71 protein-coding genes, 6 tRNA genes and 2 pseudogenes are annotated in these 87,728 nt (G+C 25.1%); 47 read left to right on the forward strand and 32 right to left on the reverse strand.

Annotated features, from left to right (window positions below; translation table 11 throughout):
- The 5 genes from alaS to gshA all read left to right on the forward strand — a co-directional run.
- Positions 1-2,020, forward strand: a 2,020-nt coding sequence (gene alaS, locus ACTP5B_RS02245; RefSeq protein ID WP_464829631.1) for an alanine--tRNA ligase, incomplete at its 5' end; no start/stop codon positions are given.
- A gap of 193 nt (positions 2,021-2,213) precedes the next feature.
- A complete protein-coding gene (gene csrA, locus ACTP5B_RS02250; RefSeq protein WP_464829632.1) occupies positions 2,214-2,399 on the forward strand; it encodes a carbon storage regulator CsrA in 186 nt (61 codons plus the stop codon).
- 156 nt (positions 2,400-2,555) lie between these two features.
- Positions 2,556-2,647: transfer RNA gene (locus tag ACTP5B_RS02255), tRNA-Ser, on the forward strand.
- Between the two features lie 17 nt (positions 2,648-2,664).
- Positions 2,665-2,738 (forward strand) — tRNA-Arg (locus ACTP5B_RS02260).
- A 92-nt stretch (positions 2,739-2,830) separates the two neighbouring features.
- A complete protein-coding gene (gshA, locus tag ACTP5B_RS02265; protein WP_464829634.1) occupies positions 2,831-4,387 on the forward strand; it encodes a glutamate--cysteine ligase in 1,557 nt (518 codons plus the stop codon).
- Positions 4,388-4,511: 124 nt separating this feature from the next.
- On the opposite strand, the gene metK is transcribed toward gshA, so the two are convergent.
- Positions 4,512-5,651: a methionine adenosyltransferase gene (gene metK / locus ACTP5B_RS02270; protein WP_464829636.1), complete on the reverse strand. Its 1,140-nt coding sequence runs from the start codon at positions 5,649-5,651 to the stop codon at positions 4,512-4,514.
- 325 nt (positions 5,652-5,976) lie between these two features.
- Between metK and ACTP5B_RS02275 the strand changes: the two genes are divergently transcribed.
- A complete protein-coding gene (locus ACTP5B_RS02275; RefSeq protein ID WP_464829750.1) occupies positions 5,977-6,654 on the forward strand; it encodes an endonuclease in 678 nt (225 codons plus the stop codon).
- A gap of 5 nt (positions 6,655-6,659) precedes the next feature.
- Positions 6,660-7,400, forward strand: a complete 741-nt coding sequence (locus tag ACTP5B_RS02280; RefSeq protein ID WP_464829637.1) for a 16S rRNA (uracil(1498)-N(3))-methyltransferase — start codon at positions 6,660-6,662, stop codon at positions 7,398-7,400.
- Between the two features lie 179 nt (positions 7,401-7,579).
- Here the strand turns inward: ACTP5B_RS02280 and rpiA are convergent, their stop codons facing one another.
- The 4 genes from rpiA to ACTP5B_RS02300 all read right to left on the reverse strand — a co-directional run bounded on the left by rpiA (position 7,580) and on the right by ACTP5B_RS02300 (position 8,766).
- Positions 7,580-8,242, reverse strand: a complete 663-nt coding sequence (gene rpiA, locus ACTP5B_RS02285; protein ID WP_464829638.1) for a ribose-5-phosphate isomerase RpiA — start codon at positions 8,240-8,242, stop codon at positions 7,580-7,582.
- 179 nt (positions 8,243-8,421) lie between these two features.
- Positions 8,422-8,496: transfer RNA gene (locus tag ACTP5B_RS02290), tRNA-Gln, on the reverse strand.
- A gap of 92 nt (positions 8,497-8,588) precedes the next feature.
- Positions 8,589-8,670, reverse strand: a tRNA-Leu gene (locus ACTP5B_RS02295).
- 19 nt (positions 8,671-8,689) lie between these two features.
- Positions 8,690-8,766: transfer RNA gene (locus ACTP5B_RS02300), tRNA-Met, on the reverse strand.
- Between the two features lie 99 nt (positions 8,767-8,865).
- On the opposite strand from ACTP5B_RS02300, the gene glnS reads away from it, so the two are divergent.
- From glnS to eno, 3 genes are all read left to right on the forward strand, one after another.
- On the forward strand, positions 8,866-10,551 hold the full coding sequence (gene glnS / locus ACTP5B_RS02305; RefSeq protein WP_464829640.1) for a glutamine--tRNA ligase: 1,686 nt from the start codon (positions 8,866-8,868) through the stop codon (positions 10,549-10,551).
- Positions 10,552-10,671: 120 nt separating this feature from the next.
- Positions 10,672-12,306 (forward strand): CTP synthase, encoded by a 1,635-nt coding sequence (locus ACTP5B_RS02310; RefSeq protein ID WP_464829642.1) that lies wholly within the window; start codon positions 10,672-10,674, stop codon positions 12,304-12,306.
- Between the two features lie 27 nt (positions 12,307-12,333).
- Complete coding sequence (eno, locus tag ACTP5B_RS02315) at positions 12,334-13,638, forward strand: phosphopyruvate hydratase (RefSeq protein ID WP_464829644.1); 1,305 nt, start codon at positions 12,334-12,336, stop codon at positions 13,636-13,638.
- A gap of 411 nt (positions 13,639-14,049) precedes the next feature.
- Here eno and ACTP5B_RS02320 read toward each other — a convergent pair whose 3' ends face one another.
- From ACTP5B_RS02320 to mutS, 12 genes are all read right to left on the reverse strand, one after another.
- Positions 14,050-14,910 (reverse strand): peptidoglycan DD-metalloendopeptidase family protein, encoded by an 861-nt coding sequence (locus ACTP5B_RS02320; protein ID WP_464829646.1) that lies wholly within the window; start codon positions 14,908-14,910, stop codon positions 14,050-14,052.
- A gap of 232 nt (positions 14,911-15,142) precedes the next feature.
- Entirely contained in the window at positions 15,143-15,628 is a 486-nt protein-coding gene (gene ispF, locus ACTP5B_RS02325) for a 2-C-methyl-D-erythritol 2,4-cyclodiphosphate synthase (RefSeq protein ID WP_464829648.1), read from the reverse strand.
- 15 nt (positions 15,629-15,643) lie between these two features.
- On the reverse strand, positions 15,644-16,354 hold the full coding sequence (ispD, locus tag ACTP5B_RS02330) for a 2-C-methyl-D-erythritol 4-phosphate cytidylyltransferase (protein ID WP_464829650.1): 711 nt from the start codon (positions 16,352-16,354) through the stop codon (positions 15,644-15,646).
- Positions 16,355-16,439: 85 nt separating this feature from the next.
- Positions 16,440-16,655: a septum formation initiator family protein gene (locus ACTP5B_RS02335; protein ID WP_464829651.1), complete on the reverse strand. Its 216-nt coding sequence runs from the start codon at positions 16,653-16,655 to the stop codon at positions 16,440-16,442.
- Positions 16,656-16,710: 55 nt separating this feature from the next.
- Positions 16,711-17,319, reverse strand: a complete 609-nt coding sequence (gene cysC, locus ACTP5B_RS02340) for an adenylyl-sulfate kinase (protein WP_464829652.1) — start codon at positions 17,317-17,319, stop codon at positions 16,711-16,713.
- A gap of 1 nt (position 17,320) precedes the next feature.
- Positions 17,321-18,742: a sulfate adenylyltransferase subunit CysN gene (gene cysN / locus ACTP5B_RS02345; RefSeq protein ID WP_464829654.1), complete on the reverse strand. Its 1,422-nt coding sequence runs from the start codon at positions 18,740-18,742 to the stop codon at positions 17,321-17,323.
- Positions 18,743-18,760: 18 nt separating this feature from the next.
- Positions 18,761-19,669, reverse strand: coding sequence for a sulfate adenylyltransferase subunit CysD (cysD, locus tag ACTP5B_RS02350; protein WP_464829656.1), 909 nt, complete (start codon positions 19,667-19,669; stop codon positions 18,761-18,763).
- 49 nt (positions 19,670-19,718) lie between these two features.
- On the reverse strand, positions 19,719-21,098 hold the full coding sequence (gene cysG, locus ACTP5B_RS02355; RefSeq protein WP_464829657.1) for a siroheme synthase CysG: 1,380 nt from the start codon (positions 21,096-21,098) through the stop codon (positions 19,719-19,721).
- A 372-nt stretch (positions 21,099-21,470) separates the two neighbouring features.
- Positions 21,471-22,208 (reverse strand): phosphoadenylyl-sulfate reductase, encoded by a 738-nt coding sequence (locus ACTP5B_RS02360; RefSeq protein ID WP_464829659.1) that lies wholly within the window; start codon positions 22,206-22,208, stop codon positions 21,471-21,473.
- Positions 22,209-22,223: 15 nt separating this feature from the next.
- Complete coding sequence (gene cysI / locus ACTP5B_RS02365; RefSeq protein WP_464829661.1) at positions 22,224-23,933, reverse strand: assimilatory sulfite reductase (NADPH) hemoprotein subunit; 1,710 nt, start codon at positions 23,931-23,933, stop codon at positions 22,224-22,226.
- Positions 23,933-25,741 carry an assimilatory sulfite reductase (NADPH) flavoprotein subunit gene (locus ACTP5B_RS02370; RefSeq protein WP_464829663.1) on the reverse strand — a complete coding sequence of 603 codons (1,809 nt, stop codon included), beginning with the start codon at positions 25,739-25,741 and terminating at the stop codon, positions 23,933-23,935. The genes cysI and ACTP5B_RS02370 overlap by 1 nt, the downstream gene beginning before the upstream one ends.
- Positions 25,742-25,931: 190 nt before the next feature.
- On the reverse strand, positions 25,932-28,355 hold the full coding sequence (gene mutS, locus ACTP5B_RS02375) for a DNA mismatch repair protein MutS (RefSeq protein ID WP_464829665.1): 2,424 nt from the start codon (positions 28,353-28,355) through the stop codon (positions 25,932-25,934).
- A 213-nt stretch (positions 28,356-28,568) separates the two neighbouring features.
- Between mutS and ACTP5B_RS02380 the strand changes: the two genes are divergently transcribed.
- The gene (locus ACTP5B_RS02380) at positions 28,569-29,198 is read left to right on the forward strand and encodes a thioredoxin domain-containing protein (protein WP_464829667.1); all 630 of its coding nucleotides are present in this window, start codon (positions 28,569-28,571) and stop codon (positions 29,196-29,198) included.
- A 92-nt stretch (positions 29,199-29,290) separates the two neighbouring features.
- Positions 29,291-30,175, forward strand: a complete 885-nt coding sequence (locus ACTP5B_RS02385) for a 5'-3' exonuclease (protein ID WP_464829752.1) — start codon at positions 29,291-29,293, stop codon at positions 30,173-30,175.
- A 37-nt stretch (positions 30,176-30,212) separates the two neighbouring features.
- On the opposite strand, the gene yihA is transcribed toward ACTP5B_RS02385, so the two are convergent.
- Positions 30,213-30,830 (reverse strand): ribosome biogenesis GTP-binding protein YihA/YsxC, encoded by a 618-nt coding sequence (gene yihA / locus ACTP5B_RS02390; RefSeq protein WP_464829669.1) that lies wholly within the window; start codon positions 30,828-30,830, stop codon positions 30,213-30,215.
- 197 nt (positions 30,831-31,027) lie between these two features.
- On the opposite strand from yihA, the gene typA reads away from it, so the two are divergent.
- Positions 31,028-32,857, forward strand: coding sequence for a translational GTPase TypA (gene typA, locus ACTP5B_RS02395; RefSeq protein ID WP_464829671.1), 1,830 nt, complete (start codon positions 31,028-31,030; stop codon positions 32,855-32,857).
- 113 nt (positions 32,858-32,970) lie between these two features.
- Here the strand turns inward: typA and gmk are convergent, their stop codons facing one another.
- A complete protein-coding gene (gene gmk, locus ACTP5B_RS02400; protein ID WP_464829673.1) occupies positions 32,971-33,594 on the reverse strand; it encodes a guanylate kinase in 624 nt (207 codons plus the stop codon).
- Positions 33,595-33,734: 140 nt separating this feature from the next.
- Positions 33,735-34,694: a tRNA-modifying protein YgfZ gene (gene ygfZ, locus ACTP5B_RS02405; RefSeq protein ID WP_464829675.1), complete on the reverse strand. Its 960-nt coding sequence runs from the start codon at positions 34,692-34,694 to the stop codon at positions 33,735-33,737.
- Between the two features lie 169 nt (positions 34,695-34,863).
- Here ygfZ and prfB point away from each other — a divergent pair.
- The 12 genes and pseudogenes from prfB to tusA all read left to right on the forward strand — a co-directional run bounded on the left by prfB (position 34,864) and on the right by tusA (position 47,985).
- Positions 34,864-35,962 (forward strand): peptide chain release factor 2 gene (gene prfB, locus ACTP5B_RS02410; protein WP_464829676.1). Its coding sequence is split into 2 segments (ribosomal slippage): positions 34,864-34,938 and positions 34,940-35,962, totalling 1,098 coding nucleotides; the frame shifts between segments, so codons are not numbered across the junction.
- A gap of 9 nt (positions 35,963-35,971) precedes the next feature.
- Positions 35,972-37,492, forward strand: coding sequence for a lysine--tRNA ligase (gene lysS, locus ACTP5B_RS02415; RefSeq protein WP_464829678.1), 1,521 nt, complete (start codon positions 35,972-35,974; stop codon positions 37,490-37,492).
- Between the two features lie 62 nt (positions 37,493-37,554).
- On the forward strand, positions 37,555-38,802 hold the full coding sequence (gene lysA, locus ACTP5B_RS02420) for a diaminopimelate decarboxylase (protein ID WP_464829680.1): 1,248 nt from the start codon (positions 37,555-37,557) through the stop codon (positions 38,800-38,802).
- Between the two features lie 33 nt (positions 38,803-38,835).
- Complete coding sequence (lgt, locus tag ACTP5B_RS02425; RefSeq protein WP_464829682.1) at positions 38,836-39,687, forward strand: prolipoprotein diacylglyceryl transferase; 852 nt, start codon at positions 38,836-38,838, stop codon at positions 39,685-39,687.
- 7 nt (positions 39,688-39,694) lie between these two features.
- Complete coding sequence (gene thyA / locus ACTP5B_RS02430) at positions 39,695-40,489, forward strand: thymidylate synthase (protein WP_464829684.1); 795 nt, start codon at positions 39,695-39,697, stop codon at positions 40,487-40,489.
- Between the two features lie 64 nt (positions 40,490-40,553).
- Complete coding sequence (gene miaB / locus ACTP5B_RS02435) at positions 40,554-41,873, forward strand: tRNA (N6-isopentenyl adenosine(37)-C2)-methylthiotransferase MiaB (protein WP_464829686.1); 1,320 nt, start codon at positions 40,554-40,556, stop codon at positions 41,871-41,873.
- A 166-nt stretch (positions 41,874-42,039) separates the two neighbouring features.
- Positions 42,040-42,357, forward strand: coding sequence for an rRNA maturation RNase YbeY (ybeY, locus tag ACTP5B_RS02440; RefSeq protein ID WP_464829754.1), 318 nt, complete (start codon positions 42,040-42,042; stop codon positions 42,355-42,357).
- Between the two features lie 80 nt (positions 42,358-42,437).
- Positions 42,438-43,310 (forward strand): CNNM family magnesium/cobalt transport protein CorC, encoded by an 873-nt coding sequence (gene corC, locus ACTP5B_RS02445; protein WP_464829688.1) that lies wholly within the window; start codon positions 42,438-42,440, stop codon positions 43,308-43,310.
- 96 nt (positions 43,311-43,406) lie between these two features.
- Positions 43,407-45,986 (forward strand): leucine--tRNA ligase, encoded by a 2,580-nt coding sequence (gene leuS, locus ACTP5B_RS02450; protein ID WP_464829690.1) that lies wholly within the window; start codon positions 43,407-43,409, stop codon positions 45,984-45,986.
- A gap of 40 nt (positions 45,987-46,026) precedes the next feature.
- Positions 46,027-47,028 (forward strand): DNA polymerase III subunit delta, encoded by a 1,002-nt coding sequence (holA, locus tag ACTP5B_RS02455; protein WP_464829692.1) that lies wholly within the window; start codon positions 46,027-46,029, stop codon positions 47,026-47,028.
- Between the two features lie 2 nt (positions 47,029-47,030).
- Positions 47,031-47,674: pseudogene (nadD, locus tag ACTP5B_RS02460) on the forward strand (nicotinate-nucleotide adenylyltransferase).
- A gap of 92 nt (positions 47,675-47,766) precedes the next feature.
- The gene (tusA, locus tag ACTP5B_RS02465) at positions 47,767-47,985 is read left to right on the forward strand and encodes a sulfurtransferase TusA (RefSeq protein WP_464829756.1); all 219 of its coding nucleotides are present in this window, start codon (positions 47,767-47,769) and stop codon (positions 47,983-47,985) included.
- A gap of 138 nt (positions 47,986-48,123) precedes the next feature.
- On the opposite strand, the gene asd is transcribed toward tusA, so the two are convergent.
- On the reverse strand, positions 48,124-49,236 hold the full coding sequence (gene asd / locus ACTP5B_RS02470) for an aspartate-semialdehyde dehydrogenase (RefSeq protein WP_464829758.1): 1,113 nt from the start codon (positions 49,234-49,236) through the stop codon (positions 48,124-48,126).
- Between the two features lie 301 nt (positions 49,237-49,537).
- Between asd and ACTP5B_RS02475 the strand changes: the two genes are divergently transcribed.
- The 5 genes from ACTP5B_RS02475 to ACTP5B_RS02495 all read left to right on the forward strand — a co-directional run bounded on the left by ACTP5B_RS02475 (position 49,538) and on the right by ACTP5B_RS02495 (position 54,499).
- Positions 49,538-50,125 carry a YhgN family NAAT transporter gene (locus ACTP5B_RS02475; RefSeq protein WP_464829694.1) on the forward strand — a complete coding sequence of 196 codons (588 nt, stop codon included), beginning with the start codon at positions 49,538-49,540 and terminating at the stop codon, positions 50,123-50,125.
- A gap of 124 nt (positions 50,126-50,249) precedes the next feature.
- The gene (locus tag ACTP5B_RS02480) at positions 50,250-51,419 is read left to right on the forward strand and encodes a phosphoglycerate kinase (RefSeq protein WP_464829697.1); all 1,170 of its coding nucleotides are present in this window, start codon (positions 50,250-50,252) and stop codon (positions 51,417-51,419) included.
- A 15-nt stretch (positions 51,420-51,434) separates the two neighbouring features.
- Entirely contained in the window at positions 51,435-52,511 is a 1,077-nt protein-coding gene (fbaA, locus tag ACTP5B_RS02485) for a class II fructose-bisphosphate aldolase (RefSeq protein ID WP_464829699.1), read from the forward strand.
- A gap of 126 nt (positions 52,512-52,637) precedes the next feature.
- Complete coding sequence (mscS, locus tag ACTP5B_RS02490) at positions 52,638-53,483, forward strand: small-conductance mechanosensitive channel MscS (RefSeq protein ID WP_464829760.1); 846 nt, start codon at positions 52,638-52,640, stop codon at positions 53,481-53,483.
- Positions 53,484-53,536: 53 nt separating this feature from the next.
- The gene (locus ACTP5B_RS02495; protein ID WP_464829701.1) at positions 53,537-54,499 is read left to right on the forward strand and encodes an exodeoxyribonuclease V subunit gamma; all 963 of its coding nucleotides are present in this window, start codon (positions 53,537-53,539) and stop codon (positions 54,497-54,499) included.
- Between the two features lie 190 nt (positions 54,500-54,689).
- On the opposite strand, the gene ACTP5B_RS02500 is transcribed toward ACTP5B_RS02495, so the two are convergent.
- Positions 54,690-54,923 carry a hypothetical protein gene (locus tag ACTP5B_RS02500; protein ID WP_464829703.1) on the reverse strand — a complete coding sequence of 78 codons (234 nt, stop codon included), beginning with the start codon at positions 54,921-54,923 and terminating at the stop codon, positions 54,690-54,692.
- Between the two features lie 13 nt (positions 54,924-54,936).
- Here ACTP5B_RS02500 and ACTP5B_RS02505 point away from each other — a divergent pair, with 13 nt between their 5' ends.
- The 3 genes from ACTP5B_RS02505 to recD are packed head-to-tail and all read left to right on the forward strand — an operon-like array spanning position 54,937 to position 62,074.
- Positions 54,937-56,748 (forward strand): hypothetical protein, encoded by a 1,812-nt coding sequence (locus ACTP5B_RS02505; RefSeq protein ID WP_464829704.1) that lies wholly within the window; start codon positions 54,937-54,939, stop codon positions 56,746-56,748.
- Entirely contained in the window at positions 56,745-60,260 is a 3,516-nt protein-coding gene (gene recB, locus ACTP5B_RS02510) for an exodeoxyribonuclease V subunit beta (protein ID WP_464829705.1), read from the forward strand. Before ACTP5B_RS02505 ends, recB begins: the two co-directional genes overlap by 4 nt.
- A 5-nt stretch (positions 60,261-60,265) precedes the next feature.
- Positions 60,266-62,074, forward strand: a complete 1,809-nt coding sequence (recD, locus tag ACTP5B_RS02515) for an exodeoxyribonuclease V subunit alpha (protein WP_464829707.1) — start codon at positions 60,266-60,268, stop codon at positions 62,072-62,074.
- 36 nt (positions 62,075-62,110) lie between these two features.
- Here the strand turns inward: recD and argA are convergent, their stop codons facing one another.
- On the reverse strand, positions 62,111-63,439 hold the full coding sequence (argA, locus tag ACTP5B_RS02520; RefSeq protein ID WP_464829709.1) for an amino-acid N-acetyltransferase: 1,329 nt from the start codon (positions 63,437-63,439) through the stop codon (positions 62,111-62,113).
- A gap of 131 nt (positions 63,440-63,570) precedes the next feature.
- Positions 63,571-63,647 (reverse strand) — tRNA-Met (locus tag ACTP5B_RS02525).
- 115 nt (positions 63,648-63,762) lie between these two features.
- Between ACTP5B_RS02525 and mltA the strand changes: the two genes are divergently transcribed.
- From mltA to nusB, 6 genes and pseudogenes are all read left to right on the forward strand, one after another.
- Complete coding sequence (gene mltA, locus ACTP5B_RS02530) at positions 63,763-64,842, forward strand: murein transglycosylase A (RefSeq protein ID WP_464829711.1); 1,080 nt, start codon at positions 63,763-63,765, stop codon at positions 64,840-64,842.
- 38 nt (positions 64,843-64,880) lie between these two features.
- Positions 64,881-65,357, forward strand: a complete 477-nt coding sequence (ribH, locus tag ACTP5B_RS02535; protein WP_464829713.1) for a 6,7-dimethyl-8-ribityllumazine synthase — start codon at positions 64,881-64,883, stop codon at positions 65,355-65,357.
- 220 nt (positions 65,358-65,577) lie between these two features.
- Positions 65,578-65,658, forward strand: a complete 81-nt coding sequence (locus tag ACTP5B_RS02540; RefSeq protein WP_464829762.1) for an AIR synthase related protein — start codon at positions 65,578-65,580, stop codon at positions 65,656-65,658.
- Positions 65,659-65,774: 116 nt separating this feature from the next.
- Positions 65,775-66,023, forward strand: a complete 249-nt coding sequence (locus ACTP5B_RS02545; protein ID WP_464829715.1) for a hypothetical protein — start codon at positions 65,775-65,777, stop codon at positions 66,021-66,023.
- Positions 66,024-66,427: 404 nt separating this feature from the next.
- Positions 66,428-67,531 (forward strand): annotated as a pseudogene (ribD, locus tag ACTP5B_RS02550) (bifunctional diaminohydroxyphosphoribosylaminopyrimidine deaminase/5-amino-6-(5-phosphoribosylamino)uracil reductase RibD).
- 24 nt (positions 67,532-67,555) lie between these two features.
- Positions 67,556-67,987: a transcription antitermination factor NusB gene (gene nusB, locus ACTP5B_RS02555; RefSeq protein ID WP_464829717.1), complete on the forward strand. Its 432-nt coding sequence runs from the start codon at positions 67,556-67,558 to the stop codon at positions 67,985-67,987.
- A gap of 45 nt (positions 67,988-68,032) precedes the next feature.
- Here nusB and dxs read toward each other — a convergent pair whose 3' ends face one another.
- The 3 genes from dxs to ACTP5B_RS02570 form a co-directional block, all read right to left on the reverse strand.
- A complete protein-coding gene (gene dxs, locus ACTP5B_RS02560) occupies positions 68,033-69,865 on the reverse strand; it encodes a 1-deoxy-D-xylulose-5-phosphate synthase (RefSeq protein ID WP_464829719.1) in 1,833 nt (610 codons plus the stop codon).
- A 57-nt stretch (positions 69,866-69,922) separates the two neighbouring features.
- Positions 69,923-70,771, reverse strand: a complete 849-nt coding sequence (locus tag ACTP5B_RS02565; protein WP_464829721.1) for a polyprenyl synthetase family protein — start codon at positions 70,769-70,771, stop codon at positions 69,923-69,925.
- 90 nt (positions 70,772-70,861) lie between these two features.
- On the reverse strand, positions 70,862-72,034 hold the full coding sequence (locus ACTP5B_RS02570; RefSeq protein WP_464829723.1) for an MFS transporter: 1,173 nt from the start codon (positions 72,032-72,034) through the stop codon (positions 70,862-70,864).
- Positions 72,035-72,106: 72 nt separating this feature from the next.
- Between ACTP5B_RS02570 and ACTP5B_RS02575 the strand changes: the two genes are divergently transcribed.
- Positions 72,107-72,451 (forward strand): TusE/DsrC/DsvC family sulfur relay protein, encoded by a 345-nt coding sequence (locus tag ACTP5B_RS02575; protein ID WP_464829725.1) that lies wholly within the window; start codon positions 72,107-72,109, stop codon positions 72,449-72,451.
- Here the strand turns inward: ACTP5B_RS02575 and cyoE are convergent.
- Genes cyoE through cyoA form a run of 5 tightly spaced genes read right to left on the reverse strand, consistent with a single transcriptional unit; the run spans position 72,446 to position 77,209 of the window.
- Complete coding sequence (gene cyoE, locus ACTP5B_RS02580) at positions 72,446-73,330, reverse strand: heme o synthase (protein ID WP_464829727.1); 885 nt, start codon at positions 73,328-73,330, stop codon at positions 72,446-72,448. The genes ACTP5B_RS02575 and cyoE overlap by 6 nt on opposite strands.
- 28 nt (positions 73,331-73,358) lie before the next feature.
- Positions 73,359-73,676, reverse strand: a complete 318-nt coding sequence (cyoD, locus tag ACTP5B_RS02585; RefSeq protein WP_464829729.1) for a cytochrome o ubiquinol oxidase subunit IV — start codon at positions 73,674-73,676, stop codon at positions 73,359-73,361.
- Positions 73,676-74,296 carry a cytochrome o ubiquinol oxidase subunit III gene (gene cyoC / locus ACTP5B_RS02590; RefSeq protein ID WP_464829731.1) on the reverse strand — a complete coding sequence of 207 codons (621 nt, stop codon included), beginning with the start codon at positions 74,294-74,296 and terminating at the stop codon, positions 73,676-73,678. Before cyoC ends, cyoD begins: the two co-directional genes overlap by 1 nt.
- Positions 74,293-76,281, reverse strand: coding sequence for a cytochrome o ubiquinol oxidase subunit I (gene cyoB, locus ACTP5B_RS02595; protein ID WP_464829733.1), 1,989 nt, complete (start codon positions 76,279-76,281; stop codon positions 74,293-74,295). Before cyoB ends, cyoC begins: the two co-directional genes overlap by 4 nt.
- A gap of 4 nt (positions 76,282-76,285) precedes the next feature.
- Positions 76,286-77,209, reverse strand: a complete 924-nt coding sequence (cyoA, locus tag ACTP5B_RS02600) for a ubiquinol oxidase subunit II (protein ID WP_464829735.1) — start codon at positions 77,207-77,209, stop codon at positions 76,286-76,288.
- Positions 77,210-77,460: 251 nt separating this feature from the next.
- On the opposite strand from cyoA, the gene ACTP5B_RS02605 reads away from it, so the two are divergent.
- The 7 genes from ACTP5B_RS02605 to ACTP5B_RS02635 form a co-directional block, all read left to right on the forward strand.
- The gene (locus tag ACTP5B_RS02605) at positions 77,461-77,766 is read left to right on the forward strand and encodes a BolA family protein (protein ID WP_464829764.1); all 306 of its coding nucleotides are present in this window, start codon (positions 77,461-77,463) and stop codon (positions 77,764-77,766) included.
- Positions 77,767-77,957: 191 nt separating this feature from the next.
- Entirely contained in the window at positions 77,958-79,283 is a 1,326-nt protein-coding gene (gene tig, locus ACTP5B_RS02610) for a trigger factor (RefSeq protein WP_464829737.1), read from the forward strand.
- A gap of 168 nt (positions 79,284-79,451) precedes the next feature.
- A complete protein-coding gene (gene clpP, locus ACTP5B_RS02615) occupies positions 79,452-80,063 on the forward strand; it encodes an ATP-dependent Clp endopeptidase proteolytic subunit ClpP (protein WP_464829740.1) in 612 nt (203 codons plus the stop codon).
- Between the two features lie 99 nt (positions 80,064-80,162).
- Positions 80,163-81,449, forward strand: a complete 1,287-nt coding sequence (gene clpX / locus ACTP5B_RS02620) for an ATP-dependent protease ATP-binding subunit ClpX (protein ID WP_464829742.1) — start codon at positions 80,163-80,165, stop codon at positions 81,447-81,449.
- A 185-nt stretch (positions 81,450-81,634) separates the two neighbouring features.
- Positions 81,635-83,998: an endopeptidase La gene (lon, locus tag ACTP5B_RS02625; protein ID WP_464829744.1), complete on the forward strand. Its 2,364-nt coding sequence runs from the start codon at positions 81,635-81,637 to the stop codon at positions 83,996-83,998.
- Positions 83,999-84,086: 88 nt separating this feature from the next.
- The gene (locus tag ACTP5B_RS02630) at positions 84,087-85,955 is read left to right on the forward strand and encodes a SurA N-terminal domain-containing protein (protein WP_464829746.1); all 1,869 of its coding nucleotides are present in this window, start codon (positions 84,087-84,089) and stop codon (positions 85,953-85,955) included.
- 754 nt (positions 85,956-86,709) lie between these two features.
- The coding region (locus ACTP5B_RS02635; protein WP_464829748.1) for an ABC transporter transmembrane domain-containing protein at positions 86,710-87,728 on the forward strand (1,019 nt) is incomplete at its 3' end.

The raw sequence follows: 87,728 nt of genomic DNA on the forward strand, positions 1-87,728 counted from the left end.
TCGTTTTATTGAAATTTGGAATATTGTTTTTATAGAATTCAATCGTGTTTCCAAGACAAAAATCATTCCCTTAAAAAATAAATCTATCGATACGGGTATGGGATTAGAAAGAATATCTGCCGTTTTACAAAATGTTTATTCTAACTATCATATAGATATATTTCAAGAATTAATAAAAAATATATCTAAATTAAGCCCTATAAATGATTTAAACCATGTTTCTTTTCAAGTTATAGCAGATCATATTAGATCCTGTGCATATATTATTGCAGATAACATTATTCCATCAAATGAACACAGGGGGTATGTTTTAAGAAGAATTATTAGAAGAGCCTTAAGACACGGTCACAAAATTGGTATAAAAAAAAATTTCTTTTACAAACTTGTATCTAGTGTAATTAAGGTAATGGGAAAAAGCGCTGATGTTTTAAAAGAAAAAAAAGAAAAGATACAAGAAATTCTAAAAATAGAAGAAATACAATTTTCTTATACTCTCGATAAAGGTTTAAAAATATTACATTCCGAAATAAAAAAACTACATAATAATATACTCCCTGGTAAAACAGCATTTTATCTTTATGATACGTTCGGATTTCCAATCGATTTAACAGCAGATGTTTGTCGTGAAAAAAATATAAAAATAGATTATAATGGTTATAAATTAGCTAAGGAAAAACAAAAAAAACAGTCAAATATCAATGAAAAATTCCACAAAAATTACAACAACAACATTGCTGTAAAAAATACCTGTATTTTTGAAGGTTACAAAAAAAATATAACTGAATCAACAATAAAACATATTTTTATCAACAACCAATCTGTATTACGTATTTCAAAAAATCAACATGGAATTATTTTTCTTGATAAAACACCGTTTTATAGTGAATCAGGAGGACAAATAGGTGATGTAGGTGAGTTATATGCTGAAAAATCATATTTTATAGTAGAAAATACAAAAAAATACGGAAAGTCAATAGGACATATTGGCAAATTAATTTCAGGAGAAATTGCAGTTAATGATTCTGTTTGTAGTCGAATTGATGAAAATTATAGAAATTCTATCCAATTAAATCATTCAGCAACACATTTATTGCATGCTGCATTACGCAAATCTTTAGGGAGCCATATTACTCAAAAAGGTTCCTTAGTAACAAATACACATTTAAGATTTGATTTTTCTTATTTTACATCAATAGATCAATCTCAAATACAGAAAATTGAAAATATCATCAATCTAAAAATTCGTAATAATATTAAAATTGAAACTAAAAAACTAAATTTAGAAGAAGCTAAAAAGAGAAAAGCAATAGCTTTATTCGATAACCAATATGAATCTATTGTACGAGTTGTATTTATAAATAATTTTTCGATAGAACTTTGTGGTGGAACACATGCTAAAAGAACTGGTGATATTGGACTATTTAAGATTATTTCTCAATCAAGTGTAGCATCAGGAATTAAAAGAATCGAAGCTGTAACAGGACAAAATGCTATAAATTATTTACATGAAAAAGACAATTATATAAAAGATATATCTCTTATACTAAATTGCAATAGTTTTGATATCAAAGAAAAAACAAAGAAACTTAAAATAACAATAAAAAATCTAGAAGAAAAAATAATTCAAATACAAAAAAAAGAAAATTCACATAATATAAAAAAATTACTTAAAAATATTACTGATGTAAAAGGAACAAAATTTTTAGCAAATATATTTTATGAATATGAACATAAATTATTAAGAACAATGCTTGATCAGTTAAAAGAAAAATTAAAAAATGCGATTATTATTTTGATTAATGTTAAAAACAATCGTTTTACTATGATTGTTGGAGTAACAGAAAATTTACTTAATCAAATAACAGCGATAAAAGTCATGAATATGATTATACAACAAACAGATGGCAAGGGAGGAGGGAAAAAAGACATTTCCGAAGGAGGAGGTGTTTATACAAAACAACTGCCTATTATTCTAGAAAATATAAAACTATGGATTGATAAACAGTTGGATATAAAATAAACAATATTTTTATTTTGTAAAACGTTAAACAAATTAAACACAGAAAAATTATCATTTTACAATATAAAATATGTTAAAAGCATGAAAGCAAAATTTCTTATTAAAATATCTTGTGCTCTACTTTTAACCTTGTACTATTCATGATGCCAGGAACTAGGAGGCCGAGCTCTTTCAATCTTTCAAGGAAAAAAGAATGCTTATTCTAACTCGTCGAGTCGGCGAAACGTTAATAATTGGCGATGAGATAACTGTAACAGTACTAGGAGTTAAAGGCAACCAAGTTCGTATTGGTGTGAATGCTCCTAAAGAAGTTTCGGTACATCGTGAAGAAATATATCAACGTATTCAAGCTGAAAAAAAGAAACAAAAAAATTACTAATTAACACCGCATCTTACTAAGATTAAGTAAGATGCAATCTTATATTCAAATAAAAAATAAACGTAATAGAATTTCTCAATTTTAAAAATGTATTTGACTTATATAAAAAAAAAAGTAAAATAAAATCTATAAAAATAAAAAAAATTTTTATAGCTAGGTGAGATGGCCGAGAGGATGAAGGCGCTCCCCTGCTAAGGGAGTATGTAGAAACATCTGCATCGAGGGTTCGAATCCCTCTCTCACCGCCATTTATAAATTTTAAATTGCATCCGTAGCTCAGTTGGATAGAGTACTCGGCTACGAACCGAGCGGTCGGAGGTTCGAATCCTTCCGGATGCAAAAGCATCATAAATAACCTCTAAAAAATAATAAAAAATTATCTTGTAAAATATTTTTAAAAACATTTTAATATCTTAGATCAGGAGATGAAATTGATACAAGATATCTCGAAAAAAATTGCTTGGTTAAAAGCAAATCCGAAAATGTTAGAAGGTATTTTTCGAGGAATCGAACGCGAAACCTTAAGAATTAAAAAAAATGGAGATTTCTCCAAAAAAAAACATCCATACTCCCTCGGATCCTCTTTAACACATAAATGGATAACCACTGATTTTGCTGAAAATTTATTAGAATTTATTACGCCTACTAGTAATAACATAGACTATTTATTGTCTTTTTTAACAGATTTACATCGTTTTACAGCATCAAAAATAAAAAATGAACGTATGTGGCCTTTTAGCATGCCATATTTTTATAAAAACGAAAAAAATATTCAAATAGCTCAATATGGACAATCTAATATTGGTCAAATGAAAACTACTTATAGAAAAGGTTTGATGAATCGCTATGGATATATAAAAAACACTATTTCAGGCGTACACTATAACTTTTCCTTGCCTTTATTTTTCTGGGAAAATTTGACAGAAAACAAAAACAAAAAAAATAATACTGATTATATTTCATCAGGTTATTTGAATCTAATGAGAAATTATTATCGATTTGGTTGGATTATTCCTTATTTATTTGGATCATCACCTGCAGTATCATCATGTTTTTTAAAAAATACAAAAAAAAAATATAAATTCAAAAAAAATAAAGAAAATATATTTTATTTACCATGGTCAACGTCGTTAAGACTTAGCGATATTGGTTATACTAATACTAAGATTTTAGATCTAAATATTACGTTTAATGATCTCGATGAATATATTGAGTCATTAAAAACTGCTTTAGAAACACCGAAAAAAAAATTTATTAATATAGGATTAAAAGATCTAGATGGTAATTTAAAACAATTAAATACAAATATCTTACAAATAGAAAATGAACTTTATACTCAAATAAGACCTAAAAGAAAAACAAGAAAAGGAGAATCACTTATAGAAGCTCTAAAAAACAGAGGAATTGAATATGTTGAAATACGTTCTTTAGACATTAATCCATTTTCACCTATAGGTATAAGCAAAACACAAATACTTTTTTTAGATTTGTTTTTAATTTGGTGTGCTTTAATTGATTCTCCTAAAATCAAAAAAACAGATTTTCTATTAATGAGTAAAAATTGGGAAAAAATGATTTATGAGGGAAGAAAACCGAATCAAAAAATTTATATTAACAATCAAAATGAAACAAAGACATTAATTGAAATCAGCGAAATTATATTTCAAGATCTAAATAAAATTGCATTAATATTTGATCGCAATTCAAACAATTTATCATACCAAACAGCATGTAAAAAAATAAAAAAATTTTTTCAAAATCCAGATTTAACTTACTCTGCTCAGTGCCTCAAATTTTTAATTAAAAGAGGTATAAAAAAAACAGGTTTATTTTTAGCTAATAAATATCATAAAAAATTTATTTATGAGAATTGCTTAAATATAAATAAAAATATTTTAGAAATAGAAACTATACATTCTCATAAAAAACAAATACAAATAGAAAAAGAAGATACATTGTCTTTTGAAGAGTATATGAAAAAAAAATAATTCTCCCATGTTAGTCAACATGGGATAAATTTAAAATTTTAATATATTTTTTCATATTAAAATACTTCTTTTTTACAAGGAATTTTAGAGTATTTAATCTTGAAATCATCATTTTTTAATAATTTTATTGGGATAATTCATCTACTTTATCAATTTTTTCCCATGGAAATTCTTCTCTTCCAAAATGTCCATATACTGCTGTTTTCAAATAAATAGGTTGAAGAAGATCAAGCATCTTAATCAATCCATATGGACGCAAATCAAAAATATCACGAATCAAAAGTATTAAAGAATTATTGCTTATTTTTCCAGTGCTAAATGTATCTATCATAATAGAAATAGGTTCTGCTATACCAATAGCATATGAAAGTTGAATCTCACAACGATCAGCTAAACCAGCAGCAACAATATTTTTCGCTACATATCTGGCTGCATATGCTGCAGAACGATCTACTTTTGAAGGATCTTTACCAGAAAACGCACCGCCTCCATGTCTAGCCATACCTCCATAAGTATCAACAATAATTTTACGACCAGTTAAACCACAATCTCCCATAGGACCTCCTATAACAAATCTACCTGTGGGGTTGATAAAAAATTTTGTATTCTTTGTCAGCCATTTTTCTGGTAATACTGGTTTAATAATCTCATCCATAACTGCTTCTTTCAACAGATTTTGAGTAATATTTGCTTCATGTTGTGTAGAAAAAACTACGGTATCTATTCCTATTATATTTCCATTATTATATTTAAATGTTACTTGACTTTTAGCATCAGGTCTCAACCAAGGTAAAACTTTTTTCTTTCTTAATTCAGACTGTTTTTTCATTAGAAGATGTGCGTAAATAATTGGTGCTGGCATTAAAAATTCAGTTTCATTTGTTGCATAACCAAATATAACTCCTTGATCACCAGCTCCTTGTTTTAAAGGATCAAAACGATCTACACCTTGATTAATATCTGGTGATTGCTTCCCAATCGTGCTTAAAACTGCACAGGAATTAGCATCAAATCCAGTATCAGAATTAATATAACCAATTTTATTAATAGTATTACGAGTAATTTCTTCAACGTCAACCCATGCAGTTGTTGTAATCTCGCCTCCAATTAAAACCATACCTGTTTTAACATAAGTTTCACAAGCAACACGTGCTTTAAGATCCTGTTTGAGTATTTCATCAAGCAAAGCATCAGAAATTTGATCCGCAATTTTATCTGGATGACCTTCTGAAACTGATTCAGATGTGAAAAGATATTCCGTCATATTTTATCTGCCTTATTCAAAAATAATTTTATCTATATTATTCTTAATAAATTTAAACTCTTTGTAACATAAAAAAAGTAAAAAAATATACATTCATATTTATATTCTTTTAAATTTATAATAAAATATTACTTTATTATAATATTTTTTAAAATAAAAAATTATAACTAGATATTTATTGTTAATATATAAAACATAATATATTTAAAATCCAGAAAATCTCAGTATATTTTTAACATATAACAATAACATATTATTAAAAATTTATTATTTAACAATCGAACGGATAAAAATGATAAAAAAAATATTTATTATTATAATTAGTATGTTTTTTTTCATCTTTATACAAAAAAATAATCTAAAAAAAAACACTATAAAAAATTTCTATCAAGCAAAACTCATATCAATTAAAATTCATAAAAATGTGCCAGGTTCTTTTTATTGCGGATGTAAGATAATTTGGAAACAGAAAAAAGGAATTCCTGATCTGTATTCTTGTGGATATAAAATCCGCAAAAACAAAAATCGTGCAACAAGAATCGAATGGGAACATGTAGTACCAGCATGGCAATTTGGACATCAAAAAAAATGTTGGAAAAAGGGAGGTCGTAAAAAATGTATTACAGATAAAAAATATCAATATATTGAATCTGATCTTCATAATTTGCAACCAGCTATTGGAGAAATAAATGCAGATCGTTCAAATTTTATGTATAGTCAATTAACAAATAAGATTTCACAATATGGAAGATGCCAAATGAAAATAGATTTTCAAAAAAAAATAGTAGAACCGCCTGAAAGAGCCCGAGGCGCCATAGCTAGAACTTATTTTTATATGAATAAAAAATACAATATCATTATATCTAAAAAAGAAAAAAAAATGTTTTTAAAATGGGATAAAAATTACCCTGTGACAGAATGGGAATGCGAAAGAGATAAAATGATATCTAAAATACAAGGGAATCATAACAACTATATTTATAAAAAATGTTATAAAAAGTAAAAAAAATGAATAAAAATATTCCGCGCATATATATTAAAGATTACTTAAAGATAAATTCAATTTATTTTTTATCAGAAAACAACATGCATTATATTCAAAAAGTTTTAAGAATGAAAGTCCACGATACATTAGAGTTATTCAATGATACTAACTATGTTTTTTTTGCTAAAATAATATATATTTCTAAAAAAAATATTAAAATAAAAACTTTTAAAAATCAATTTAAAAATGTTGAATCTCCAATTTATATTCATTTAGGTCAAGTTATTTCTAAAAGTGAAAAAATGGACTTTACTATTCAAAAATCAATTGAAATGGGTGTCAATATTATTACGCCGTTATTTTTTGAAAATAGCGATTTTCAAAAAAAAAATATAAATGTTTTAAATAAAATAAAACGTTGGGAAAAAATAGCTATTTCTGCATGTCAACAATGTCATCGTAATATTGTTCCCAAAATAAAAAATCCTACAAATGTTTTTTCATGGTGTAAAAAAAATGAAAAAAATGATATAAAAATTATTTTTCATCCAAAATCTGGATTTACAATAAACAAACTAACAGAATCGATAAAATATATTCGAATAATCATCGGATCTGAAAGAGGTTTTTCAAATGATGAAATTAAAGAAATTGTTAGTTACGGATTTATTTCAATGAAATTGGGACCTAGAATATTGAGGACAGAAACAGCTGCTCTTGCAGTCATTGCTGCACTACAGACACGATTCGGTGATTTAAAATAGAATAAATTTTTTAGTATTTTAATTTTTATTTTTTTATTTGTCAGATAATTGAAAAATTTTTAATCATTTAAAATGATTTCATCCAAAAACAAAAATTTTCACGAATTTTAAAAACATTATTTAATACAAGAATAAAAGTTTATATAAATAACTTATTATAAAATCAAGTATTTAATAATTTATTTCTTTTTAATAGTTACAATTCCATTTGGTGTACCAATTAAAACCACGTCAGCACTTCTAGATGCAAATAAACCTACTGTAACTACTCCTGGCAATGAATTAATTTTCTTTTCCATTAATATAGGATCTTGTATATATAAATTATATACATCTATGATTATATTACCATTATCTGTAATAAAATTTTCTCGATATTTTGGTATTCCTCCAATTTTTACTATTTCTTCTAAAATGTAAGAAAACGCCATTGGAACAATTTCAATCGGCAATGGAAATTTTCCGAGTACATCTACTTTTTTTGTTTTATCAATAATACAAATAAATTTTTTTGCCATGGTAGCAATAATTTTTTCTCTGGTTAAAGCACCTCCCCCGCCTTTAATCATTTGCATATGATCATTAATTTCATCTGCACTATCGATATAAATAGCTAAAGAATTAAAATTTTTTAAATTAAAAACCTCTATTCCTCTTTTTCTTAATAATAAAGTAGAGGAATTAGAACTAGATACTACTCCATGTATTAAATTTTTTATCGTACTTAAAGCTTCAATAAAATAAAAAATAGTAGTACCTGTCCCTACTCCAACAATAGTGCCAGGATAAATATAATCTAATGCAGCCCATGCTGCTTTTTTTTTTAATTTATCTAAATTCATAATATAAAAAATTATTTTGTTTTAAATAAAATTATAAGTAGAAAGTAGTAGAATTTTAATCTGATTTTATTAAAAATTAATGGATAATATTGAATTAAAAATTTTAAATTATCAATTTTTATTTTTGATATAAAAATATTTGATAAAACTAAAAAATATAAAAAATCTCTTTAAAGGAATGGCTGGGGTACCTGGATTCGAACCAGGGATGCCGGTATCAAAAACCGGTGCCTTAACCACTTGGCTATACCCCATATTGAAAAATACATTTTTGAAAAATACATTTTATTTTAAAACATGTAATTACTATTTTTCAAATTTTTTTAGTAAATTGAGTAGTAATATGTACGGGAGGCGAGATTTGAACTCGCATACCTTTCGGCGCCAGAACCTAAATCTGGTGCGTCTACCAATTTCGCCACTCCCGCTTTCTTAAAAATTAAAAAATGGTAGCTACGACGGGATTCGAACCCATGACCCCAGCGTTATGAGTGCTGTGCTCTAACCGACTGAGCTACGTAGCCTAATAAAAAAATTTTATGTATAATAAAAATATATTTTATAATATATAAATTGAATAATCAACAAAATTATTTTAATTAAAAAATTATGTTAGGAACAGAATGAATAATAAAATAAAAAATAATAATTTTATTTGTCAAATCATCAATCAAGATTTTAATAAGAATAAAGACTTATCTTTTCATACTCGTTTCCCACCTGAACCAAATGGATATCTTCATATTGGTCATGCAAAATCGATATGTTTAAATTTTGAGCTTGCTAATCTATATAAAGGAAAATGTAATCTTCGATTTGATGACACAAACCCATTAAAAGAAAACATTAAATATATTAAATCGATTCAATATGATATCAACTGGTTAGGTTATAAGTGGTATGGTCAAGTTTGTTATTCTTCTCAATATTTTTCAAAACTATATGAATATGCAAAAGAATTGATTCGAAAAGGTCTAGCTTATGTTGATGAATTAACAAAAGAACAAATACGTGAATACCGAGGAACTTTAAATACACCAGGTAAAAATAGTCCTTATAGAGACAGAACAATTAAAGAAAATATGAAAATTTTTAAAAAAATGAAAAATGGAGAATTTTCTGAAGGTAAAGCATGTTTACGTGCTAAAATAAATATGGATTCTCCTTTTATTATTATGCGAGATCCAGTTTTATATCGAATTATTTTTGCGAGACATCATCAGACTGAAAAAAATTGGTGCATATATCCTATGTATGACTTTGCTCATTGTCTTTCTGATTCTATTGAGGGAATTACTCATTCATTATGCACATTAGAATTTCAAGATAATAGATGTTTATATAATTGGATATTAAAGCATACTAGCGTTAAAAACTATCCTAAACAATATGAATTTTCTCGACTTAATCTAGAATTTTCAGTTTTATCTAAAAGAAAATTAAAAACACTTATTGACAAAAATATCGTACAAGGATGGAATGATCCTCGAATACCTACACTCTCTGGTTTAAGACGAAAAGGATACACGCCATCTTCTATTAAAAATTTTTGTCAAAAAATTGGGATTACTAAACAAAATAATTTAATAGAAATTTCTATGTTGGAACATTGTATTCGAAAAGAACTAAATGAAACTGCCATACGAACTATGGCTGTATTAGAACCAATCAAGATATTCTTATATAATTTAGATAAAAACCATGAAGAAAAATTTATAGTACCTAATCATCCTAATAACCCTGAAATGGGCACACATAAAATTATTTTTACTAATACTATATATATTGAACGTTCAGATTTTAAAGAAAAATATGACAAAAAATACAAAAGATTAAAACTAGGAGAAAAAATACGTTTAAGATATGCTTACATAATCAGAGCAGATAAAATAGAAAAAGATGAAAAAAATAACATCATCAGTATAATATGTTATTGTGATCTAAATACTTTAGGTAAAAAACCAGAAAATAATAAGAACCCCCCAGTAATACACTGGATTTCAAAAAAAAATGCACTTGCCGCGGAATTTAGATTATATGATAAATTATTTAATATAAAAAATCCAGAACAAGAAAAAGATTTTTTATCATATATAAATTTAGAATCTTTAAAAAAAAAATACGGTTTTATAGAAAAAAAAATAGGAGAAAAAATACGAGAAGAGATTGATCGTGACAATCCAAAATTATTTTTTCAATTTGAAAGAATCGGTTATTTTTGCGTAGATAAAGTAGATTCAAAAAAAGATTATTTCGTTTTTAACCGTACTGTTAAATTACGAGATATATGGAATTTAAAAAAAAAATAAAAAAATAGAATATGTTCTTGTGAAAATTTTTATATTAAAAACATATTTTATGGTCAAAAACCATAAAAAATATTTCAAACTCAAAACTTATTTATTTTAACTAATATTTTTATATTTAGTATGACTAAAAATTATATTTTTATTACTGGTGGAGTCGTTTCATCTTTAGGGAAAGGTATTGCAGCTGCCTCCTTAGGAGCAATACTAAAAGCACGAAATTTGAAAACAACAATTATCAAACTGGATCCATATATTAATGTAGACCCTGGCACAATCAGTCCGATTCAACATGGAGAAGTATTTGTTACTGAAGATGGTTCTGAAACAGATTTAGATTTAGGACACTATGAACGTTTTATTCATACAAAAATGACATTTTTAAATAATTTTACTACGGGTGGAGTATATTCTCAAGTTTTAAAAAAAGAAAGAAGAGGTGATTATTTAGGAGCCACTATTCAAGTAATACCTCATATTACTAATGCTATTAAAGAAAGAATTGTTTTATGTTCACAAGACAATAATATGATTCTTGTGGAGATAGGTGGAACTGTTGGCGATATTGAATCGCTTCCGTTTTTAGAAGCAATTCGCCAAATGGCGGTTGATATTGGACGAAAAAATGTTATATATATACACTTAACACTAGTACCCTATATTACAACCGCAGGTGAAATAAAAACAAAACCTACACAACATTCAGTTAAACAATTACTATCTATAGGAATACAACCAGATATTTTAATCTGTCGTTCTGAACGTACTGTACCAATTGATGAAAGAAAAAAGATTGCGTTATTTTGTAATGTACCAGTTAACGCTGTTATATCTTTAAAAGATGTTGATTCAATATATAAAATACCAAAATTATTAAAAAATCAAAAACTAGATGACTATATTTGCGAATATTTTAAATTAAATGTGCCTGAAGCTAATTTAACAGAATGGGAAAAAGTAATTCACGCAGAAAAAAATTATAATGACAGCATTATTATTGGAATTATTGGAAAATATGTCAGATTACCTGATGCATACAAATCAGTTATAGAAGCACTTAAACATGCAGGTTTTAAAAATAAAATAAAAGTAAATATAAAATTAATTGATTCAAGAGACATAGAAAATAAAACATTTGAAACATTAAAAAATCTGAATGGCATTTTAATACCCGGGGGTTTTGGTGATCGAGGTATCACAGGAAAACTGTTGTCTATCCAATATGCACGAGAAAATAATGTTCCATATTTCGGTATTTGTTTAGGAATGCAAATAGCAATTATAGAATTTGCACAAAATGTTGTTAGAATTAAAGATGCAAATTCAACAGAATTTGATCCTGGATGCAAATACCCTATTATTCATTTGATAAAAAACTGGAATAATAGTGCACCTGAACATTATAATGAAAAAGAGAATGATATTAACTTAGGTGGAACTATGAGATTAGGTGGTCAAACTTGTAAACTAAAAGAAAATAGTTTATCTCGAAAATTATATAATCAAGAGATCATCACAGAAAGACATAGACATCGATATGAAGTAAATAACATTTTATTTAAAAAAATAGAAAATGCAGGACTTCAAGTAACAGGACGTTCTAATAAAAATGTAGTGGAAATTGTAGAATTGTCTAATCACCCATGGTTTTTAGGATGTCAATTTCATCCTGAATTCACTTCTACACCACGTGATGGACACCCATTATTTATAGATTTTATAAGATCAGCAGGAAAATACAAAAAAAATTTTATATAAAATTTTTTTAAACATACTGAGGCTAAAATGTCTAGAATTATAAAAGTTATAGCTCGCGAAATAATAGATTCTCGAGGGAACCCTACTATAGAATCTGAAGTACATTTAGAAGGAGGTTTTATTGGATTAGCTTCTTCCCCTTCAGGAGCTTCTACAGGCTCTTTAGAAGCTTTAGAATTAAGAGATAAAAATAAAAATAGATTCTTGGGAAAAGGAGTAAAAAAAGCAGTTTCTTTAATAAATGAAAAAATAAATAGTGCACTGAAAAATCAAAATGCTAAAAATCAAAAAGATATTGATCGTATTATGATTAATCTGGATGGAACAGAAAATAAATCCAAATTAGGTGCGAACTCAATTTTATCTGTCTCTTTAGCTGTTGCAAAAGCAGCTGCTGCATCTAAAAGAATGCCTTTATATGAACATATTGCAGAAATTAACGAAACGCCAGGTGTTTTTTCTATGCCTTTGCCAATGATCAATATTATTAATGGTGGGAAACATGCTAACAATAATATTGATATTCAAGAATTCATGATTCAACCAATTAGTGCAAAAACAATAAAAGAGGCTATACGTATAGGCTGTGAAGTATTTCAAGTATTAGGTCAACTTCTCCAAGAAAAAGGAATGAACACAACAGTAGGAGATGAAGGAGGATACGCGCCAAATTTAAAATCTAATGAAGAAGCTTTAAATATTATTCAAGATGCTATACATAGAACTAATTATATATTAGGGAAAGATATACGATTAGCGATAGATTGTGCTGCTTCAGAACTATATAACAAAAAAGAAAAACAATATCGACTAAAGGGGGAAAATGTTCTTTTTTCTTCAAAAGAACTGACTCATTATTTAGAAAAATTATCTAAAAAATATCCCATAACTTCAATTGAAGACGGACAAGATGAATCTGATTGGGAAGGATTTTTATATCAAACAAATCTTTTAGGCAGTAAAATGCAACTAGTGGGAGATGATTTATTTGTCACAAATACAAAAATTTTTAAAAAAGGAATAGAAAAAGGTATCGCTAATTCTATATTAATAAAGCTAAATCAAATTGGAACATTAACTGAAACAATAGAAGCGATAAAAATGGCAAAAAAAGCAAACTATAGTGTTATTATTTCTCATCGATCAGGTGAAACAGAAGATACTTCTATAGCAGATCTGTCTGTAGGAACATCATCAGGACAAATTAAAACTGGTTCTATGAGTCGATCTGACAGGACTGCAAAATACAATCAATTAATTAGAATAGAAGAAAATTTAGGTCAAAAAAATGCTCCTTTTCATGGTTTAAAAGAAATTAAATCAGCATTTTAGATTTTTAAAAGCAAATTAAATATATTAAAAAAGAATCAGGTATTTTAAAAATATGCCTGCTTCTTACCTAATAGAAATATTGTATTTATTTGAAATAGTATAGTACTTGACACATATAAATATATTTTAAAAATTTATTTTTTGAATATAAATAAAAATATAAGATTATTTCATTAGTATGATAATACTAATATCATAAATTTTCAAAAAATTTATAACATTCTGAATCTTAAATAAGATTTCATAAAAATTTTATATTAAAATAATCTATTATCTAATTTTTTCTGGATGATTTTTTATATTTTATGAAATGCACTATATATTTTATGAATAAATATAAAATTATAAATATAAATATTTTAATCTTGTAAAATTTATATAGTTTATTTTAAATTTTTAAAATATAATCAATTAAATATTTTTATTAATTTTAGGTAAAATATTCAATGGATTAATAGATTTTCCTAAATAACGTATTTCAAAATAAAGTTGTGCTAAATGAGTGTCAGATGACAAACCCATTGTAGCAATTTGCTGTTGTTTATAGACCTGATCTTTTTCTTTTACTAAAACTGAATTATTAAAAGCATAAATACTAAGATAATTTTTATTATGTCTAATAATAATCAATCGACCATATTTTTTAAATAAATCACTAACAAATACAACTTCGCCTGTAGCAGCAGCAAAAACTGGTTGTCCTTTAAAACCAGAAATTTCTATTTTTTTATCGTCTAATTTATCATTATAAAAATATTTCATATGTTTGTTTTTAACAGGCCAATTCCAATCATTAGAAAAATAAAAAGATTTTAAATTCGAAGAATTATTATTTTCTTTCAATTTATTACTGCAAAAAAAACATATTTCATTTAACTTTGTATTATTCTTTAAAAAATTTTTGATGTTCAAAGGTGTTTTAAAAATTAACTCACAGGCACTATAATTTTTTTTAGTGCTATTTTGTACGCTTGTAATAAAACAATTATTTTTTTTTGTATTAATTAAAAAATCTCCCATCCATATTTTTTGACCTACAATTATTTTGTAAGGTTTTTTAATAAAATTAAATTTAGACAATTGATGAAAATTGTGACCAGAGTTTTTAGAAATCGAATAAAGAGTATCTTTTGATTTTACAATATAAAAAATCTTAAATCGATTCTCTTGAAAAAAACCAATAAAATTTTCATTGCGAATAACAATTTCTGGTCTTTTTAAAAAAAAATTTTTTTTATACTTTAAAAATCTAAAACATTCATTTTTATTCAAAAATAAAAAATTTTTTGTATTTTGTTTGATAAAATAGAAATTAGAATTATTCTGGTAATTGATAGATAATCCTAATACTAAATTATTAAAAAAAAATAATAAAAATATTAAAAAAAATAATTTAAATAAAAAAAATTTTAGCTGCATTAATTTTATCCGTTTAATTTTAAAAAATAAATTTCTTACGTAATATTTTTTACACATCTAAAAAATTCAAAAATATACTTTTTATTTAAATATATTTTTTACTTTTTATAAGCATTGCAATTGCTTGACAAGCAATTCCCTCTTTTCTGCCAATGCATCCTATTGTTTTAGAGCTTGTAGACTTAATGCTAATATTATTCAATTCAGTATTAAGATCTAATGATAAATTTGATCTCATAAAAAATATATAAGGTAACATTTTAGGATCTTCTGCAATAATAGTAATATCAATGTTACATATGTCATAGTTTTGCAATTTAATTTTTTTCCAAATTTTTCGTAATAATATTCTGCTATCAATATTTTTATATAAGTCACTATTACTTGGGAAAAAAGTGCCAATATCACCTAATGCAGTAGCACCTAATAAAGCATCTATCAGAGCATGTATTAATAAATCACCATTAGAATGAGCAATTAAACCCGTATGATGCGGAATCAAAACACCACCGATAATTAATGGTTTTATACTTCCAAAAGAATGAAGATCAAAACCATAGCCAATTCTCATGATAATACCTCTTTTTTATTCATCTACATTATTTTTTAAATAGAAATTTGCAAGAATAAGATCTTCAGGCCAAGTAATTTTAATATTTCTACAACTTCCTACTATTAACCATGGGTTATATCCACAATATTCTAACGCCGATGCTTCGTCTGTGATGTTAATTTCATCTTTAATAGTTTTTTTCAAACAATCTTTGAGCAAATTCATTTGAAATAACTGAGGAGTTAAAGCATGCCATAAATTCTTTCTATTTACAGAACATAATACTTTTTCTTGTTTTGAATTGCTATATTTGATAGTGTCAGATACAGGACGGGCTAAAATAGCACCTACTGGATTTTTTTTAATAATAGATATTAATTTCTCTAAATCTTTATAACTCAAACACGGACGAACTGCGTCATGTACTATCACCCAATCTACATTTTTTGCTGCTATTAATCCTGATAAAACTGAATCAATTCTTTTTTTGCCACCAATTACAGAAATAATACGAGAATTAGAAGATATAGGTAATTTATGAAAGCAATTATCTTTTTGATTTAAACTTACAATAATACGAACTATATTGGGATGTAATAATAACGTTGTTAAAGTATGTTCAAGAATAGTACGATTTTGAATTTTTATATATTGTTTTGGTAAATCTATTTGCATTCTACTACCTATTCCAGCAGCAGGTACAACAGCTATAATTTTGGGTGAAAAAAAATTATACAAGATCATTTTATATCCAAGATAACACCATAAAAAATTTTATTAGAAATTTAATATAAAGAAAATTTTCTATTTAAAACAAATCATATAAATGTTATTTTTCTTTTTTATTGTCATTAAGATGATTATTGAAATTTTTAATCTCTAAGATTATTTGATTATTACGTATATCAAGAGATTCATTATTTTTTTTTTGTATTGCAACTTTTTTATATATTTTTATATAATCTAAAATACCATTTTTCCCTAACCAAAGAGAATATTGCAACCAAAAAAGTAAAAATAACAAAAATATTTTTAGTATCTTCATATTTTACTCTAAAAAATAATTTTGTTTAAATAAAGATTTTTATCATGAAAATACATTAATCCGTTCTCAAGCAAGATATAACATGATGATCATATAAAATCTTTATTATTTTTTTCAGGTTATTATCTAAAGATTCTGTGCCATTTAAAAGAATATCAGGTTTGTTAGGAATTTCATACATAGATTGCACGCCTGTAAAATTAGATATTTCTCCAGTACGAGCTTTTTTATATAATTTTTTAGGATCTCGTAATTCACAGACATCAATCGGTGTATCAACAAAAACTTCTAAAAAATTTTCTTTTCCTAACATTTTGCAAATCATTTCTCTTTGATATTTATAAGGACAAATAACTGACACTAATGTTATCATACCAGCGTCTAGCATTATTTTAGTTACTTCTCCAATACGTCTAATGTTTTCATCCCTATCAACAACACTAAAACTTAAATCAGAACACAAACCAGACCTGATATTATCTCCATCTAATAAATAACTATTAATTCCATTCTTGAATAGAATCTTTTCCAAAAAATTAGCTATAGTTGATTTTCCTGAACCTGAAAGTCCAGTAAACCATACCGCAATAGATTTATGATTATTTTTTTTTTCACGTTTTACACGTGTAATTGAATATCTTTGCCAAACAATATTATTTTTCATTTTAATTAAAAACCTTCTTTTTCAAAAGTTTCGGTATATTCCAGTGCGGAAAATATCGAGAAATTAAATCATGAAAATCTGACTCAAAATCTTTCTTATTATTATAAAATATCTTTTCTTTTTTTTCTAAACTATTTACAATCATTCCAGCACCGACTGTGATGTTTGTTAAAAGATCAATAAAAATCATATTACCTGTCATTCTATTTTCTTTATAATTATCAAAAATCATAGGTTCACTAAAAATAATTTTCACTCGACCAATACTATTTAAACCAAGAGAATCACTTGTTAATTTTTGTAAAGTGTTAATATCTATCTTAAATAAAATTTCTTTTATATAAACTCGTATTTTCTTGCTAGACAATTTCACATTGTATGATTGTCCTGCTAATAAAATATTTTCTGTCATCCAAACAATATCAATAATAGATTCTGTAGAAGGTTGTAAAAGTGAATCAACATTTACAAAAAAATCACCACGATTAATATCTATTTCATCTTTTAAAACTATTGTAATAGATTGACCAATTTCTGCTTTTTTTAAGTTTTTTTTAAAAGTTACAATACGAGAAACATGAGATTTTATATTTGCGGGTAATATTTTGATAGGTTGTCCAGTATGAATTTCACCGGATAGTAGTATTCCAGAATATCCACGAAAATTTGAATTAGGACGATTGATGTATTGAACTAAAAATCTAATTTCTTCTACATTAGTACTACTTTTAATTTTTATAGTTTCTAATAAACTTAGCAATGTTAAACCTTGGTACCAAGGCATCAATTTTTTTTTACAAACAATATTTTCACCAAGTAATGCTGATATTGGAATAAAAAAAATATTCAAATCACTTGGAAGTTTTTTAGAAAAATGTAAAAAGTTTTTTTTAATATTTAAAAATATTTCTTTTTTATAGTCTACTAAATCCATTTTATTAACAGCAACAATTAAGTTTTTTATGCCTAATAAACTAGAAATAAAACTATGTCGGTAAGTCTGTTCTGATAATCCTTTTCTAGCATCAACTAACAAAATAGACAAATCACATGTAGAAGCCCCTGTCACCATATTACGAGTATACTGTTCATGACCAGGTGTATCTGCAATAATAAATTTTCTTTTATCTGTAGAAAAATAACGATAAGCCACATCAATTGTAATTCCTTGTTCACGTTCTGATTGTAATCCATCCACTACTAGTGCAAGATCTATTTCAGATCCTTGCGTTCCATGACGTTTACTATCATTTTTTAAAGAAAATAATTGATCATCATAAATGTGCTGTGTATCATGTAACAAACGACCAATTAATGTACTTTTCCCATCATCTACGCTCCCGCATGTTAAAAATTTTAATAAAGTTTTTTTCTGTTGAAAATCAAACCATTTCTTAAAATTATCTTTTATATTAATATTCATTTTTTAAACTTCTCTTTTTTAGAAATAACCTTGTCTTTTTTTGAATTCCATGGAACTTTTTTGATCATAATCAATAGCTCGTCCAGTTCGTTCACTTGTTTTTACTATTAACGTTTCTTTAATTACGTCTTCAATATTTTTAGCTTCTGATTCAACTGGATTAGTTAAAGGCCAACAACCTAATGTGCGAAATCTAATCATTTTTTCTTTTATGACCTCATTAGAATTTATTTTAATACGATTATCATCAATCATAATTAACACTCCATTTCTTTCTAATACTGGACGCAGAGCAGCAAAATAAAGAGGAACAATTTCAATTTTTTCCATAAAAATATATTGCCAGATATCTAATTCAGTCCAGTTTGAAAGCGGAAAAACACGGATATTTTCTCCCTTGTTAATTTGACCGTTATAGTTCCACCATAACTCGGGACGTTGTTTTTTTGGATCCCATTGATGAAATACATCACGAAAAGAATAGATGCGCTCTTTAGAGCGTGATTTTTCTTCATCTCGTCTAGCACCACCAAATGCAGCATCAAAACCATATTGATTTATAGCTTCTTTTAATCCTTCTGTTTTCATAATATCTGTATACTTACTACCTCCATATTGAAAGGGATTCAAATTTAATGATTTTCCTTTTGAATGAGAGTGAACTATTAATTCTACTTTTGAAGTACGAGCAACGTAGTCTCTGAAAAGATACATTTCTTTAAATTTCCATCCAGTATCTATATGTAACAAGGGAAATGGTATTGAACTAGGATAAAAAGCTTTTTTTGCTAAATGCAACATCACTGAAGAATCTTTTCCAATAGAATATAACATTACGGGATTTTCAAATTCTGCAACTACTTCTCTCATTATATAAATACTTTCTGATTCTAATTGACGCAAATGAGTAATGTTTTTTTTAAACATCATTTTCCCTTAAATTAACTGTACTGAAAAAATGTATTTTAAATGTCATTTAATACATTTTATTTTGAAACCAGGCTAGTTTTTTATGTAAATTAACAACATCTCCAATAATCAATAAAGATGGAGTTATAGTGTATTTTATAATATTCTCAATATCGTTCAAACATCCTATCGTAACTTTTTGATCAACAGTAGTTCCTTTTTCAATAATAGCAATTGGTGTTAACTTCGATCGGCCGAATGTAATAAGTTTTTTAGCAATATATATAGCTCGGAAGGTTCCCATATATATGACTAAGGTATAAGAGGAATCACATAGAATTGACCAATTATTCGAAAAACCATCAGTAGACTTATGTCCAGTAATAAATATAACACCTTGTGCATATTTGCGATGTGTCAGGGGTATTCCAGTATAAGCTGAAATACCAGTTGCAGAAGTAATGCCCGGTACAACTTGAAAATTAATACCTGCATTTTTTGCAGCTTCTATTTCTTCCCCTCCTCGTCCAAAAATAAAAGGATCTCCTCCTTTTAAACGTACTACTTTTTTCCCTTGTTTTGCTAGAAATATCAACAATTTAATAATTTTATCCTGAGTAATATTTTTAAAACCAGCACGTTTTCCAACACATATGCATTTTGCATCACGACGAATTAAATTTAACACATCTTCAGAAACTAAATAATCATATAAAACAACATCTGCTTGCTGTAATATTTGTAGTCCTCTTAAAGTTAATAAACCACTATCTCCTGGTCCAGCACCTACTAAAATAATTTCACCTGTTAATAAATTATTTTTATGCATATTCTGTTTTAAAATATTAATTGCTTGTTCTTTTTTTCCATTAAGAATATGTTCAACAAAAATACTTGTAAATAACTTTTCCCAAAATCGACGTCTTTCTAAAAAATTAGAAAAATGTTGTTTAATTGCTGATCTCCACTTACCAGCAACTTTAGCAACATCGCCTAATTTTATCGGCAAAATAGCTTCAATTTTTTCACGTAATAAACGCAATAATACGGGAGCAGTACCACCAGAAGAAATAGCTATAATTATAGGAGAACGATCGATAATAGAAGGGAAAATAAAAGAGCACTTTGATTTATTGTCAACAATATTGACTAATAAAGAACGCTCATTACATTTTTTAAATATATATTCATTTAATTTTTCATCATTTGTAGCTGAAATAACTAAAAAAATTTTTTTTAAATAAACTAAATCGAATGTTTTAGATAACCAATTTATTTTTTTCTCATGTAAAAGAAATTTTATTTCCGCACATAATTCTTTAGCAATAACATTAATTTTAGCTTTAGCACGAAGTAATAGTTTAATTTTATTAAAAGCTACTTCTCCAGCACCAATGACTAAAATATTTTTAGATTTTAAATCTACAAAAATAGGAAGATAATTCACAGCAACCTTATTTAAAAAAATTTATTAGTAAAAAACGTCATGAAACTTATCTTATAATTGAAATACTAAGAATATTAAAAAAATTTATTTTATATAAATAAAATTTTTAAAAAGTATGTATTTATTACATAAAAAAGTATAAAAGATATATTTTTAAGAAAATATTTTTAATGATTGAAATATTATTGTACTAAAAATTTTTATTATTCTAAAATAAGAAAAAATCATTAAAAAGAAATTTACATGTAAAATAATTTATGATTTATAGATTAAATCATTTGCAAAATAAATAATTTATGATTTTCTTGATTATAAAAAATCATGTAATTTTCTAGGGTAAAAATTTTGCTAATAATTTTAAAACTATTTAATTTAATTCTCGTGTAAACCACATTCACGTTTTAAACCAAAAAAACGAGTTTCTTCTTCTGACATACCAGGCATATGTTTTTTAGTCGTATGAGTATCGCCCACAGATAAATATCCATTCTGATATAAAGGATGAACATGTAAGTTATTTTTTTTGATATAATTATCGATTTGATTGTTCGACCAATCGAGTATCGGTAATATTTTAAATATTCCCTTTTGCACAGAAAGATATGATAATGCACTTCGACTTTTTGATTGATCAAAACGCAATCCAGCAAACCATGTTTTTACTGATAATTTATTCAAGGCAAAATTCATTGGCTGTACTTTGTTCATATTATTATAAAAATTAATTCCCTCTATTCCTTTTTCCCATAATTTTCCATATCGTGCTTCCTGCCAAGCTGGAGATATTTTAGATCTAAAAACTTTGAGATTCAAACTCAACTTATTAGTTAACGTATCAATAAAATCATATGTTTCTGGAAATAAATAACCTGTATCAATTAATATAACAGGAATATCAGGTTTTTGTTTAGTTACAAGATGTAATAATACTATTGATTGAATACCAAAACTAGATGATATGATTTGTATATGAGGTAAATTTTTTAATGCCCAAGAAATACGCTCTTCTGCAGAAAAATTTGATATCTCAAAATTAGCTTCTGATAGTATTTTATTTTTTTTTTTAGAATTTAATAGATTATTAATATCTTTAATGTGAAATATAGACATTATGTTTTCTCCATATTAACTCCAGAAATCATTAATAGGATTAATAATTTCTTTAACAAAATTTTTTCTAATAACAAAATCTCCAAAATCTTCTTGTTTTTTTCGTTCATTAGACCAGGCTTTAATCAAATATTTTAAATGAATTAATATTTCTTTTTCAGTTATATTTTCTTTGTAAATTTTTGGAATGCGATTTCCTATCCGACTTCCACCTATGTATAAATTATATCGCCCAATAGATTTTCCAATTAAACCAATTTCAGCTAATAAAGATCTACCACAACCATTAGGACATCCAGAAACACGTAAAATTATACTCTCTTTTTCCACACCATATTTTAACATGATATTTTCTAATTGAGTAATAAAATAAGACAACATACGTTCCGCTTCAGCCATTGCTAAAGGACAAGTAGGAAACGAAACACAGGCCATAGAGTTTTGTCGTAAATTACTAATTTTATTTTTTAATCCATGCGATAAAGCTATTTTTTCTATTTGATCTTTATTTTTTTCAGATACTTCAGAGATAATTATATTTTGATTAGATGTAATTCTAAAATTACCATCATGAATTTTTGCGATTTTTAATAATCCAGATTTAAAAGATGTATTATTGTCATCATATATACGACCATTTTGCACAAACAATGTTAAACTCCAATTATTATTAATATCTTTAATCCAACCAAATCTATCTCCTCTGCTAATGAAATTGTAATTGCGGATTGGTTCAAAATTAAAATTTGCTCGTTTTTCAATTTCTTTTTTAAAAGCAGACAAACTAAAATTATTTATAGTATATCTAGTTTTAGCATTTGCACGATCAGTACGATTTCCCCAATCTCGTTGAGTAGTTACTATAGCCTGAGCAATAGATAAAACTTTATCTATTGGAACATAACCTATTTCTTTTGCAAGAAATGGCCACGTCTTTCTATTTCCATGAATAAAAGATAATCCTCCACCAATTAATACATTAAAACCAATAATTTTTTCATTTTCAGCAATAACAATAAAATTCATATCATTGGCATATAAATCTACATCATTATATGGTGGAATTACTACTGTTGTTTTGAATTTTCTGGGTAAGTATGTTTTCCCTAATATAGGTTCTTTCTCAGTAGTAATAATTTTTTTCTGATCTAACCAAATTTCTGCATAAGCTCTGGTGCGAGGCAATAAAAAATCTGAAATTTTCTGTGCCCATTCATAAGCTTGTTGATGAATGAAAGATTCCAAAGGATTTGATGTGCAAAGTACATTTCTATTTACATCATTAGCGGTACCCAAAGAATCTAATCCTATACTGTGTAACATTTTATGTGCATCTTTTAAACGTTTTTTTAAAATACCATGAAATTGAAAAGTTTGACGATTAGTTAATCGAATAGTTCCATATAATGTATATTTTTTAGCAAAGTAATCAATTTTTAACCATTTTTTTGCTTGTATAACTCCTCCGGGTAATCGACAGCGAAGCATCATTGCATAGCGTGGTTCTAGTTTTTGTTGATTGCGTTCTAAACGTATATCACGATCATCTTGCTGATACATACCATGAAATCGGATAAGTGAAAAGTTATCTCCACTAAAACCATTAGTAATCTCATTTTTTAAATCATCAACGATTGTGCCTCGAAGGTAATTACTATTTTCTTTAATACGTTCAGCATCAGTTAACTTTTTTTCTAAAACCATCTTAATGTATTTTTTTTTCATTAGTATACATCTCTTTTATAACGTTTTTTTAAACGAAGATCATTTAAAAATTCATGAGAATTTTCAAGGTTTAATCCGCTATTTTGAATAATAATATCTAATAATGATTTTTCAACATCTTTTGCCATTTTAGAAGCATTTCCACAAACATATATTTCGGCTCCTTCTTGTATCCAAGACCATATTTCTTTTCCATTTTCTCTTATTTTATCTTGCACATATATTTTATTTTCTTGATCTTTTGACCAAGCTAAATGCATATTGGTAATAAGTCCTTTTTTTATGTATTGTTGCCATTCTGTTTGATATAAAAAATCTTCAGTAAAATTAGGATTTCCAAAAAAAATCCAATTTTTCCCCTGAGATCCATCATTATCTCTTTGCTGCATAAAAGCACGAAAAGGAGCAATTCCTGTACCTGAACCAATCATTATTATTGGAGTGTTTTGATTAGAAGGTAATCTAAAATTATTATTAGATTCAATAAAAATATTAATTGTATCATCAGGTTTTAGAGATTGTGAAAGATAACCAGAAGCGCCTCCCAAATATAAACAACCAGAAATTAACTTTTTCACAACTCCAACTGTAATATGAATTTCATCATAAATTTCTGCTTGCGACGAAGAAATAGAATATAATCTAGGTGTCAATGGGCGAAGTAAACTGATTAATTGTTCGGAAGATAATTTTGATGGATGATCATTTATCATTTTAATTAAAGGTGTTTGAATGGTATAGTTTTCTAAACTAACATCATCAGATACAATATTTTTTAAAAATTGATTGTTTGCAAAACTTGCGTATTTTTGAACAATTTTTTTAGTATTAGTTGTTAATTCGAAATTATTTTTCAAAGCATCAAAAATTGTAATAACATTATTTTTAAGTTTAATTTTCTCAAAAATATTGATAGAGAGTAATTCTAATATATTTTTCACTAAATCAGTATTGTTTTTATACCAAACACCAACTGCATCACCAGGTATATAATTAATATTCAAATTACTAATATCAATTTCAATATGACGAACATCTTTCTCAGAATTACGACCAGTAATTTTTTGATTTGTTAAAATCACAGCCGTAGCAGGATTTGTTTTATTATAAATAGATTTTAAAAATTTAGACTTATCTTCTTTTTTCAAATTTAAAAAAGAAGATTCTGGAGTTATTTTTTGAAAATTATTAATCGATACCAATAAATCTTGAGACCATTGATTATAATCATCTTCATATTCAATATCAGCATCAAATCGATTTAATAAAGGATTTCCACCTAACTCTTTGAATCTATTATCAAAATCTTTCCCTGCTTGACAAAAAAGATTATAGGATGTATCTCCTAAACCAAAAATACTATAATGTAAATCATTCAATTTAGGTGCATGTTTTGACATTATAAATTTATATAAAGATAATGCTTCTTCTGGAGGCTCACCTTCACCTTGAGTAGAAATAATTAAAATTAATATTTTTTCATTTTTTATTTTTTTAAATTTATAATCAATCGCATTAATTAAAAGACTTTTTTTGTTATTTTTATTAAAATACTGATAAAGACGTTCAGACAATAATTTTGCATTACCGGTTTGAGAAGCAGAAATAATCGTAATAATTTGTTCCTGATTATTTGATTTATTTTTTTTAACAGATGTTGTATTAGACGTTTGATTTGCGATTTTCCAAAAATAACCTGACAACCAAGCACTTTGAATATCAGTACAAGTGCTTTCAAGTTGTTTTAAATTATTTAATTGTTCTGGGTTTAATGGAAGTAACAAATCAAACATATTTTCATTTTTCATTATACTAAATATCCAAATTTTATTACATTAAAAAACTATATTATTAATAGAATATAATTTACATAAAACATTTATATTTTAATCTTAATTTAGCAATCAAATTAAAATTTTATATAAAATTATTTATTTTCAAAATTTTAAACAAATAATTGACTTAATGTCTTAAGCATGAACAAACTGTTAAAAAATATTAAATACTTTCTAGTTCTTTCAATTTTATTTTTGCATTTTGTATAACACTATTCGGTAATCCGGATAACGAAGCAACAGATATACCATAACTTTTATTTGATATACCATTTTTAATTTTATATAAAAAAGCTATATAAGAATTAGTTTCAACAGCAGTAAAATGAAAATTCCTTACAAATTTTTCTGTCGATTCTAATTTTGTTAATTCAATAAAATGAGTAGATAAAAGTATCATAGATTGGTTCTTATTAATTAAATGTTTAGAACATGACCAAGCTAAAGATAAACCCTCATTTCTTGCAGTTCCTCTACCTAACTCATCAATTAAAACTAAACTATTAGATGTTGCATTATGAAGAATATTAGACATTTCTGTCATTTCCATCATAAATGTCGAAAATCCATTGCTCAAATCATCTGCAGCACCAATTCTTGTGAAAATTTTATCAATTGAACCAATCAAAGCATATCTGGCAGGGACAAAACTACCTGTCCAAGCCATTATTACAATAAGAGCAATTTGACGCATATAGGTACTTTTTCCACCCATATTTGGACCGGTTATAATAAGCATTCTTTGTTTTTTTGACAAAACAACAGAATTACTTATAAACGGTGTCTTTAAAAAACATTCAATAACCGGATGACGACTATCTAATAAAGAAATACCATATTTTTTAGTCATTATAGGGCACACATAATTTAAAGATATAGAACGTTCGGATAAATTTACTAGAACATCTAATTCTGATAGTGCTAATGCACTACTTTGTAATTTTTCTAAAAAAGGTTCTATAAAATCAAAAATTTCTAAATATAATTTTTTTTCTAAAAATAAAGATTTAATTTCTGAATTAGAAACTTTTTTTTCATATTCTTTTAATAAAGGAATACTGTAACGCTCAGTATTTTTTAATGTTTGTATTTTTATATAATGTTGGGGGACTAAATAAGCATGACGTTTACTTACCTGAATATAATAACCAATGATTTTATTAAATCTGATTTTCAACGATTGAATCATTAATTTTTTTTTTTCTTGTTCTTCAAAATTGTTAATGTATTTTTTAGAGTTGATTTTAATAGATCGCAATTCATCTAGTTGAATATTATAAAATGAAGCTATTACACCTCCATCTCTAATAGATCTAGATGGTTTTGAACTAATTGCTTTTTTTAATAAAAACAAAATTTTATTAAAATATCCAATAGAAAGGCGTATTTTTTGTATATGTTTGAACTTTATTTTTTTCAAAATTAAATGTAAATTCGGTAAAATTTCTAGTGTAGAACGCATTCGTATAAAATCATGAGGTGAGGCAGTACGTAAAGCTAAACGAGAATAAATTCTTTCTAAATCATTAACTTGACGAAGAATAGGTTGTAATTCTTTATAAAAAGATTGTAAAAACTTAACACTTTCATGACGATTTCTAACTACTGTAAAATTTTTTAATGGAGAGTTTAACCAACGGTTTAACATCCTACTACCCATAGATGTAACTGTTTTATTTAATATTGAAGATAGAGTATTTTTTTTTTCTCCTGAAATATTCTGAGTAATTTCTAAACTTTTTCGTGTGCTAAAATGCATGAAAATATGATCTTTTATATAATTATATTTCAACTCACGAATATTAGGCAAAACAGTCATCTGCATTAATTTAACATATTGCAGCAAACAACCAGCAGCACGTATTACAAAATTATCTTTTTCTATGCCAAATCCATTTAAACTATAAGTATTAAATTGTAAATTAAGTAATTTGAATGATGTATCTAAATCAAATTCTAATAATGAACGTTTTCGAATACATTTTCTTTTTTCAATTAAAAAAATATCTGAAAAATTTTCTGGATAAAGTATTTCTTTAGGGTTTGTACGTTCAATTTCTGATAGTAAATCACTAGTGTGAAAAAATTTAGACACACCAAAAAAACCTAAAGAAACATCTAAAATAGAATATCCAAACTGATTATTCTCCTTCCAAATAGCAGCTATGAAATTATCTTCATTTTCATCAAGAAACGCTTCATCTGTAATGGTCCCGGGAGTAATTACACGCACTACTTTGCGCGAAATCAATTTATTTTTATGATTAGTGCTGTTTTCTTGATTACATATTGCAATAGACTCACCTAATTTTACAAGTTTGGATAAATAATATTCTGATTTATCACACGGAACTCCAGCCATAGGTATAATTTTATTATCTGAATACCCCTTTTTTGTTAAAGTAATTTTTAATAATTTAGAAATACGTTCAGCATCTTTATAAAATAACTCATAAAAATCACCCATTTGATAAAAAAGTAACATGTCAGGATATTGCGATTTCAAGGATAAATACTGTCTTATCATTGGAGTATGGTTCTCGATATTAGCATCTATCTTGTCTTTTTTTTCATATTTTTTTTTCATAATATAAAATTCATAATTCTCTACTTCACAAGTAATATTAAATCTAAATAATATTAAAACTATAATACATTTATAGTAATATATATATTAGTAATATATACAATATCTTAGCAATATATATAGTATTTTACTTTTATATACATTATATTATTTAAAGATCACTTTTATAATAATTAATTATATAAAAAATAAAAAAACAATTAGGTGATCAAAATGAAAAAAAAATTAATTATTTTATGGATTCTTATTTTATCTTGCAATATTTCTGCTTATGAATTTGAAAATGGGAAAGAATATACTACAAAAAATAAAATCATATCTGATATCCCTAATGTAATAGAATTTTTTTCATTTTTTTGTCCATATTGTTATGAATTTGAAAAAACACATAATACAAAATATTTAATCAAAAATAATATTAAAAAAGATATAAATTTTCAAATTTATCATGTGAATTTTTTAGAGGAAGAGTTAAGCGCTATTTTAACTAAATCTTGGATAATAGCACAACAAATGGGAATTGAAAAAAAAATAATTTTACCCATTTTCAAGGGCATTCAGGAAACTCATACAATTAATAATATTAATAATATTAAAAAAATATTTAAAACAGAAGCAGGTGTCAGTGAAAGAAAATTTAATAGTTTCTGGAATAGTTTAACAATTGAAGTATTGGTTAAAAAACAACAAAAAGATATTCAAAAATCTAATTTAGAAAATATTCCAACAATGCTTATCAATGGGAAATATGTAATCGATTATTCAAAAATAGAAGAGATTTTTAAAGATAGTTTTTCTCAAAAATATATTGATTTAATTAAATTTTTGATAAATAAAAAATAAATTATTTTTAATGTTCATCATTTTTTATTAAAAAGTATATTTTAAGATAAAAATATTTATAAAAAAGAAAAAACATGAATGGAATAAACCACATAAATCACATAGAAAATCAACCTGTTATAATAATAGATGGAAGTTTATATTTATATTCATCTTATTACGGATTTCCCAATTTAAAAAATACTGCAGGAAAACCATTTGGAGCAATATATGGAATGTTAAAAATGATAGACAATATTTTAAGAAAATATCATAATTCAAAAAAAATTGTTATTGTATTTGATTCATCTCAAAAAACATTTAGAAAAAAAATATTTGAAGAATATAAAAAAAACAGACCACCTATGCCAAATGAACTATCTGTTCAAATTGCGTCTCTTTTTAAAATACTCAAGAAAATTGGTATTAAAATATTAACTATTCCAGGAATAGAAGCAGATGATATTATCGGAAGTTTATCTCATAAATTAGAGAAAAAAGGAGAAAAAATATTAATCATAAGTCATGATAAAGATATGCTCCAACTTGTAACAAAAAATATTAATATTTTTAACAAAAAAGATAATCGTATTATCACACCAAAGATAATCAAAGAAAAATATGGTATTAAACCTAAAGAATTTATTGATTTTTTAGCCTTAAAAGGAGATGTTTCTGATAACATTCCAGGAGTCCCTAAAATTGGCATTAAAACTGCATTATTTTTACTAAATAAATTTTCTAATATTAAAAATATTTATAATAATCTCGAAAAAATACAATTTTTACCATTTCGAAATGCTAAAAATATTGCAATGGAATTAAAAAGCAATAAAGAAATAGCTTTTCTTTCATATAAATTAGCAAAAATAAAATTAGATATTCCAATTAATATCGATTCAAAAGAAATGATTTTAAATAGATACTATTCTAAAAATATATTTCAAATTTTTAAAAAAAATATTTTTAATTCAAAAGAGAACAAAAAAATTTTGTAATAACTAAACTATATCAATAATATTTTATTAGACATCATTATTTATTTAAAATAAGATAATTGTTATACCAGTTATTTAAAACTGATTTTAACTTTTTGATACCAATTGCCTTATAAGATGAAAATAATATAACTTCAAAAAACTCTAAAAAATAATTTAGTTGCTTATATACTATATTAAATTGATTTTTTTGTTGACTTGTTTTGAGCTTATCACATTTAGTCAATAATACTAATATAGAAACTTTTTTATACAAAGCTATATCGATTATTTTTTGATCAAGTTTTTTTAATGGATATCTAATGTCCATAAGAAACACAAAACCTTTTATTTGTTTACGTTTTTCTAAATAATCATATAGCGTTTTTTGCCATTTCTCTCTAATTAATAAAGGTGCTTTTCCATAACCGTATCCAGGCAGATCAACTATTCTCAAACCTGAAACTACTTCGAAAAAATTAATTAATTGAGTTCTTCCGGGAGTTTTACTAGAACGAGATAATTTTTTTTGATTCGTCAATGAATTAATAGCACTAGATTTTCCTGAATTGGAGTAACCAACAAATGCAATTTCAATACCATCTTGAATTTCTATATCAGTTGTTTTCGTATAACTTTTTAAAAAAATTGTTTTATTATAGTCTAATGAGCTCAAAATTTAATCCTGGTTATTAAAGATATAAAAAATTAACTAAAAATTTTTTAACTTCCATAATTATAAAGAAGTATTTTATATGTATTTATAAAATTTAGCATATAAATACTATTTCCTCAATAATGAATCTCGTCTTTTAATACTATCTAAAATCAGTCCGTAATACGTCTGATTATTACTATTTTAAAGGGAAAAAAATGCATTATAATATAAGAAACATTGCCATTATAGCACATGTTGATCATGGAAAAACTACGTTGCTTGATCAACTGTTACAACAATCAGGCACATTTGAAAAACATGAAGAAAAAACTGAAAGAATTATGGATTCTAACGATTTAGAAAAAGAACGAGGCATCACAATTTTATCTAAAAACACTTCTATAAAATGGAAAAACTATAAAATAAATATAGTAGATACTCCTGGTCATGCTGATTTCGGTGGTGAAGTAGAGCGTGTAATGTCTATGGTAGACTCGGTTCTTCTGGTCGTGGATGCTTTAGATGGACCCATGCCACAAACACGATTTGTAACTAAAAAAGCATTTAAATATGGTTTAAACCCTATAGTTGTTATCAATAAAATTGATAGAATTAATTCTCGTCCTGATTGGGTAGTAGATCAAGTTTTTGATCTTTTTGTTAATCTTGATGCAAATGATCAACAACTTGATTTTCCCATTATCTATACATCTGCCGTTCTTGGCACAGCAGGAACAGATTATTTAAAAATGCAAAATGATATGATTCCATTATATGAAGCTATTATTAAATACGCTCCAGCTCCTAATGTTGATCCTAACCAAAAATTTCAAATGCAAGTCTCACAACTTGATTATAATAATTATTTGGGAGTTATCGGAGTTGGTCGTATTAAACAAGGATCTGTTAAACCTAATGATCAAGTTGTGATTATTAATAATTGCGGGAAAAATCGTATTGGAAAAGTGAATAAAGTTTTAAATTATTTAGGATTAAAAAGAATGGAAATACGTCAAGGATTCGCCGGAGATATAATTGCTATTACAGGTTTAAATGAACTGAAAATTTCTGATACAATCTGCGATCCAGATAATTTAAAATCTCTACCAGAATTAATTATAGATGAACCAACAGTAAATATGTTTTTTTCAGTAAATACCTCGCCTTTTTCAGGTAAAGAAGGAAAATACATTACATCTCGTCAGATTTTAGAACGATTAAAAAAAGAAACTATGCATAATGTTGCCTTACAGGTAAAAGAAACAAAAGATGCAAATATTTTTTCAGTTTCAGGACGAGGTGAATTACATTTATCTATATTAATTGAAAATATGCGTCGTGAAGGATTTGAGTTGCAAGTTTCTCGTCCAAAAATTATTTTTCGTGAAATAAACGGAGTAAAAAAAGAACCATTTGAAAATGTAACTCTAGATATTGAGGAAAAACATCAGGGAAATATTATGCAGTTTATAGGCATGAGAAAAGGTGAATTAAAAAATATGATTATGGATTCTAAGGGAAGAGTACGTCTAGAATATATATTATCGAGCAGAGCATTAATTGGTTTTCGTGCAGAATTTATGAGTATAACTTCTGGAACAGGACTTTGTTACTCATCTTTTAGTCACTATGCCGATCTCCAGAAAAATAATATTGGACAAAGAAAAAATGGAGTTTTAATATCTAACAGTATGGGTATGGCAGTTAGTTTTTCTTTGTTTAATTTGCAAGAAAGAGGAAAATTATTTATAGGACATGGAGCTCAAGTATATGAAGGACAAATAATAGGACTTCATAATCGTTCTAATGATTTAACAGTTAATTGCTTAATTGGGAAAAAACTAACTAATATGAGGGCATCTGGAACAGATGAAGCAATAGTTTTAACAACTCCTCTTAATTTAACATTAGAAGAAGCGATAGGGTTTATAAACGATGATGAACTAGTAGAAGTGACACCTAATTCTATACGATTACGTAAATTTTACTTAAAAGAAAATGAAAGAAAAAGAGCTAATCGCAATAAAAATACTAATTTAAAATAGAAAACATGAATTAAAAATTCAACATATTTAATCTCACTGTTCTAATTATATAATTCTATTTATTAAATAGAATTATATAAAATTATTTTAAAATTATTTAAAATTTTACAAAATTAACGTTTTAATAAATTAGAAATTAATACGCTATATTTTTGCTTCTGATGAAATAAGCATAAATGTTCGGCGGTAATGATCGTCGTTAAATCATTGACTGCGCGTTTGAAATCATCATTAATAATCAAATAATCATATTCTGAATAATGTTGCATTTCATCTACTGCTTTTTCCATTCTACTAGCAATTACTGTATCACTATCTTGTCCTCTTTCTCTTAATCTTTTGTATAGTATATCTTTAGATGGAGGCAATAAAAAAATACTTTTAGATTCTGGCATTTTATATTTAATTTGCCTAGCTCCTTGCCAATCAATATCAAGAAAAACATCAATTCCAGAAAGTAACATTTTTTGGATACATTCACGCGAAGTCCCATAATAATTACTAAATACTTTAGCGTATTCCAAAAAATATTCTTGTTTAATCATGATTTGAAATTCCTTTTTTGATATAAAATAATAATGTTTTCCATGTAATTCACCGGGTCGTATAATTCTAGTAGTATGAGAAATAGATACCTGAAACTGATACAAATTTTTTAATTCTAGCAATCCTCGAATTAAACTAGATTTTCCTGTTCCACTTGGTGCTGAGATAATAAAAAGAATACCTTGAGACATGATATTTTAAAGATAGTTCCGTCTGAAATTATATAAAAAATATTTTTTCTTAATGAGATACAATAAAAATTGTATTTTTCAAAGTATAAAAATATAAATAAAAAAGATAACATTAATATTACTAACGTTAATATCACTATCTAATTTTTTATTAAAAAAATGTTTTTAAATCCATATATTCTAAATAGATTATTTACATTTACAGTTTTACGCAAAACCACCTGTATATAAATTTTTTCAAATTTAACATGAACTATCGATAATAAAAAACCAATTTTAAACCATTTACTGTTTATTTGAGTTTCAATAAACGAACCTATTTTAGGAGAAATATTCCCTGTACTTATTAAAAAAGATAAAAAATATTTATTTATTTTTTTAAAAAAAATTCGCGCTATTGTTTCTTGTCCATAATAACATCCTTTTTTAAAACTTATAGCTTTAAGCTTATCTAAATTAATTGCCTGTGGTGTAAATTTTTTAGAACATGTTTTATCAATAATAGGAAATCCAGCTTCAATATCTAATGATAACCATTGTTTACTATTATTAAAAAATATATTTTTATTAATATTTTTTTTAAAAAATAAAAAATCCGAAAAAGACAAAACTAATATAAACCGCTCCAATGGTTCTCTATACCATAATATGGTTCTATTATTTTCATGAACTACTGGACAGTTTTTATTTGGCATCTTAATAAAAAAATCTGCTAAAAATAATTTAACATTTAATCCCGCAAACCCTATTAAACAAATATTGTTTAGTTCATGAAATTTCACTTTTGAAAAAATAGAATACTTTTTAATTTCTTCAATTTGAATTGAAGAAATGCTTTTACGTTGAATGTAACCATAACCTTTTTCATAATGAAACAAACGCATAGTACTTGAAACCTTTCCGTTAAAATTACAATGCGCACACAGTGCATGATGAGTCTCAGATAATAAATTCATATCAATAGTCAACTGACTTTGTAGATATTTTTTACTATCAGAACCTTCAACATACGTCATAGACCATTCTTCAAGTAATATCATTGTCAATGATAATTCATGTGAAGGATAGACACAATTCTGAAATGATATAAATGATGACATTGTTTTTATTCCTAAAATATATTTCATAAATGTTATATAAAATTAAAATAAATGTACCTATTTAATTAAATAGATATAATAAAAAATATAATTTTTACATATTATAAAAAGAACTATTGAAAAAATTAAATATTTTTTATTCAACTAACAACAGAAGAACTGTAAACATATGTTAGAAATAAACATGATAACTAATCAAATTAAAAATTTTAAAAATCGGATAAAAGATCTCAAGAGGTACCTTTGACTATAACAAAAAAGAATTTCGCCTTGCAGAAATTAATTTAGAATTATTATCACCTAAAATATGGCAGAATCAAATATCTATTAAAAAGCTCAATAAAGAAAAATATTTATTAAATTCTTTTATTAAAAATATTAATAAAATAGAAAAAAATATTGAAGAAGTAATTATTTTTTTAGAATTAGCAGTAGAAACAGAAGATCATCTAATATTTCAAGACTGTTTAATAGAAATACAAAAAATAGAAAAAAAAATTAAAAAAATTGAATTTTATCGTATGTTTTCAAAAAAAAATGACAATTGTAATTGTTATATTGATATACAATCTGGTTCAGGAGGAACAGAAGCTCAAGATTGGTCTAAAATGTTACTTAGAATGTATTTAAGATGGGCTGATAAAAAAAGATTTCAGACAGAAATTATCCATGAATCTATCGGAGAAATAGTTGGAATTAAATCCTCAACTATTAAAGTAACTGGACAATATGCTTTTGGTTGGCTAAGGACGGAAACAGGAATACATCGTTTAATTAGAAAAAGTCCTTTTGATTCAGGGAAACGACGTCATACTTCTTTCAGTTCGGTTTTTATATATCCTGAATTAGATAACAAAATTCATATAAACATCAATCCTTCTGATTTAAGAATTGACGTTTATAGAGCATCTGGAGCTGGAGGTCAACATGTTAATAGAACAGAATCAGCAGTTCGAATTACTCATTTACCAACAAATGTTGTCACTCAATGTCAGAATAATCGCTCTCAACATAAGAATAAAGAACAAGCGATAAAACAAATGAGATCAAAACTATACGAAATAAAAATGAGAGAAAAAAAACAAGAAAAAAAAAGATTAGAAGAAAACAAATCAGATATAACCTGGGGAAATCAAATACGCTCATACATATTAGATAATTCACAAATTAAAGATCTTCGTACTGGTGTTCAAAAGAATAACGTTCAATTTGTTTTAGATGGTGGACTAGATGATTTTATTGAACAAAGTTTAATTATGGGATTATAAGGAATAAAAATGTCAGAAGAAAAAAAAGAAAAAGATTATGATCATAGTGTTTTTGATAACGAAATAAAAAGCAGAGAAAAAAAATTCATTAACATGAGAAATGCAGGATTTTCTTTTCCGAATAATTTTAAAAAAAATATTACTTCAAAAAAAATTCACCAAAAATATCAAAAAAAAGATAATGATGAACTTAAAGTATTAAAAATAGAAGTTTCTATTGCTGGTCGTATGATACAAAGACGTATTATGGGAAAAGCTTCTTTTTTCACTCTAAAAGACATGGAAGGACAAATACAAATTTATGTAAATGAAAAAAATATTTCATCTGATTTTTATAGCAATCATTTTAAAAAATGGGATATTGGAGATATTTTAGGCGTAAATGGAATATTGTTTAAAACTAAAACAGGAGAACTATCTGTTTATTGTCATAATATAAATATACTTAATAAATCATTAAAACCATTACCAAATAAATTTCATGGTTTATCTAATCAAGAAATACGTTATCGAAAAAGATATCTCGATTTAATTAGCAACAAAAAATTGCATAATATTTTCAAACAACGATCTAATATTATAATGGCAATCCGCAATTTTATGATAGAAAATGATTTCTTAGAAGTAGAAACTCCAATGTTACAGAATATTCCTGGCGGGGCAAATGCTCGTCCATTTATTACTTATCATAATGAAATTAACGCTAAGATGTATTTGAGAATAGCTCCGGAATTGTATTTGAAAAAATTAATTATTGGCGGTTTCGAACGTATTTTTGAACTCAATAGAAATTTTCGTAACGAGGGAGTGTCAGCTCGACACAATCCAGAATTTACTATGATGGAAGCATATATTGCATATTCTAATTATGAAGATATGATGACATTGATAGAAAATCTTTTCAAGAGCATTACAAGATTTCTTTTTAAAAATAATAAAGTTCAATTTCGTAATAATAACTTTGATTTTAGTAAACCGTTTCATAGAATAACTATGAAAAATGCTATTCTTCAATTTAATCCGACAATTGTATTATCTGATTTGAACAATTTTGATAAAATCAAACAATATGCAAAATCTATAGGTATAAAAGTGGAAAAAAAATGGGGAAAAGGTCAAATAGAAAATGAAATTTTTGAAAAAACAGTAGAAAAAAAATTAATTCAACCAACTTTTATTACTCAATATCCAGTAGAAGTGTCTCCATTAGCAAGACGCAATGATATTAATTCAGATATAACTGATAGATTCGAATGTTTTATTGCTGGATATGAAATAGGAAATGGATTTTCAGAATTAAATGACGTAGAAGACCAAAAAATGCGATTTTTAAATCAAATTGAAAAATCCAATAAAAAAGACAACAAAAATATTTTTTATGATAAAGATTATATAGAAGCATTAAAGTATGGTTTACCACCAACATCAGGTTTAGGAATTGGAATAGATCGTTTAATTATGATCTTGACTAATCAAATTAGTATTCGTGACGTAATTTTATTTCCTACACTTCGTTCTTTAAAAAAATAATTTTCATGAATTATAAGATAAATTTTAATAACATGATTCATAAAAATTTAACGAGATATAAAATGCCACAACTTTTAAATAATACTGAAAACAACCTTAATACAAAAACAATTAAAGATCTAATAAAAAAATATCAACCTCCATTCTGGGTTTATGATTCTGACATCATCTATAAAAAAATTAAATTACTAAAAAAATTTGATGTTATTAGATTTGCTCAAAAATCTTGTTCAAACATTAATATATTAAAACTGATGAAAAAGAAGAATATTAAAATAGATGCTGTTTCATTGGGCGAAATCGAAAGAGCTTTGTTATCTGGATTTAAACCAAATACAAATGATATAATTTTTACTGCGGATATTTTAGATCAAGAAACATTATATAAAGTAATTAATTATAAAATACCAGTAAATGCTGGCTCTTTAGATATGTTGAAGCAATTAGGGGAAGTTTCACCAGGTCATCATGTTTGGTTGAGAATTAACCCAAGATTTGGATATGGGCATAGCAAGAAAACTAATACTGGAGGAGAGAATAGCAAACATGGAATATGGGAACCTGAACTAGCTATACCGATTATAAAAAAATACAAGTTAAAATTAATAGGTTTGCATATGCATATAGGTTCAGGAGTAAATTATGTGCATTTAAAAAAAGTATGTCAATCTATGATTAAATATGTTTTACAATTAAATCAAAACATATCATCCATATCTGTTGGTGGGGGATTACCTATACCTTATAAATTTAGTGAACAACCTATTGATATAAAAAAATACTTTATGTTATGGGATATAGCAAGAAATAAAATATCTAAATTTTTAGGAAAAAAAATTCAATTAGAAATTGAACCGGGAAGATTTCTAGTTGCAGAATCAGGAATTTTAATTTCCAAAGTATGGGCGGTAAAAAAAACGGGTAATAAAAACTTTACTTTAGTTGATGTGGGATTCAATGATTTAATGAGACCGGCTATGTATGGTAGCTATCATCATATATCCGTTATTTCTGGAGATAATAGACATATCAATGAAAAAGAAACTATCGATACCGTTGTTGCAGGTCCTTTATGTGAATCTGGAGATATTTTTACGCAAAAAGAAGGAGGAACAGTCCAAACTAGAAAATTACCCATTATAAAAATAGGAGATTATTTGATTTTTCATGATACAGGGGCTTATGGTGCTGCAATGTCATCTAATTATAATACAAGACCACTGATCCCGGAAATATTAATAAAAAAAAATCGTTCGATCCTTATTCGAAGACGTCAAACAATTGAAGAAATATTAGATTTAGAAAAATAGTTTTTTTGAACATAAGGAAATAATCTAAAATAAATGTATATTTTTTTTCCTAAATTAAATCCTGTAATTTTTACTATTGGTCCTGTATCTGCTCGTTGGTATGGTTTCATGTACATGATTAGTTTTTTATTTGCAATGTGGTACGGGAAAAAACACAGTATTAAAAAACAAAAAAAATGGTATGAAAAAAAATTAGAGATATTATTATATGCTATTTTTTTAGGTTCCTGTATTGGAGGAAGAATAGGATATATTATTTTTTATAATTTAAGATATTTCTCTCAAAATATATTTTACATTTTTCACATATGGGAAGGCGGAATGTCGTTTCATGGAGGATTAATAGGTGGTATAATTGTCATAGTATATTTTTCATTGAAATATGAAAAAAAAATATTAGAAATATCTGATTTTATAACCCCACTAATACCTTTTGGTTTAGGTGCTGGAAGATTAGGAAATTTTATTAATAGTGAACTCTGGGGTCGTGTATCACCAAATTTTTCATATGCAATGATTTTCCCTAATTCTCAATATCAAGACTTAGAAGCAATAAAAAAATATCCCGAATTAAAACCATTGCTAGATAAATATGGAGCATTACCACGTCATCCTTCACAATTATACGAATTTTTTTTAGAAGGAATTATTTTGTTTTGTATAATTTATTTTTTCTCAAGAAAAAAAAGGCCAATAGGAAGCATTAGTGGATTATTTTTAATTTGTTATGGAATATTTAGAATATTTGTAGAATTTTTTAGAGAGCCTGATCCTCAAATAGGACTATTGAGAAACATAGTTACGATGGGACAAATATTATCATTTCCAATGATTATTGCCGGCTTTATCATTATGTATAAATCTTTCTATAAAGATATACCATAAGGAATACATGAAACAATATATTAGATTGATTAAAAAAATAATTGAGATTGGAAATAAAAAACAAGATCGTACAGGTACAGGCGTTTTGTCTATTTTTGGTTACAATATGAGATTTAATTTAAAAGAAGGGCTCCCTCTTCTAACAACAAAAAGATGTCATATTCCATCGATTATTCATGAACTTTTATGGTTTTTAAAAGGAGATACCAATATTGACTATCTCAAAAAAAACAAGGTATCAATTTGGAATAATTGGGCAGATAAATCTGGAGATGTTGGTCCAATATATGGAAAACAATGGAGAAGCTGGAATACATCGGAAGGAAACACAGTTGATCAAATAAAAGATGTATTAAAAAAAATAAAAAAAAATCCTGATTCTCGTAGAATGTTAGTTTCTAGTTGGAATGTTGGAGATTTAGACAAGATGAGATTACCTCCTTGTCACGTTCTTTTTCAATTTTATGTTTGTAAGAATACATTGAGTTGTCAACTATATCAACGTTCTTGTGATGTATTTCTTGGCCTACCTTTCAATCTAGCTAGTTATTCAATACTTATACATATGATAGCACAACAGTGTAATTTGCAAGTTGGAGAATTCTTATGGACAGGGGGTGATGTTCACTTATACAATAATCATCTTAAATTAGCAAAAAAACAAATACTTAGAAAACCTCGTAAACTCGCTGAACTAAGAATTCTTAAAAAACCTCATTCATTATTTAACTATTCTTTTCAAGATTTTAAAATTGTTGGATATGATCCTTTTCCTTCTATTAAAGGAGAAATATCTATATAAAAAATTTAAAATTTATATTTAAAATAATATTTTCACAAATCAAATTGGATTAATTTTAAAATATATGAAACATGTATACATAAAAACTTGGGGTTGTCAAATGAATGAATATGATTCATCTATGATAATTACCTTATTACAAAAAAAAAATAAATACATACTTGCCAAATCATCGGAAAAAGCTGATATTTTAATATTAAACACTTGTTCTATAAGAGAAAAAGCTCAAGAAAAAGTTTTTCATCAACTTGGAAGATGGAAGAAAATAAAAACAAAAAAACCAGAAGTTATCATTGCTGTAGGGGGTTGTGTAGCAACTCAAGAAGGTAAAGAAATTTTTAAAAGAGCAAATTATGTAGACATTATATTTGGAACCCAAACTTTACATAGATTACCAAAAATGATTTACGAAGTAGAAAAAAAAAGAAAATTATCTATTGATATTAGTTTTCCCAAATTAGAAAAATTTAAATATTTTTTAGATCCTAAAAAAAAAGGATATACAGCAGATATTTCTATTATGGAAGGGTGTAATAAATATTGTTCATTTTGTGTTGTTCCTTATACAAGAGGCCATGAAGTTAGTCGTCCATGTGATGATATTTTGTTTGAAATATCAATATTAGCTAAACAAGGAGTACGAGAAATTAATTTATTAGGACAAAACGTCAATGCATATCAAGGTCCAACATTTAATGGAAAAATTTGTTATTTCTCAGAATTAATACGATTAGTTGCAGAAATAGATGGTATTGATAGGATTCGCTTTACTACTAGTAATCCACTAGAATTTACTGACGATATTATCGAAGTATATCAAGATACACCAAAACTAGTGAGTTTTCTACATCTTCCAGTGCAAAGTGGTTCTAATAAAATTCTTCATTTAATGAAGCGTTCATACACGACAGAAGACTATAAATCTATTATTAAGAAACTTATTGTTGCTAGGCCTGATATTCAAATTAGTTCTGATTTTATTGTAGGTTTTCCCGGAGAATCCGAAATAGATTTTCAAAAAACTATGGACTTTATAAAAAATATAAATTTTGATATGAGTTTTAGTTTTATATATTCTAAACGGCCTGGGACACCAGCTGCTAAAATACCAGATGATGTCGATATAAAAGAAAAAAAAAGACGTTTATACATGTTACAAGAACGTATAAATATACAAACCATGTTATGGAGTAGAAAAATGTTTGAAAGTGTACAATCTATTTTAGTAGAAGGTGTATCTAATAAAAACATTATGAATTTATATGGTCGAACAGAAAATAACAGAATTGTAACTTTCAAAGGTTCACATAAGATGATTGGACAATTTGTTGATGTAAAAATTAAAAAAATACATACATATACATTAAAAGGTGAATTACTTTAAGATAATTCAATTAATATATGAAAAACATTATTATAAACTTTCAAATTTGTTGTAAAAATAATCAAAATATACCCAAAAAATTGCATTTTAAAAAATGGATAAAAAAAATTTTATATAAAAAAAAAATACTAACATAATAACGATACGTATCGTAGATGAATTAGAAATTCAAAAATTAAATTTTACTTATAGAAAAAAAAATAAACCAACAAATATTTTATCGTTTTCTTTTAATGAATATATTAAATTTAATTATAAATTGTTAGGAGATTTAGTATTATGCAAAAATATAATCGAACAAGAATCTTTAAAGTATAATAAATCATTAGAATCACATTGGGCTCATATTACAATACATGGCACACTACATTTATTAGGCTATGATCATCAAAATAATAAAGAAACAGATCTTATGGAAAAAATTGAAAACAAGATAATGGAATCTTTGAATTATAAAAAGCCACATGTTTTAAAAAATTATTAATCTTGTATAAAAAATATTTTAACTCAGGCATTTCTACAATAGAATAGTAAAACATATTTCAAAATAGATAATTTAATACTATGAGTGATAAGCATTCACAGAACTGTGATAAAATAAATAGAAAAGGTTTTTTTTCTATTTTATTAAATCAAATTTTTCATGATGAACCTAAAAATAGAGAAGAATTATTAGCATTAATTCGCGATTCAGAACAAAATGAACTAATTGATCAAGATACTTGTGATATGTTAGAAGGAGTTATGCATATTGTTAAAAAAAGAATAAAAGAAATTATGATTCCAAGAACACAAATGATAACATTAAAGTTAAATTACAATTTAACTCAATGCCTCGATATTATTATTGAATCTGCACATTCTCGTTTTCCAGTAATGAGTAGTGATAATAATTATGTTGAAGGGTTTTTAATTGCTAAAGATTTACTTCCGTTTATGAAAAATCAAAAAAATGTTTTTTTTATAAAAAATATATTACGACCAGCTGTTGTAGTACCAGAAAGTAAATATGTAGATAGAATGTTAAAAGAATTTCGCTCAAAAAGAAATCATATGGCTATAGTAATAGATGAATTTGGAGTTGTTTCAGGTTTAGTAACTATAGAAGACATCCTTGAATTGATCGTTGGAGAAATTGAAGATGAATATGATGACGAAGAAACATTAAACATTAGAAAATTGCAAAAATGTACATTTTCTATTAGAGCACTTACAGAAATAAAAGAATTTAATGAAACTTTTAATACTAACTTTAGTGATGAAGAAGTAGATACTATAGGAGGGTTAGTAATGAAAGAATTTGGTCATTTACCAAGTCGTGGTGAAAGTATTAATATTGACGGTTATTCTTTTAAAATTTCTATAGCAGATAGCAGAAAAGTTATACAAATACATGTCACTATTCCCGAGAATAAAATACCCGTTTTAACAGAATAAAAATAAAACTAATTTTTCAGGTTTGAAAAAATAAAATTATTTTTTGATTAATATTAAAAAAATTATATTTATTAAATGTTGCTTTTAGAGAAAAAAATGGAAAAAGAATATTCACCAAAAAAAATAGAACTGTATGTACAAGAATATTGGAAAAAAAATAAAACTTTTGAAGTCAAAGAAGATTGTACAAAAGAAAAATATTATTGTCTTCCCATGCTGCCATATCCTTCAGGCAAATTACATATGGGTCACGTTAGAAACTATACTATTAGTGATGTTATTGCTCGATATCAAAGAATGTTGGGAAAAAATGTCTTGCAACCAATGGGATGGGACGCTTTTGGATTACCCGCTGAAGAAGCCGCTATAAAAAATAATGCAACTCCTTCTTCTTGGACAGAAAAAAATATAAAGTACATGAAAAATCAACTTCAATCACTGGGTTTCAGTTATGATTGGAGTCGTGAGATAACTACATGTAATCCAGAATATTACCGTTGGGAACAATGGTTTTTTACTAAATTATATGAAAAAAAATTAGTCTACAAAAAAAATAGTTTAGTTAATTGGTGCTCTTATGATAAAACTGTTTTAGCTAATGAACAAGTTATTGATGGTTGTTGTTGGAGATGTCAAAATAAAATAAAAATAAAAAAAATTCCACAATGGTTTATAAAAATTAGAAAATATGCTGAAATTTTATATCAAGATTTAAAAAAATTAACTGATTGGCCGAAAAATGTAAAAAATATGCAAAAAAATTGGATCGGACGTGTAAAAGGATTTCAAATTACGTTAGATATTTTAAACGTTTCTAAAAAATTAAAAGTATTTACCAATAGATTAGATCTGATAATGGGTATTACATATGTTTCAATATCCATTTGTCATGGATTATCTAAATATTTATCCAAAAAAAATGAAAAAATTAAAGAGTTCATAAAAAAATATAAATACATCTCACTAGAAGAACTTAAAATATTTAAATATATTGGAATTAATACCAATTTATTTGTTATTCATCCGATCACAGGAAAAAAAATACCAATTTGGATTTCAATTTTTACTATGAAAGAATATGCTGCAAATGCAGTTCTATCTGTTCCTGGACACAATCAAAATGATTGGCATTTTGCGGTTAAAAATAATATAAAAATTAAATACGTTATTTTAAATCCTCATAATCTAGAAACAAGTTCATACACCTCTTTTATAGATATAAAAGGAATATTATTTAATTCTAAAGAATTCGATGGATTAAACTATAAAGATAGTAGTGAAAAAATAAAAAAAATACTATACAAAAAGAAAATATTAAAAGAAAAAATTAATTATAAGTTGCAAGACTGGTGCGTATCAAGACAACGTTATTGGGGCGCTCCTATTCCAATGGCAAAATTAAAAAACGGGAAAATAGTAGCAATACCAGAAGATCAATTACCTGTAGTTTTGCCAGAAATCCAACAAAATATCAATTCATTAAAAAAACCTATCAATCCTGATTCTAATTGGGCTAAGATTTTTATCAAAAATACATGCGCTGTTAGAGAAACAGATACTTTTGACACATTTATGGAATCATCTTGGTACTATATAAGATACACTTGTCCAAATTTTAAAACGGGAATGATAAATTCTAAAACATCAAAATATTGGCTACCTGTCGATCAATATATTGGTGGAATAGAACATGCAACCATGCATTTAATGTATTTTAGATTTTATCATAAATTACTGCGTGATTTTCAATTAGTTTATTCCGACGAACCTGTAAAGAATTTATTATGTCAAGGAATGGTTCTTGCTGAAGCTTTTTACGAGATTGACAAAAACTTTCAACGCAATTGGTTGAATGTATCATCAGTATTAATTGAGCGTAATTCAAAAGGAGAGATTGTTAAATCATATAATAAAAAAGGAAAGGAATTAGTTTATGCTGGAATGATCAAGATGTCTAAATCAAAAAACAATGGAATTGAACCAGAAATAATAATTCAACGTTATGGAGCCGATACAATCCGTTTATTTATTATGTTTGCCGCCCCCGTAGAAGCTTCATTAGAATGGAAAGAATCTGGTGTAAAAGGAATACATCGTTTTCTAAAAAAACTCTGGAAATTAATATTCAGTTATATTAACATACAAAATACACATCAAAAAATGAATTTTAATTTTTTAAATTTTCAGCAAAGTGAATTACGTTATCAGTTACATAAAACTATTGCTAAAGTTTCAGATGATATAAGTCGTCGAAAAGCATTTAATACTGCTATTTCTACAATTATGGAATTTGTAAATAAACTAGCAAAAGCTTCAATAAAAGAAGAACAAGATAAATCTATTATGCGAGAATCCTTAATTTGCATAATTAAAATGCTTTACCCATTTATACCTCATTTCTGTTTCTTTGTTTGGAACTGTTTTCATAAAAAAAAATCTATTGACAATGAAAGATGGCCGCTCTTTGAAAAAAATATTCTATTAAAAAAATATCATACTATTGCTGCTCAAATTAATGGAAAAACACGGTGCACTGTAGAAATACATAATAATTTAACTAAAGAAGAAATATTTTTACGAGTTCAAAACAAACCCATAATTCAAAAATATCTAGAAAATATTAAAATTAAAAAAATAATATACGTTCCCAGAAAAATCATAAACTTTGTAACATAAAATTAAAAAATTATATTTAAAATAATGCTGCAACTTATATATGAAAAGTATAAAACCAGAACAAATAAAAAAAAAAATAATGCAACAATTGAATTCTTTTTATATTTTTTTAGGAGAGGATCTTTTTTTATTGCAAAGAAATCAAGATTTGATATTAAATTTTGCATATCAAAAAGGCTTTTCAAAAAAAGTTGTAATTGATATAGAAAAAGATAAAGATTGTGAGAAAATAATTTTATTTTACAAAACTAGAAACTTATTTTTCAAAAAAACGACTTTAGTTATTAACTTTATTATAAAAAAAATAAATAACACAGTAATTAAATTTCTTAAAGAAATATTCTCTTTATTGAATACAGATATTTTGGCAATATTAAAATTTAATCATTTATCTAATTTTATTAAAAACAATAAATTACTAGACAAATTTAAAAAATTTAATATAGTTTCTTGTTGTACACCATATAATTCATATTTTATTAATTGGATAAAATATGAGATTAAAGAAAAAAATATAAATTTAGAAGAAAAAGCATTTTTTTTATTATGTAAATATTATCAAGGAGATACTTTATTTATATATAAAATTTTAGATATACTATCAATAACATGGCCTAACATTTATATCACAACAGAAAAAATAAAAAAAATTATTATTGATTTTTTTGATTTATCTTCATTAGATTGGATTAATTATATATTTCAAGGTCAGATAGAAAAATCTATTCATGTACTAAATATTTTTTGTAAAAAAAAATATAATCCTCTTATTCTAGTACGCGCTTTACAAAAAGATTTATTAAAATTAATTTACATTAAACGTGAAAAAAAAGTAAGTATACATATACTGTTAGAGAAAAATAATATTTGGAATACAAGATATAATTTTTTTTTAAATGCTTTTAAAAAAATCCACAACAATAATTTATTAAAAGCAATTCAATTGCTTGTAAATATAGAAATAAACATCAAAAAAAAATATAATGATGATGTTTGGGATCAATTAAAAAAATTAACTTTTATACTATGTATTAATAAATAAAAATGAAAAAATTACATGCAATTTTCGGTGGAAATTTTGATCCTATTCATTATGGACATATTCATTCCGCTGAAAAAATAGCTAAAGAGATATTCATAGAAAAAATAATATTTTTACCAAATAACTACCCCCCTCATCGAAATATAACTAAAACGTCTATAGAAGATAAAATAAAAATGATTCAAATTGCTATTGATAAAAATCCTCTATTTGAGATAAGTTATTTAGAGACAAAAAAAAAACATTTTTTTATACTGTAGATACTTTAAAAAAAATTAGAAAAAAAATAAGTTATAAAAGACCTTTATGCTTTATAATAGGAGAGGATAATCTAAAAAAATTTCATCTCTGGAAAGATTGGAAAAAAATATTATTATACTCTCACTTATTAATTTGTCCTAGAAAAAATAAAAATAACGTTATTAATAATGAATTAAAAAAATGGATTAATTCTAATATTGTGAACGATTTTAATTTGCTACATCAAAAATCATTTGGATTAATTTTTTTTTCGAACACATCGCCTATTAATATTTCTTCTAGTAGAATAAGAGAAAATTATTCTGCAGGAAAAAATTCCCATACTCTCTTGCCAGATTCTGTAAACGATTATATTTTATCAAAAAAACTATATGATAATAATTAATAAATTTATTAATTATTTTTATTTTATTTTTTATAAAAATCGATAAAAAAATTCATTGAAAACCTATTTGATTAAAAATATGAAAAAAAAAAATTATACTAAATTTAATTGGACTTCGATGTCCAGAACCTATTATGGTAATAAGAAAAACAATTCGAAAAATGAAAAAAGATGAAAAAGTATTAGTTTTATCAGATGATCCTGCAACTAAAAGAGACATACCAAGCTTTTGTTATTTTATGGAACATCAGTTATTAAAACATGAAATAACAGTAAAACCTTATCGTTATCTATTAAAAAAGGGATTGTAATTTATAAAATTAAAAAAGTTTTTGATAATAATTAAATATGAATATATACACTGAAATTTTATTATATAATTACTTTATATATAAAAATATAGTGTATATATTTAAAAAAATTTTTTTATTTTAAAAATAAAAAACATGTTACAAATTAATTAATATATTTAACATTCTTCTTAAAGGTTCTGCAGCTCCCCATAAAAGTTGATCTCCGACAGTAAAAGCAGATAAATATTTTTTACCCATATTTAATTTTCTCAAACGACCTATTGGTATATTTAATGTATTAGTCACAACAGATGGAGTTAATTTTAATAATGTATCTTGTACATGATTTGGAATGATATTAACCCACTGATTATGATTTTTAATAATTTCCTCTACATTTTCTAAGGAAAGATCTTTTTTTAATTTAATAACAAACGATTGACTATGACAACGAAGAGAACCTATTCGAACACATATACCATCGATTAAAATTGGATTTTTAGTTTCTAAAATTTTATTAGTTTCAGCTTGACCTTTCCATTCTTCTCGACTTTGACCATTATTCATTTCTGTATCGATCCAAGGTATTAAACTGCCAGCTAATGGAACAGAAAAATTTTTTACAGGAAAATCAAAACTACGAGATGCTTGTGTTACTTTATATTCAATATTTAAAATCGAAGAAGAGTCTTTTGATAAATCTTCTTCTACAACATTATATAACTTACCCATCTGCTTTAACAATTCTATCATATGACGCGCACCTGCACCAGATGCTGCCTGATAAGTAGAAACAGAAACCCATTCAATTAGTTCTTGTTCAAATAATCCTCCTAAAGACATTAACATTAAACTAATAGTACAATTACCTCCCACAAAAGTTTTAATTCCTTTATTTATAGAATTTTGTATAAAATTATAATTAACTGGATCTAATATGATCAAAGAATCACTTTTCATTCTTAAATTAGAAGCTGCATCTATCCAATAACCCTTCCAACCATTATTGCGTAATTTTGGATAAATTTCTTCGGTATAAACACCTCCTTGGCATGTAACTATAATATCCATTTCTTTTAATACATCAATATTATAAGCATTTTCTAAAACATTATGTGATATATTTTTTATAAGAGAACTTCTTTCACCAAATTGCGATGTTGAAAAAAATACAGGATTGATTTTTAAAAAATCACTTTCTTCTTGCATTCGTTTTAATAAAACTGATCCGACCATTCCGCGCCAACCGACTAAACCTACAATTTTCATCATCAATAAATACACGGATGATTTACATTAACAACAATTTTTATCAAAATTAATAATAAATGCAGTTAAGCAAAACGTTTTCCGGCTCCTAAAAATAATCAGAAAAAGAATATCAATTAATAATTAAAAATTTTATATAAGAAAATATATACTTTCTAAAGTATATAAAAAATTTTTAATAAAAATATTATAAAAGAGAATTTTATTTGAATTATAAATATAATATAAAATCATAATTTTATAATAAAAACAATATTTTACATAAAAAAAGAATAACTTTAAAAGGATATTTGAAATTAAAATGACTGAGATAATTTCTACAACTATATTACTAATTCTAATTATGGATCCTTTAGGAAATCTTCCAATATTTATGACAATATTAAAACACCTAGAAACAAAAAGACGACGAATTGTAGTTATACGTGAAATGATTATAGCATTAATTGTTATGCTGTTATTCTTGTTTGTTGGGGAAAAAATACTTGTTGTTTTAAATTTAAAAACTGAAACTGTTTCAATATCTGGAGGTATTATTTTATTTTTAATTGCTATAAAAATGATTTTTCCTTCTGAAGATAATAATGAAACAGCTTCATATGAAGAACCTTTTTTAGTTCCTTTAGCTATACCGTTAGTTGCAGGACCATCTTTATTAGCAACATTAATGTTGCTATCACATCAATATTTAAATCATATGTTTTATTTAGTTGGATCATTGCTAATTGCATGGTGCTTTACCGTTATAATATTATTATTATCTAATTTTTTTCTGAAATTATTTGGTTCAAAAGGAGTAAATGCTTTAGAACGTCTTATGGGTTTAGTTTTAATAATGCTTTCTACTCAAATGTTTCTTGATGGAATTAGAGCATGGTTTAAAAATTAGAATAAAATATTTTCTTTTTAACCTGTTATTTGTAGAATAACAGGTTAAAATAAATTTTATAAAGAAAAAGATAAAATATTAAAAGTAATTAATTGTATAAAAGTCACTATAAAAAGGTATTGTTATGACTATAAAAAAAATGACTGAAATCAATATGACTGGAAAAACAGTCTTAATAAGAAGCGATCTAAACGTTCCAATAGAAAATGGAGTTATTCAATCTGATGCAAGAATAGTAGCAGCTCTTCCTACCATTGAATTAGCTCTGAAAAAAAATGCAAGAGTCATTGTCATGTCTCATTTAGGGAGACCTGAGGAAGGGCATTATACAAAAAAATACTCTTTGCTGCCAATATTTAAATATTTTAAAAAAAAATTTACAAACAAAAAAATATATTTTTCTCATAATTTTTTAAATGATATTCAAATTAATCCAGGAGAAATTGCAATTTTAGAAAACACTCGTTTTAATAAAGGAGAACTAAATAATAGTGATGAACTATCTCAAAAATATGCTAATCTTTGTGATATATTTATAATGGATGCATTTGGAAGCGCGCATAGAATGCAATCATCTACTTATGGAATAGGAAAGTTTGTTAAGATTGCATGCGCTGGATTACTTTTGATAAACGAAATAAATGCCTTAAAAAAAGCATTAAAAAAACCAAAACGTCCAATGGTGGCTATAGTTGGAGGTGCAAAGGTATCAACTAAGTTTAATATATTAAACAAATTAGCTAAAATTTCAGATGCAATAATAGTGGGTGGAGGTATAGCAAATACTTTTTTAGCTATTGATCATCAAATAGGCAAGTCATTATATGAACCAGATTTTGTATTAGAAGCTAAAAAATTACGTGATAAGTACAACATTATTGTACCTATTGATTCTCGTGTTGGAAAACAATTTTGTAAAAATGCAGAATCTGTAATTAAATCACCTAAAAATATTAAAAAAGATGAAGAGATTATGGATTTTGGTGATGAAACCATCAAAAAAATTGTCAATGTTCTTAAAAACTCTAAAACAATTATTTGGAATGGACCAGTCGGAGTATTTGAATTTCCAAACTTTAGACACGGTACTGAAATCATTGCAAAAACAATTGCACACAGCGATGCCTTTTCTATAGCAGGAGGAGGGGATACATTATCTGTCATTGACATGTTTAATATAAATAACAATATCTCTTATATATCTACTGGAGGAGGAGCTTTTTTAGAATTTATAGAAGGGAAAAAACTACCTGCAATACATATGTTAGAAGAACATTCTAAAAAAAATAAATAATTAATAGGAAAAAAATTGAATATTTTAAATATTATTAAACCCGGTGTTATGAATGGTGATGAAGCCCAAATAGTATTTGAATTAGCTAAAAAAAAACAATTTGCAATACCAGCTGTAAATTGCATAGGAACTGATTCGATCAATACTGTTTTAGAAACTGCTGCTAGAGTAAAATCGCCAGTTATTATACAGTTTTCTCATGGAGGCGCTTCTTTTATTGCAGGTTATCAAAATAGAACTTCTATGTTTCAAGAACAGGCAATAAAAGGTTCTATATCTGGAGCTCAACATGTACATTTAATGGCAAAGTACTATGAAATACCAGTGATACTTCATACTGATCATTGTTCAAAAGAAATATTACCATGGATTGACGGACTATTAGAAGAGGGTGAAAAATATTTTTATAGTAACAATAGACCTCTATTTACTTCTCATATGATTGATTTATCAAGAGAAAGTCTAGAAGAAAACATTTATACTTGTAAGAAATATTTTAAAAAAATGAAAAATATTAATATGATGCTAGAAATAGAGTTAGGATGTACAGGAGGAGAAGAAGATGGTATTGACAATACTACAATAGATAAAAAATTACTTTATACGCAGCCTCAAGATGTGAATTATGCTTATGAAGAATTAAATCAAATTAGTAAAAATTTTAGCATTGCCGCTTCATTTGGCAACATACATGGTGTTTATCAAACCGGTAATATTGATCTTAGACCTATTATTTTGAAAAATTCACAAAAATTCGTAAGTGTTAAGCACAATTTAGGAAAAAACCCATTAAATTTAGTATTTCATGGAGGTTCAGGTTCGAATTTAAAAGAAATTAATGAATCCATTAAATATGGAATCGTTAAAATGAATATTGATACTGATATACAATGGGCCGCATGGAAAGGTGTATTAGATTTTTATAAAAAAAATAAGGATTTTTTGCAAAATCAATTAGGGAATAAGATTGATAAAAATCAACCTAATAAAAAATACTATGATCCAAGATCATGGATAAGACATTCACAGAAATCGATGTCAAATAGGTTAGAAAAATCATTTAGAGATTTAAACGCCTTTCATATTTTATAAAAAATTTTCGTTTTATTCCGGGGAATAAATAAAAATATTCTCCGAAAATAACTTTATTAAACATAGACTATTTATTAAAATAAATAATCGTAAATTTTCATTAATAAAAAAGATAGAAAGATTATGATAGATGAATTAAACGTAGTAAACGATATAAATCACGCAGGAAATTGGTTAATACGAAATCAAGAATTATTACTCGGATATATAGTAAACTTGACATCTGCTATTATTATTTTAGTTGCTGGAATGTTTATATCTAAAATTATATCAAATGGTGTTAACCAAGTATTAATTACTCGCAATATTGATGCTACTATTGCTGGTTTTCTTTCTACATTAATGCGATATATTATTATTACTTTTACGCTAATTGCTGCATTAGGTAGAATCGGAGTACAAACAACGTCGGTAATTGCTATATTAGGAGCTGCTGGTATGGCAATAGGTTTAGCTTTACAAGGTTCTTTATCTAACTTTGCAGCTGGTGTATTATTAGTTACACTTAGACCTTTGAAAACTGGAGAATATGTCAATCTCGGAAGTGTTGCAGGAACAGTATTAAATATTCATGTTTTTTATACGACACTTCGTACATTAGATGGAAAAATTGTAGTAGTTCCTAACAATAAAATTATTTCTGGTAATATTATCAATTATTCAAGAGAATCCGCGCGTCGTAATGAGTTTATCATTAGTGTATCTTATGATAGTGATATTGATGTAGTAATAAAAGTATTACGCAGAGTCATAGAAAAAGAAGAACGAGTAATTAAAGATAGAGACATCATTGTAGGACTTAGTGAATTGGCACCATCTTCTTTAAATTTTATAGTACGTTGTTGGAGTAAAAATAACGATTTAAATGCAGTATATTGGGATTTAATGGCTAATTTTAAAAAAGAACTGGATAAAAATAATATTAGTATTCCTTATCCTCAATTAGATGTGAATTTTTATAAAAAACAATAAAAAATTAAAATTAAAAAAATGAAATTTACAAGTATTTTAAAGAATAGATTACTATGTTTACAGTTTATAAATCGAACTCACTAGATGTGCTATTATTAAAAGCATATAATGTTATTGAAAAAAAACCTCTTTCTAACATTTTTAATAAAGAGATTATTCTTTATGAGAATAAAGTTTTATTTCAATACTTAAATATATTTTTTGCTCAAAAAATAGGAATTTCTGCTAATTTCAAATTATATCATCCTAATAACTTTATATGGAAATTATTTCAAATAATATTATCTGATCATGATTTACAAAACACATTTACTCATTCCATGATGACTTGGAAAATTATGACAATATTGGATAATAAAAAATTTTTTAAAAATTACAACATAAAAGAAGATCAAATACAAAAATTTAAATTTTCATATTTAATGGCGAAAATATTTAAAAAATACATTTTTTATCGTCCTCATTGGATCAATCAATGGGAGAGAGAAAAAAAAATATTAACGACTGATGAAAATGAAAAATGGCAAATAAAATTATGGATGAAAATGATATATAATACGAAAAAAACAAATCAATCTATTTATCATTTTTCAAATTTATTTTATATTGTTCAAAAATTAATCAAAGAAAAAAAAATAAAAAAAAAACAACTACCTAATCGCTGTTTTATTATTTCTTCTTTTGCATTAAATGCTTCTTATATAAAATTTTTTAAAAAAATAAGTATATATATTAACATTTATTTTTTATATATCACACCTTGTAAAAATAATCTATTCAATTCAATTCAAAAAAATCAATTTTTTTCATGTCAAAAAATAGAAAAAAAACATGCATTAAAAAACTCATTAATAACATTATGGGGACAATATGAAAAAATTTATAACTTATATATCATTAATTCTAAAAAAGTTAAAATTATTAATTGTTTTAAAAAAAATAAAAATAAAACTTTACTAAACAATATTCAAAACGATTTATTTCAAAGTTATGAATTAAAAAAAAAAGATTTTTAAAATTAACAGATAATTCAATTTCTATAAATATTTGTTTTAATGAAAAAAATGAAATTGAAATATTATATGAAAAATTATTAATATTTTTCCGTGAAGATTCATCAATAAAACCTAGCGATATAGTAGTAACATCTTTTTCACTCAATTCTTATATTTCATCAATTCATTCAATATTTACATCAGTAGATAATCAAAAACAAATTCCTTTTTTTATCTCTAAGAATTCTTCAAAAAAAACAACAATAATACTATCTTGTTTCAAAAAAATATTAAATTTATCAAATAGTCGTTTTGAAAATGAAGAAATATTAGAATTACTCGATATTCCCGAAATAGCAAAAAAATTTGATTTTTCAGAAGAAGAGATAAAAATTTTATATAATTGGATAGAAGAAGCAAATATTCGATGGGCTATTGATTGCAAACATAAAGATTATTTGTCTTTTCCTAAAAACAAACAAAATACTTGGTTTTACGGGATAGAAAAACTGCTTCTTAGTTGTGCTATGAATAACACAGAAATAATTTGGAATAATATTTTATCATGTAGTTTGATTAATGGTTCCAGAGTAGAACTTTTAGGAAAATTAATTGTATTTATAAAAATACTAAAAAAATGGCAGATAAAATTATCAAAATCACGATATCTTAAATATTGGCATTCTATCTCCGAACAATTAATTAGTGATTTTTTTTGCTATGATAAAAAAATAGAAAAATCTATTCAAATTATCAAAAAAAATTGGAGAGAAATGATAAATGATATTTCATTATCTAATTATTCAAAAAAAATTTCAATTCATGTCTTAAGAAAAAATTTTTTCTATAAATGTTCTTCCAAACATAAAGATAATTTTTCACCTGGTGCAATAAATTTTTGCGATCCTAGTTCTATATGCTATATTCCATTTAAAATAATATGTATTATTGGAGCAGATCATTTAAGTGTTCCCAAAATAAATAATTTAGATAATTTTAACTTATTAAAAAAATATCCGTTAATTGAAGATACTAATATTTATGAAAAATATTCTTATTTATTCGCTCAAAGTATATCTTCTGCTAAAAAATATTTTTATATTAGTTATATTGGATATTCTATTAAAAATAAAAGTAAAATATATCCTTCAATTTTAGTTGATCAACTATTAAACTATATAGCATTAAATTTCTGTTTTATAGGAGACGAAAATTTAAATTCAGCAGATAATACTAAAAAAATAATTAAACACATATGTAAAACACACAAAGAAAAATATTTTTATGAAAAAAATAATATAAATGCCATAACTGAAAAAAAATGTCATAATTCAATTAAAATTATTGAAAAAAATATATGCGATAAAATTTTATTAAACAAAAAAAAATATAATCAAATTAATTTAAAAAATTTAATAAATTTTTGGAAAAATCCAATACGCTACTTTTTTAATTTCAATTTAAATATACGGCTTAAAAAAAAACAAGAAATCAATAACACAGAACCTTTTTCAGTAAATCAATTAGATTCTTTTCATATAAAAAAAGTTTTATTGAATGCAATAATAAATAATCAAGACACAATGAAATTGTTTGAATATTATACACTTTCAGGAAAACTGCCTTATAATTTCTTTGGAAAAATATTTTGGAATAAAAATATTGAAGAAATGCAATTAATAGCGAGGAAAGTAGTTAAATACAAAAATTCAACCAAAGCAAAAAAAATTAATGCAAATATCGAAGAATACCAAATCAATGGTATTTTACCGGAAATAGCAAATACGGGATTACTACGCTGGAAACCAACTACGATCAACTATAGTGATCGTATTGCTCTATGGTTAGAACATTTAATTTACTCTTTTTTAGGTGGTTTTAAAGAGAGTAGAATAATAGGTTATAAAGGTCAAATTTGGACTTTTTCTTCTTTAAATTCTAATACAGCATATATCTATCTTTTACAATATATTAAAGGATACATAAAAGGCATAAAAGAACCGTTATTACTAATAAAATCAGGTGCATCTTGGCTTGATAAAGTTTATGATACAAAAAATAATTTTATAAAAAAAGACTATTCTAACAAGAGAAAGGGATATAAAAAATTATTAGAAACTTGGATGGGAAATGATTATATTGAAGGAGAAAAGGAAGATTTTTATATCAAGCAAATAATTACACAATTAAATGAAAATAAAATAGAAGAAATTTGTAAAACAGCTGAAAAATGGCTTATACCAATATTGAAAAATAAAAAATCAAGATGAATATCTCAAATAACAAAGAAAAACTGAATGTATTTAAAATATTACTTAATGGAATAAATTTAATAGAAGCTTCTGCAGGAACAGGGAAAACTTTTACAATTGTATTATTATATTTACGTTTATTATTAGGTGTGGGAGAAAAAAAAACACATAAAAAAAAACTTTTAGTACATGAAATATTAGTAGTCACTTATACAAATGCAGCAAAAGAAGAATTATATATACGTATCAAAGATGGAATAAAAAATCTATATTTGACTTGTATAAATCAAAATACTGAAGATCTTTCTCTTGATTTTTTTTTAAAAGAAATACATGATTTAGACGAAGCTATTTATATACTAAAAAAAGCATATAATGATATAAACAACTCCTCTATATATACAATCCATGGATTTTGTCAACATATATTACAATTACATACTTTTTATTTAAACGCAAATTTTGAAGATAAAATAATTGATAATGAAAACCAATTATATTTACAAGCTACACAAGATTTTTGGAGACGCTGTTTTTATAGTTTGCCAGAAAATATTATTAATATTATTCTTCAAGATTATAAAAATCCAATTTATCTTTTAAAAAAAATAAAACTATTTCTTTACACAGGATCAATTGATTTTTCTAAAAAAATTTCAAATAATAAACAACTAATTATATATCATCAAAAAAATATACAAAAAATAAATTTTTTTAAAGAAATATGGTTAATACATTATCAAACAATACCAAAAGAAATTAATTTTTTAAACATAAATAAAAAAATATATACCAAATCTAATCTTGATAGATGGATTGATAATATTACAGTATGGGCAAAATCTAAAACAGAAGATTATAAAATGCCTATTGCATTAAAATATTTCACAAAAAAAAACATAGAAAAAAATACGATAGATAATATTTGTTCAAAATCTATTATTTTCAAAAAGACAGAGGAAATATTAAAAAATAAATTTTCATTAAAAAATATTATTATAGTTTACGCTGTAAAAAAAATTAACGATTTTTTACTAAAAGAAAAGAAAAAAAAATCATTAATAGGATTTAATGATCTATTACATATTCTTTTACAAACTATTAAAAAAGAAAAATTTCTTAGAAAATTAATAAGGAAACAATATCCCGCAGCATTTATTGATGAATTTCAAGACACTGATATTCAACAGTACAAAATATTTAATATTTTGTATAAAAAAAATGAAAAAACAGTATTGTTTCTTATTGGAGATCCCAAACAAGCAATATACAGTTTTAGAGGAGCAGATATTTTTTCTTACTTATATATAAAATCTAAAATAAAAAAATACTATTATCTTGATACTAATTGGCGTTCTTCAGTAAACATGTGTAAAAGTATCAATCTTTTGTTTACTCAGAAAAAAAATCCATTCATTTTTAAAAACATTCCATTTACACCTATAACACCTTCTTTTAAAAACTCAGAAATGAAATTTACAATTAATGGAATACCTCAAATTCCAATGAGATTTTTTTTTCAAGAAAAAGATAAAGTTCATATAGAAGATTACAAAATTTGGATTGCCAAGCAATGTGCTAACGAAATTAGTTTTTGGTTAACTTGTGCAAAAGCAGGGAGTGCTAAAATTACAACTAAAAATGGAGAAAATATTCTCAAACCTAATGATATTGCTGTATTAGTTAGAAATAAAAAAGAATCTGATCTTCTTAGAGAAGAATTGCAAAAACTTAATATTATTTCAACATATTCATCGGATAAAAATAGTGTATTTCAAACTTTTGATGCTCAAGAACTTCTATGGATATTAGAGTCTATTCTAGAACCCGACAATGAAAAATCATTACAACAGTCAATTTCTACACATATTTTTCAAAAATTATTATCTATAGAAAAAAAAACATTAAACAATGAAAAAACATACTTTATAATAGAAAAATTATATGAATATCACAATATATGGGAAAAAATAAGTATTTTCCATATGATCAAAGAAATGATATTAGATTATCAAAAAGAATCTGATCCTGAAGAAATAAATATTAATTATAAAAAAAATTTAAATTTCTTACATATAGCAGAATTATTACAAGAACAATTTCAATATTTTAATAAAAAAATATTTTTAATTCGTTGGTTTCAAAAAAAAATATCAGAAGAACTACCATCATCTTATAATGAATATATTAGATGTTTTAATGAATCTAAATCAGTAAAAATTATCACAATACATAAATCGAAAGGATTAGAATATCCTATTGTTTGGATACCTTTTAGTATAGATTTTAAAAAATCACCATTATCTATTTATCATAATAAAAAAGAAAATAAAAAATTTTTTGATATAAAGCAAAAAAATGAAAGTTTAAAAATAGCAGATAAAGAAAGATTAGCAGAAGATATACGTTTTTTATATGTCGCACTGACAAGATCAATTCTTCATTGTAGTATTGGAATAGCATGTTTAACAAAAAAAACAATAAAAAATAAAAATAAAAACCATACTCATAAGAGCGCTTTAGGATATACTATTCAACTTGGAAAATACATGAACTATGAAAATTTATTGAATCAATTAAAAAAATTGAGTATGAATAATTATATAGAAATCAAAAATAATATAAAAAATTTTAAATTGCCTGTAAAAAAAGAAAATATTTATTTAATACCCAAAACAAATTTTTTAAATAAAAATATAAAAAATATTTGGATTGTAACAAGTTTCACAAAATTAAATAAAGAAAATATACTATCTAAAAAAAACAAAAAAAAAATTATTTCAGAAAAATTTTTAAAAAAAAGTAAGAAAGAAAATAAAAAATTTTTTACAATAAATAACTTTCCAAAAGGTGAAAATACTGGATTAATGATCCATGAAATATTAAAAAATCTGCATTCTTTGAAAACAAAAAATGATAATTGGTTTTCTAATTTTTTAAAAAAATACAATATTTCGTTAAAATGGACTTCAATATTAATTTCCTGGATAAAAAATATTATTGATACCCCAATGGGAAATAAAAAAATTTTTTTATCTCAAATAAACGCAAAATCATGTGTAAAGGAATTAGAATTTTTTCTGCCTATCAAAAATAAATTATATAACACAGAATTAAATCAAATCATTCAATCTATTGATCCTATATCAAGAATTTCTCCAAAATTCTTTTTTAATCCAGTTCAAGGAATATTAAAAGGATTCATTGATTTAGTTTTTTATTGGGAAAAAAAATATTATATATTAGATTATAAATCTAACTGGCTGGGTGAAAATAATAGTTTTTATTCTCAGGAACATATAAAAAATGAAATAATTAAAAAAAGATACGATTTACAATATCAAATATATACCGTAGCTATACATAAATATCTACAAAAAAAAATAAAAAATTATAATTATAAAAGTGATTTTGGAGGTATATTTTATTTTTTTTTGCGTGCTATTGATCAAGATAAAAAAAACAACGGAATTTTTTATTCTTTTCCAAACTATTCACTAATAGAAAAAATAACTGATTTAATTTCATAAAAAATATGATTCGTTTATTAAAAAATGCTGTGAAATTAAAAATTATACGCCCAATTGATTTTTATTTTTCTCAATTTATTACAAAAAAAAATAACATTGTGATGTTAGTTGCAGCTTGTGTTAGTTATGAAAACAATAAAGGCTATATTTCTTTACCTATTCAGTATTTTGAAAAAAATTGTTTTTTTTCTAGTACAAATAAAAAATTTATAAAAAAGATAAAAATACTGTTGGGAAAGAAAATAAATTGGTCAGTTGAATTATTAAAACACGTATCTGTTGGTAATGGTTCAATACCCACACCATTAGTCATATGCAACAAAAAAATATATCTCTATAAAATGTGGAAATCTAAAAGTTATATATTTAATTATTTATACAAAAAAAATAAAAAAAATCGAATTAACCAAACAAAATGTTCAAAAATATTAGATAACTTATTCCCTGGAACAAGAAAAAATTTTCAAAAAATAGCAGTTGCATTAACTTTAATAAATAATATAACTTTTATTATTGGTGGTCCTGGAACTGGAAAAACTACTACTATACTAAAAATAATAATTGCATTAATTAAAAGTACAAAAAATTTAATAAAAATTCAGTTATCCGCGCCAACAGGAAAAGCAACAACTCGTTTAAATGAAATTATAAATCAAAACATATTTGATCTTTATTTGTCTGAAAAAGAAAAGCATTCTATTCCATCTAGATCTAAAACTATACATCAGCTATTAGGTGTTCAAAAAATATCACAAAAAAGTTTGTTTCATAAAAATAACTTATTAGATTTAGATGTTTTGATTATTGATGAAATATCAATGGTAGATGTTTTAATGATGGAAAAAATATTATTATCAGTCCAAAAAAAAACTAAATTAATTTTTATAGGTGATCATAATCAATTGTCCCCAATAGAATCAGGTTCTATTTTAAAAAAAATTTGTCATTATTCTAATGATGGATATAGCCTTAAAAATATGATTAATATTGAAAAACTCACAAGGAATAAATTAAAAACAAAAATAAACAAAAAAACAACAATGTTTATTACTGATAGTATATGTATGTTAAAAAAAAATTATAGATTTAATAAAAACTCAGGAATTTATATACTATCAAATGCAATTTATAAAAAAAGAATAAAAGTTATTGAAAGTTTATTCAATAATTCAATAAAAAATATTTTTTTTTATGAAAATCATACAACTAAAAAATATCAAGAAATGATTAAAAAAATTTCTTTAAACTATAAAAATTTTTGGGATAAAATATATCAAAAATCAGCAATCAAAGAAATAATAAAATGTTTTCAATCTTATCAAGTATTGTGTGTATTGCATGATGGTTTATTTGGTGTAAACATTTTAAATAAAAAATTAGAAGAAGATATGTATCAAAAAAATATAAAAAAATTTTTTTATATCAATGAACAAGAATGGTATATCGGAAAACCTATCATGATCACTGACAATAACAAATATTTGAATGTGTTCAATGGAAATATAGGTATTACTAATATTAGTAAAGATGGTATCTTACAAGTATCTTTTTTACAAGAAAATAATATAATTAATAATATTCCCGTAAATATTTTAAGAAACTACACAACTGCTTGGGCTATTACTGTTCATAAAGCACAAGGATCAGAATTTACAAACACCGCTTTAATATTACCTAATTTTGATTCCCGTGTTTTAAACAAAGATATTTTATATACAGGTATAACGAGATCTAGAAAAGTATTAAGCATTTTTTCAAACAAAAAAGTTTTTATAAAAACCGCTTTGAAAAATGCAAATGAAACAACTATCTAATAAAAATTGTATATTTTCTGTAAAATTTCTATATTTTTAAACTATATCAATCATTAAAATTTTTGAACCTCGCTGATAATTGTACATTTTCTTTTTGCTCTTAGGTAATATTTCAATATCAACTAGAATAAAACCTCTTTCTTGAAACCAATGAATACTCTGAGTTGTTAAAACAAAAATTCTTTTTAAATTCATCTCTTTAGAATCTATTTTAATTTTTCTTAATAATAAATCTCCACGAGAAGAGTTACGATAATCAGGATGAACAGCTAAGCACGCCATTTCTCCTATTTTTTCTTTTAAAAAAGGATAAAGTGCTGCACAAGCAATAGTTAGATTATCATGTTCAATAATAGTAAATTTATCTATTTCTATTTCTAATTGTTCACGTGATCTGCGAACTAAAATTCCATTTTTCTCTAAGGGACGAATTAATTCTAGTATCCCTCCAATATCATTAATACTAGCTCTTCTAATTTTTTCTGCTGATTCTACAACCATCTGAGTACCAATACCATCACGAGAAAACAATTCTTGTAATAATGCTCCATTTTTTTTATAACTAATTAAATGACTACGATTAACTCCGCTTTTACAGGCTTTTATAGCTCCTTTTAAAAAACGAACAGTTGAAGAAATATAATCACCTGTTTGTTCTAGTTTTTCGATGATTTTTTTGATATCATTAGGTAATAATTCAGAAATAGTTTCACCTTTTTTATTTATAACTCCTTGATTACTACAAAAACCTATCATTTTTTCTGCTTTTAGTTTAATACTAACTTGAGTTGCTATTTCTTCAGAAGTTAAATTAAAACTTTCCCCTGTTACAGAAACAGCTACTGGACCAATTAAAACTATTGCTCCATTTTTTAATTGACTATCGATTGCATTTTTATCAATTCTTCTAATTCGACCACTATGACAATAGTCTACACCATCATCTACCCCTAGTGGTTGAGCAATAATAAAATTTCCACTTACAACGTTAATGTTTGCTCCTTGAAGAGGGGTATTACTCAAACTCATGGATAAACGAGCTGTAATATCAAGTTGTAGTCTTCCTGCTGCTTTTTTCACTTGTTCTAAAGTAGATAAATCAGTAACTCGTATATATTTATGGTATACGATTTTAATGTTTTTTTCTTTTAAAATAGAATTAATTTGAGGACAAGAACCGTAAACTACTACTAAACGAATGCCTAAACTATGTAATAAACCTATATCATTGATGATACCAGAAAAATTTCCATATTTAATCGCTTCGCCACCTAACATTATTATAAATGTTTTACCGCGATGAGCATTAATATAAGGAACGCTGTGACGAAAACCCTGAACTAGTTCAGTATTACGTTCTTTCATAACAATCCTCTTGCATTTTTACTATAACCTATATATTATTTTTCATTGATGTAATTTTTATTAAATCTCAGGAAATTAAAAGACGGGAAGGTTTTTAAAAGATAGGATTAATTAAAATAAAAATTTTAATTTGGTTGCGGGGGCTGGATTTGAACCAACGACCTTCGGGTTATGAGCCCGACGAGCTACCAGACTGCTCCACCCCGCGTCTGTATTAAAATAATATGATACGCTTTTATAAAAAAAATTGCAATAATTTTTATAAATTAAATCGTCAATTAAAAATATTTAACTATTTGATAAATTTTAATACCAAAATAAAAATGAAAAAAAAAATAATTACAATAATAATACTTTTTAACTTACTTCTTTTATTTTCAAAATCATATGCAGATATACTTGTCAATCAAGGACAACAGTATAAAAAAAAGCTAATACAAAATTTTACAAAAATAAAAAAAATAACAACTACAGAAAAAATAATTAATTTAAAATCATTTCTTATTCAAATAAAAAATATCAAAAAATATTCTCCAATTTTATATTTAAAAAATAAATCTATATACGAATCAACTTTAAATTGGTTAAAAAATAGTTCTAATATTAATGAAATTAACCAATTTAAAATCGATTTATTTCAAATGAAAGGCATAGATAACTATGGAAATGTTAAAATCAGTGGATACTACACTCCAATAATCGAAGCCAGAAAAATTGAAACAAATGATTTTAAATACCCAATATATTCAATGCCTGATCATTATAAAAATAGCCAATATTTACCAAAAAGAAAAGATATATATAATGGAGCTTTAGATAAAAAATATGTTTTAGCTTATAGTAATTCTTTAATAGATAATTTTATTATGGAGATTCAAGGTAGTGCATTCATAGATTATGGAAACAATAAAAAATTAACTTTTTTTAGTTATGCAGGAAAAAACGGATGGCCTTATAAAGCAATTGGACAAATTTTAATCAATCGAGGCGATATAAAAAAAGAAAATATGTCTATGCAAGCAATTAAAAATTGGTTTGACAAACACACAAAAAAAGAAGTTCAAGATTTACTTGAAGAAAATCAATCTTTTGTTTTTTTTAAAGAAACAAAAAAGAAACAAGTGTATGGCGCAAGTGCTGTTCCATTAATAGCTCAAGCATCAATAGCAGCAGATGCTGCTATAATAAAAAAAGGAAGTTTAATTTTATTACAAATACCATTACTTGATAAAAATGGTATATTTATTAATAAATATGAAATGCGTCTAGTAATTGCATTAGATGTAGGAGGTGCAATAAAAGGACAGCATTTTGATATTTATGAAGGAATCGGTAAAAAAGCTGCTACGTTAGCTGGTTTTTACAATCACTATGGATACGCTTGGATTTTAAACAATAAGTAATTAACTTTCTTAATTTGAAAATAAGTAAATATAAACATATGAAAACAATTCAATCAGGAATTACAGCTAAAAACGCGTCTATTGCTATAATCATTTCTCGATTTAATGAATTTATTAATCATAATTTATTATTAGGAGCATTAGATGTTCTAAAAAGGATAGGTCAAATAAATGAAGAGAAAATTTTAAAAGTATATGTACCAGGAACACATGAAATACCAACTGTTGCTAGTCAAATTGCAATTTCCAATAAATATGATGCCATTATTGCTATAGGCACAATTATACAAGGAGATACCGATCATTTTAAATATATTGCTAATGATACTAGTAGTAATCTTTCAAGAATCAGCACTCAATATTTTCTACCTATTACATTAGGAATATTAATAACAAAAAACATCGAACAATCCATTGAAAGATCTGGAACGAAAATGGGTAATAAAGGTGCAGAAGCTGCTTTAGCTGCATTAGAAATGATTAATATTATGAGAAAATTAAAAGAAGTATTATAATAGAAAATATTTTTTATTAAATACCTACGTTAAAATTTAAAAAAATGAAATATACTGAATTTGAAATTATCTCACTATATTTTCAAAAAAATCAAAAAAAAAAGATTTTAATGAAATTAAAGGAATTGGAGACGAGAGTGCTTTAATAAAAATCCCAAAAAACAATATACTCGCAATTAGTACTGATACTCTAGTTGAATAAACTCATTTTTTAAAGAACATATCTCCTGAAGATTTAGCATATAAAACAGTAACAGTTAATCTGAGTGATCTTGCTGCAATGGGTGCAGTTCCAAAATAGACAACATTATCGATTACAATACCTAAATCTGATAATTTATGGTTAAAAAAATTTAGCAACAGTTTTTTTAACATATTAAACAAATATAATATCCGATTAATTAGCGGTGATACAAATTGCGGTCTATTAAGTATTACTTTAAGTGTATATGGATTATTAAAAAAAATACCGCACTATTAAGAAACAATGCAAAAATAGGAGATTCGATTTATGTTACTGGAAATCCTGGAGAAAGTGCTGCAGGTCTGCTTTTACTGAAAAAAATTCTGACTAAAAATACAGATATAAAAAATTATTTAATCAAAAGACATTTGAATCCTATTCCTAGAGTTTTTGAAGGAATAGCTCTAGGGAAAAATTGCTAATACTGCAATTGACATATCAGACGGATTAATTTCTGATTTAGGTCGCATATTAAATAGTAGACAATGCGGGGCAAATGTCGAATTAAATAAAATCCCTATTTCAAAAATTTTAATTGATAATTTTCAACGTCAATATTACTCAAATTGGGCATTAAATAAAGGAGAAGATTATGAATTATGTTTTACTGTTTCACCAAAAAAAATTAAAAAATTAAATTTAATTACGAAAAATTTTTTAGTTGATTGTACATGTATCAGACATATTACATCTATTAAAAAAGGTTTTAATATTTTTTACAATAAAAGTAAAATAATTTTCAAAAAAAAAGGCTTTGATCATTTTGATTAAAATATTTAACAAAAATAAAAAAAATGTTGGTTAAAAAATGAATGATATATTTTATATGAAAAGAGCAATAGAACTCAGTAAATTAGGCGTATTTACTACAGCACCTAATCCTAATGTAGGATGTGTAATCGTAAAAAACAACATTATTGTTGGAGAAGGATGGCATAAAGAACCCGGCACAAATCATGCGGAAATCAATGCACTAATTATGGCTGGGAAAAGAGCAAAAGGAGCAACAGCTTATATAACATTAGAGCCATGTAATTATTTTGGGAAAACACCTCCATGTTGTAATGCGCTTATTAAAGCTGGAATTAATCATGTTATAATTTCTAACATAGATCCGAATCCTAAAGTTTCAGGGAATGGGATTTTATATTTAAAAAAACACGGTATTTCTGTAAAAACAGGCTTATTATCACAAGAGTCAAAAAAATATAACAAAGGTTTTTTCAAGAGAATGAAAACAGGTTTGCCATGAATACAACTTAAGCTAGCTATGTCAATAGATGGAAGAATTGCCATGAAAAACGGTGATAGTAAATGGATTACTTCAAAATATGCACGTCAAGATGTTCAGAAATTTCGAGCAAAAAGTTCAGTAATTCTTAGTAGCAGTTCCACTGTTTTAAGAGATAATCCTTTTCTAAATGTACGTTATCAAGAATTAGATAAAAAAACACTGTCTATTTTTCCTCAAGAAACATTTCAAAATCCAATAAGAGTAATTATAGACAGTAAAAATCGCGTTCAGCCATCACATAACATTATAAAAACACAAGGAAAAGTTTGGTTAATAAGATTAAAATCTGATAAAAAAATATGGCCAAAAAATACAATACAAATTATAGAAAAAGAACATGATAAAAAAATTAACATACCTTCTCTTTTAAAATTTTTAGGAAAATCGGAAATTAATAATGTCTGGATAGAAGCCGGAGGTACTTTATCAGGATTCTTATTGAATTCGAATTTAATAGACGAATTAATTATATATATGGCACCTAAAATACTAGGACATGAAGCTAAACCATTATGTATGATTTATAAAAAATTTAAAATATCGAATTCTCTTCAATTCAAGTTTCAAAATATTTGTCATATAGGTTCTGATATAAGATTGATCTTATCTCCTAAAAAATATAATACTACAGCATAATAAAACATAAGAGAAATTTATTTTATGAAACCATCTTCCCGAAGAAAAGCAAGAGCATGTGCCTTACAAATGTTGTATTCTTGGGAAATATCTCATAACAACATTAAAGAAAGTGCTGTTCAATTTTTAAAAGAAAAAAATAAAAAAAACATTGATATTGCATATTTTTATGAGTTAATTATTGGAATCACGTGTGATTGTAAAAATATAGATAATTTAATGAAACCTTATTTGTTCAGATCACTAAAAGAATTAGGACATATTGAAAAAGCAATACTGAGAATTTCATTTTATGAATTACATAAGAGAAATGACATACCTTATAAGGTTTCTATTAACGAGGGTATTGAGTTAGCTAAATTATTTGGTTCTAAAGACAGTCATAAATTTATAAATGGTGTTTTAGATAAAGCTGCATTGAAAATGGGATATAGTAAAAAAATTATTCCAACATAAAATTTTTATAAAAAATATTTATTGCATATATTTTATTAAAATTTTCTATTTTGTTTTTTTTAACCAATAAAATATTTGTTTTTGAATTCCTTCTTCATCTAATTGATAATCGTGTCTAATTTCTTCTTGATTGCCTTGTGGAATAAACACATCCGGCAATCCAATGTTTAAAACTGGCAAGAAAATCTTATTTACCATAATAAATTCATTTACAGCACTTCCTGCTCCACCAGAAATTACACCTTCTTCAAGAGTAATAAAAAATTTATGTTTAGAAGATAGTTTTAAAATCATATTTTTATCTAAAGGTTTAACAAAACGCATGTCAACTAATGTTGCGTTTAAATTATTTGCTGCAAAAAAAGCATTTTGCAATAAAGTGCCAAAATTTAAAATCGCTATTTTTTTGCCTGTTCTTTTTATTAAAGATTTTCCTAGCGGAATACTATTCATAGGCATTAATAATTCGCCAATACCATAACCTTTAGGATATCTCACTACACTAGGACCTTTATTATGCATGTAACCAGTATAAAGCATTTGACGACATTCATTTTCATTACTGGGTGTCATAATCACTATTCCAGGAATACATCTTAAATAAGCTAGATCAAAAACTCCTTGATGAGTTTGACCATCATTGCCAACAATACCTGCTCTGTCAATAGCAAATAAAACAGACAATTTTTGTAATGCCACATCATGTATAAGCTGATCATAAGCTCGTTGTAAAAAAGTAGAATAAATAGCAACAACTGGTTTATAACCACTAATCGCAAGACCTGCAGCAAAAGTAACTGCATGTTGTTCAGCTATAGCAACATCAAAATATTGATCAGGGAAAAGACGAGAAAATTTCAACATTCCTGAACCTTCACACATTGCAGGAGTAATAGCCATTAATTTTTTGTCAAATGCAGCTATTTCACACAGCCAAGAACCAAAAACATCTGAATAGCTAAGAAACTTTGATTTTGATGAATTGTATGAAGGTATTGAGTGCCATTTAATAGGATCTATTTCAGCTGGAAGATAACCTTTTCCTTTTTTAGTTACAAGATGCAATAAATAAGTACCTTTTTTATTTTTGATTTTTTCTAATAAACTAATTATAGAAAAAATATTATGTCCATCTAATGGACCTAAATATTCAAATCCTAAATTGGAAAATATTGAGTTAAAAGAAATAGAATTATTTTTAATATTTTTATTTTTTTTAAAAAATTTACGGAAAAAAAAATCTATTTTTTTTCTTATTTTTTTGGTAATTTTAATATTTCTTAAAATTTTTAAATGATTATTTAAAATTCCTACATTTTTTGAAATAGACATCTGATTATCATTTAATATTACCAATAAATTAGATTTTATTTCTCCAGCATGATTCATAGCTTCAAATGCTATACCTGCAGTCATTGCTCCATCACCAATAATACAAATAGTTTGTCTATTTTTACCTTCTTTTTCAGCTGCAATAGACATCCCTAATCCTGCAGAAATTGAAGTAGAGGAATGACCGACACTAAGAGCATCATATTGACTTTCTTCTCGACAAGGAAATGAATGCAATCCATTTTTTTTTCTAATACTATTAATTCTTTCACTTCTTCCAGTTAATATTTTATGAGGATATGCTTGATGTCCTGTATCCCACAACAAATTATCAAAAGGAGTATTATAAACATAATGAAGTGCTACAGTAATCTCTACTACACCTAATCCAGAAGCAAAGTGTCCTTTAGAAATTGTCACTACATCTAATAAATATTCACGTAATTCAAAACATAATTGTGGCAGCTGTTCAATAGTTAAAAGTCGTAAATTTTCTACTGAATTAGCAAAAGATAATATTGGATATTTTTTAAAATTAAAATTCATTAGGTGCTCATTATTTAATTTATTCAACACGTTTAATTATAAATTTTGTTAATTTTTCTAATCTATCAGTATTAATTTTTTTTTTTTTAAACTATCCAAAGCTAAAAATGATTTTTTATATAATTTTTTAATTTTTTTTCTTGATTTATCTACGCCTATTATTGATGGATAAGTATTTTTATTAATTATTTTATTATTCTGTTTTTTTAAACGATCTTTTTCAAGATCTAATATATCGTCTTGAATCTGAAAAGCCAAACCGATAGAAGTAGAAAATAAATCTAATATGAATAATATAGATTTAGAAGAAATGTTAGAAGATAAATACACTAAACGTACAGCAGAACGGATTAAAAAAGTAGTTTTATAAAAATTAATATTTTTTAACTCGTACAATTTAACTTCTTTTTTTTCTGATTCTAAATCTAAATTTTGACCCATACACATTCCAGACGAACCAATAGAAGCAGATAATTCAGAAATCATTTTTATACGTTTTAAATTAGATACTTTTGGCATAAAACTTTTTGATAAAACATCAAATGCAAGACTTTGTAAAGCATCACCAGCAAGCAAAGAAGTACTCTCACCATATTTTATATGACAAGCAAGCTTTCCTCTTCGGAAATAATCATTGTCCATGCAAGGTAAATCATCATGTATTAAAGAATATGAGTGAATGCATTCTATAGCAATAGATATAACATCTAATGTTATTAGATTTACTCTTAAAGCATCCCCAGCAGCATACACTAAAGACGAACGTAATCGTTTGCTACTAGAACAAACACTATATTTCATTGCTTTTAAAAGATTTGATTGTTGAAAAGGCAAACGATTTAATGTCTGAAATAATTTTTTATTTATACGGTTTTTATATATTTTATATAAGCGTAAAAAATTCATATTTAAGCACCTAAAAATAAACATTTAACTATTCATTAAAAAATAAAACAAATACTGTAAATGTCTACGATTTTATTCAGTTTAATTATACTATAAATACAATCTAGTTCTTATAAAAAAACTTAAAATTAACCACAAAAAAACAATAAATATTTCAAATAAAAAAACTTGCGAAGAATTTAAAAAACTACATAACCATCCACTAAAAACACCTCCAAAAAAAATACCTAAGAATTGACTAGTAGAATAAATACTCATTATACTACCTTTATAATTCTTTAATGAATTTTTACTAAGATGCGAAGGAAGAAAAACTTCTAGGAAATTAAAAGATATAAAAAAAATCTGTAAAGCAATTATTAAAAATAACAATTTTTTTTGCGCTTCAAAAAAAATAAATTCTGAAAATAAAATAAATAAAATACAAATTTCAATGATATTTTCTAAAATATGTTTACATTTACAATAAAATATAAATAAAAATAAAATAAAAAAAGAAATTAATATAGTTCCTAAATATACTTTCCAATGATTGTTTAAATAAAATCCAGATTTTTCAAATTGATCAGGAATTATCATAAAATTAATCATTAAAAAAAAGTGTAAAAAAAATATACCTAGATAATATCTAATAAAAACTTTGTTTAAAATAAATTTTAATACTGTTTTATAGGAATAAAGTATATAATTTTTTGGCGATGTATCTTTTTTTGAACAAGGAATAATAAAATAAACAATTATTATACAAACAATAGATAAGAATGAAGACATCCAAAAAACTGAAAAAAATCCAAAATGTTGAACTATTAAAGGACCAGAAACTATAGAAATTAAAAAAGAAAGAGCAAAACTCGCACCTATAGAGGCAATAGATTTAACACGATTCTTTTCTCGAATCAAATCAGATAAAAAAGCCATAGATACACCGGATATAGCACCTGAACCCTGTAAAAACCTACCAATAATCAAACCCCATATAGAATGAACATTAGCTGATATAAGATTACCAACAAAAAAAATAAAAAGACCCAATATAATTATTTTTTTTCGATTAAATTTATCAGATAAAATTCCAAATGGAATTTGAAAGATTACCTGAGCAATACCATATATCCCTACTGATAAGCCGGTTAAAAATTTATTTCCTCCATCTAAAAGCATTCCATATTTGCTCAAAATAGGAAGAATCATAAACATGCCTAACATCCGCAATGAAAAAATTATACAAAAACTTAATGTTACTTGTAATTCTGAAAAGTTCACTTTATAATCTTCCATCTTTAATTTAAAATTTTTTAAAATAACCTAACTTGAAACACACTTATCAAACAAAAAATGAATACTAAAAATAAAAAAATACATAAATATGAAAAAATTGAAAAAGATTCAGAAGGATATTTAAAAAACACTGGAGATTGGAATATATTTTTAGCAGAAGAAATTGCAAAAAAAGAAAAAATTAATTTAAATTCTGATCACTGGAAAATAATATTTTTTGTACGGCAATTTTATTTTAAATTTAATATAGCACCATCAATGAGAATGTTAATTGCTAGTATTAAACAAGAAATAGGAGAATCTAAAAGTAATAGTATTTATTTATTTAAGCTTTTTCCTAAAGGACCTGCTAAACAAGCTAGTAAAATTGCCGGGATACCCAAACCAGTAAAATGTCTATAAAAAATAAATGAAAACATCTTTAAAAAATAGATCTATTGACATTAAAAAATTAAACATAATAATAACAATTATTGAATAACGAAATAATTGATTTGCATTTTTTTTATTATTGTTATTTTTTTTAAGATTAATATAAGATAAAAATAACCAGTAAAAGTTTGTAATAGAAGATAAAAATAAAAAATTATAACTCAAATAACCTAAAAATGTTAATAATGAACTAAAAAAAATAAAACCGAGAATATAAAAAAAAATATGTTCTTTTGTTCTAAAAACACCTTTAACTACAGAAAAAACAGGAATGTTAGCTTTTTTATAATCTTTTATTCTTACAATAGAAATAGAATAAAAATGAGACATTTGCCAAAATATCAAAATAAAAAATAAAAGAATAGAAAATATATCAATAGAATTAGAAACTGCTGTATAACCAATAACAGATGGAGTAGAACCTGAAAAACTTCCAATTAATGTCGAATGAATTGTTTTTCTTTTATACACGAGAGAATACAAAATAACATAAACAAAAAAACCAAAAACCGCTACAAACATTGATAAAAAATTTACTAAAAACCCTAATATAGATATACCTAAAATACCTAAAAAACAAGAAAAAACTAGTACGTATGAAAAAGAAAGCAATTTTTTTGACAGTACTCTATTGCTTGTACGCTTCATTTTCTCATCTATATCACGATCAATTAAATTATTAAATACGCAAGCTGAAGCAATTACTAAAGATGCACCTGAAATAGTATAAAAAAATAATAAACAATCAAAAGAAGAATTTCTAGATGCGAATAAAAAACTACCTATAATTAAAACACTGTTTCCAAAAATAATACCTGGCTTAACAATTTCTAAATAATTTTTAAACATATAAATAACACATCTTTAATTAAATTTTTTAAATCATATGATGATTTAAACTATGCATAATCCATATAGAACCAAATACAACAATAAATATTATTACAACTACAAACAATAAAGTTATAAGATTCCAACGTGCTTCTGAAGAAAAATCTAAATGCAAAAAATATATAAAATGAATAATAACTTGACTAATAGCACATAATAAAAAGATAATATAATTAATTTCATTGCTAAAAAATTTTTGTATTACTAATAAAAATGGAATCACAGTTAATATAATGGAAAATAAAAAACCTAAAAAGTAAGATTTACTTTCTTTGTTTATATTTGATCTTAAAAAATTATACATTAAATAGCTCCATTTAAATAAACAAAAGTAAAAATAAAAATCCATATAATATCTAAAAAATGCCAAAAAATACTAAGACATAAAATTCGATCACGAATAGAATGGGTTAAACCTAATCTCATAATTTGACAGATAATTGATAATATTAAAATTAAACCGAAAAAGATATGAACTCCATGAGTAGCAATAAGAGTAAAAAAAATAGAAAAAAATGAATTTCTATCAGGTCCGAAATTTTTTATTAAAAGTTCATGAAACTCATTGATTTCCATAAATAAAAAAACAAAACCTAAACAAAAAGTGATTATTAAAAATGAATAAATCATTTTTATGCACTTTTGATTCATAGCTATAATAACTAAACCGCATGATAAAGAACTTAATAATAATAAAAAAGTTTCTAATAAAACAGCAGACAAATTAAAAACTTTATTATCAATTAAGTTAATTGATATATTTGAAGAAAATATGGCATAAATAGAAAAAAGAACTGCAAAAATAATGCAATCGCTCATTAAATATATCCATAAACCAAATAATTTATTATTACCTTCTAAATTTTTATTATGAACTCTCTGATTCATATTTAATGTTATATTACTTGTTTTATTTTTTATCATTTTAAACCTGCTTTTTGAATGTTTTTACGATATTGATTCTCAATTTTTTTTATATCTTCTACTGATATAGTAAAGTCGTTATCTTCATTAAGACTCTTAATAAATAAACTAATAATGATCGCAAAAAAAGATAAAAAACACAACCAAGCAATATGCCAAACTGCTGAAAATCCAAATAATAACGAAAATATACTAATTAAAAAACCTAGTCCTGTGTTTTTTGGCATATGAATTTCATTATAATTGATATTATTTATATCTTTCTTATAGTCTTCTTGTTGTTTTTTTTCCCAAAAATCATCTCTTTTTTTAACTATGGGAATAATAGCAAAATTATATGATGGAGCAGGTGAAGAAGTAGACCACTCTAAAGTTCTACCATCCCAAGGATCACCAGTCAAATCTAAATTATAGTGACGATCTCTTACTGAAATAAAAAATTGAACTATTTGACATATTATTCCTACTCCAATAAAAACTGCTCCAATAGCAGCAACGCATAACAATGAATGAAATTCAGAATCAATGTTTTGACTTAAACGACGAGTCATGCCCATTAATCCTAGGAAATATAAAGGTAAAAAGGCAAGAAAAAAACCGATAATCCAAAACCAAAAAGCACGTTTCCCCCATTTTTCATTCAAAGTAAATCCAAATAATTTAGGAAACCAGTAATTAATTCCTGCAAAACAACCAAAAACAACTCCACCAATTATTACATTATGAAAATGTGCAACTAAAAACAAACTATTGTGTAAAATAAAATCAGCTGGAGGCACTGATAACAATACACCAGTCATTCCGCCAATAGAAAATGTTACTAAAAATCCAAGTGTCCATAACATGGAGGAATGCATATACACACGGCCCTGATACATTGTAAACAACCAATTAAAAATTTTTACGCCAGTAGGAATCGCTATAATCATGGTAGTAATTCCAAAAAAAGCATTTATATTTGCTCCTGCTCCCATAGTAAAAAAATGATGCAGCCATACAATAAAAGATAAAATAGTAATAGATAATGTAGCCCATACTAAAGACACATATCCAAATAAACGTTTTTTAGAAAAAGTCGCTACTATTTCTGAAAAAATACCAAATACTGGAAGTACTAAAATATAAACTTCAGGATGACCCCAAATCCATATTAAATTAACATACATCATTGCATTTCCACCTAAATCATTAGTAAAAAAGTGGAAATTAAAATAACGATCTAGAGTCAGTAATACAAGAGTAACCGTTAAAACTGGAAAAGAAATTACTATAAGGATATTAGTACACAAAGAAGCCCAAGTGAAAACCGGCATTTTAAAAAAAGACATGCCTGGCGCTCTCATTTTTAAAATAGTTACTAAAAAATTAACTCCTGTTAATGTTGTACCAATACCAGCAATTTGTAGACTCCAAATCCAATAATCTACCCCAACACCTGAACTATATTTTATACCCGATAATGGAGGATAAGCTAACCAACCTGTTTGAGCAAACTCTCCTATTCCTAACGATAAAGTAAGTAATACGGCACTGCTTGCATTTAACCAAAAACTCAGATTATTAAGAAAAGGAAAAGCTACATCACGAGATCCAATCTGTAACGGTACCACTAAATTCATTAGACCGATTACAAGAGGCATAGCAACAAAAAAAATCATTATCACACCATGAGCTGTAAATATTTGATCGTAATGGTGTGGTGGTAAAAATCCTTTAAAACCTGCTGATGAAATTACCTGTTGAGCACGCATTAATATCGCATCAATAAAACCGCGGAATAGCATAACGAATGCAAGTACTCCATACATAATAGATATTTTCTTATGATCAACAGTAGTAAACCATTCAGACCACAAATACTGCCATTTTTTATAATAAGTAATAGTTGATGCAATGCATAATCCAATTAAAATAATTGCAGTATACGTTACCATTATAATGGGTTCATGATATGGTATAGCATTAATAGTTAATTTGCCTAACATTATTCTATTTCTCCATATTAGAATTTTTCTTTGTAATATTTTTATAAACAATATTTTTGTCTAATATTTTAATATTTTTTATAGAATATTGACCTATAATTTGATTAAACAAATTTTTCTTAACACTAGAAAAATATTCTCTAGAATAATTTTCATTTGGAATAGATATTGTATTAAAAACTTGCATAGTATTCAATTTTGCAGGTGAGTTTTTTATTTTTTTGATCCAATTCAAAAAAGTAGAATTTTTCAAAACAGATATAGCACTGAACTTCATATTAGAAAAACCGCTTCCACTATAATTAGATGATATACCCTTATATACACCTGAGTCCTCAGCAATTAAATTTAATTTTGTTATCATTCCAGGCATAGCATATATTTGACTTCCTAAAGAAGGAATGAAAAAAGCATTCATAACAGAATTTGAAGTGATTCGGAAAACTATAGGTCTATTAACAGGGAACATGATTTCATTTACAGTCGCAATATTATAATCTGGATAAATGAACAACCATTTCCAATCTAATGCAACTACATCTATTTTTATAGGATCATTAAAAGAGACTATAGGTTTTTGGGGTTCTAATTTATGACTATAATTCCAAGATAAAAACGCTAAAAAAGAAACTATTACTAAAGGAATAGTCCAAACTACTATTTCTATTTTTATAGAATCAGACCAATTGGGTTTATATATCTGATTTTTGCTAGTTGAACGATACTTAAAAGCAAAATAAACAGTCATGCAAATTACGGGGACAATAACAAATAACATCATAACAAATGATATTAGTATTAATGAACACTCTTCTATGGCAATTTTCCCATGAGGATTTAAAAGTAAACTATCACATCCATTCAGAAAAAAAGATATTAACACCAATGATAATATTTTAAAAAAATTATTATAATTTAAACATGTCATTCAAAAACCTCAAAAATAATATGATTTTTTTATTAAAAATATTTTTAAAATACTTTTTTATTAACAATTATTTTTTTATTAAAAGTAATAATTTCCGAAATAATTGAATTATTTTTTAAAAATTGATAAAATTTGAAATAAAAAATATTTCTTAAAATTTATTTTCCGGAAAATATAATATAATACTGCACGCACAGTATAAAAGTATTTTTATGATTTTTTTATCAATCAATAGGACATCATATCAATTAATGACTCTAGAAAAAATAAAAAAATATTTAATATCTAAAATAAAAATAATTTCTATTGAAATTCATGATGATAGTCCACTTCATAATCACGTAGAAAAAATTTTTACTCATTTGAGAATAACTATTATCAGTAATGATTTTATTAATCAAAAATCAATCGATAGACACCGCACAATTTTTTCAATATTATCAGAAATACTTAAAAAAAAAATATATTCATTAACATTAAACACTTACACTGCAAATGAGTGGAAAAATATAAAATTTAAAAAAATAAAACAAACCAAGTGTTTAAAAAGAAAATAATATTTTTTTAGTTTAAAAATACAATTCTACAAATATCATTATGTAATTTTTAAATTAAAATTAGATTTAAAATATATCAAGATAATTCTTGTTTAATAGATCAATTAAAGAAAAACATAAAATTTTTAAAATATAAAAATATGATAAAAAATCTAAATAAACTGATAAAAGTAATCATTTGAGGTAATAAGATGAAATTTTTTATGGAAAAAAATAAAGATGCAGGTCATCGCGTTACAATTCAGATTCCAAAAAGAATAGTGAATGATTCTCTTCTAAGAGAATTTATTGAAATTAATAAAACGACCAAAATTAATGGTTTTAGAAAAGGCAAAGCTCCCATTAAAATTATACAAGAAAAATATGGCAATTCTGTTTATTATGATATATTTAAAAAATTAATGCAAAAATTTTTTCATGAATTTATCAATAAAGAAAAAATAAAAATTATTGGTTTTCCAAAATTTTACATGCATAAAAATGAAGATAAGACAAAAGAATATTTTGAATATTCTGTAATTTATGAACTGTATCCAGAATTTCAAATAAAAGATATACAACAAATAAAAGTAAAAAAAATCAATGTAAAAATAACAGATCAAGATATTAAAAAAAAAATAGTAATATACAAAACAAAAAAAAATATTTGGAAAACAGTCAATAAACCTATTAAATCTCATGATCGTATAACAATTAATTATTGCATATATGAAAAAAATAAAAAATTAAAAGAATTCAATACAGAAAAAATGAACTTTATCGTATCTGAAAATACACTAATACCTCAGGTAAATTATAAAGTCATTAATCATGTTTTAAATGATATTATTTTTTTTAAAATTAAATTTCATCAATTTCATCCAGAAAAAAAACTTCAAAATAAAGATATAACGTTTAAAATAAAAATTATTAAAATTGAAAAAAAACAAGAACTAGAAGAAAATAATAATGAAAAATGCACTGTAGAAAAACAATTAAATCAAATAAATTATCAAAATATAAAAAATAATCTTCGTTCTCAAATTGAGATTATCACCGAAAAATATTTAGAAGATCAAATCATAAAAAAAACAATTGAAAAAAAAATTATATTAATACCTCCGCTTTTATTTCAAGAAGAAATAAAAATTTTATATGAACAATATAAGAAAAAATACAAAGAAGAACATTCTAATATTTTAGAAAAAAAGTATCATTTTGATTTTAACCTGCAAGTTAAAAAAAAATTATATATGAAAATGATAATAGAAAAAATTATCTCTGATAACCAATTATTTACAGATGAAAATAATATACAAAAATTTATCAAAAAAATATCTTTAAATCATAAAAAACCAACAGAAATTATTAATCTATATAATAAAAATAAACATCTAAAAAATACAATAAAAAATATAGATTTAGAGAATCAAGCCATATTTTTATTGAAAAAAAACGTCCAAATCGAACAAAAATATTGGACTTTTGATCAATTTACAAGTTACAACTGGACCGATCATGAAGAATCAATTTTGTAATTAATAAAATTTTTTGTAAAAATATAAAATTTTATAATTTACATTTACTCATCTTTAAAATAATTATTAATATTATTGTTAAATATATTATTGTTAAATATATTGAAAAATCATCAAAATTAAATATTAATTATTTGAAATAAAATTGAATATTTTCAGGAACAAAAAATGTTATACAATAATAAAAAAAACTCGCATGCAACATTAATTCCGATGGTTACAGAAGAACATTCCAGAGGAGAACGTTCATATGACATATATTCACGATTATTAAAAGAACGAGTTATTTTTATGATAGGAACCATTGAAGATAACCTCGCTAATAATATTGTAGCTCAAATATTGTTTCTAGAAGCTGAAAATCCAGAAAAAGATATATTTTTGTACATTAATTCCCCAGGAGGAATTATTACATCAGGCATGTCTATTTATGACACTATGCAATTTGTCAAACCAGATATCAATACTATTTGCATGGGACAAGCTTGTTCTATGGCTGCTTTGTTATTAACCGCTGGAACTAAAGGAAAAAGGTTTTGTTTACCTAACTCGAAAGTCATGATTCATCAACCATTAGGTGGATATCAAGGACAAGCTTCAGATATTGCTATTCATGCTCGAGAAATAATGGATATGAAAAAAAAATTAAATAAATTAATGTCTTTTCACACTGGCCAATCTATAAAAAAAATAAATAAAGACACAGAACGTGATTGTTTTCTGTCAGCAGAAAAATCCATTAAATATGGACTAATCGATTTTATTTTAACTAAACGTTAATAAAAAAATCAAATTAATATTTTCTTAAGATATTTGATGAAATAAATATATAGAATCTATTTACTCAAGAATATAAAATATGTAAAAAAGAGGTTAGATATGACAGATAAGAGTAAAGAAAATTCTAAAAATCTGCTTTATTGTTCTTTTTGTGGAAAAACTCAAAAAGAAGTACAAAAATTAATAGCTGGTCCCTCAGTATATATATGTGATGAATGTGTTAAATTATGTAATAATATTATTAATGAAGAAAATTTAAAAAACAAAAAAAATGATATTGAAAATAAAATAAATTATTTACCTACACCATACGAAATAAAAAAACATCTTGATAATTATGTAATCGGACAAGATCATACAAAAAAAGTTTTATCTGTTGCTGTTTATAATCATTATAAACGTCTTTATAATTTTAACAAAAACACAGATACAGTTGAGTTGGGTAAAAGTAATATTTTATTAATAGGTCCAACAGGCAGTGGAAAAACATTATTAGCACAAACATTGGCTAAATTTCTGGATGTTCCATTTATCATTGCAGATGCAACAACTCTAACTGAAGCTGGATATGTAGGAGAAGATGTTGAGAATGTAATACAAAAATTGTTACAAACATGTAAATACAATACAAAAAAAGCAGAATTAGGTATCATTTATATAGATGAAATAGATAAAATAGCAAGAAAATCTGACAATCCTTCTATTACTAGAGACGTATCTGGAGAAGGAGTACAACAAGCTTTATTAAAATTGATTGAAGGAACATTAGCCTCTATTCCTCCTCAAGGAGGACGAAAGCATCCACAACAAGAATTTTTACAAGTAAATACTGCAAATATTTTATTTATATGTGCCGGTGCATTTTCAGAATTATCTAAAATTATTTCTAAAAGAATCAATATAGGAACAGAAATAGGTTTTAACGCCAATGTTAAAGAAAAACAAGAAAAAAAATCAGAAGATTTTTTATTAAAACAAGTAGAACCTGAAGATTTAATAAAATTCGGATTAATTCCAGAATTTATTGGTCGTTTACCAATCATAACTATATTAAATCAATTGACTGAAGATACATTAGTTAATATATTATGCAAACCTAAAAATGCTTTAATTAAACAATATCAAACGTTATTCAACTTAGAAAAAGTGCAGTTAGAATTTAATTCAGAATCTATTTTGGCCATTGCAAGAAAAGCTATGAATAAAAAAACAGGTGCTAGAGGATTGCGATCTATTATTGAAAAAATACTATTAGACATAATGTATGAATTACCATCGATGATAAATATAGAAAAAGTATTAATTGATGAGTCTGTTGTAAATGCTAATTCATTACCTAAAAAAATATATGGAAAAAACAAATCAAAAAAAGCATCGGGTGAATAAAAAAAAAACATCTGATGATCTAAAAAATAAAGATAATTGCCTTTATTTTCTCAAACGCTTAGCATTAAACGTCAAGCGACCATTCCGATATACTTGGCTGATTATAAGTGTAACTGCATGTTTTATTGTATCATGCAGTTTTTAAATATTATAAATATCGGGAAATTCAACTAAGAGAGAGCTCTATGAATTCTGAGCGTTCTGAACGCATTAAAATCCCTGTTTTGCCATTGAGAGATGTAGTTATATACCCTCATATGGTAATTCCATTATTTGTAGGTCGTAAAAAATCAATAAAATGTATTGAAACGTCTATGAATAATGATAAAAAAATTATGTTGATTGCACAAAAAGAAGCTTCTAAAGATGAACTTACTACAAGTGATTTATTTAATATAGGAACTATTAGTTCAATTTTACAAATGTTAAAATTACCAGATGGTACAGTAAAAGTATTGATAGAAGGTTTACAACGTGCTTGTATTAAAGACTTAACAAGCAATGGGCAACATTTTATTGCAGAAGTTGAGTTAATTATTTCACCCGCTGTTATAGACAAAGAACAAGAAGTATTAATTCGTACAACAATTAATCAATTTGAATCTTATATTAAACTTAATAAAAAAATTCCATCAGAAATATTAAATACGCTCAATAATATTAAAAGTCCAGAAAAATTAGCAGATACTATTGCCGCCCATATGCCATTAAAATTAAATGATAAACAATCAATTTTAGAAATACGCAACATAAATGAAAGATTAGAATTTTTAATGGCAATCATGGAAACTGAAATTGATTTGCTGCAAGTTGAAAAAAGAATTAGAAATCGTGTTAAAAAACAAATGGAAAAAAGTCAAAGAGAGTATTATTTAAATGAACAAATAAAAGCTATTCAAAAAGAACTTGGTGATATGGATGAAATTCCAGACGAAAACAAAATATTAAAACGTAAGATAAAAGCATCAAAAATGCCAAAAGAAGCAAAAGAAAAAACAGAATCAGAACTTCAAAAGTTAAAAATGATGTCTCCTATGTCAGCAGAAGCAACTGTAGTACGTAGTTATATTGATTGGATGATACAAATACCTTGGTATGCTAGAACAAAAATAAAAAAAGATATACGACAAGCTAAAAAAATTCTTGATATTGATCATTTTGGACTTGAAAAAGTCAAAGATAGAATATTAGAGTATTTAGCAGTACAAAGTCGAAAAAATAAAATCAAGGGTCCTATTTTATGTTTGATTGGACCTCCAGGTGTAGGAAAAACATCATTAGGAAAATCTATAGCCAGATCTACTGGTAGAAAATATGTAAGAATGGCTTTGGGAGGAATAAGAGATGAAGCAGAAATTAGAGGTCACAGACGTACATATATAGGTTCTATGCCTGGAAAATTAATTCAAAAAATGGCTAAAGCAAAAGTTAAAAATCCTTTATTTTTACTTGATGAAATTGACAAAATGTCTCGTGATATAAGGGTAGATCCAGCCTCTGCTTTATTAGAAGTATTGGATCCAGAACAAAACGTAACTTTTAACGATCATTATTTAGAAGTAGATTATGATCTTTCTGATGTTATGTTCGTTGCCACATCAAATTCTATGAATATACCAGCACCATTACTTGATCGCATGGAAATTATTCGTATTTCTGGTTATACCGAAAATGAAAAACTAAATATAGCAAAACGATATTTATATCCAAAACAAATTGAAAGAAACGCACTAAGAGAAGATGAATTAACAATTACTGATTGTGCAATAATTAATATTATTCAATATTACACTCGCGAAGCAGGTGTACGTGGTTTAGAACGTGAAATTTCTAAAATATGTAGAAAAGTAGTAAAAAATTTATTATTAGATAAGTTTTTAAAACATATTGAAATAAGTAAAAAAAATTTAAAAAATTTTTTAGGGGTAAAACGTTTTGATTACGGAAGAACTAACAGTACTAATGAAATTGGTCAGGTAATTGGATTAGCATGGACTGAAGTAGGCGGAGAATTACTTACAATTGAAACAGCATGTGTATCAGGAAAAGGAAAACTTACATATACAGGTTCTTTAGGTGAAGTTATGCAAGAATCTATTCAGGCAGCATTAACTGTAGTTCGTTCTGAAGCCGATAAATTAGGTATTAAAAAAGATTTTCATGAAAAACATGACATTCATGTCCATGTTCCTGAAGGAGCTACACCAAAAGACGGACCAAGTGCAGGCGTAGCAATGTGTACAGCTATAGTTTCGTCATTGACAAAAAATCCTGTCAAATCGAATATTGCAATGACAGGTGAAATAACTCTACGTGGTCAAGTTTTGCCTATTGGGGGGCTAAAAGAAAAACTATTAGCAGCACATCGAGGGGGAATTAATACAGTCTTGATACCTTATGAAAATAAACGCGATCTAGAAGAGATACCCGAAAATATTATTGAAGGATTAAAAATACATCCAGTAAAAAAAATTCAAGAAGTTTTAAAATTAGCATTAGAAAATGCACCTTATATTTTAATCCAGAAAAATTTTAATGCAGGAAAATAATATTATATAGATAATTAAATTTGGCTGACAAAAAATTGTCAGCCTTTATACTTTAAATAAAAATTAAAATATCTAGGATCGTCATATTATGACAAAATATTTACAATCGCGCTCAACTCATATTATAGTTAAGTTTATTTTAGGAATAATTATTTTATCTTTAATATTGAGTACTATGAATAGTTACACCAACAAAGATTTTGAACAATATATAGCAACAGTCAATGGTGAGCAAATTAGTTTTAATATTTTTAAAAAAATGTATTTTATTGAAAGAGAAAAACAAAAAAAAATACTAGGAAATAATTTTTTAAAACTTAATCGTAATAAAAGATTTATAAACGAAACATATAATTATGTATTATCGCAATTAATTAACAATGTTCTATTAGAACAGTATACAAAAAAAATAAATTTGCAAGTAAATGATCGTGAAATTAAAGAAATAATATTAAATTCTCCTCTTTTTCAGAAAAACAATAAATTTAATAAAGAGCAATATTTTAATTATCTTACATCTATAAACTTAACTAATCATGAATATATAAATATAATCAAAAGAAAAATAAATACTAAAAATTTAATACATGCTATTTCCAATAGTAATTTTGTTTTAGAAAATGAAAAAAAAAATATAATAAAACTATTATCGCAAAAAAGAGTAATTAAAAAATCAATTATTAAAACAAGCTCTCTAATTTACAAACAAAATGTCACTGATAAAGAAGCACAAAATTATTTTTATAAAAATCAAAACAATTTTTATATTCCAGAAAAATTTAAAATTAGTTTTGTACAATTACAACCAGATAAATTTCAAACTAATTGTAACAATGAAGAAATTCATAATTGGTACTTAAAAAATATTGAAAAATATTCCACAAAAGAAAGAAGAAGATACAGTATTATTCAAACTAAAAATAAAAATGAAGCATTATCAATATTATCTAGATTACATAATACACCAGAAGATTTTGCAAAAATAGCTAAAGAAAAATCAATAGATCCAATTTCATCAAAAAAAGGCGGAGATATTGGATGGATATCAATTGATGCAATACCAAACGAGATAAAAAATGCACATTTAAATAAAAAAAATGAAATATCCGCAATTATTCCATTTCACGATGAATTTTTAATTATTAAATTAAATGAAATTTTATCTGCAAAACAGAAAAAAATATACGAAATATTTGATATCATTAAAAATGATATAAAAAATAAAAAATCATTAGATTTATACGATAGATTAAAACTAGAAATATCTAATAATATTAAAAAAAATCCGAACCAGATTAAATTTATTCTTAAAAAAAATAATATTCTCAGTACAGAAACTGATTGGTTTGATAAAAAATCCATACCTAAAGTTTTGAATAAGCCTGTTTTAAAAAAAATAATTTTTCATAGAAAACTATTGAAAAAAGATAAAATTATAAAACCACATCTACATTTTATAAATTTTAAAAATCATCAGTCATTCTTAATTGAATTTAAAGATTTTCAAAAGAAAAAAATGCAAAGTTTTAATGATGTTAAAAACAAAATTATAAAAAAAATAAAATTTATAAAAGCAACGAAAGAAACAGAAGAAAAATCAAAAAGAATTATTTATGAATTAAAAAAAGGAAAAACAAACCTATTTATAAAATCAAATCTTTATTTCTCTAATCCCCAAATTATATCTCGTTATGATCAAAACCCTATTACATCAATAGTTTTTTCTTTGACTTGTCCAAAAAAAGGGAGAAAAAAATATACTTTATATCAAGATAAAAACAAAAACTTCATAATCATATCACTCGAAAAAGTTTATAATACTAACTTTTCTCAAAAAGAGAAGAATGTTGTTAATCAATATTTAGAAAAAAATAATACTGAAATAATTTTTAATTCTATTCTTAAAGATCTTCGTAAGAAATCAATTATTACATATAATAAAATAGAAAAAATATAAATTAAAATAAAAAAAGTTATTCGATACAAATATATTTTTATCAATTCGAATAACTTTAGTAAAAGTTTACAAAGTAATTAAAAAAAATTAAAATTAATTATTGTATTTTTATTTTAATTATCTTCATTATAAAATAATGATTCAATTTTTATTTATAAATTTTTTTTGAGAAAAAATTTAATTAAAATTTTGTAATAATTTTATAAAAATAAAAAAACAGCAGACCTATTTAAAATAAAAAAATATTATATTCTACCAGTCTAGTAAAATTCGTATTTCTAAATTATATCAATTTATTCAAATTTTTTTAGTAATCAATATTACTATCAATAAATTTAATTCATTAAAATTTTCATTATTTAAAAAGTTTATTTTTATAATTTAGATAATTCAAAAAATGAACTTTTTTACGTTCTAAAAAAGAAGTATTAATCTAAAACCACTATTAATATAATATTTTTATAAACACACTTATTATATCACCTGTAAATACTTAATATATATAAAAAATATAAAAAAATAATATTTTAAATTTCACTTTTAAAAACATTAAAAAAAATATTTATTTTAAATACGTATAATTAACTATTATAAAATTTATACAATGAACTTCTTGATATATGAGTATAATATGTTAAGCGAAGTACTCAAATCTTATAAAATAGTCTGAGAATTAAAAAATAAAAAATTTTTAACTTATAAAAATAATTAATATTCAAAATAACTTTATAATATTTTAAAATTAGGATTTTTTGTGAAATTGTTTAATCAATTAAGATGGTTTTTCGCACGAGAATGGAAAAGATATTTAGGCGCTATTTTATTATTAATAATTATTGCTTCTTTACAATTATTACCGCCGAAAATAGTTGGTGTATTAATAGATTTAATTATAAAAAAAAATATGCACGGATTACAAATCCTACCATGGATTTCGATTATTCTTTTAGTATCCGTAATTATATATATATTACGTTATTTATGGAGAATACTACTATTTGGTGCTTCCTATCAATTAGCCACAGAACTTCGAGTAAAATTCTATTCCTATCTTAGCCAGCAAAGTCAAATATTTTTTTTAAAAAATAGAACTGGAGATCTAATAGCAAGAGCAACAAATGATGTTGACCGGGTCGTTTTTGCCGCAGGAGAAGGAGTTTTAACACTTGTCGATTCATTAGTTATGGGTTTATCTGTTTTAATAGTAATGAGTACTCAAATTAGTTTTTTATTAACAATAATTTCTCTAATACCTATGCCTATTATGGCCATATTAATTAAAAAATATGGAAAAGAATTACATGAAACTTTTCGTAATGCTCAAATTTCTTTTTCTTTGTTAAATAATCAAACACAAGAAATACTAACTAGCATTCGAATGATTAGAGCTTTTGGATTAGAAAAAAATCAATCAAACAAATTTGATGTCATTGTCACTGAAACAGGAAAAAAGAACATGGAAGTAGCTAAGATAGATGCTTGTTTTGATCCAGTTATTTATTTAGCAGTAGCTTTTTCCAATTTATTATCTGTTATGGGGGGGGGATGGTTGGTATGGAATAATTGCATTACTATAGGGCAATTAACTAGTTTTATCATGTATCTTGGATTAATGATTTGGCCAATGTTAGCACTTGCATGGATGTTTAATATAGTTGAAAGAGGCAGTGCTGCTTGGAATAGAATAAATTCAATCATCAACAAAGAACTATACATTAAAGATGGAAATAAAACCATCCCGTTATCTCCTGGCACATTAAATATTAACATCGA

Source organism: Buchnera sp. (in: enterobacteria) (assembly GCF_056343165.1).

What these genes read in the sequence shown, in the direction of transcription:
- cysD (WP_464829656.1), bottom strand. Translation starts at nt 19,669, where the DNA reads ATGTTTAAAAAAAACATTACTCATTTGCGTCAATTAGAATCAGAAAGT.
- cyoD (WP_464829729.1), bottom strand. Translation starts at nt 73,676, where the DNA reads ATGTATAATTTTTTAAGATCAAATATAAACAAAGAAAGTAAATCTTAC.
- miaB (WP_464829686.1), top strand. Translation starts at nt 40,554, where the DNA reads ATGAAACATGTATACATAAAAACTTGGGGTTGTCAAATGAATGAATAT.
- tig (WP_464829737.1), top strand. Translation starts at nt 77,958, where the DNA reads ATGAAATTTTTTATGGAAAAAAATAAAGATGCAGGTCATCGCGTTACA.
- asd (WP_464829758.1), bottom strand. Translation starts at nt 49,236, where the DNA reads ATGAAAATTGTAGGTTTAGTCGGTTGGCGCGGAATGGTCGGATCAGTT.
- ACTP5B_RS02275 (WP_464829750.1), top strand. Translation starts at nt 5,977, where the DNA reads ATGTTTTTTTTCATCTTTATACAAAAAAATAATCTAAAAAAAAACACT.
- gmk (WP_464829673.1), bottom strand. Translation starts at nt 33,594, where the DNA reads ATGTCTCAAGGTATTCTTTTTATTATCTCAGCACCAAGTGGAACAGGA.
- cysC (WP_464829652.1), bottom strand. Translation starts at nt 17,319, where the DNA reads ATGAAAAATAATATTGTTTGGCAAAGATATTCAATTACACGTGTAAAA.
- lgt (WP_464829682.1), top strand. Translation starts at nt 38,836, where the DNA reads ATGTATATTTTTTTTCCTAAATTAAATCCTGTAATTTTTACTATTGGT.
- leuS (WP_464829690.1), top strand. Translation starts at nt 43,407, where the DNA reads ATGGAAAAAGAATATTCACCAAAAAAAATAGAACTGTATGTACAAGAA.
- cysI (WP_464829661.1), bottom strand. Translation starts at nt 23,933, where the DNA reads ATGAAAAAAAAATACATTAAGATGGTTTTAGAAAAAAAGTTAACTGAT.
- thyA (WP_464829684.1), top strand. Translation starts at nt 39,695, where the DNA reads ATGAAACAATATATTAGATTGATTAAAAAAATAATTGAGATTGGAAAT.
- ACTP5B_RS02565 (WP_464829721.1), bottom strand. Translation starts at nt 70,771, where the DNA reads ATGAATTTTTTACGCTTATATAAAATATATAAAAACCGTATAAATAAA.
- corC (WP_464829688.1), top strand. Translation starts at nt 42,438, where the DNA reads ATGAGTGATAAGCATTCACAGAACTGTGATAAAATAAATAGAAAAGGT.
- ACTP5B_RS02360 (WP_464829659.1), bottom strand. Translation starts at nt 22,208, where the DNA reads ATGTCTATATTTCACATTAAAGATATTAATAATCTATTAAATTCTAAA.
- cyoC (WP_464829731.1), bottom strand. Translation starts at nt 74,296, where the DNA reads ATGATAAAAAATAAAACAAGTAATATAACATTAAATATGAATCAGAGA.
- eno (WP_464829644.1), top strand. Translation starts at nt 12,334, where the DNA reads ATGTCTAGAATTATAAAAGTTATAGCTCGCGAAATAATAGATTCTCGA.
- recD (WP_464829707.1), top strand. Translation starts at nt 60,266, where the DNA reads ATGATTCGTTTATTAAAAAATGCTGTGAAATTAAAAATTATACGCCCA.
- ispD (WP_464829650.1), bottom strand. Translation starts at nt 16,354, where the DNA reads ATGATCTTGTATAATTTTTTTTCACCCAAAATTATAGCTGTTGTACCT.
- mutS (WP_464829665.1), bottom strand. Translation starts at nt 28,355, where the DNA reads ATGAAAAAAAAATATGAAAAAAAAGACAAGATAGATGCTAATATCGAG.
- metK (WP_464829636.1), bottom strand. Translation starts at nt 5,651, where the DNA reads ATGACGGAATATCTTTTCACATCTGAATCAGTTTCAGAAGGTCATCCA.
- ACTP5B_RS02575 (WP_464829725.1), top strand. Translation starts at nt 72,107, where the DNA reads ATGAATACTAAAAATAAAAAAATACATAAATATGAAAAAATTGAAAAA.
- ribH (WP_464829713.1), top strand. Translation starts at nt 64,881, where the DNA reads ATGAAAACAATTCAATCAGGAATTACAGCTAAAAACGCGTCTATTGCT.
- glnS (WP_464829640.1), top strand. Translation starts at nt 8,866, where the DNA reads ATGAATAATAAAATAAAAAATAATAATTTTATTTGTCAAATCATCAAT.
- cyoA (WP_464829735.1), bottom strand. Translation starts at nt 77,209, where the DNA reads ATGACATGTTTAAATTATAATAATTTTTTTAAAATATTATCATTGGTG.
- typA (WP_464829671.1), top strand. Translation starts at nt 31,028, where the DNA reads ATGCATTATAATATAAGAAACATTGCCATTATAGCACATGTTGATCAT.
- dxs (WP_464829719.1), bottom strand. Translation starts at nt 69,865, where the DNA reads ATGAATTTTAATTTTAAAAAATATCCAATATTATCTTTTGCTAATTCA.
- recB (WP_464829705.1), top strand. Translation starts at nt 56,745, where the DNA reads ATGAATATCTCAAATAACAAAGAAAAACTGAATGTATTTAAAATATTA.
- ACTP5B_RS02605 (WP_464829764.1), top strand. Translation starts at nt 77,461, where the DNA reads ATGACTCTAGAAAAAATAAAAAAATATTTAATATCTAAAATAAAAATA.
- cyoB (WP_464829733.1), bottom strand. Translation starts at nt 76,281, where the DNA reads ATGTTAGGCAAATTAACTATTAATGCTATACCATATCATGAACCCATT.
- ACTP5B_RS02335 (WP_464829651.1), bottom strand. Translation starts at nt 16,655, where the DNA reads ATGAAGATACTAAAAATATTTTTGTTATTTTTACTTTTTTGGTTGCAA.
- csrA (WP_464829632.1), top strand. Translation starts at nt 2,214, where the DNA reads ATGCTTATTCTAACTCGTCGAGTCGGCGAAACGTTAATAATTGGCGAT.
- nusB (WP_464829717.1), top strand. Translation starts at nt 67,556, where the DNA reads ATGAAACCATCTTCCCGAAGAAAAGCAAGAGCATGTGCCTTACAAATG.
- ACTP5B_RS02280 (WP_464829637.1), top strand. Translation starts at nt 6,660, where the DNA reads ATGAATAAAAATATTCCGCGCATATATATTAAAGATTACTTAAAGATA.
- ACTP5B_RS02380 (WP_464829667.1), top strand. Translation starts at nt 28,569, where the DNA reads ATGAAAAAAAAATTAATTATTTTATGGATTCTTATTTTATCTTGCAAT.
- ACTP5B_RS02310 (WP_464829642.1), top strand. Translation starts at nt 10,672, where the DNA reads ATGACTAAAAATTATATTTTTATTACTGGTGGAGTCGTTTCATCTTTA.
- rpiA (WP_464829638.1), bottom strand. Translation starts at nt 8,242, where the DNA reads ATGAATTTAGATAAATTAAAAAAAAAAGCAGCATGGGCTGCATTAGAT.
- ispF (WP_464829648.1), bottom strand. Translation starts at nt 15,628, where the DNA reads ATGAGAATTGGCTATGGTTTTGATCTTCATTCTTTTGGAAGTATAAAA.
- ACTP5B_RS02495 (WP_464829701.1), top strand. Translation starts at nt 53,537, where the DNA reads ATGTTTACAGTTTATAAATCGAACTCACTAGATGTGCTATTATTAAAA.
- clpP (WP_464829740.1), top strand. Translation starts at nt 79,452, where the DNA reads ATGTTATACAATAATAAAAAAAACTCGCATGCAACATTAATTCCGATG.
- ACTP5B_RS02475 (WP_464829694.1), top strand. Translation starts at nt 49,538, where the DNA reads ATGACTGAGATAATTTCTACAACTATATTACTAATTCTAATTATGGAT.
- lysS (WP_464829678.1), top strand. Translation starts at nt 35,972, where the DNA reads ATGTCAGAAGAAAAAAAAGAAAAAGATTATGATCATAGTGTTTTTGAT.
- ygfZ (WP_464829675.1), bottom strand. Translation starts at nt 34,694, where the DNA reads ATGTCATCATTTATATCATTTCAGAATTGTGTCTATCCTTCACATGAA.
- mltA (WP_464829711.1), top strand. Translation starts at nt 63,763, where the DNA reads ATGAAAAAAAAAATAATTACAATAATAATACTTTTTAACTTACTTCTT.
- cyoE (WP_464829727.1), bottom strand. Translation starts at nt 73,330, where the DNA reads ATGTTTAAAAATTATTTAGAAATTGTTAAGCCAGGTATTATTTTTGGA.
- lon (WP_464829744.1), top strand. Translation starts at nt 81,635, where the DNA reads ATGAATTCTGAGCGTTCTGAACGCATTAAAATCCCTGTTTTGCCATTG.
- holA (WP_464829692.1), top strand. Translation starts at nt 46,027, where the DNA reads ATGAAAAGTATAAAACCAGAACAAATAAAAAAAAAAATAATGCAACAA.
- lysA (WP_464829680.1), top strand. Translation starts at nt 37,555, where the DNA reads ATGCCACAACTTTTAAATAATACTGAAAACAACCTTAATACAAAAACA.
- ACTP5B_RS02630 (WP_464829746.1), top strand. Translation starts at nt 84,087, where the DNA reads ATGACAAAATATTTACAATCGCGCTCAACTCATATTATAGTTAAGTTT.
- cysN (WP_464829654.1), bottom strand. Translation starts at nt 18,742, where the DNA reads ATGAATATTAATATAAAAGATAATTTTAAGAAATGGTTTGATTTTCAA.
- ACTP5B_RS02370 (WP_464829663.1), bottom strand. Translation starts at nt 25,741, where the DNA reads ATGAAAAATGAAAATATGTTTGATTTGTTACTTCCATTAAACCCAGAA.
- argA (WP_464829709.1), bottom strand. Translation starts at nt 63,439, where the DNA reads ATGAAAGAACGTAATACTGAACTAGTTCAGGGTTTTCGTCACAGCGTT.
- clpX (WP_464829742.1), top strand. Translation starts at nt 80,163, where the DNA reads ATGACAGATAAGAGTAAAGAAAATTCTAAAAATCTGCTTTATTGTTCT.
- ACTP5B_RS02480 (WP_464829697.1), top strand. Translation starts at nt 50,250, where the DNA reads ATGACTATAAAAAAAATGACTGAAATCAATATGACTGGAAAAACAGTC.